This window comes from Methermicoccus shengliensis DSM 18856, assembly GCF_000711905.1.
Lineage (GTDB): Archaea > Halobacteriota > Methanosarcinia > DSM-18856 > Methermicoccaceae > Methermicoccus > Methermicoccus shengliensis.
Window position 1 is genome coordinate 198,976 of the sequence record NZ_KL543983.1, and the last position, 88,560, is coordinate 287,535.

Below are 88,560 nucleotides of genomic sequence, written 5' to 3' on the forward strand. Positions count from 1 at the left end.
CCTTAGAGGGTTGTGGGGGAGGGCGCACCCTGGCGCCCGTATGCTCCAGAATGGAGTCCACATCGGAGCACGTCAGCACTAGAAGGTCATTCTTCTGTATGGCCTCCAGAATTTTTCTGAACTTTTGTCCATCACACACCTTCGCTATCCTCTGGGCCGCCTCGGGTTCCACCATGCACTCGCACGATGCAATCTGCTCGACCACATACGATAGCTCCAGCTGCCTACCTTCTGCCATGGGCACCCGTAAAGTATAAGTGCCGCCCTCCCATAAAAAGTTAGAGCCTTCAGAGAGTGGTTGGATGGATGGTGGCAAGCCAGAGGTTGGATGGCTGAGAGGGATACTCAAAGATGTGCTTTGGGTCATCGTTCTGCTTTTGCTTTTTACTTCAGCCTCAAAGCTTGCGCTCGGTGTGTGGCAGCCCCTCGTGGTGGTGGAGTCTGGCAGCATGGAGCCCCACCTGTACAGGGGGGACGTGGTGATCATTCAGTCCCCCAAGATGGGCAATATAACCACATGGAAGGAGGGCAGGAGCACAGGGTATAGGTCGTTTGGTGATTTTGGCGATGTGATACTGTATCACAAGTATGGGATGGACGGCACTCCAATCATTCACAGGGCGATGTACTACGTGGAAAAAGGGGAGCCCATGTGGGATGGTGGACCCCCAGCCCCTCATGCTGGATACATCACAAAGGGTGACAACTCCCTCACCAACCCCTACTATGACCAGCAGGGTAGCATCTCCTACCTCACACCAGTAAGGAGTGAGTGGGTGGTGGGAAAGGCGATGATGAGGATTCCCAAGGTTGGCTACATAACTCTGCTGTTTCGAGGGCTCATCGGGCTATCCTGACCTCCTCCTCGCCTTAAAAGGCGAGGCTTCCAGCCCGTAAGGAGGTGAACTACTCCTTGCTCACGCAAGGAGCTTCGGGAGGTTGTGGGTCTACTCAACACCATTGTGGGTCTACTCAACACCATTGTGGGTCTACACCACACCCACCTTATCTCCACTGGCTGGTTCACGCAGCCACTACCTTATCTTCCCACGAGCCCACGAGGAAGGACTCACGGGCTACTTAACGCCTCCCCTTTTGGGGAGTCCAGCCTTACGGCTGTTACGAACTATATGAGGTGTTCGTCAAGGCATTCAAACTTTTTGCCTGCCCGCCTCCCTTTGTATATCCCCTTCGGAAGGAGTCTTGCAAGCAACGGAAAAGCGTTGCATCTGCTCAATCACAAGCTACCTTTTTACTCATGGAAACTCCCGCTCCAAATCAGCTTTTACCTTTTGTCGTGTTGATTACAGAGTAATCAACAGTTGCTTACGAAGTTAAGCAACGCTAAGAAGGCTCTATCTGTTAGGGCGGAGATGAATTAGGGGAGAAGGTCACCACACCACCCCTTCCTGACCTCTTCCTGTGTTCTGTATGCCCCACAACTAATTGCGCCTCTCCCTATACCACCTCCCTCTCCTCTCATCCTTCTTTCTGATTATTGCATCCCCCTCAAATAGCCCGACCCATCTCACCTCATAGCCTAAGCTCGGAAGGATATCGTGGCTCACACCATGCCTTTCAAGAACTGGGAGGGCATCAGAGAGTCTCTCTGGATTTACCTGCTCAAGCTCACGGCACAGGTTATCAATAGATTGCTGCTTCAATGCGTATTTACCTGCAATCACGTACCCTTCAGGCAGAGACGCCTTAAGCCTCTCAAAAGGCACGATATACTCCTCAGAGAGGGCTAACAGGTCTATCACCTCTCCCTCGAACCTGACCTCTCTTGAGAGGTGGTGCTTAACACGCCCAATGACCTCATTGTAGGGTATGGATGTGGAGAAGGTGATAACCCCGTCCACTCCACACTCCCCAAGGTCATCTCTTGCCACCACCAGCATGGGCGCATCGGCCTTTTGCAGCTTCTCCACCTTTCTCTTGAGGTACTCTGGAGTCCAGAACCCCACAATCTCCACATAGACCTCCTTCCCACCCTTCTTCAGCAGGAAGTCTGGGATGAAGGCATACCTTCCCGCCCTGAGCACAGAGGGCTCCCTCACCACCTCAACACCCAATAGGCTCCTCATCTTCCACGCAAACTCCCTCTCAAGGGACGAGTCGTACTTCACCTCCTCATCCTGCTCTGGAAACAGCCCCCTTTGTCCATCGTCCATCTCCAGCGTTAGGATGCGGTTTGAGCGATCATCCAGTATTTCTGCCTTTAGCCACCACTTTCTTGCCTTCACCACTGCAGGGATGAGCTTTGCCATCGAGGTACCATACTTCTTGCTCATCTTCAGCACAGAGGCGGGGCCAGTTATCTCAACCTTCAGCCCATCATCCTCGTAGAGCTCGTACATGAGCCCCAGCCACTTCATCCTCCTGAATATCTCCTTGTGGTTGGTGGAGGTTCTGATGATGAGCCTCAGCGCATTGAAGACAGAGGTCTGGAGGAGGGAGAGGTTATACCTTCGCACAAGCTCCTCTGGTGCCATCTGAGGAACACCTGTTAGAACGAGGTTATCCTCCCTGTCAGCGAACATGGCCTGCTCAATCTCTATGGGAGTGACTGCAAAGTGCTCTGCTGCTCTCTCTATGGCTCTCCTACGCTCCTCATTGGTGGTTACATATCCATCCTTGAAGAGGTAAGACCTGACGCTCACAGGGTCAAGGGGAGATGGACACTCAAGCACACAATGGCGCTCAACAACCTTGGCAAAGCCCCTTACCTTTCGGTAGGTCTTGGCATCCTCCATCTGCCTCAGGACCTGCTGGAGGGAGCCGTACCTCTCCCCGATATGCTCTCTGAAGGTCTCCAGAACAGCCTCGGCAAGGGGCACCTCCTTCTCGCCTGCAAACCTCGGGTGTATCCTGCCCCTGTACCTTCTGACATCAAGAAGCTCCCTTGGAAGCATGTCTTCTCCTGGAGATGCCCACCTCCCCCGTATCTTTGGATACCAGCTCGTACAACACTGCCTCCTTCCCCTCTTTCTTCCTCAGAATCCTGCCCAGCCGCTGGATGAACTCCCTGCCACTACCGCTGCCGCTCATGATGATGCCCACGCTGGCGTCTGGCACGTCTATGCCCTCGTCCAGCACCTGGCTGCTCACCACTGCCCTGTATGTGCCTTCTCTGAAGCCATTCAGGATTAGGTGTCGCTCCTCCTTTGGTGTTTTATAAGTGATGGCTGGGACGAGGAACTCTCTGGAGATGCGGTACACCAGCTCGTTGTGGCGGGTGAAGATTATTATCTTGTCTCTCCTGTGCATCTCAAGGAGCTCCCTGAGCTTCACGAGCTTGTTGTGGGAGCTAAAGGCGATCCTCCTTGCCTCGTTCCATGCCTTAAGGGCCTCATATGCTAAGGCGTCGTAGCCCGTTGCCATCACCACTCTCCGAAAGTCTTCCATACTCCTGAGGGTCAGCCCCCTCTTTCTGATATATGATTTGAACACCTTTGCCTTGGCGTCATACTCCGCCTGCTCCTCTGGTGTGAGGGGCAGGTACACCCGCTCCACCACGTAGCTGGCAAGGTGCTCACCAGCAAGCTCCTGGGGCATGAGCTCAAACACCTTCCCCCCTACGAGCCTGGGCAGCAGCTCGTGCCTTTCGTCCTCCCGCTCATAGGTGGCGGTAAGGCCAAGGCGATGGGGGGCAGCGCTCATCTCGGCTATGTGAGAGTATGCCTCTGAGGGAAGGTGGTGCACCTCATCAAACACCAGGAGCTGGAACCTGTTGCCAAGGCGCTCGGCATTGGCGTATGCAGAGTCGTAGGTGGTGACTGTGATTGGGCGAATGTCCTTCCTGCGCCCTGAAAGCTCTCCTACCCACTCCACCCCAAACACTGAGAGCCTATCAGCCCACTGATCCACCAGATCAAGGGTGGGCACCACCACAAGGGTGGGCAGGGAGAGGCGCTGGATGATGTGAAGGGCAACATGGGTCTTGCCCGAGCCCGTGGGCAGAACAACACACCCCCTCCTGCTTAGCATCCACGCCTCGACGGCCTGCTGCTGGTAGGGTCTTAGCTCTATGTCGGCGTCCAAGTAGGGGCAAGGGATGGGGTTTAGCACCCTGTCCTCAACCTCCACTCCCGCCCTTTCGAGATACTCGGTTATGTCCCTGTAGGTGTAGGCAAGCGCCCTGTAGCACCCAGAGCGTGAGTCAAACTTGGCTAGTGGGATGTGTGCATCTCCAGCTATCTTTATGGTCCCTCTCTCGTAGGTCAGGATGGCCTTCATTGGAGGCGAGTATTGTGCCAATGGGATTTCACTCTATCTGATGGCAAGGATGAATGTTTTTTACAGCCTTTACAGCCCTGCTGTGGATATGCTCCTTCACAGCTCCTGACGGCTGACGCCGTTAAAAGCTGTGAGGGATTTTTGCAATACACAAACCCCATTGCAATACACAAACCCCATCGCATAATAAGGCATGCGTTCAATTGATTTTTCAGATAAAGCTGGGTCTCCAGATTCATCAATGAAGATTACCTCACTATTTAATTGGTGCCGCATGATTAAGACACCTTATAGAGACCTAACCTCTCTGACCCTCAAGCTCTGGTAGTACCTCAGCTGTGAGTTCGCTTATTCTCTGAAGCTCATCCTCCAGCCCGTGAATCTCGTTCCTTGGGCTGAACTTGGGGAATGGAAACTCCAGCACTTTCTTGTGAATATGTCTTGGACCGAAAAGCCCACGGGCTTGCATATCCTTCAAATCTTCATCGATTAGAGGCGAGTTTAGCAGGCATGAGAGATAGTATGCTTCATTTTCAGTGTCCGTTTCATAATAGTAGCATTTATGGTCTATCACGAGCCCGCTCACACCAATCCCGAAGCCGTTCACTCTGACGACATTAAGCACTCTTTCCTTGTCCACCACACACGAGGCGATGTATGTGCCAGAGGTGGGATAAATCACTCTCCTTTATTGCCTCCACTGCCTCATCCAGCCTTCCCTTCTCGCTCAATATGGCCGGTATCTGGAAATACTCTCCGTCTACTGAGTAAACAACTAATGCTCTCCATCATCTCTGGCAGCCTTATGGAGTCTGCAAGGTACACCGGGACATACACTCCGCCCTTTATATGACTTACTGCATCCCAAAGAGAAAGCAGTATTTAAATGTCTTGTGTGGTGCTTCCCCAATAGGTCTCATTTGTTATCATTTAGCACGACCTGTGTACACACATCGCTGAACGAGCACGCAGCGCACTTCCTCGGTGATGTGTGGTTTCTGTCCACTCTCTTCTCCTTCAGATACAGCCTCATCTCCCCGATAGTGGTGAGCAGCTCGCTTCTTAGGGCATCGTCAAACGGTATCCTGTGCTGCCTTCCGTCGGCGTACACGAGGATGCCGTAGGGCACACGGGTGCCGCTTTTCTCCTCGATCAGCAGGCAGTAGGCTGCGAGCTGGAGCACGTGCCCTCGATAGGGGCTGCGCGCATTTGTGCTCTTGACCTCTACAGGTATGTACGCTCCGCTGGGGTTCTCCCTCACGATGTAGTCAGGCTTACCCGCTATCCCATACCTTCTGGAGAACAGGGTTCTTGCGCTGCCCTTGAGGTCGGAGTACACCACCCTCTCACTGGGGATGCCATACTTGCTCTTAAGCCTCTTAGCCCTTCCAGACCTTATTCGGGAAACCAGAAGAAGGGTGAGGGCGAGCATCAGAATCACCACGAACCCCAGCATAGAGCCCAGCACCAGCAGCAGAGGTGCGATGAGCAGCACGATATATGCAGCGTCTCTGAGCCGCTTTGATGCTCTCTTCTCTTTCTGAACAATGGTCAGCTTCTCCCCAACCTCAGCATGCTTCCTCGTTCCCTCCTCCAGCCTCGGGGATTCCGGGGCGTGTCCACACCTCTGAAGGTACCACGAGACCGAACAATAGATGTAATCACCAATCTCAGATGCGGTTATCACGTCACTCCTGTTGGGACTTTTGTCGCTCACACTCTCACATCCCCAAGCCATTTGACTTCCGCTATTGAGGTGTTATTGCAGATGGTCTGCTCATTACTGGCAATATCATTTCTGTCCCCAGTGACCAGCACGATGCCCCTGATTTCAAGCCCCACGGAGTGAGCATCGAGGATCACTTTATGAAAACATTTTCCCAATCGCGCAACACACCTGGACTTAGGGGGCAGGGTTGCTGGGGTTCTGGGGGGGTACGTGTCTTCTCTCCAGGGCGATTCTGACCTCCAGTAATCTTTCGGAGATGTAAAGTCACGGGTGGAGTTACTGGAAAAATATTTGGGAAATGACAGAGAATTACAGTGGATTTGAGGATAGGGAAAGTTGTTAGGAGGTTTTAGTATGCCACACATATTTGATCCGGCTAATGCCCATGAACTTGAATCGGAGCACAGAAAGAAGTTCTTTCCGGCAGAAAAGGTCGTTGAAGTCATCGAAAGCATAGATGAACTGAAGAAAGATGTGGCTTTCGACATTGGTGCGGGAACTGGCTATCTCACACTTCCACTTTCGAAGACATTCAAAAAGGTTTGTGCGGTTGAAATAAGTCACGAAATGACAGCAAAGCTGAGGGAAAGGTTAGCAAAAATGGGTGTGAAAAACGTTGAAATAATTGTATCGGATAAGCCACCAGAGGTTGATTTCGAGATCGATCTCGTGCTATTTTCCAACGTTCTTCATGAGATGGACGATGCATCAGGTTACATCGAGTGGGCGAGGAGAGCTTCTTACATTGTGGTGGCTGAATGGAAGAAGATTGAAACACCTCGTGGTCCGCCCCTTGAGGAAAGAATGGGCGTCGAAGAGCTGAAGAGGATGTTTTCAGGCTTCGAGCTTATAAAACTCGATGAGTCTCTACCTTACCACTATATAGCGGTTTTAAGAGCAGAGCTATTGACTTGACTCTTTATCTTCTCGTTGCTTGCAGAACCCCCTGCGAATCCCGAAGGGGGTGTCTTATGCACATCCCCCAACCTCCCCATAGAGGGGTGGAAGCTCCCTGCGTGAGCGGGGGCGTGAGCGGGGGTCATATACTCCGGTCTTGGAACTATACTTGGTGTTGTGGTCTCAGATATGGGAAACGATGGCGGTATATCTCAGCGGAGTTTGTGGTGTGAAGAGCGTTCACCAAACTGACGAGCTTGGGAAGATTCAGAGAATCCCAACCTTTTTTTACTCTGGTGCCAACGCCCATTTTATGAACGCTGAGCTTCTCATCAAGGGTGGGCTCGTGCTGGTGGGCGATGGCTCTCCTCCCAAGAGGGCGGACGTGGTGATAGACGAGGGCAAGCTCGTGAGGGTGGGCGAGGCAAGGGGCATCTCGGCCGACGAGGTGATAGACGGCTCGGGAAGGCTCGTGATGCCAGCCTTCGTGAACACCCACACCCACCTTGCCATGACGCTGTTTAGGGGCTATGCCGACGACCTCTCCCTCGATGTATGGCTGGGAGAGCACATATGGCCCATAGAGGCGAAGCTGAGGGCATCCCACGTGAGGGCTGGCGCCCTGATGGGGGCTCTGGAGCTAATACGCAGTGGTGTTGGGACATTTTGCGACATGTACTTCTTCATGGATGAGGTTGCCCGTGTGATAGAGGAGAGCGGGCTCAGAGGCTTCATCGGACATGGTATGATAGAGCTTGGGGATGAGCGCAGGGGCAAAAAAGAACTTTCAGAGGCGAGAAGGCTTGTAAGGGAGTACGAGGGGCACGCCGATGGCAGGGTCAGGACGATGTATGCGCCCCATGCCCCCTACACGTGCTCTCTGGAGTTCTTGCATAGGGTGAGGGAGGTGGCAGATGAGGACGGTGTGGGCATCCACATGCACCTGCTCGAAACGCAGAAGGAGAAGGAGGAGCTCGAGGAGCGGCATGGCAGGAGCATCGTGTCCGTGCTGAGCGAGATGGGATTTTTGGGCGGGGATGTGCTTGCAGCCCACTGTGTATGGCTCTCTGATGAGGACATTCGTCTTTTGCATCATCACAATGTGAAGGTGTCCCACAACCCCGTGAGCAACATGAAGCTCGCCTCTGGAGTGGCGAAGGTGCCAGAGATGCTCGATGCGGGAATAAACATCTCACTGGGCACGGATGGCTGTGCATCGAACAACAACCTCGACATGCTCGGTGAGATGAAGGCTGCAGCGCTGCTCCACAAGGTGTTCAGGCTCAGCCCTACCGTGATGTCCGCTCCCACGGTGCTCCAGATGGCCACCCTCTCGGGCTACAGGGCGCTGGGACTGAATGGAGGGCTCCTCAGAGAGGGCTATGATGCCGACCTCGTGATGCTCGACCTCACATCAGAGAGGCTGCTTCCCCTGCACAACGTGGTGTCCAACATCGTGTACTCGGCAAGCCCGTGCGATGTGGTGAGTACAATTGTGCAGGGAAAGGTGCTCATGCACGAGCGGGTGGTGAGGACGTTGGATGCACGGGAAGTGGCATTCCAGTTTGCAAGGGCGGTGGATGAGCTGTTTGAGAGCAAAGCTTAAGTTAATTAGGGGTGGGGGGTATTAGCTTAATGCCGAGGTGGGGAGATGAAACTTGAAGAACTGAGGTATGGTACCGAGCTGATCAAGAGGGGCTTTGCCAGCATGCAAAAGGGAGGCGTCATCATGGATGTGACCAGTGCAGAGCAGGCCGAGATAGCCGAGGCTGCGGGCGCCGTGGCCGTGATGGCTCTGCATGCAGTCCCCGCAGACATCAGGGCTGCTGGCGGCGTTGCGAGGATGGCAGACCCTCAGAAGATACTTGAGATCATGGATGCGGTGAGCATACCTGTGATGGCGAAGGTGAGGATAGGCCACTTCGTGGAGGCAGAGATTCTTGAGGCGCTGGGCGTGGACATGATAGATGAGTCTGAGGTGCTCACGCCCGCAGACGTGCAGCACCACATCGATAAGAAGCAGTTCACGGTGCCGTTTGTGTGCGGTGCGAGGGACCTTGGAGAGGCCCTGCGGCGCATCGACGAGGGGGCTGCCATGATACGCACCAAGGGCGAGGCTGGAACGGGTGATGTGGTGGAAGCAGTACGCCACATGCGCCTCATTCAGGGTGAGATTAGGGGGCTTGCAGCCCTCACACAAGAGGAGCTGAGGCTCGCTGCCAGAAGGCTCGAGGCACCTCTTTCGCTCGTGGAGGAGACCGCAAGGCTCCAGCGCCTTCCAGTGGTGAACTTTGCCGCAGGTGGTGTGGCAACGCCCGCAGACGCTGCTCTGTTGATGCGGCTCGGTGCAGATGGGGTGTTCGTGGGTTCTGGCATATTCAAGTCAGAGCATCCTGAGAGGATGGCTGCTGCCATCGTGGAGGCGGTGCACCACTACGATGACCCCCAGACGCTGGCAGAGGTCTCGAAGGGCTTGGGAGAGCCCATGAGGGGTATATCTGCAAGAACGCTCTCTGAGCAGGAGGCTCTTCAGACGAGGGGCTGGTGAATGCTGAGGACAGGAGTGATAGCCCTTCAGGGCGATGTGTCTGAGCACGTGCACAGCCTGAAACGGGCAGCAGCCCACATGGGCATCGAGATAGAGGTGGTGCCCATAAGAAGGAGGGGCACCGTGCCCTCGTGCGATGTGCTCGTGCTTCCCGGAGGCGAGAGCACCACGCTGTGCAGACTGCTCTCACAGGAAGGCATCCTCGAGGAGCTGGTGGATGCGGCACACAGAGGAATGCCAATCTTGGCGACGTGTGCTGGACTCATAGTGCTCGCTTCCGAGGGCGATGAGCTTGTGGAGCGCACTGGACAGCGACTGGCTGGCGTGCTCGACATCGCCGTGAGAAGAAATGCCTTTGGAAGACAGCGTGAGTCCTTCGAGGCACCGGTGGAGGTGAAGGGCATCGGCACGTTTCCGGCGGTGTTCATACGCGCTCCAGCCGTCGAGAGAGTGGGTGAAGCCGTCGAGGTAATTGCAACGCTCGACGGCCGCATCGTGGGTGTGCAGCAGGACAATACAGTGGCCGTGGCATTTCATCCAGAACTCACGGAGGACGTGCGTCTCCATGCCTACGTGCTCTCACTTGCACTGGGAAGTGGCACCACCTCCTCACCATGCACCACCTCCTCACCATAGAGCACGTACTCCTCATAGCAGCTTAACTAAGCTGGCACGTGAGTGGATTAATGGGGTGTGGCTAAGCCACACCCCTTAATGCGCTATTTTGCCGGCTTTTGAAAAAAGCCGACGTGAGTGGATTATGAGGGGATGGCTGTGCCATCCCCCTTAATGCGCTGTTTTGCTGGCTTTTGTAAAAAGCCAAGTGGACGACAGCTGTATGGTAGAATAGGGCGGCAGGGCACACACCACCGCATCCAGCATGGTTAAATCCCACAAAGACGAATGGGGACATATGAAGCTCGCCCTGCTGACGCTCCTGCTGGTGCTCTCCCAACCTGTGCTGTACGAGGAGGGCATCGCCCTCGTGAGCGGAGAGAGCTGGCACCTTCATCAGGGCTACACAATAGCAGTGAGGGGAGTGGACATAGAGGGGAGCCTCGTGTGGGTGGATATCAGACTGAACAACACCACAGTGGCAAGCAGGGTGGTGCCCTTGGGCTCCATGCTTGGCATCTACAGGAATGGTGGCGTGCTCCTGAGCGTGTATGGTACGCAGACGAACATATCGGATTATGAGCAGAACACCACTGCGACAAGGGTGATGCTCATCGAAGTGACGGACATATACACTGGCACGTATCAGGATATGGTGCTGTTCAAGGTAACCCAGTACACTGACCCCTTCCTGCCTCTCACCACACCTCTGCCGTCCTCCTCTTCCCCCTCATCCATCGGTGCGACTCCCCCGCCCCCCCAGCCCACGGCTCCTCAGCTGGCTGGATGGTGGTATGGGGCTGCATTGAGCGTTTTGGTGCTGTTGTGGGTGCTTTTCAGGCGAAGGCTTAAGTAGAGAGGATTGCTCCGAGGGAGAACATGGTCAGCCACGAGGACGTGCTCATGGAGGCACTTCCATACATCAGGGAGCACTATGATTCAGTGATGGTGATAAAGCTGGGCGGACACGCGATGGTCAGGCACGGCATCCTCGAGAACGTGGTGAAGGACATCGTGCTTTTGAGGTACATCGGCATCCACCCCGTCATTGTGCATGGAGGAGGACCAGAGATCACGGAGAAGATGAGGAGGATGGGCAAGGACCCATCGTTTGTGGCTGGACTTCGCATCACGGACGATGAAACTCTCGAGATTGTGAGGATGGTGCTCGTGGGCAACATCAACACCAAGATCACATCCCTTCTCGTCAGACATGGGGCAAAGGCGGTGGGCCTCAACGGCAAGGACGGAGGACTGATAAGGGCGAGAAAGAAGGCTCCTCAGCGTGTGGTGTATGAGGGAAGAGAGCACGAGGTGGACCTCGGATGGGTGGGCGAGACTGAGATCATCAATCCAGAACTGGTGAGCATCATGATTCAGCATGGCTATGTGCCCGTAATTGCCCCCATAGCCATGGACTCTCAGGGCAATGCCCTGAACCTGAATGCGGACACCGTTGCTGGAGATATGGCAGCTGCACTGCGTGCCAAGAAACTCATCCTGCTCACGGACGTCCCAGGCATCCTCAGGGACATCAATGACCCCTCCACGAGGCTCTCGAGGCTCTCACTCTCGGAGCTGGACGGGCTCGTGGAGCAGGGCATCATCAGGGAGGGGATGATGCCCAAGGTGCTCGCAGCCAAGGTGGCCGTGAGTTCTGGGGTGGAGGCTGCCCACATCATCGATGGTTCGAGGGAGCATGCCCTGCTGCTCGAGCTTCTGACGGCTGGAGGCATTGGCACGATGGTGGTGCCTAACCCTTGACCACGCCGAGGGGCATGAGCCTTGCCACCTTCTTTGCGACCCCCAGCGAGTGCACCACGTTCACCACTGCCTCCGAGTCCTTGTACACCTGTGGAGCCTCCTCGCTTATCACATCAGAGCTGGCAGCCCTGAGCACGATACCCTTCTCAGAGAGGCCCTTTGATACCGAGGAGGAAGAGTACGTCTTCTTTGCCCTGCTTCTGCTCATCACCCTTCCAGCGCCATGGCATGCCGAGCCAAAGGACAGTTCCATCGCCCTTGGTCCTCCCACGAGGATGAATGAGGGTGTACCCATGCTTCCGGGAATGAGCACTGGCTGACCTATATCGGCATACACCTTGGGTACCGCCTCGTGCCCAGCGGGAAGCGCTCTCGTCGCCCCCTTTCGGTGCACGCACACCTCTCTCGTCTCCCCATCATAGGTGTGCCGCTCCATCTTGGCGATGTTGTGGGCCACATCGTATATCAGCCTCATCCCAAGCTCGTCCACATCCCCTCCGAACAGCTCACAGAATGCCTCCCTCACCCAGTGCATTATTATCTGGCGGTTTGCCCATGCGTAGTTGGCAGCAGCAGCCATCGCCCCAAGGTAGTTCTCCCCCTCTCGTGAGTGTATGGGAGCGCACGCCAGCTGCCTGTCCTTGAGGGATATGCCATACTTCTTGTATGCGCTGCCCAGCACCTTCAGGTGGTCTGTGCATATCTGATGTCCGCATCCCCTCGAGCCACAGTGCACCATCACTGTGATGTCTCCCTTCTCGAGGCCAAGGCATGGGTCGTACACCTCGTCCACCACCTGTACCTCGAGAAAGTGGTTGCCGCTTCCGAGTGTTCCGAGCTGGGGCTTTCCTCGCTTGTATGCCTCCTTGCTGACGTGTTCCACCGAAGCCCCATCGAGCCTTCCCCCCTCCTCGCAGAACTCCACATCCTCCTCGATTCCAAAGCCCTGCTCCACTGCCCACCTCGCACCTCCAAGCAGGGCGTCTGTGAGCTGGGCATCTGTCAGCCTCAGCTTACTTTTAGAGCCAAGCCCAGAGGGCACGTACCTGAACAGCAGCTCCGTGAGTTCTCTAAGGCGGGGGCGCACGTCCTCAATCTTCAGCGATGTCCTCATCACTCTCACACCACAGTTGATGTCAAAGCCCACTCCTCCGGGACTAATCACCCCCTCATCGAGGTCAAATGCTGCCACACCTCCAATGGGAAACCCATATCCGAGATGGGCGTCTGGCATCACCATCGCTGGGCCGAATATCCCCGGAAGGGTGGCAACGTTCTTGAGCTGCTCCACTGTGTCGGGCTCGAGTGCCTCCAGCAACCGCTCGCTCATGAGCAGCAGCCCGTGCGTCTTCATACCATAGCCTTCGTCCCTTGGAAGCTTCCAAAGGTTGTCCTCTATCCTCTCAACACTCTCAAGACCCTCTAACATTGCTATCCCTCCATCTGGATTCTTCCCAGCCTCTCGGCCAGTGCCTCAAGCACCTGTTTTCTCATTCCCTGCACGAACTTTATGCTTCCAACCACGAGATGTCCCCCACCACTGATGCCAGCCCCCTCGAGCCTCTGCGCAAGCTCGGAGACTATCTCGGGAAAGTTCATCTCCACCCCCCTCGACCTTATCACCGCAAAGTCTGGCCCATAGCCAATCGTGACCACCGGCTCATCCCCGTGGGTGCGACAGATGTGGTCGTGCACCTCTCCCACGGTCTTGCCAGGTGGTGGGAAGGTGAACGTGTGGGCATGGTGTTCCACATCGAGCACGGCGAGCAGGATGCCGTTTGGAAGGTGCGTGGTCTTCACATGGGGAAGGCATACAGCAAGCTGCTCCTCTATGGCACGCTTGGCCTGTGTGCTCAGCAGCTCTACCAGCCTTGCGTGGCGCTGGGGGCGTGCCGAAAGGTCGAGCACATCACACACGAGCTGTGTGCCCTCAGAGAACCTCAGCCAGTAGGAGAGATAGTCCAAGGAGAGTGCCATATCGCTCAGATGCTCGAGAGGGTAGCGGGCGGTCGCAAGCTCGATGTAGTGCTGCGCCTCTTGTCCAGATGCCCTATCCCCAAGGGCAGACACTGCCGCAAGGTGCACCATCCTGTCAGCCCCCTCGTGTATCATCCTCGCAATCTCGAGGCACAGCATGCCCGTCGTGATGGAGTAGTCCCCTCCCGCAAGGGCGGGGTTGATGTGTATGTCCACGAGCTCATCTATCAAGGGGGAGGGGTGGTGGTGGTCCACCACGATGGTCGGTATGCCATATATCGAGAGCAGCTTTAGCGCATCCACATCCTCCTGTCCAGAGCCGTTGTCCACGAGGATGACGAGGGGGAGGTTCTGCCCAAACCGCTCCCTTGCCAAGAGCGCTCCATCGAGGTCCTTGACCACGTCCATCATCTCGTAGAACGGTGCCCTCGATGGAGAGCGCCTGAGCAGGTAGTGGGCATCCTCATCACCACCCACCCTTCTGATGAGGGGAAGCAGTGCCTGCTCGAGGCACACCGCAGCCGTGATGCCATCTGCATCTGCATGATGGCGTATTATGATGGGTGTGGAGGTGTACACACACTCGAGCAGCTTTCTCGCCACCCTCTGCATATCATCATAGAGTTTCTTCATGGGCTCGCTCTCCACGAGCAGCTCTACCCTTCTGGGTGTGGAGAGCTTCCTCAATGCCTCGCTCAGCCTTTTCTTGAGGGCATCTGCCTCCCCACCAATGAGTGCCCGCATGGAGAGCACCTCTATCTGAAGCACGTCTCCCCGCCTTTCTGCCTCTCCCACCACCCTCACGAGGCTGCCCGCGGATATCGAGGGATATGCCCTCACGCCAGCCCCATCAAACGCAGCACACTTGATTGTCCCTGTGTCGTCCCTCACGGTGAACAGTGTGGGGCCAGCCGTCTGTCTCACGCTCACCACCTCTCCCTCGATGCGCACCATCCCCTCGGTGATGTGCTCTATTGGAGTGGTATCGATATCCTTTTCCAGCTCCAGCAGGGTGTAGCGCTCCATATTCACTGGCTCGAGCTCCACGTCGTTGCCCCTTATGCTCCTCACCCTCACCACCACCTGCTCGTTGAGCTCATATCTGGCTTTGGTGCGCACTATGCCCCTCACCCTGTTGTTCAGGGAGACAAACTTGCCAGAGGGAAAGTGCCCGCTTATCACGCCGAGCAGCAGCATACCCTCTTTGAGGTCAGACACATCGCATGCCGAGTCCATGCGAAGCACGGTGGGGTGAGTGGCACACTGCTCACACGTCTCCCTTCCAGCTGGCACAGTCCGTCCACAGAGCTTGCACTTTCCAAGCTCACCACTCCCTGCGCATGCTGGACAGGGCACCCTCACCTCCACCCGCCCAGTACCCCCACATCGCTCGCACTTGCCCCCTGCCAGTAGCTCCATGAGGTCAGACTCCGAGGCCTCTCCCAATGACAGTGTCATCTTCCCCCTTCCCTTGCACTCTGGGCACTCCCTCTGCTCTGTGCCCATATACCCAGTGCCACCACATGTCTCGCACTTCATCATGCACAACAGCACGTCTGGAGCACTTATCCTTTTGGGTATAGCTGCTCGAAGTAAGCAGCTGTTGATTACGGAGTAATCAACAGTGGCAAGGGATATGTAGGGTGGTGCCCGATGGGAGGGCATGAGCGAGCTTGGAAGAATGAAAATCGAGTGGGCAAGGGCACACATGCCCGTGATGGCACACGTCGCAGAGGAGATGGAAGGGACCCTTGATGGAATAACGGTGGGAATGGCGCTGCACGTGGAGGCGAAGACTGCGGTGCTGGTGGAGACGCTGATGAGGGCTGGTGCGAGGGTCGTCATCACGGGATGCAATCCCTTGAGCACACAGGACGAGGTGGCATCCGCCCTTCGAGAGGGGGGCGTGGAGTGCTATGCCAAGAGAGGATGCACCCCGGAAGAGTACTATGAGGCGATACACAGGGTGCTCGATGCCAGACCAGATATCGTGATTGATGATGGAGGGGACCTCCTGTTCATGCTGCACACAGAAAGACGGGAGCTGCTGTCCCATGTGAGGGGTGGGTGTGAGGAGACCACCACGGGCGTGATACGCCTCAAGGCAATGCATGCCCAAGGGGAGCTTCACATCCCAGTCATCGCTGTGAACAACGCCCGCACCAAGTTTCTCTTCGACAACCGATATGGAACAGGGCAGTCGGCATGGGACGGCATCATACGCACCACCAACCTGCTAATCGCAGGAAAGCGCGTGGTGGTGGCAGGATATGGCTGGTGTGGCAGGGGGGTTGCCATGCGGGCAGATGGGCTCGGTGCCCATGTAATCGTGTGCGAGGTAGACCCCGTAAGAGCCCTGGAAGCCCATATGGATGGCTATGAGGTGATGCCCATGAACGAGGCTGCCCGCATTGGAGACATCTTCATCACCGCCACAGGGGACAGGGATGTGATAACGCTTGAGCACATGCGGCTCATGAAGGACGGGGCACTGCTCGCCAATGCTGGCCACTTCAACGTGGAGATAGACGTGGCCGGGCTCGAAAGAGCGGCAGAGAGCACGAGAGAGGTGAGGAAGAACGTGAAGGAGTATGTGCTGGATGGAAGGCGGATATACGTGCTCGCCGAGGGCAGGCTCGTGAACCTCGCGGCCGCAGATGGGCACCCCATCGAGGTGATGGACATGAGCTTTGCCAACCAGGCGCTGTGCGTGCACCACCTTGCCCATACCAATCTCGAGTCGGGCGTGTATGATGTGCCCCAGCACATCGATGAGCACGTGGCACGGCTAAAGCTCGCATCGCTGAGCGTGAGCATTGACGAGCTGAGCGAGGTGCAGAAAAAGTATCTTTCGGACTGGAGGGAGGGAACGTAAAGCTGCGTGAAGGTGTTATGCACCTTCACAGCTCAGGGATTTGGCGGGTAGAGAGGAAAAAAGGTTGATGAACGCTATAGCTCTCATCCCTCCACCCCCTCAAACCCGTATCTCTGAAATATGCGCTGTCCCTCTGGTGAGAGCACGAACTGTTCGAACTTGGTGGCATAGGGGTCTTGCTCGTCGAGCACTGCAATCACACAGCACACGTCCACATTGCACCCCTCTGGAATGTCTATGTAGCTCGTGGTGGGATTGGTGATATCGGTGCGAAGCACGAAGCCCGCATCGGCCTCACCGAGCACCACCTTGGAGTACACGTACTTCGTGTTGTCCTCCTCGGACACCACGTTGCTCAGCACCTTTTCCTCGAAGTGCGTGCCGTATAGCCCTGATGCATTGAGGCGTGAGATTACCTCTCTCGCATAGATGCCGATGGGTGTGCTCTTCTGGCCTATCACCACTCTGACACCCTCTTTTGTGAGGTCTGAGAGCGAGTGCACACTGCCATTGGCGCGAACTGCCACCACCATGCTGTCATAGGCAAAGGGACGATACGAGCGGGCAAACCCCTCGCTTATGAGCTTTTCGGCATACTTGGGATATGGCGCGGCATACACGCTCGCCCTCGCCCCTCCCTCTATCTGGGCGCACAGCATGCTCGCCGAGGCGAAGTTCAGCTCCACCTTCACACCGGGGTGCTCCTGCTCAAACACAGACGCACATTCTTTGAGGGGGTCTGTGAGTGCAGCTGCGGCAAACACCGTGAGGGTGTGCTCTTGAGAAGCGTAGGGGCTGAGCCCGATGGCAATGATGCCAGCCAGAACGCCGAGGCACACGATGGGCAGAAGCCATTTCACAGATGGAGGTAGTGGGGACATCATGGATGGGTGTACTGGGGTAGGTATAAATAGTTTTACATCATCCCCCAAGTAAACTTAATTGAGTTTATAGAGGGGAGATGATGATGGACGTGCTCTCTGAAATTGCCGAGAGGTTCTGGAGCTGCGTGGAGGAAGAGATGCTCGATGAGGGGGTAAGGGTGAGCACCAGAGCCCTCAGCCCAGAAGAGGCGATAGGCAGCCCACAGAGGAGAGATTTTCCCCTGCTTGCTGGAAGGGAAGTGCTCATGCAAGCAGAGTTCCGAGGCTCTCGTGGGCAGGCATTTACCACCGCGCCCCAGCCCTTCGAGGGGACGCTTGCGGACGTCAAGGCACTGCCCCTTACGGGCTGCTTTGAGAGGGCTGTGTTCATCGCCACGATGAATGCAGTGCTGAGGAGCATGGGGCTGGTCAGAGGAACTGTACACTGCAAAGACGATGGCCCCGAGAGGTGTGGCAAACTTATAGCCACGAGGCTCAACGAGGAGATGGGGGAAGGAAGACTCGGGATAGTGGGCTTTCAGCCAGCCATCGTGGAGCATTGTGTGGCGTGTCTTGGGTGTGAGAGGGTGATGGTGTCAGACCTAAACCCCGCTGTGGTGGGCACTTTAAGGTATGGGATAAAGGTGATGGATGGTATGGCGTGCGTGGATGAGATGGCGAGGGAGTGTGATGTGCTGCTCATCACGGGCACCACGCTGGTGAACGATACTCTCGATGAGGTGCTGGAGGCTGCATCAGCGCATGGCACTGATGTGGTATTCTATGGCACCACTGTGGCTGGGGCAGCCCATCTGTGTGGATGGAGGAGACTGTGCCCAGAATCTAAGTAGAGTACGTGTGTCCCCTCACTGCAAACGAGGAGTTTACCCTCCGTTAGATGTTAGAGCCTGTGTAGTAGCTCCCTCAGCCTTCTTTCGCCCCCTTTCTGGGCTCTCGTTCTGTGCATCAGTATGCCCTGCCCAGCATCACCCAGCTCTCTGCCGTTTTTCCGCACACCACGCATCGCTCGGGCATATCTTCCTCAACAAGACCATCGATGCGGGGCACACCGAGCACATCGGCGCCCGTGCGCTCCTCGAGCAGGTGTCCACACTCCTCATCACCACACCATCCGCCGAGCGCTATTCCTCTCTTGCACTGCTCTCCAATCTCCTCCAGCGTGTGGCACACCCTCATGCCCTTCACAAGCCGCTCTGTGGCAGCCTGAAACAGGCTGGATGCGATATCGCAGAATGCCTGCTCTATCACCTCTTCCACCGAGGAAAGGGGAACCGCCTGCTTTTGCCCGAGCCTCGTCACCACAACCACCTGCCCCTTGTCCACGTCCCTCGGGCCCACCTCTATCCGCAGGGGCACGCCCCGCATCTCCCAGTAATAGAACTTTGCGCCGGGTCTTGTGTCTGAATCGTCCAGCCTCACCCGATAGCGTTCAGACAGCCTTGCCTCAAGCTCTCGTGCCTTCTCGAGCACGTCCTCTCTGCCCCTGTACACGATGGGCACGATTACCACCTGTACTGGGGCAACCGCTGGAGGGAGCACCAGTCCCCTGTCGTCTCCATGCAGCGATATCAGAGCGGCAATACAGCGCTCTGATATGCCGTAGCACGTCTGGTTGGCGTACTGTTGCTCCCCGTGCTCGTCCTCGTAGCATATGTCGAAGGTGCGAGAAAACTTGGTGCCAAGGTGATGGGCAGTGCCCACCTGCAGGGTCCTGCCATCTGGCATGAGCACGTCCAGCGCGAGGGTGTAGTCCGCACCCGGAAACTTGTCCCAGTCTGGTCTCTTGGACACCACCACGGGGATGCACAGGCTATGATAGAACTGACGGTACAGCTCCACCGCCCTCTCCACCTGCTCGGCAGCATCCTGCCATGTGGCGTGCACAGTGTGTGCCTCCTTAAAGGTGGTGATTTCCCGCATTCTTATAAGGGGACGGGTGTGCTTGGTCTCGTAGCGGAACGTGTTCACTATTTGATATATGCGAAGGGGCAGGTCTGCATGCGACCTCACCCAGAGGCTGAACATGGGGTAGATGGCAGTCTCACTGGTGGGCCGAAGGGCAAGGGGCACATCCAGAGGCGTGGTGCCGCCGTGGGTAACCCAGTACACCTCGTCCTCAAAGCCCTTGATGTGCTCTGCCTCCTTCATGAACTCGTGCTCTGGTATGAGCAGGGGAAACAGCACCTCATCGTGCTCCACATCCAGCAGCGCTCGGAGGATGGAGAGCACGTTTCTTCGAAGGGAAAAGCCAAAGGGATGCCACACATACAGGCCCTTCACTGGATAGCGCACGTCCATGATATCGGCTCGCCACAGCACCTCGTTGTACCACTCCGAAAACTCGGTCTTTGGTGGCAGGGACTTCTCCATCACCTGCTCGCTTCCCTTCGAAGACATGAGGTAGGGGATATTTGAGTGGAGATAAATAGGTTGTGCTCAGGGCACTGCCATAGCACTGCCATGTATCACCAGGGGGCAAGTTGAACCAAGGGGCAAGTTAATTAGCATGAAGCAAGAAAACAAAATAAGGGGTGTGCATGAGGCATGAGGTACGTGGAGAGCGTTAGCAGGGTTGGCATCACCTCCCGTGGGGATAGGGTAGAGGCGTTAAAGCTGGTGGCGGAGCTTGGCGATTATCTGACAGGAAGGGGCATAGAGGTGGTGCTTGATGAAGAGATTGCCCCAAGGCTTGGCAGGACGGGCACACCCCTCGAGCACATGGAAGCCGACCTGTTGCTCTCTGTCGGGGGAGATGGCACGCTTCTCAGGGCACTTCAGCAGATGAGCAAGGGTAAGCTGATACCCGTGCTGGGGATAAACGTGGGCACCATTGGCTTTCTTACGGATGTGCGCAGCGATGAAGTGTATGAGAGGCTTGAGGAGGTGCTCAGTGGCTTTGAGGTGGTGGAGCGCTCGAGGCTCTCGGTAAGGCTTGCCGATGCCACGATACCTCCAGCCATCAACGAGGTGGTCGTGATTACGTCCCAGCCAGCCAAGATGCTGCACTATCGAATTTTCATAGACGACGTGCAGCTCGATGAGGCAAGGGCAGATGGTGTGATCATCGCCACACCCACTGGCTCCACTGCCTATGCGATGAGTGCGGGTGGGCCCATCGTGGACCCCAAGGTGGAGGCCACGGTGATTGTGCCACTGGCACCCTTCAAGCTCTCCTCCAGACCATGGGTGGTGCCAGCCGATTGCACGGTGTCCGTGGAGTTGCTATCCGAAAGGGGCGGGCTCGTGGTGGTGGATGGACAGCACACCTCGTCCATTGGCATGGGCGGGATTGTGCGTGTGAGCAGGTGCGATACGCCCGCACCGTTCGTGAGCATCTCCAAAAATGGTTTCTATGAGAAGGTCAGAAAGAAGCTCTCATGAGGAGTGTGAATATCAGGGCTATCAGGGCAGCAGCCGTTGCACTTGCCGTTATTTTGCTCGTCTCTTCAATCCCGTGTCCAGCTGGCGCAGAGCTGCCCCTCTCAGAGTTCAAGCACGTAAAGCTCGCAGCCGTTTACACCACCTCCACTGGAGAGGAGAGAGGAGTGCTCACCGACCTGTACGTGTATACCACTCCGGGCAGTGGGCACGTGTTCGTGGATACCCACCCCTTCACGCAGATAGACATGCAGGGCTCTGCAAGGCTTGCTGCCATGGTGGCGTGCGATGTGCTCGGCCTGAACTACCGTGATTATGATTTTTACTATCTTGTCAAGGTGGACAGCCCAGTCGCTGGAGGCCCCTCGGGAGGCGCGAGCATGACGGTTGCCACCATCGCCTCGCTGCTCAACCTCTCCATGAGGAATGATGTGGTGATGACGGGCATGATTAACCCCGATGGCTCCGTGGGTCCCGTGGGTGGGATACCCTCCAAGCTGAGGGCTGCAGCAAGTGAGGGTGCCACCATGTTTCTCATCCCCAAGGGTCAGGGCACGGTGTATGTGAAGAGGCTTCATCAGGAACAGAGGGGGCCCTTTGTGCTCATCACAGAGAAGGTGGAGAAGGTGGACGTAATCGAGCTTGGAAGGTCGCTTGGAGTGCAGGTGGTGGAGATAGAGGACATAAGGGACGCCCTCAGGATATTTACTGGATACGCAATCGAGGAGAAGAAATACGCTGGGGGTGCCCTCACCGAGCAGTTCAAGCAGACCATGAGACCACTGGCAGAGCGCCTGCTCAATGAGGTGGAGACCACCTATGCCCGCCTGAGCCAGACGAGTGCTCCCTCTTTATCCTCCGAGCTGGGCTCGGCGTCGAGCATGATGGAGCACGCAAAAAGCCTGTATGCCAAAGGTGCCTACTATGCCTCCACCTCTCAGAGCTTTGGAGCCCTCATCAAGCTGCGATACGTGGACTATGCCAGTGGCTACCTCAAAGCACAAAATGGCACAGAGTATCTGGCAATGGTGCAGGACGAGGTGAGGGAGGAAATAGACAGGAGCAACAAAAGCGTGAGGGACGCTGCCAACACCGCAGACGTTATCAACCTCGAGGGGCTGGGCGCTGCTGAGAGCAGGGTGCAAAAGGCGCAGGAGCTGCTCGCTCAGGCGATGGAGTCCCAGAGTGTGGCAGAGCAGCTGAGCCTGCTGGCATTTGCATACGAGAGGGCAAGGAGTGCCCAGTGGTGGATTGCCATCGCACAGCAGGAGGGCGTGAAGGGTCTGGATGAAGATGAGCTGAGGGAGTTGGCAGCCGGCTACATCAGCCAGGCCCAGTCGATTGCCGCATACAGCTCCACGCTGCTTCAGGAGAGCGGGGCGACAGGGCTCATGCCATTGCTCGATGGGGCGAGCAGCGATATCGAGAGTGCCAAAACACAGTTTCAGGAGGGGTTCTACGCAGGAGCCATATACGATGCCCTGCGCTCCATGGTGGGCTCGAGCGTGGCAATCGAGCTGATAGGGCAGAGGGAGCTCTCTGAGAACCTGAAGAGGGCAGAGGAGTCCGCGAGAAATGCCATAATAGAGGAGCGGCGTTATGGGATCGAGCCCATCCTCGCAGCAAGTGCCTATGAGAATGCGATGGAGGGCCAGCTCGGGGAGGTGGACAGGCTGGTCGAGCTGGAATATGCGAGACTCACTGCAAGGACCACCGTGCGGGTGCTGAGCGACCTTGGCTATGCCGAGGTCGGCACATCTGTGAAGAGTGTGGAGGACCTTCTGGGCAAGGCGTCTTCCCACCCCTCCAGCTCATCCACCTCAACCAGCACACCATCTTCTGAGCACAGTCCGCCGGCGATGGGCGATGCTGGATGGATGCTGATGGTGGCGCTCCTCGTTGCAGGGTGGCTGAGGGCAACTCAGAGAAAGTAGAGGGTTGCGGGAATGAGCAGCACCCCCATTGTATTGCTTCTTCTAACACCGAGCGTGCCACACAGCAGCCCCACCGGGATGGCCGAGAGGAACACCACAATTCCGAATGCACCCGTGAGCACAGCCACGAGCATGAGGAGAAATGCGAGAGTGCCCAGTGTGAGGGTACGGAGTCTTATGCGGTATAGTGTCCTCAGCAGCATGGCACCAAGCCTGATTGTGGCTGTATAGCCCACGAGGCTGGCAACCATCAGCGAGAGCATCAGGGCAACAACATATGGTGGTGACCACATGGTGGGCGGAAACAGCTGCTCGATTGCCACCATAGCTCCGCTTCTCGACCTGTGAGCCACGTAGAGGGTGAGCAGGGAGAACACCACGTCCGAGGTGTTTACCCCCGAGATGGACACCATGTACTCTCTCGCATCGTCCATCCTGTTGAGCTCTCCCCTCGAGAGCAAGAGCCGAGTGAGCAGCGTTCCCACCGAAGCGCTCACCCCAGGCATCCACGAGACCAGTGCTCCAGCCGCCGTGCCAGTGAGCACGCCCCTGAGCGTGCGCCTCCCCTCAATCCCCTCTGCCGCACTCGTTTGTGGCGGAATCGATGGAGGGGGCGTGAGCACGCTCTCTATGAGCAGGGGTGCACCAAACAGCCCGGTGAGCAGGGGCATGAGCACCGCATCTGCCTGTGTGTACATCACCTCACCCCCTTTGAGGGCGAGCACGCCCAGCACCCCTGAGAGCACGAGTATGCACGTGGCCTTCACAACTGCCGCCAGAGCGCTCCCCGTGGAGGGTCTTTCCGAGACCACCATGACCACCATCACCCCAAGGAGCAGCAGCCCCATGTGGTCCAAGAGGGCTGGATAGCCCATGAGAAGAAAGAGCACGAATGCTGGAGCAAGAGCGATGCCGAGGACGGCAGAGCACAGACTTCCAAGCGCAGAGAGCCTGATGGCTTCTATCCCCCTGCCCTCGAGCAGCAGCCTGTGCCCCGGGAGCACTGCAAGTGCGGTGTCAGGGTCGGGTGCTCCAAGCAGCATGCTGGGCACGATGCTCACAAAGGAGTGCACCACGGCCGCACACAGTACCACGATGGCGAGCACATCGTATTGGGTGGTGATGAGGGCCGAAAGCGACACCAGCATGGCAGCGAGCGTGTTCACATGGATGCCTGGCACCATGCCGCTGACCAGCCCGAGCAGGCATCCAGCAGCTATGGCGAGCACCACCTGCTCTATGCAATCACCCCACGCGTTATAGCACAGTGGGGATAGCTCTATATAAAAACACGGAGGATGTTGGCAAACATGATGGAGCAGAGCATCACGTACTTCGATACGCCAGGAAAGCACAACACAGATGAGGTAGTGGCCATCGTTGCCCGCACCGTCAGGGAGAGGGGCATCCGGCATGTGGTGGTGGCGACCACCTCCGGTTCAACGGCACTCAGGCTGTCCGAGGCTCTTAAAGGGACAGATGTGCGCATCGTGGCGGTCACCCTCAAGTATGGCTTCAGGGAAGAGGGTAAGCGTCCCATGTCAGAGGAGTGTGCAGCCGAGCTTGAGAGAAGGGGCATCACGCTGATTACCCAGAGCCATGCCCTCTCGGGGGTCGAGAGGTCGTTCTCCTCTGAGCTGGGCGGAGCGTCCAGGTCAGAGGTGCTGGCTGCAGCCCTCAAGTCGCTGTTTGGCGTGGGATTCAAGGTGGCGGTAGAGGTCACCCTGATGGCGGCGGACACGGGAGCCATACCCGTGGGCGATGATGTGGAAGTGGTGGCGATGGGGGGAACCCATGGAGGTGCGGACGTCGCGTGCATCATGAGACCAGCCCACACCAACCACTTCTTCAAGATGCAGATTAGGGAGATACTCTGCATGCCAAGGCACAAGTGAGGTGTGCGGAAGGTGCGCATAGACCGCGGGGTGATGTATGCTGGGGGGCAGAGGGTGCTCCCCCTGGAGTACACTCTCGAAAAGCTCGCAAGACCAGAGGTGCTCGAGGCAATAGGAATCACAAGGCTCGCAGACATCACCTCACTGGACAGGGTGGGCATACCCATCGTCTCCGCAATTCGTCCCAGCGCTCAGGAGGGGGCGGTATCGGTGTACTCGGGCAAGGGCGAGACCCTCGAGCAGGCCAAGGTGTCTGCCATCATGGAGGGGGCAGAAAGGTGCCTTGCGGAAAGAAGGGACGAGAGGGACAAAACGCTGAAGGGCTCGTACGCAGAGCTTGCCCATTACGAAAATGCCATCGAGCCAGAAAAGCTCATCCCCTCATATCCCCATGACAACCACGACACGCTCGAGTGGATGAGGGGCTTTGGGCTGCTCTCTGGGGAGGAGGTGCTCGTGCCAGCCAATGCCGTACTTCACCCCTACAATCCCCAAGATGGTGCTCACAGGCTGTTTCGGAGCAACACCAATGGGCTTGCTGCAGGGTGCGTGCTCGAGGACTCTATCGTGCACGGTCTGCTCGAGGTGCTCGAGCGGGATGCCCTGTCCCTTGCCGAGTACTCGAGGTACACGGGCGAAAGGGTGCAGCTTTGCGAGGAGGATGGCACGCCCTATGTGCTCATGAGAAAATTTGAGGATGCCGGGGTGAGGTGCCATCTCTGGAGGCTTCCCTCCCACGAGGGTGTGCACACGATGGTGGCGGCGCTGGACGACACGGTGCTCAAGGACGCCTCGCTGCTCGTGATGGGAGCTGGAGCCCACCTCAGCCCCAGTATAGCTGCGACGAGGGCGCTGTGCGAGGCTGCCCAGTCCAGGCTGGTGCAGATTCATGGCGCAAGGGAGGACACCGTGCGAGAGGAGATCGCACGGCGCATAGGCTATGAGCGCATGAAGCGACTCAACAGGCACTGGTATGCGGATGCACCTTCGATAGAGCTCTCAGAGCTGGAGGACCGCTCTGCGAAGAGCCCATCGGAGAACATAGACCGAATACTCTCGGGCATCGATGTGGATGAGGTGGTCGTGGTGGACCTCTCCATACCCTCCCTCAAGCTCAGCGTGATAAGGGTGGTCATCCCGGGATTTGAGGTGTATGCCCTCGATGCCTCCCGTGTGGGCGAGCGTGCGAGAAGCTACAGGGAGCTCGTGGGTAGATGAGGGCAGTTGTGTTCTGTGGTGTCAGCATCTCCTTTGAGGAGGCGCGTTCCCATCTCGACGCGGTGATGTTGCCACCGGTTAAGCGGGGAGACATACCAAGGCTTCTCAGGGGAGAGGAGCAGCCAGAGTACATTGGCATCGTGGATGGTATGTTCTACCAGAGGGCGGCGGTGGGGCACAGGGAGATTCTCGATGCCATGCGCAGGGGCATAAGGGTGTATGGAGCGGCCAGCATGGGGGCACTGCGGGCATCAGAGCTACACCCCTATGGTATGAGGGGCGTGGGAAGGATATTCAGGTGCTACGTGGAGGGGGACATAGAATCCGATGAGGAGGTGGCGCTGGTTTTTGACCCCGAGAGGTACACACCCCTTTCCGTGCCCCATGTGAATGTGAGGTATGCGCTCAAGGCAGCCCTCAGGGAGGGACTGATTGACGAGGTGCAGCGAAGGGAGCTGCTCGCACTCTCGGCATCGATATACTATCCAGAGCGCACCTACGAGCTGCTCATACGAAGAGGGGTAGAGGAGGGCGTGATAGACGTGGAGGATGAGCATCGGCTCGTGGAGTTTTTGAGCCAGCCGAGGCTCGACCTTAAGAGGCTGGACGCCATAGAGATGCTGGAGCGCATGAGGGCAGACATGGGGGTGATTGGATGAAGCATATTGAAGGGAATGATGGTGCACATCCCCTCGTGTTCACGGACGTCCTCGTGGAGGAGAATATGTACGCCACCGAGTTCGACTTCTCCAAGGAATGGGCGAGGGTGGTGGTAAACTCGTGCATGATCCCCAAGGAGGAGCTGGAGCGTGCGCTGACAATACTGAGGGACGTTCTTGTGAGTGGGATTGCCGTTTCCCCATATGTCAGGCTGTGTGATGAGGGAGAGGATTTTTATGGGCTTGTGGTGCCCCCCGGATACGTTGCCCTCATCACTGTGTGCAGCATCACGCTGTGTGGCGCCCTGCTGAAGGCTGGTATTCCCGTCAAGCCAAAGCTTGGGGGAATCGTACAGGTGGAGAACTGCGTGGCTCAGCGGTTCACACAGGTGATGAGCTACAGCTCCACCACTGTGGACCCCCTCGAGGCTCTGCTCTCGCAGGAGCTGACCTCGGTGAGCACTGTGGTGGACACTGGAAGCGGAAAGATTCTCGCAAGTCTTCATGAGAGCCCAATAGCCTCGAGGGATGCCTTCCATTACGTGCTCGAGAGCCTCTCCAAGATGGGCTTTGCGGGAATACTGGAGGTTGGCGAGCCAAACAACGATGTGCTGGGCGTGCCCGTGGATGTTAACCACTTTGGCTTTGTGGTGGTGGGCGGAACAAATCCAATGGCCGCCATGCAGGAGGCTGGCATACCCGTCTCCCTTAGGCCGATGTCTGAGGTGGTGGAGCTATCCGAGCTTTTGCATTTTGAGGATGTGCTCTAAGGAGCCATCCTTCCCGCAAGGCAGAGCACACACACGCCCCCCTCGCTCATACATACCATGCACACCCTTCTTCCACACATTGGACACGTGCTCTGGGCAACTCGTGCTCTGCACACATCACACAGAGCCTTCATCATGCCCGTCCCCTCAGGCGCTCATCTATGTGGTTTGACACCCATAGCCCAGCGGCCGTCATGCCCACCGAGACCACGATGGAGCCCATGAGCGTCCTTGCCCCACCTGAGAGCATAGATGTCGTCTCACCCTGTATCAGCTCGAGTAGGTAGCTACTGCCACTCCATAGCAGCAGCCCGGTGGCAATCACAAAGAATGGATACGCGGATGTCCTGCCAATGGGCGCCCCCTCCAGATATCTGTCGGCCGCCATGCTCAAAGTGAGCAGGAGCCCCCCGATGGCATACCACCACACCGATGCCTTGAGAAAGACCACCAGCAACGTGAGGTATCCATAGAACAGCTCTGGCTGGCTATAGTATGTCCACAGCTCTATGAACCCCTCCACGCTCGCCACCACGAACAGTACCAGTGCCCCAACATATGCTATGAAGGAGAGCTTGCCACCATACAGCGACTCCTTGAAGCCACTCCTGAGAGTGTGGAACACCTCGTCCATTCCAAGCCCCTTGAACAGGATGTATGCTCCCACCACCACGGCCATGGTGGCTACGGCATAGCCCACCATGCCAAAGGCAAGCGATATCCCATAGGCCAGCAGCGCCAGCCCAATGGGGGTGAATATGGAGTTTCTCGTCCTTTTATCACTTATCACCTGTCTTAGCAGGTAATACGTGCTCTCAAGGTTCTGGCTCTGTCTGACAATCACCCTTCTTACCGATTTTACCTTGAACCTCGACTCTACGAGGGGCATCACCGCCTCGTCCTCCGCGCCATCCGAGACCACAATCACCTCGGCATCTGGATATCTTTGTGCTATGTTGTCCAGCTGCCTTGCGATGCGCTCGTCCGACCTTAGCCCCACTCTCTCATCCCCGGCGAGCGCCATGATTTCGACCTCCCTACCCTCCTGCCTTAGGGCATCGTATAGCTGTAGTCCTCCGAACAGGGTGTTCACATCGGTATCCTCTGGGTCGGCCTCACCGAGCCTCATGGCAGCCTCAACACATGCCTCTCTCCCAACAATGGGGCTCTCTATGCCAGTTTTGACGCCGATGTCATCATCCCTGTCTATGCACAGTATGAGCGTGGGCATGGAAGTGTTCTCCAAAGATAGTGGGCGTCCTCATCTATATAAATGCTCAGTGACGCTGTTCCAGCCCTGCCGTGCTTAGGTGATACCACAGCCTGCACTCGTGCTCTGCGACCACGCAGTAGAGATATGCCTGCTCGAGGCTATGGGCTAGGGCGAATATGCCATGCCCCCTCGCAATGGCCACATGGGTGTGGTGCTGCGTGCATGCCCTCACGACGTTCATGCCCAGCGTCTCGGTGCCAGCAGCATCCTCGCAAAAGGCAAGTGTGGGAAGAAACAGCCTGCCCTCGCTGGTGCGTGATTCGAGGGCATCGGGCACAAGGAAGGAGCACAGCACGCAGAAGAATGGATGGGCGTGCACGATGGCGGTAGCGTCCGTGTGGGTGTAGATGTATCTGTGGGCTGGGGTCTCGGAAGATGCTCTCTCATCGTACGTTCCAGAGAGGGGAACTTCCACCACATCCTCTCTGTGGATGCGCTCAAGAGCGCTGCCTCGTGGTGTGATGTACATGCTTTCCCCGTCTCTGAAGCTGATGTTGCCAAAGAACGAGTCGGTGTATCCCCTTTCAACGAGCCGCCTTCCCACATCAATCAGCACGTCTATCTCCGCATTCCCCACGTCTCTCTCCACATTATCTTCCCCTTATCAGCGTGCCCACGAAGGGCTTGCCCCTCGAGAAGCTCACGAGCCTTTCGGGATGCAGCCCACTCAACACCGCAAAGTCCATACCTCTCTTCATCAGGAGCTTGGGCAGGTTGGCATCCACACACGTGCTCTTCAGCCCCAGCAGCTCTGAGGCATCTATCTCGGATACGAGCCTTCCATTTAGAATCAGGCCGTCCACGTCGGTGAGCTTGCACACACTCGCACCAGTCTCGTGGGCGATGCATGCGGCAATGGTATCCGAGGTGGTATCCCAGCTCTCATCTGGAAGCTCGACAGCCCCTCTTGCGAGCATACAGTATGGAAGCAGCACACACAGGCCATGAAAGCTGGGCTCGCTCACGCTCTCGAGCCCTCCAATGTCAGCCAACATGTGCCCGTACTGCTCCATGGCTGCCACCGCCATCAGATGGGAGGTGTGAGGAGAAAGCGAGCTGGCGGCATCCACCTCTCTCACGAGCTCTGCAAACATACCACCCCCGGGCACTATTAGCCCCTTCACCTCGTGTTCCTTCAGGCTTGCGAGCAGTGTTGGAAGCTGTCCCATGAGGCTTCCACCTATCTTTATCACGAGCCGCATTTCACTCCAGCACCCTCATGAGGGGATACCCACTCTCGTCCGCGCTCATCGCCACCTTCACGACCTCGCCCTCCACGTCCACCGTGAGCTCGACCTCCAGCATCTCTCCGGTGAGCTCACAGTATCCAAAGACATTCAGCTCCTTCTCTATCAGGTGCTCATTGATTTTGACCTTTATATTCCGCACAAAGGGCTGAAGTGATATGCTCTCCTCTATTGCTCTCTCCATCGTGGGACGAGTATGCTTGTTTATTGGAGAGCCCACAAACTGATGATAAAGAGCACCCAGCTTTATGCCGGCCTCAAAAAGTGCTCTCTCCCTTGGGGTTGTCATGAGTTCAACGCTTTTCCAGTCGCTCTATCCCTATCTTTCTGACAAAGGCCTTCTTTATCTTGTCGGGCATCCATGCTGGCTTGTTCTTGGGTGCTGGCACCAGCTCTGTCCATCCCTCGAACACGTGTACCTTGTTTGTGCCCTTCTCCCTGAGCCTGAGAATTGCGGGCTTGTCCTTCGTACCACCCATTCTGGTGGCAGCCTTTAGAGCTGCTTGTCTGGGCTGTCTTCCGGAGAACACTCCTATCTCCTCACCATCCTCATTTCTCAACGCAAAGTTCTTCCTGTCCTTCATCCCCACACCTCAAAAAGGCCTTACAGCAGACAATAGGGATTGGATGTTTATTAAATTAACGATTATGGTGGAACAAATCGATGTATGCAAAGCGCTGCCACCAGCTTCACCTTCCTTACGGGCTGGAAGCCTCGCCTTTTAGGGCGGGGAGGAGGTCAGGCACTCTCATGGATGTGCTCTGTGCTACACAGTAGCAGCAGTTGATTACAGGGTAATCAGCCTCCTCAAACAGGTGTCCTCAAACAGGGCAAAATTTATTTACATATGAAAAAAAGAGTGTACATGAGTTGTGCTTGCCCCGGAGGGTGGAGGGATGAAGAGGGAGAACTGTGAGCATTACCCCTGTCATTTTGAGGGTCAGGACTGTACACTCTGTTTTTGTCCCTTCTATCCCTGTTATAATCGGAAGCTCGGTCGAATGTTGAATGGCAATGGGGGCAAGGGTGTTTGGGACTGCTCGGGGTGCTATCTGGTGCACGAGGAGGAGGTCGTTCGGGAGATACTGGAGCGCTCCATGCGGGGTGAGTCGCTCGAGAGTATATGGAAGAACGTGATGGAGCCCCTCGCATGTCGGCTGTGAGCGTACTACTTCTCGCGCTCTTGCTCGAGCTGACGATTGGGGAGCCCCCAGCCCGCGCCCATCCAGTGGTGTGGATGGGGTGGTGCATATCCCGTCTCGAGGGCATGGCGCCAATGACCCACAGGAGGCTATATGGGGTAGTGAGTGTGCTCATCATCACATCCTTCTTTACTCTTCTGGGGTTGGTGATATGGAAAATGAGCAACTCAGAGAATGCTGTGTCCTCGGCGGTTGGCACCCTCATTGCTGCATATCTTCTAAACTCCACATTTGCAGTTCGCTCCCTTGGACAGGCAGCAGAGGACATACGTGCGCATCTTGCAGATGGGAGGCTGGATGTGGCAAAGAAGCATCTTCCAGCGCTGGTATCGCGGGACCCATCCAGCCTGAGTGGGGAGCAGGTGGCATCTGCGGCCGTGGAGTCGGTGTCCGAAAACTTCGTGGATGCCATCGTCTCTCCCCTCTTCTACTACGTGCTGCTCTCTCCCGTGGGGCTCGGGCTTGCGGCAGCCCTATCCTTCAAGGTGGTGAGCACGTTCGACTCGAGCTGGGGATACAAAAACGAGAGGTTTGGGGAGCTTGGATGGTTCTGCGCAAGGATGGATGATGTGCTGAACTACATTCCAGCGAGGCTTTCAGTTCCCCTCATAATGCTTTCCACATTGAGTTTCAAGAGAGCCATCTCAGCGCTCAGGGCAGCGCAGAGAGAACACACCAAGACTCCAAGCCCCAATTCTGGATGGCCAATGGCCGCATATGCTGGAGCGCTGGGGATAAGGCTCGAAAAGCCGGGGGCGTATGTGCTCTGCCCTCTTTTGAGGGCACCTAGCCCAAATGATATACTGCGTTCGGTAAGGCTCACCTACAGCTCGTCGGCGAGCTTATTTGTGGGCGCTCTGGTGGTCCTTGTACTGTGCTGAGGGGGGCTTACCTACAAATACATCACCCCATGCTCACCTCTCAAGCCGCTCTCTCATCCTGAGATACTCTTCCTCGGATATCTCGCCCCTCGCGTATCGCTCGTCCAGAATCTCGCGGGCAGAGGAGGTGCCACCCCCTCGACCCTCGTTGCTCTCCTCCTCTCTGTTGAGTACCCACACCACAAGGACCACAAGGATGAGCAGCACAATCAGCCCACCACCCATCCCTGCCCAGCCGAAGCCAGCCATCCATGGCCACATCATGTGGTGGGGATAGTACCAGTAGCCGTATGAGCCACTGTAAATCATGCTCAGAAGAACGGGCACCAACAGCAGCACGGCCACAATGCCCACGAGCAGTATGAGCAATTCTCTCTGCTTCATATTTTACCATGTCTGAGGAGCCCCCTCAAAAAGCTTTGTATATCTACAATCGTTCCTGCACAATCTCGCAAAGGGAGTGTCAAAGGGATATTACTGCCAGCAGCGAAGGGCACACTGAGCCCTTTCCCTCAGTGTCTTCTCAACCTCCCCATAGAGGGGTGGAAGCTCCCTGCGTAAGCGGGGGAGGGGAAGGGTCACTTGGATAAGCTTGGATAAGATAACTGGGGAAAAGCGGCTTCTGGACTGAAGGATACGGGCTTTTGTTGGTGTACGCATCTCCCACGGTGTACGCATCTCCCACGGTGTACGCATCTCCCACATCCTTTTTATATCACCCTCTCCAAACCTGGTGTGGAGCTGGAAAGATGGCAGATGGCGAGCGCAGGTTTGTCAGGATACATGCAGAGGAGGTGAGCTCCGAGAGTCCCGTGCTCATCGAGGGCTTTCCGGGCATAGGGCTCATAGGCAACATAGCGAGCCAGCACCTCGTGGAGAGCCTGAATATGAAGCCCATAGGCACGCTGGTGTCAGACTATTTTCCCCCGATTGCCATCATGTATCGGGGGAGGGTGAGCATGCCTGTGCGCATATACGAGTCCAGCGAGCAGAACCTCATCACGATTCTCTCGGACATCCCCGTGGTCCCAGAGGCATCGCACCCAGTGGCATCTGCCATCGTGGACTGGTGCGAGCACATCGGGGCAAGGGAAGTGGTCTCGATAGCGGGCGTTGCCACGATGGGGGAGGAGCAGCGGGTGTTCGGGGCAGCCACCACCGAGGAGCTGTGGCAGAGGATAGCACCTCATGTGGAGATGTTCGAGGTGGGCTCCATCGCTGGCATCTCTGGCTCGCTGCTCACCGAGTGCTATGTGAGGGGCATTCCAGCGCTCGCGCTGCTGGGCGAGACGCACGGCACAGGACCCAACCCCAGAGCGGCGGCACACGTCATCGAGACGATGAACAGCGTGTATGGGCTGTCGGTGGACGTGCAGGGGCTGCTCGAGCAGGCGGAGAGGATAGAGACCGAGATGCAGAGGCTCGCAGAACAGGTGAGCAGTGCAGAGGCACAGGCAAGGGCGACGAGGCGTGAGTTTCCGATGTATGGTTAGGGGGAAGTGCGTATGAGGTGTGTTGCAATCACGGGTATCTCTCCAGAGGTGATATCTGAGCTTGCAAAGGGCAGCGTGAGGACGCTCGAGATTCAGAGCCCCCACAACTTCTTTGCGGTGCTCAGCATAGATGTTGGGGATGCGGTGTTCCTCACCAGCACGAGCATGCGGGACGTGTCTGCGGGCACCCGTGGGATACTGGCGAGCGTTGTCGAAAAGAGCGTGTTCATGCACCGCACCTTTCAGTGCATCGGGCTGCATCAGGAGGAGTGCGAGCACATGTGCGCACGGATACAGTTAAGACCAAGAAACCACGCCCTCGTGAGGGGTGTTGAGCCCCCCCGAACGGGAGCCCCGCTCGTGGTGGAGGTGGGAGAGATATCCTATTTCGATGCCCACTGAGGGTGGGTGCGATGTGGGCGTACATCAAGATACTGCGTCCCGAGATATCGGACATGGATGTGGCGCTTCCCACAGCCGCCGCCCTGCTCGCCTCCTACACCGTCCATGGGGCATTTCCCGATGTGCCAAAGCTGGTACTCGCCGTGCTGGGGGCATACCTTGCCACCACCAGCTCGTACGTACTCAACGACTGCTGTGATGTGGACATAGACCGCATCAACCTGCCCCACAGGCCCCTGCCATCTGGGGAGCTATCCCGCACCCGAGCGCTTCTGTATGCCCTCCTTCTCGTGGGTGTGGCGTGTGCCATCGCTCTGTACCTCAATCCAGAGAGCCTTGTGGTGCTCCTCGTGGCGGTGGCGGTCATCACGTTCTACTCCTACCACGCAAAGCGCACCACCCCTCTTAGCTTCGTTCCAGTGGGGGTGGCATACGGGCTCGTGCCCATTGGCGTGTGGCTTGCGTTCGACCCGGCGGGCATCCTCAAGCCAGATGGGGCAATGCTGCCCCTGCCCGCCGTGCTGCTCGGCCTCATGATATGCATCACCGACTGGGGCTTCACACTCTCTGGGGTATGCAGGGACGTGGAGGGCGACCGGGCAAGAGGCGTTCCCACCACCCCAGTGGTGCACGGCATTCCATTCACGTCGAGGCTGGTGCTCTCGTTCTGGAGTGCTGGGGTGGTGCTCTCGCTGCTCGTGGGCTACACCGCCCATCTTGGACCTCTCTTCATGGTGGCAGCACTGCTCACTGGAGGGTGGATGCTCGCCCAGTGCGTGGATTTCGTGCACCACCCTGCACCAGAGAGGGGGGGCAGGCTGTTCCTTCAGGGCTCGAGATACAGGGCGGTGATGTTCGCTGCCCTGATAGCGGACGTGGCGCTGTGCCTTCTCCTTCAGAGGTATCCACCGTGGTGATGTGATGTTCCCCATATACCGCTCTCCGCTGCTGAGTGTGAACATCGAGGTCGACATCGAGGTCGAGAGCAGCATCTCGCACGTGCACGCACGAGGTCTGCTCGCCCGCCTGCCGTGGGTGCGCCGCATGCTCTCCCTGCTGGACGGTGAGAGGGTGGTGGCGCACGACGCCCACTGTGTGTACCTTTCCACGTGGCTTCCCCCAATCCCCTCCCCAGCCTTTGGGCGGCTCGTAAGGAGCCAGCTTCGTGCGATGCTCGGATGGCACACCCCTGACCAGATAACGGTGTCCATCACCGAGTCGTGCCCCAACAGGTGCGCCCACTGTGCTCTTCCAGACACTCACAGGCGCCTTTCGCTCTCCCTTGCCCAGATGGAGCACATTGTGTCGCAGGCGCTCGACATGGGCGCCACGTCCATCGTGCTGGATGGAGGGGAGCCCATGCTCTATCCAGAGGTGGAAAAAATCCCGGAGATGGTGGACGAGCGGGCGATATGCACGATGTTCACCTCTGGCAGCGGTGCCACACGAGAAAGGCTCGAGGCACTTGCGAGGGCTGGGCTGTACAGCGTGCACGTGAGCCTCGACTCTCCCATCGAGGAGGAACACGATGCGATGCGGGGGCGGGAGGGGGTGTTTGAGGAGGCGAGAAGGTGCGTGCGCTATGCTCGCAGGGCGGGGCTGCTGTGCGATATCTACGTGGTGCTCTCGAGAGACAACGTGCACCACCTTCCCTCATTCTACGAACTCGCCCAGCGCTGGGGCGCACACGAGCTATCGCTGTACGAGATAGTGCCCACCGGGCGCTACATGCACACCGACAGGTCGCTCGGGAAGGAGGGCAGAGAGGTGCTCGATGCGTTCATGCGCCACTACCACGAGGAGCTGGTGCACGATTGCAGTGTGAGGGTGTTCTCCATCATCCACGCTATGGACACGCTGGGCTGTGCTGCAGGAAGGCGCTGGCTGCACATCACGCCCTCTGGAGACGTGCTGCCCTGTGCGTGCATCCCCCTCTCCTATGGCAATGTCTTAAGGGAGGAGCTGCGCACCACATGGAGGCGCATCCGAAGGGACGGGGCATACAATGCCAAAGCCTGCCTGATGCGAGAGCCCGCCTTCAGGGAGCGGCTCTGAGGCGCTCTGCGAGCACCCTCACCACCCCCTCCACGTCATCTCCATGGGGCGGTCCCACTATTACCTCGTGTATGCCCATCTGCTCCAGCTGCGCAGCGAGCCGCTCTGGCTCTATGAGCACATCGTGTCCCGTGGTGTAGCTCACTCTGGCATATCTGGAGCAGGGCTCATCGAGCCACAGAGCCCCCCAGAACACCCTCTCCCCGGGACACAGCCCCACCACATCTCGCAGATGCTCCACTGGGCCCGTGAGCACCACCCCGTCCACCTCGTACGAGAGCCGCTGCAGCATTCCCTTTCCGGTGCTTCCCAGCAGTATCCTCACACCCTGTTCTCTCAGGGCAGAAAGCTGCTCGATATAATGTGCCATCCTGCGTATGGGGCGCTCTGGCACGATTCCCCTTCTCTTCAGGGATGGGATGTCCCCGACCCCGAGCCCGAGCGAGAATCCTGAGAAGTGAGAGGACATGCGCATTCCAAGCGCCACAAGCTCCTCGATGCCGTGCACATATATGCTCATGATGGCGGTGCCGAGGGGCAGTTCTGGCACGGCATCAGACAGCTCCACAAGCGTGCGCTCATCCAGCGGGGCATCCACGTGCTCGCCCACCCATATCCCATCGAGCCCCACCTTACGTGCGATTGCCGCATAGCTCGTGAGGGGCATGCGGCTCGAGAGCCCAAGCGAGATGCGCATGCACCATCTTATATACCCCATGCGTTAAGGGGTTTGCCATGAGACCCATGCGTCCCACCTTGAGGCAGAGAAGGCGGTACGTGCTGGCAAGGGTGCTCGCAGAGGAGCAACCCCCGAAGGACCAGCTCGTGAGGGCTGTGTTTGCGGAGGGTGGCATGCTGTACGGCGATGTGGGTATGAGCGAGCTACGACTTAAGGTGGTGCATGTGGAGGACGGGTGGGTACTCATACGCTGCCAGCGGGGAGAGCAAATGCGGCTCGTGGCGCTGCTCGCGTGCATGGCGCACGTGGGAGGACAGAGGGTTCACATCATGCCGATTGCCACCACGGGCACCATACGAAGCGCCATGCGCCGCATCGCACGGTGCACAAAAGCTTAAAATACCCCCCTCCCATTCTAACGAGGGTGAGAGAGAAGGAGAGACTTTTGGGTACAGGGGTTCTTTTGATAGGAGGAGCGTGAGCATGCAGATAAGTCCGCAGATGGGGGGCTATGACCGCGCGATAACGGTCTTCAGCCCAGATGGTAGGTTGTTTCAGGTGGAGTATGCGAGAGAAGCGGTAAAGCGGGGCACCACCGCCGTGGGGCTGAAGGCATCGGACGGTGTGGTGCTGCTCGTGGATAAGCGCATCGCCAGCAGGCTCATGGAGCCAGAGTCCATCGAGAAGATATACCAGATAGATGACCACATAGGGGCTGCCACCTCTGGGCTCGTGGCAGATGCGCGCTCTCTCATAGACCGCGCGAGGCTGGAGGCTCAGATTCACCGACTCACGTATGGCGAGCACATCACCGTGGAGATGCTTGCAAAGCGCATATGCGACCACAAGCAGACCTATACGCAGTTCGGGGGCGTGAGGCCCTACGGCACCGCACTCCTGATAGCTGGTGTGGACGAGGACGGCAGCTGCAGGGTGTTCGAGACAGACCCGAGCGGTGCGCTTCTGGGATACAAGGCAACTGCAATCGGCTCCAAGCGCTCTGTAGTGATGGAGCTGTTCGAGGCAAAGTACAGAGAGGACATGAACACAGAGCAGGCAATCGTGCTTGGGCTCGAGGGGCTGTATCTCGCAGCAGAGGAGGCGTTTAAGCCCGAGACTGTGGAGGCATCGGTGATTTCAGTGAAGGACAGGAGGTACAGAAAGCTCACATCCGAGGAGCTTGTGCCCCACATCGAGGCCATGCTCAGGGAGCGCTCAGAAGAGGAGGCCGAGCAGGGCAGCGAGGAGGAGAGCTGATGGTCAAGCTCGAGGATGCCGTGGTGGCTCGGCTGAAAAGCCACGGCAAGCACTTCGAGGTGCTCGTGGATCCCGAGGGTGCGTATGCGCTAAGGCGGGGCGAGGACGTATCGATAGAGGACATCCTTGCAGTGGAGGACGTGTTCGAGAACGCATCGAGGGGCGAGCGCCCCTCCATGGAGGACATTCAGAGCGTGTTCGGCACCACCGACACCCTCGAGGTGGCAGAGCGCATCGTGAAAAAGGGAGAGATTCACCTCACGGCAGAGCAGAGAAAGAGGATAACAGAGAGGAAGCGGCGTCAGGTGATAGACATCATCGCAAGGAACTCGATAAACCCCCAGACTGGCATGCCCCATCCTCCCGCGAGAATCGAGCGGGCGATGGAGACCGCTGGGGTGGGCGTGGACTTTTCCAAGAGCATAGACGAGCTGGTGAGCGAGGCGATGAAGGCAATCCGCCCCATCATCCCGATACGGTTCGAGACCGTGAAGGTGGAGGTCAAGGTTCCAGCCCAGTATGCCGGGCGGGCATATGGGGACCTCAGGCGCATCGCAGAGCCCGAGAGGGAGGAGTGGCAGAGCGATGGCTCGCTCGTGCTCGTGCTGGAAATTCCAGCTGGGATGCAGGACGAGCTGTATGAGGCGGTGAACAGGCTGAGCCATGGTGAGGCAATCACAAAGCTTCTGAAGTGAGGTAGCGCATGCGCATAGTGATTCCGGGCGAGCTGCTCTCCGAGGATGCCAAGCGGGCAGGCGAGGGCACGTATGTGGAGGACGGGAAGGTGTACTCCCTGCTCTATGGTGTTGCCCACGAGGGCAAGAGCATCCGTGTGATACCCCTCGAGGGCAAGTACATCCCCACGAGGGGCGACACCATAATAGGCATGGTGAGCGAACTCACACCGTTTGGGTGGGTGCTGGACATCGCCTCACCGTACGAGGGCTTTTTACACCTGTCCGAGTACCCGAAGAAGATAGACTCCGCGGACATGGAGCAGCATCTTACCATAGGGGACAGCGTCGTGGTGGGGGTGAAGGAGGTCGCACCCTCGATGCGGGTGATGCTCGAGCTCAAGGAGGGGGTCCCAAGGCCCCTGAAGGGCGGAAGGCTCATCGAGATCTCCCACACCAGGGTGCCAAGGCTGATAGGCAGGGGGGGCTCTATGATATCCATGCTCCAGCGGGAGACTGGATGCAGGCTGCTCGTGGGCCAGAACGGCAGGGTGTGGATTACAGGTCCCAGAAGGCAGGTATCCCTCGTGGCGGACCTCGTGGAGATGATAGAGCGTGAGGCACACACCCCTGGGCTCACCGACAGGGTGCTCGCGAAGATAAGGGAGCACAGGGAGCGGGAGCCCAAGCAGAGAGCGGAAACAGACTTTCTGGACGAGCTTCTTAAGTAAAGAGGAATGCGAATGGAAGAGGAGAGAGCGTTCATAGTGGATGGAAGGCGGCTCGATGGCAGAGCGGTGGACGAGCTTCGCCCCATAAAGATGGAGGTGGGCGTGCTGCACAGGGCGGATGGCTCGTGCTACATCGAGTGGGGGGGCAACAAGGTGATGGCTGCCGTGTATGGGCCAAGGGAGGTGCACCCAAGACACCTTCAGGAGTCCAACAGGGCAATCATGAGGTGCAGGTACAACATGGCGTCGTTCTCGGTTGAGGAGAGGCGAAGGCCAGGTCCCGACAGACGCAGCATCGAGGTGTCCAAGGTCAGCCGAGAGGCGCTCGAGCCAGTGGTGTTTCTGGGCTACTACCCGAGGAGCGTGATAGACGTGTTCATCGAGGTGCTGCAGGCAGATGCTGGCACCCGCACGGCTGGCATCAACGCAGCCTCGGCAGCGCTCGCGGATGCTGGCATTCCCATGCGCAACCTCGTGTCCGCATGCTCTGTGGGTAAGGTGGATGGCGAGCTCGTGCTCGACCTCATGAAGGAGGAGGACAACTACGGGCAGGCGGACATGCCCGTGGCGATGACCCCAAGGGGCGAGATAACGCTGCTGCAGATGGACGGCCATCTGACACGGGAGGAGTTCGAGCGGGCGCTGGAGATGGCGATGCAGGGCTGCAGGCGGCTGTACGAGATACAGCGGGATGCGCTCATACGCCGCTATGCCGCCCCAGAGCAACCCGAGCCAGAGAAGCCAGAGAAGCCAGAGGAGGAGCCGCAGGAGAGCTTTGAGCAGGACATGGAGGAGTTCGAGGAGTCTGAGGAGGTGAGCGAGAATGACGAGTGAAGAGGTGATGGCAGAGCTGCACAAGGACTACATACACAACCTCATCCTCCAGCGAAGGCGCGTGGATGGAAGAGCCCCAGACGAGTACAGGCAGATATCCATAGAAACGGGGTACGTGAAGAAGGCAGAGGGGTCCGCAAGGGTGAGGCTGGGCGACACCCAGCTGGTGGTGGGCGTGAAGATACAGCCCGGGGAGCCCTTTCCCGACACGCCAGACGAGGGCGTCATCATCACCAACACCGAGCTGATACCCGCCGCCTCCCCATACTTCGAGGCAGGTCCCCCGGGAGAGGATGCGGTGGAGCTTGCCCGCGTGACCGACAGGGGTATCAGGGAGTCCGGGGCGATAGACCTGAAGAAGCTGTGCATCACCCCGGGAGAACAGGTATGGATTGTGTTCATCGACGTGCACGTGCTCGACGACGGGGGCAACATCATGGACGCATCAGAGCTTGGGGCGGTGGCTGCCCTGATAGATGCCCGCATACCCAAGGAGCGATATGGGCTTGGGACAGACGAGCCCCTGCCCCTGCGGGACGTGCCCATATCCATCACGTTTGCCGAGATAGCGGGCGAGCTGGTGGTGGACCCCACGTACGAGGAGGAGCAGGTGGCAGGATGCAGGCTCACCATCATCGTCAAGTCCGATGGCTCGATAACTGGGATGCAGAAGAGCGGGCCTGGCACGCTCTCCCCCGAGCAGATAAGGCGGGCGGTGGAGCTCGCCATTCGCAAGGCAGAGGAGATTCGAAGCAACGAGAACATACGTGAGAAGCTGGTGAGCGCTTAAAGGAGGGGGCACGTGCTCATGGGGATGATAGATGTGCTGCGGGGCAGGGCGAAAAGAGGATGTCCTGTGCTCGTCGTGCTCTCGCTGATCGCCCTGCTCTCGGCATACATCCGCATCGTGCTGCCATGGAGCAGGATATTCACGCCCGACGGGGTGGTGCTGCAGGGCAACGACGCCTACTACCACACCCGCCTCATCGAGAACACCATCGCTAACTTTCCAGTGCGGATGTGGTTCGACCCCATGACCTACTTTCCGCACGGCTCGCCCCTGTACTGGGGTCCGATACATGACCAGACCGTTGCCCTGCTCGCCCTGATTGTGGGATTGGGACACCCCTCCACACACACCATATACGCCGTGAACGCCCTGTTCCCAGCGGTGCTGGGCGTTGCGCTCGTGATACCCACCTACCTGATTGTAAGGGCGCTGCACGGCAAAAAGGCTGGGCTCATTGCTGCGCTGCTCGTTGCCATCATTCCTGGACAGCTCCTCAACCGCACGATGCTGGGCTTCTCTGACCACCACGCCGATGAGATACTGCTGAGCTCGCTGGTGGTGCTGTTCACCATGCTCGCCCTCGAGCGTTCGAGGGGGCTGTGCCTCTCGGACATTGCTGCGCTGCGCTCTCCAAAGAGCCGCCGTGCTGCATGGATGCGCATGAGAGTGTCCGTGCTCTACCTGATGCTCGCATCGCTGGCGTACACGTTCTACCAGCTCTCATGGACAGGGGCGCTCATGCTGGTGTTCGTGATGCTGCTGTTCTTTGGAGCGTATGCGGTGATAGAGCACATGCGTGGAGGAAGCATCGAGCACCTCGCCCTGATATCGGTGGGGCTGTTCACATTCCCGCTTCTTGCCATCCTGCCCATAGTGAACTACTCCACCACAGACTACCTATACTACTCAGTAGTGCACGTGCTCGCCCTCTCGCTCGCCACCCTCTCTGGACCAGTGCTCGCCCTGCTCTCGGTGCAGCTTAGGCGCCGCTCAATTCCCGCATACGGCTACCCGCTCGTCCTTGCTGGCATCGTGCTGGCGCTCGTCCTCGTGCTCTCGAGCACATCGAGAGAGATGGGGGCAACGCTGTCCAACATCTTCACGCTGCTCACCAAGCCCACCATCGGGGAGCTCACCATTGCCGAGGCAACTCCGATATTCTTCCCCGCCGCCACTGGCGGAGCGTTCACACTCGCGATGGTGAACGGCAACTTCGGGATAGCGTTCTACATCTCGCTTCTCGGGATGGCGCTTCTCGCCTACCGCTATGCCCGCTCCAGATGCCCATCCGAGCTACTCGTGCTGGTGTGGAGCCTCGTTATGTTCTGGGCAATGTACCAGCAGAACAGGTTCGCATACTACTATGCGGTCAACGTGGCAGTGCTCACTGGCTACCTCGTTGCGAGCGTGCTGGACGCAGCTGGCATGCGCGAGCTCTCGGAGAGCTACGCAGCGTTCGAGAGAGGTGCTCTGTCTCTTGGGGAGGTGGTGCGCGGCATCGGGGGATGGCACGTGTTCCTCGTGCTGATCGTGCTCTTGCTCCTGGTGTGGCCATGGGGCACGCTGGCGCAGGCACAGCTCACCGCAGAGGGGGCTGGAGGGCCTCCCGCGGGATGGCTGGAGGCGCTCCACTGGCTCAACGAAAGCACCCCAGAGCCGGGGGTGGATTACTATGCGATTTACAACGAGAGCTTTGAGTACCCGCCAGGGGCGTACGGCGTGCTCTCGTGGTGGGACTATGGGCACTGGATACTGGCGATAGGGCACAGGATGGCAAATGCCAACCCCTTCCAGCAGGGCATAGGCGGTGGTCCCCATCGGCTACCAGGCGCGTCCACGTTCTTCACCGCCCTCAACGAGTCCGAGGCAAACGAGATAGCGGACATCCTTGGCACCCGCTACGTCATCACAGACATCGAGATGGCGACTGGCAAGTTCTATGCGATGACCGCATGGGCACTGGACACCGAGGGCTGGACAGAGTCCCATCCCTACGGGGTGATGGGAAAAACACTCCTGCTGCCCGTGTCCTCAGAGAAGTTCACGTCCTCGATGATCTCAAGGCTGCACTTTGACGATGCGAGAACGCTCTCCCACTATCGGCTGGTGCACGAGTCCCCGGGATACTTCGTACCCTACATGGTGCTCTTCCTCGAGCAGGGCAGGCTCACATGGGGCATGCGCTACTTCTCCTCCTATGAGGAGGCAGAGCAGTTCTATCGCCAGATTACTCCATTCTACGTTGACCCGCAGGCAAAGGTGGTGGCGTTCGATGCCAAGCCCCCAGCGAGTTATGTGAAGGTATTCGAGTACGTGAAGGGTGCCCACATCGAGGGCTCTGCCCCAGATGGCACCCAGGTGTCCATCAGCACCACCATATCCACCCCTGCCCGCACGTTCACGTACACCCAGAGCACCACCGCCGTGGACGGACGCTTCAACCTGACGGTGCCCTACTCCACGCTGGGAAGCCACGAGGGCAGTACGCTGTACGACGTGGGAGCTGTGCAACCCTACGCGCTCTCCATCGGCAACACCACGATAACGCTGGACGTGAGCGAGGACGACGTTATCAACGGCGAGACGATATACGTAGGGTGATGGCGTGCTGTTCAACTATGGTGGAAAGGTGGATGTGTCCACCATAGACTGGTATGGCAGGTCTGCCACCGTGGTGTTCTTCAGGGGATGCCAGATGCGGTGCATATACTGCCACAACCGCCACCTTCTGGAGGGGCGGGTGCTCGAGGACACCGAAGCCATCCGCACCCACCTCGAGGATGCGAGCATGCTGGTGGGCGCCGTGGTGTTCTGTGGTGGCGAGCCCACCCTCCAACGCGAGGCGCTCGTGGAGCTCTCCCGCATCGCACGGGAGATTGGGCTCGATGTGGGGCTCAACACCAATGGTCTGCGCCCGCAAGTTGTACGGGAGCTGAAGGAGGCACGTCTTCTCGACTTCGTGTCCGTGGACGTGAAGGCTCCGCTCGAGCGCCCAGAGCTCTACGGCAGGATATGCCTTCCCGATGCCCCAGAGAGGTGGCGGGAGGTTGGAGCGCAGTGGTGCGAGAGGGTAAAGGAGTGCCTCGAGCTTCTGGATGGCACCATCGAGGCTGAGGTTCGCACCACTCTGTTCGAGAGCCTGCTCTCGCCAGAGTACGTGGGCGAGATTGCGCGGTGGCTCTCCGAGCACGGTGTGCGCGCCACGTACGTGCTCCAGCAGGGAATGCCAGTGGCCGGGTTTGCCGAGCCCTCCCCCACACGGGAGCACATGGAGGCGTGTGCGCGCTCTGCCCTCTTGTACCTCGACGAGGTCGTGGTGCGGGACACCGAGGGCGAGCGGGTGATGCGCAGATGAGCACCGTGGTGGCGTTCGTGGGCTATCCTGCAAGCGGCAAGTCCGAGGCTGCCCGCATGGCTGCGGACATGGGCATACCCGTGGTGTGCATGGGCGACGTGGTGAGAGAGGAGGCAGCCCGCATGGGTCTTTCGCCCACCGATGAGGCGCTGGGGGCTGTGGCGTGCATGCTGCGGGAGAGGGAGGGCATGGACTCAATCGCAAGGCGCACGCTACCCACCCTCAGGAGGCTGCTCACAGAGCACGATGTGGTGGTGCTCGATGGCATACGGGGTATCGCCGAGGTGCACTTCTTCAGGCAGCACCTCGGAGCAGCCTTCAGGCTGGTGCACATTCTCTCTCCATTCTCGCTCCGCCTCGAGCGCATACGCTCCCGCCAGCGCAGCGATGCCATACTCACGCCAGAAGAGCTGAGGAGGCGAGATGAGCGCGAGGAGGGCTGGGGGCTGAGGGAGGCGATGGCAATGGCGGACGTGGTGATAGCTAACGAGGGCACGCTGGAGGAGCTTCGGGAGAGGATAGAGAAGGTGCTACGCTCTTAGATATGACTCCCCGCCACGCCAGCGCAGCTTGCACCTTTGTCCATCGCTCTGGCGGCACATAGGAATGGAGTGAATCCAATCCAAGGTGAACCCCCAGCGTGAAGCCAATCCAAAAACCCCTTATACCCCACCATAGAGGTGATGTCAGATGAAGCACGAGATGACGGGCGTGGACGTCCACTGCATCGTAGACGAGCTCACCTCCCTCGTGGGCGCGAAGGTGGGCAAGGTGTACCAGCACGACGAGGACCTCGTGAGGCTCACCCTCGCAAAGGGTGGAAGACACAACCTGCTCATTCAGGCAGGACGGCGCCTTCACCTCACGCAGCACCCCCCCATCACTCCAGTCGCCCCCCAGTTCGCCATGCTCGCAAGAAAGCTCATTCAGGGCGGACGCATCACCTCCATATCTCAGCAGGGCTTCGACAGGCTGGTGATGATTGGCATAGAGAGGGCTGGCGAGCAGCACACACTCGTTGCAGAGCTGTTCGCAAGGGGTAACGTGCTGCTGCTGGACGAGGAGGGGCGCATAGAGGCATCGCTGAGGCAGTTCTCCTATCGTGAGAGGTCGCTTCGCACTGGAAGGCAGTATGTGCTTCCACCACCCCAGCCAGACCCAAGAGAGCTCGATGCAGCCGCACTTCAGGAAGTGCTGCGCTCCTCGGAGGCGGATGTGGTGCGCACCCTTGCCACCCGTGCGGGACTCGGCGGTCTGTACGCAGAGGAGGTGTGCGCCCTCTCGGGCATCGACAAACACATGTCCTCCTCGGAGGCTTTCGAGAGCAAGGAGGTTCTGGGTGCGCTTGAGAGCGCCATTGCTGCGCTGCTCGATAGGTTGGAGAAGAAGCGAAGGCCCCACATCGTGCTGGAAAGGGGCGAGCGCATGGACTGCGTCCCCGTGGAGCTCGTGCGCTATGAGAAGCACGAGAGGCAGTACTTCGACTCGTTCTCCCACGCTCTCGACGAGTTCTTCCTCGAGCAACCCCCTGAGCCCGTGGAGCAGAGGGGGCTTCTGGAGCGCAGACTCGAGTCACAGAGGCGCACCCTTGCGCGCTACGAGGAAGAGCGCCAGCAGGCTCTCAGGAAGGCTGAGGCGCTGTATGCCCACTACATGGAAGTGCAGCGGGCGCTCGAGCAGCTTCGGGCATCGAAGTCAGCAGAGGACATCGTGGTGGATGTGGCTCCCGAGAGGGGGATGGCAGCGCTGCTGCTCGATGGCATGAGGGTGGAGGTGCTGCTCGAGCAGGGCATAGAGCAGAGCGCCCAGCGCTACTATGAGCAAGCCAAAAAGCTCTCCCGCAAGATAGAGGGGGCAAAAAGGGCGATAGCCGAGACCGAGAGGCTGATGGCAGAGAGTCCCAGACCCAAGAGAAAGAAGGGTGGCTTTCTGGCGGAGAACATTCCGAAAAAGCAGGCATGGTATGAGCGGTTCAGGTGGTTCTACTCCTCTGATGGCTTTCTCGTCATCGGGGGGCGGGATGCCGACACCAACGAGCTGATATACGAAAAGTACATGGAGAAGCGGGACCTCGTGCTGCACGCTCAGGCACATGGCGCCCCGCTGACGCTCATCAAGACTGGGGGAAAGGACGTGCCAGAGAGCACGATACACGAGGCAGCCGTGTTCGCCGTCTCCTATTCGAATGTGTGGAAGGCTGGCCAGTACAGCGGGGAGTGCTACCTCGTGCGCCCAGAGCAAGTGAGCAAGACACCAGAGAGCGGTGAGTACATCCCCAAGGGCTCGTTTGTGATTCGTGGAAGGCGTGAGTACCACACCGTGCCCGTGGCAGCCGCCGTGGGCATCGAGCAAAAGCCGCTTCGGCTGATTGCAGGACCCCCCTCTGCGGTGCAAAAGCGTGCTGCCATATGGTTCGAGCTCGAGCCCGGAGAGCTCATGAGGGACGACATGGCAAAGCGCATATACCGCAGGCTCACAGAGCACATGGAGCGGGGGCTCGCCAAGAAGGTGGCGGCTCCAGAGCGCATCTCGATGGCGCTTCCCCCAGGGGGCTCTCGTGTGAGGAGCGAACACCTGAAGGGTGAAGGTATATTTGAGTGATGTGGAGAGATTAGTCCTCTGGGTCTTAGCTTCCATCCGAGTGTCTGCTTAGGTCAGGAGCTCCTCCAGCTCCTCCAGCGTGCCCTCACGATGTCCACCAGCTCTGCATGGCTCCTTGCCACGGCGTCCACCTCCTCGAGCAGTCCCTCTGGAGGGGTGGAGTATGCGGCAATCGCTATTGCCACGTCCGCCTCCCGCATGGCGAGCACGTCGTTCATGCCGTCCCCCACCATCACCACGAGGTAGTGCTCCCTCAGGCGGGACACGTAGCTCGCTTTGCACCGTGGGGTGCAGTGCGCCGCCGTGTTGGAGGGTGGCACGCCCAGCCTTCTGGCGATTTTCTGCACTACATACGGGGCATCGCCAGAGCATATGTGCAGCTCTGCCATGGTGCGCAGCTGTTCCACTGCCTCCACCGCCTCCCGCTCCAGCACGCCCCCAGCACACACCACGCCCGCTATCCTCTTCCCCACGAGGTCCACCAGCAGCCCCGATGTGATGTAGTCCATGGGCCCATGCAGTTCTGTGAGCATGCGCCTTGCGTGCAGCAGGTCATCAGTGGTAGCACAGCGCTCGCCACTGGATGTCCTCTGCCTCTCGTACCGGAGCGCCTCGAGCACATCCCGCTCCCCCATTCCATGGGGGGCGCAGCTTATGTATACGGGAACGGCATCTGGCACGAGCTCACACAGCGCCCCCTGATGCGGGAGCTCCAGCGGGTCGCATGCAAGCGACACGAGGGCACACATCCCCCTGCTCGCAATCTCGGTGGACGCCACCGATGTGAGCATCCTTCCGCTGGGTACGCACCTTATCACCCTATGTGCCCGCACCAGCGTGCCAGCGCTGTCCAGCACCACCGCCACGTGCCTCATATGGGCTCTATCACCAGTAGCTCTTTTTTGGATGCCACCTCTCTCAGTATGGAGAGCGCCCGCTCGAAGTGCTCGCTGCTCTTTGCCCTGATGACCATGTATGCGGAGGAGGGAGTGTTCACGGCGGGCATGGACAGTTCGAGTTCCACGACCTCGGCGAACCCAGTAGCGTCTATGTGCCCTATGGTGTCCTTGAGGTCAGAGTGCACGATGTGCCCTATGAGTATCACCGAACCCTCCTCCACCAGCCGCTGCTCGCCCATCGAGGCAATCACGATGCCAGCACGGTGCAGCGCCTCGATGAGCGGCTCCACCCTCTCCTCGATGGTCTCACACACCACCTTCACGGGCACCGTGCCCCTCGGAGTGCGCCTCTCTCGGTAGTGCAACACGCTTATGATGTTGGCACCGTGCTCAGAGAAGGGCTGGAGCGCCCTCACCAGTTCCCCTGGCACATCCATCAGCTCGAGGTCGAGCGTGAGCCTCAATGCACCACCCTCATCAGTGCACGACCTTGTACACCTTGAGCTCCACGATGTCCTCTGCCCCAAGCGCCTTCAGGCGGGGTATGAGCACGTTCACCTCGCTCTTCGGCACGATGGTCTCCACCGCATAATAGCCGTCGTCGTACAGCTGGGATATCGTGGGGCGCTTCATGGCGGGTAGGGCGCTCACCACATCGTCCAGTCTCTCGGCGGGCACGTTGAGCTTGAGCATCACCCTGCCCCTCGCATCTATCACGCCGAGCAGCAGCGTTCTTATCTCCTCTATCTCCCGTCTCTTCTCGGGGTCGCTCCATGACGCACGGTTGGCTATGAGCTTTGTGGTGGACTCGAGCACCACGTCGATTATCTTGAGCCCGTTGCGTATCAGCGTGGCACCCGTCTCGGTGAGGTCCACCGCCACGTCCACCAGCTCTGGCACCTTTGCCTCCGTCGCCCCATAGGAGTACACGATGTGCACCCGCTTTCCGAGCCGCTCGAAGAACTGTGTGGTGAGCCGCGGGTACTCAGTGCTCACTCTCGCATTATCTGGTATGTCCCGAGCGCTCTGCCATGGCGAGGAGCCGTGCACCGCCACCACCAGCCTCACCTTCCCCATTCCAGCCTTGCTGTACGGAAGGTCCGCCACTTCCACCACGTCGGCACCGCTCTCGAGCACCCAGTCCAGCCCGGAGATGCCGAGGTCGAAGTAGCCCTCCTGCACGTACGTGGGAATTTCCTGAGGACGCAGTATCTTCACCTTACCTATTCTCGGGTCGGCTATCCTCGGGTTGTATTCCCGCTCTGTGCGCATGATTTCGAGGTCCGCCTCCCTGAACAGCTCGAGCGTGCCCTGCTCGAGCGAACCCTTGGGTAGTGCCAGGCTGAGCATGCATCCTCCTTCGCATCGAGGGGTTAAAAAGGTGTTGATGTACTGTGCCGCACATCCTCACATCGGGAACTATACAAGGTATACAAGGAGGCGAATAGCGTTTGAAGGTAGGTATGAGAGTGAAGTAGTGAGGCAGACCGTCATCTCCTACATGGACTACCTGAACGAGCTCAACTGGTGCACAACAGAGATGTCCTCAGAGTCGATGTGGTGAAGCCAGCGGATAAGTAAATATGGGGTGGTGCCGTTGCAGGTGTGTGGAGGCGAGGGATGAGGACACTTCTCGAGAGGGTGAGAGAGGGAAAGGTGCCACCCGTGCTCGCAAGAGCGGCGAGGGCCGTGGGCATGGAGCCCTCTGTTGCCTGCAGGCGAGTCGCTGATGGCAGGCTGGTGCTCTTTGGGGACAGGCTCATCGGAGAGGGTGCACCCACCAGAGTGAACGTGAACGTGGGAACCTCCTCGGTTGCGGACAGCTCGGGTCAATCCGAGCGGTGTGTGGAGGACGAGGTCAAGAAGGCACGCATCGCAGGGGAGCTGGGGGACACCATAACGGACCTCTCGATGGCCGGCGACCTCGACGAGGTGAGGCGGCGGATTCACAGGGCTGCCGGTCTGCCACTCACCACGATACCCATCTATCAGGCGGTGGCAGAGAATGGCATAGGCTCTCTTGAGGTCGATGACATCCTCGAGGTGGCAAAAAGACAGCTGCACGATGCCTGCTCACTGGTGCTGCATGCTGGCTTCACACGCGAGATGCTCGCTGCACTAAAGGGACGTACGATGCCGATGGTGTCCAAGGGGGGTTCAATGACGCTCGCCCACATGATTCAGGGTGGAGGGGAGAATCCCTTCTACGAGCACTTCGACGAGTTTTTGGGGCTGCTGAGGAGAGAAGATGCGGTGCTGGTGCTTGGCAACACCCTGCGCAGTGGCTGTCTCGTGGACTGGAGCTCCCCACGCGCAAAGCGCTCGCCAGAGGCTCTCGAGTTCGAGCTGAACAGAGGGCTTGCTGCACGAGCGAGCGTTGCAGGGGTTCAGGTGGTGGTGGAGGGGCTGGGTGGGCACATCCCCCCGTCCAGCATCATGGCGGCGGTCAGGGCGTTCAAGCGCGAGTGTCCAAGACCGCTCTTCGTGGCTGGACCGCTCCCAACGGACATAGCGGTTGGATACGACCATGTGGCAGCAGCCATTGGCTCTGCGATGGCAGCTGGCGCAGGTGCGGACTACATCTGCTGCATAACTGCAGCCGAGCACCTCGCACTCCCGACAGTAGAGGAGGTGAAGGAGGGGATAGTGAGCGCACGGATAGCTGCCCACGTGGGAGACCTCATGAAGTATGGGCTCTCAGAGGAGGAGAGGATGATGGCGGTTGAGCGCTCACGGCGGAACTGGGAGGCTCAGTTCTATCTTGCTCTGGATGGGGGCACGGCTGCGAGAAGGAGGCATCCTCCCACCCAGACGGAGTGCACAATGTGTGGTCGCTTCTGTGCGCTGCAAATCGTGGAGCAGTACCTCGGGGCTGGGCATGGGCAGCGCGAGGATGCCCATTGAGTACAGGCTTCTGTGTGGGCTATGTAAACCATGATGAGAGCGAAGAGAGGGTGAAGAGAGGGGAAAAGCCGAATCGCATGGAAGTCAGTTTCCATCCGTGACACATAAAGGCTTGCAGCAATCTTTATAATCTCGTGCCCGTGATGAGAGGGCATGGATGTGCCCCCCGTGTCCGATAACCCACTGATGGACGAGCTCGGGCTCACACTTCCCGAGCCGATAGAGATATGCGATGTCACGCTTCGGGACGGCGAGCAGAGCCCGGGGGTGGTGTTCAGCAGGGAAGAGAAGCTCGAAATTGCCCATCTTCTCGACGAGCTCGGCGTGGACATCATCGAGGCTGGCTTTCCAGTGGTGTCGCGGGACGAGAGGGAGTGCGTCAGGGCAGTTGCCCGCGCCGGGCTGGATGCGAGGGTGTGCTGCATCGCTCGGGCGGTTCTGGGTGATGTGGATGCGGCGGTGGAGTGCGATGTGGACATGGTGTCGGTGTTCGTTGCCACATCGGATTTGCACCTTGAGTACAAGTACAAAAAGTCCCTCAATGAAGTGGTGCGATGTGCCATCGACGCTGCCCAGCATGCCAAGGACCACGGGCTCGTCGTCAGGTTTGCGGCAGAGGATGCCACGAGGACGCCCATACCTCGCCTGCTCTCGGTGTTCAGAGAGGCACAGGCGGCGGGCGTGGACTACGTGAGCATTGCGGACACCGTGGGCATACTCAACCCGTTCACCACCCAGCACCTCGTGCGCACCCTGAGGGAGCAGCTGTCCATACCGCTGTGCCTGCACTGCCACGACGACCTCGGGCTTGCGACGGCGAACACACTCGTAGGGGCGGCGTGTGGCGTGCGCCAGCTGCACGCCACTGTGAACGGCATCGGCGAGCGGGCGGGCAATACCCCCCTCGAGGAGCTGCTGCTCGGGCTGAGGCTGCACTTCGGCGTGGACCGCTACGACCTCTCGGTGCTCACTCGCCTCTCCAAGCTGGTGGAGAGGTGCTCTGGCATGGCGGTCGCCAAGAACAAGGCGGTGGTGGGCGAGAACGCATTCGCCCACGAGTCGGGCATCCACGTGGCTGCCATCATCAACCACCCAAGAACATACGAGGTGTTCGACCCCAGTGTGGTGGGGGCGAGCAGAAGGCTGGTGATAGGAAAGCACACGGGCAAGAGGGCGCTCGCCCACATCACACGCCAGATGGGCTATGAGCTGAGCGATGAGTGCCTGTGCATGGTGCTGGGTCGCATCAAACAGTGCACCGAGCTCAAGAGGGGCATCACGTGGGACACGCTCCAGAGGTTCATAGAGGAGAGCATGAGGGAGATTGAGAACAGAAGCGGGAAGTAGGCTCTGTTCTCGTGAGGCTTGGCAAGCACACACTAAAACTCCAGCACCCTCCACATCCTTTTTATCTTCCCACCTCCCATCAAGGGACAATGCGTGTGCTACTCATCACGGGAAGGCTTGCGGCAGAGGACGTGAGGAGGGCGGTGCACGAGGCTGGGGCGGGCTGTGAGGTGGAGATGGACGTGCTGCCCCTCGACATCGCAGCACTCGTCAGCCCCAAGATGCTCCTTCGGTGGCTTCGCTCTCGCCCCCACACCGACTTTGACCTAATTCTCGTCTCAGGGCTCATAAGGTCGGACTTCTCGGATGTCGAGCGCGCCATCGGCGTTCCCATAAGGCTCGGTCCAAAGCATGCGTACGACCTTCGAGGCGTGCTTCCGCTTCTGGGCGAGACGGAGCTCTCCCCCACCGTGCCGGCGTGCGTGCTGCTCGCTGCCCACCTGCGGGAGCGGGCAGAGGAGGAGGCAGAGCGGCTCGAGATGGAGGCTGGGTGCGCCTTCGAGCTCGAGGGGGTGAAGATTGGGGGTAGCTCTCGCATGAAGGTGCTCGCCGAGGTGGTGGACGCAGACCGCCTATCCGAGCGGGAGCTGGAGCAGCGCATCGCCTACTTTCTCGAGCAGGGTGCGGACATGATAGACCTTGGCATATCACTCGATGCCTCTTCCTCGCGGGTGAGGAGGGCGGTGGAGGTTGCCCTCACGTTCGGTGTGCCCGTGAGCGTGGACACGCTCGAGCCCAACCTCATACGGGCTGGCATCGATGCGGGATGCCATATGGTGCTCAGCCTCAGGCAGGAGACGCTCGAGCGGCTTGGGGGGCTGGAGGAGGACGTGGCGTACGTGGTGCTTCCAGAGCCAGAGGGGGGCGTGGAGAGCCTCGTGCACAACATGGAGCTCGCCCGAAGGGCTGGGGCGCACATGCTCGTGGCAGACCCCGTGCTCGAGCCCGTGGGAAGGGGGTGCTCTGCCTCGATATGCGCGTGCATACGGCTTCGTGCGCTTGCCCCAGATGTGCCGCTGTTCTTCGGCGTGGGCAATGTGTCGGAGCTATTGGATGCGGACTCGGTGGGCGTGAACGCCCTGCTGGCGGCGCTTGGGAGCGAGGTGGGGGCGAGCGTGCTGTTCACCCCAGAGCACTCGGACAAGTGCAGGGGAAGCGTGAGGGAGCTATCGAGAGCTGCGAGGATGATGGCGCTCGCACGGCACAGGAACACACCTCCCAAGGACCTCGGGCTCGATTTGCTGGTGCTCAAGGAGAAGCGAAGGCGTCCCAGCGTGCCAGTGCCAGAGGGGTGTGTCGAGGGGGAGGAGAACGAGGAGTGGCAGCTCGACCCAGAGGGCGCATACACCATATCTCTCACACAGGACGGGCGCATCCTCGCTCGCCACAGGGACTTCTGCGTGCTGGGCAGCACCGCGAGGGAGGTGTGCGATGCCATTCTCAAATCGGGCAGGATATCATCGCTCTCGCATGCGATGTATCTTGGAAGGGAGCTCGCAAGGGCCGAGCTTGCGCTGAGGCTCGGGCGAAGCTATGCGCAGGACGACGAGTGGTAGCAGCAAAATCCCTAAATATAGGGTGTGCAGTAGAGGGGCACTCGCACGGTGTGAGCGCCGATGGTCTAGTGGCATGACTTTGGCCTTCCAAGCCAACAGCACGGGTTCGAATCCCGTTCGGCGCACTCCTCTCCTCTTTGCCAAAATGTGCGGGTGCGGGTCGACAGTGCACAGCTCCCATCCCAGCAGCCCCACCAAAACGTATTAAACCAGCCCACGAAATGTTCGGTGGGTGATAGCATTCACGGGCTTCTGCCTCTCGTTCTGGTGCTGAGCCTTGCCACCTCGCCCCTTTCGATATCCGACGTGCATGCTGGCGATGGCTGGGCGGAGTTCACGCTCACGGCACAGGAGAGCACCAGCGTGCGCGCCACCGTGCTCGATGAGGACGGGGATGTGGTGATGGCCCGCACAATTCCGATGGCTGGCGGGGTGGCGCACAGGGTGCTCACGTGGCGCCCGCTGGAGCAGGGCTCATATGTGCTCGTGCTCGATGCCAATGGGACGAGTGTGAGCTACCCATTTAGCGTGCGAAGGCCAGTGCTCTCTGGCTTCAGGGTGTCCAGCACCTTTGCATCCTCCGAGGGGTGCACGCTGGTGCTCTCCCCCACCTCCACCGAGATGCGTCTCGTGGACATCACGTTCCAGCTGCTCGTTGGGCATGACGGGGTGTACGAGCCCGTTGAGCAGCACACCAACACCTCCATCCCAGTGGCGCAGCCCACGGTGGTGCACCATCGATGGAGGTCGGTGCTCGCCGATGGCAGAGAGTATGCGGCGAGGATGAGGGTGAGCGCCCATGGCGAGGGCATCATGGCATCGTACATCGTGCCCTTCACGGCGAGGATGGATGCCGAGATATCAGAGGTGTATGCGGACGAGGACGGCGTGAGCATCACGGTGCAGGGAAGGAGCATGGTGCCCCTCGATGCGCTCGTGGAGGCAGAGGTGAGCAATGCCACCCGCACGGTGCGGGAGAGCACCCCATGCCCCTACATCACGCTGGGCTCCGACTCTGTGGACGTGATGTGGAGCGAGCGCCTATCCCCCGGAAGGTATGGTGTTGTGGTGCGCATCCTCTCCCATGGCGAGGAGCTCGACCGCTTTGAGGGCGTGCTCGAGGTGGAGCAGAGGGCACGCCCCTCCCCGCCCCCAGCCACCCCAGCATCGGATGGCATGGGCGTCCTTCTCACAGCCCTTGGGGTGCTAATCGCCCTGCTGCTCAGGAGGTCGTAGCCTACGAGGCCAGAGCTGTTCATCGCACTTCGGCACATCACCACAAGAAGGCGCCAGAGCGCCCTCTCGGCGGTGGCGATAGCGGCTGGGCTCGCGATATTCATCGTGATGAACGCCATGATGGTGGGCTTCACAGAGGAAATAATAGACCTCACGGTGGAGAGCTCACCGAGCGTGGTGGTGCTGCCCAAGCCAGACGAGGAGTACATCCACCTGTACCATGGGCTGGAGCGCTATGTGCTGGGCATCGAGGGTGTAAGCGAGGCATCTCCCGTGCTGCTCCAGCAGGCAGTTGCCACATACAAGCACAACAGCAGGGGGGTGTCCGTGAAGGGGATAGACCCTCCACGTGCGGTGGGCGTGCTGCCCTATGAGGAGAAGATGCGGGAGGGCACCATATATGCCATATCCTCGGAGCACTCGGTTATACTGGGGGATGCCCTCGCCCAGCACCTCGAGGTGGACGTGGGAAGGGACATCACGCTGCTCGTGCCCTCTGGAGCACGCGCCCAGCTCAAGGTGGTGGGCATAGTGGACACAGGCACGCCAGAGGACGAGGTGCTCGTGCTGATGTCCCTCGGGGGTGCCCAGAGGCTGTTTCACACTGGGGACGTGATAACGAGCCTCGAGCTGCGCACATACGACATCCATGCCGCACAGGGGGTGGCAGAGCGCATACGCCACGACACGGGCTATGCTGCCAAGAGCTGGATAGAGATGAGCGCCGACATATTCAGGACGATAGAGATGGAGGGCACATTCATGGCACTGTTCTCGGTGTTCATCATGGTCATCGTGGCGCTCGGCATCGCAAACTCGCTGCTCATGATGGTGTTCGAAAAGACCAGGGACGTGGGCATGCTCAAGGCGATGGGAGCCACGGGAGGGCACATACGCAACATATTCCTGCTGGAGAGCGTGCTGCTCGCACTCTTCGGGATGGCGATTGGCACGCCCATTGGCGTGCTGCTCTCCCATGCAGTATCGCTCTATCACATCACCGTGCCCAGCGATATCTACATGGTGAGCACACTGCCCGTCGCACTTAGGCTGCGGGACGTGGTGCTCATCGACCTGTTCGTGCTCGCAATCACCGTGGTGGCTGGGGTGTATCCAGCGACAAGGGCGGGCAGGCTCGACCCGGTGGAGGCGCTGCGGTATGAGTGAGATAGTGCGGGCCGTGGGGCTGCACAAGGTGTACACGAATGGTGCGAGCACGCACGTGCTCAAGGGGCTTGACCTCGTGGTGCAGAGGGGGGAGATGGTCGCCATCATGGGACCCTCTGGGTGTGGAAAGAGCACGCTGCTCAACATACTGGGCTGTCTGGACAGGCCCACCGAGGGGGAGGTGTACATTCGTGGGGTGGACACCTCCACGCTGAACGACGATGCGCTCGCACATCTTCGGTGCACCACGATGGGGTTCGTGTTCCAGCACCACAACCTGCTGCCCGAGTTCAGTGCCCTCGAGAACGTGATGGTGCCAGCCCTCATTGCGGGCATGGGGCAGAGGGAGGCATCGATGCGGGCACAGTGGCTGCTCGAGGAGGTTGGGCTCTCCCCCAGGATGCACCACAGGCCCGCAGAGCTATCGGGTGGTGAGAGCCAGCGGGTGGCAATCGCACGTGCGCTCATGAACGAGCCAGAGGTGGTGCTCGCAGACGAGCCCACGGGCAGCCTCGACACAGCCTCTGCCTCTGTGGTGGTGGAGCTCATGCACGAGCTGAACAGGAGGGGATACACGTTCCTTCTGGCAACGCACAGCGAGAGGCTCGCACGGGGATGCTCGAGGGTGGTGCGGATGGTGGACGGCCGTGTGGTGGACGAGTAGCTTTTATACATCGTCCCCGCTCTTCCACACATGCACGAGCTCGAGAGGGTGCTGGGGTATGAGTTCAGGGACGGAAGGCTGCTCACAAGGGCACTTACGAGAAAGGCGTATGCAAGGGAGCACGGGCTGTCCGACGAGGAGCATCAGGAGGCACTTGCCACGCTGGGCGATGCGGTGATGGACGTGGTGGTGCTCGAGGAGCTCATACGGAAGGGAGTGGAGAGCAAGGGGGAGCTTTCGAGGCGAAGGGCAAGGGCGGTGTATCGTGAGAGCCTGAACCGCATAGCAAGGGAGATGGGGCTCGAGCGCTACGTGCGGTTTGGTGCTGGGGAGAGGGCGAGCGGTATATGGGAGCACTCCCACCACGTGCTCTCAGAGTGCCTCGAGGCTCTCATCGGGGCGGTGTATCTCGATGGAGGGATGGAGGAGGCTGGGAGGGTGGTGAGGAGGGTTGTACGTATTTCCTAAGGGCTAAGCGACCGCCACATCACCACATAGTAAACTTTAACTATCTACCTGTCAAACAAACTATCGGTACTCTATTGGGTAGTCTTGGAAGAAGGATGCGAAGAGAACCCTTTTCATAGGGAGAGGGTGCGATGGTGTTGAAGATAGAGAGTATGATAGGGGAAAGGGAGCGCTACCTATTGACGATACTAAAGCACGTCGGAAAGATAGAGGGGCGCACTCGATTTCAAAAAATGATTTTTCTAGGGCAAGAGGAGCTTGGGCTGCCTCAGCTTTTTGACTTCTCAATACATTACTATGGCCCGTACTCGGTGGAGCTGACAAGGGCGATTGAGCGTTTGCTCTCACAAGGCTACATAGTAGAGGACGTTGAAGAGATAGGGGATTACATTAGGTATACCTATAGGCTATCCGAGAGAGGTAAAGCAGAAGCTGAGAGAGAGCGTGCTGAAATAAGTGATGAAAGCATCCAAATTTTGAAGACGCTCAGTGAAGCGCCTCTCAGTGCAATATTGGCATATGTCTACAGCAAATACATTCCAGATACCGCTCAATGATTCGTATGTGGGTATTGTTGGCCCCTCAATGAAGCTGGAGCAGTGCATCTTAGAGCTCGTTAGCAGGCTGGACGATGATATACCACTTAGAGAGTTTTTTGTTGGGAATACATTTTCAGACCTTTTTAAGGAGCACCGTGATTTCCACACATTTGTGAGCTCGAAACAAATTTTTCCAGCAGTGTATCTACAAAACTCTGGGCATGACACTCTGGACTTTTTTGCTGGGATGCTTCAGGGGGCTAACGCCGTATTTCAAGAGAAACTCAGCAGAAATCTGGAGGACGTATGTAATAAGGCGGTTGATATCGGGATTTTTGAGCCTCAAACCTATATTGATGAGGTGAACGGCAAACTTCATTTGGTGCTTGGAAAAGATGACAATGGAAATCCACATGAGACTCGTGGGATTTTTTATAAAATTTCTGATGATTTGTATGAGTTATGGATAAAACCAGAGTATATTGGTAAGATGTTGGAGGTGTGGGTGTACACACTCTTAAAAAAGCACTTAAAGCAGCTGAACGTTCTCCCCAATGTAAGCGTTCGAAAGAAACCACATACAGTGCCCAAATCTGCAAAGGAAATCACACCTGAAGAGGCGTCCTATGTCCTAACTGAGATAGACTGCATGATAATGGACGATGGAGGAGTGCTCGGCATAATAGAGTGCAAGATGAAAGATGTTGGGTGGGAAGATGTGTTAAAGTTTTATGGAGCACTGAAGTTTTTGAATGCCCATTTTGGGGTCATTGTTGTGGGACGTGGAGAAACATTTAAGACAGACATGGAGTTTGAAGAGATAAAAATAATTCCGAATGCTGTAAAAAGACAAGATTTTCCTGAGATTCTCATAAAATGGGTGGATAGGTGGGTAGCCAAAGAGAGTTAACCCTCATCCCACTCTCCTGAGGTGCTCTCCATCTGGACAGTACATGCCAAGGGCATCCTTGAGCTCCTCCAGCATGCCACACGCATCGTCTGGAGCGAGCCCGAACACGTCCGAAGGCACGGCAGAGCTCCCGCTTGGGCATGCCGTAGTACACGCTCTCCCGCACACACTCGTATATGCAGCGCTTGTGCTCTCCGAGCGGGAGCGCATCGCTCACCTATACTTTAACCTTATGCCGACCGTGACGAGTCTGCCTGTGCACCTCGCATATGTTGGCGGTGTATCTCAGCATGTGGGCACTGCGTTGCCATGTATATCTCGATGTGTCTCTCACTCCCTCCATTGATGTGTGCCATCCGCTTCCTCGGGGTCGCTCACGTAGGAACAGGAGGATGTGGGAGAGGGGAGGTAGCGCTCCATCTCGTGGAGATGCCCAGCGGCCATGCACTGGCACCAGAGCTCGTGGTGCTATCGCGTACGTGAGGGATGTGAGTCCTCCTCTCTCATCATCTCCACCAGCCTCTCGATTGCCGCATGCAGGCTCTTCTGGTCGTGCACCGAGACCTCGATGTCTGCCTCCTTCACACTCCTGAACAGGGGGTGGTCCCGCTTGCTTGCAGCCACCAGCACGGGCTTTTTTGTGAGGCGGATGCGCTCGAGCAGGGCGAGCTGGTCGGAGAGGGCATAGCCGCACGTCTCGGTGCTGTCCACCATGAACAGCACCACGTCCCCAGTGCACGAGAGCACTGCCTCGGCAGTGCGCTCTATCGTGCTCATCCTCTCTCTGTCCAGCAGCCCGGGGATGTCCACCAGCTGGATGCGCCCCTTCTCATGCTCCACATGTCCCACCGTTATGCCCTTGGTGGTGAAGGGATATGGGGCGACCTCCGGTGTCGCAGAGGACACCGCAGCCACGAAGCTGGACTTGCCGACGTTGGGAAAGCCCGCCACCACTATGGTGGGTGCATCCTGCAGCTCTGGCAGCCCGTCAAGAAACTCCCTCGTGCGCTCCAGCAGCTCGAGGTTCCCCCTGACCTGCCTCACCACCGAGACCATGCGTCCAGAGGCCTTCCTTCTCACGGCATTGGGCTCTCTGCCCTGCCGAAGCTCCCTCAGCGCCTCTTTTCGGAGGGCGGCAATCTCCCGAGCAGCCCAGTCGAGAGAGCCCAGCGCACGGCGCACATCGTCCACGCCCACGTGGATGTCTATGAGCTCACGATACAGCGGGTGCATCGCGGTGAGCGAGGGAAAGCGCCGTGGCAGGCTTTTGAGGTTGTCCGCAAGGATGCTGGAGGCGGTCATGATGAACGCCTCTTCTGCCCTCTTTCTGTCCGCTGGGGTGCGTCTGGGCTTTCCCCTCCTCGCCCTTGCTGCCCTTCGAAACGCCTTGTCGATGAGCTCGTCTGCCCTTGGCACGTGTGGTGCTCTCATGCCTCATCCAGCGTCTGCCGTATTTTCTCGGAGAGCATGGCGCTCACTCTCTTGCCGTCCACCTTTCCACGAAGCTCGCCCATCACCACACCCATCAGGGGTCCCACCGCACCCATGCCACGCTCTCTCACGAACTCCATGCGCTCTGCCACCACCCGCTCGATGAGCTTCTGCACGTCATGCACGTCCACGCCAGAAAGCCCGCGCCTCTTCATGGCGTCCCGTGCGGTGAGCTGGGGTTCGTGTGCCATCTCGGAGAGCACCTCTGGGATGCCCTCCTTGGCGAGCTCGCCCTTGGCGTACAGCATGATGGCGTCCCGTATGTGCTCTTCGGTGAGGGCGTGCACTGGCACCCCCTCCCTTCTGAGGTCGGTCAGGGTGGACGTGAGCGTGCCAGCCACGAGGGAGGGCGGGGCGCCCTGCTCCACGAGGGACTCGAACAGCTCAGCCATGTCGGAGTACACGATGTGGGACGCCACGTCCCTCGCGATGCCATACTCGCTCGCAAGGCGCTCCACCTTATCATCGAGCAGCTCTGGTATCTCGATTGCCTTAATGCGCGCGGGGTCTATCACCACAGGAGGTACGTCTGTTTCGGGATACATGCGGGCAGAGCCCGGAAGCGGCCGCATGTACGCCGATGTGCCGTTGGGAAGCGCCCGTCTGGTCTCGTTGGGCACGCCCTCAAGGCACATCCGCGCCCGCATTGCCACCTGCTCCATCGCTGCCCGTGCCCGCCTCTGCTCGTGCGCCACGAGCACCACGCAGTCCTCGCTGGATGCGCCCATCTCCCTCATGATGGTGTCCACCTCTTCCTGCGTGATGCCGTATGCGGGAAGCTCGTCCGTGTGGAATATGCCCCCGACGCCAGCCTTCTTGGCATAGTCGGAGAGCTCGCTTCCAAGCCTCCTGTTCGGCTGAATCTCTGCGCCAACGAGCCCTCCAAAGCCGTAGAGCGTGCACGCATACACCACACCTCCCTCATCGATGGCACGGCGTATCACTCGGCTTTTGGTGTCCCTGAGGAGGGGAGTGATGTCGCGCGGCTCTCCCACGTGCGCCCCCCGCCTCACGAGCTCATCTCGTATCCGAAGCAAGTTCACCTGCCGCATCGCCTCGTATGCCACGCTCGCCTCCACGAGGGATAGCTCCTGCACCCCCTTGATTTCGATGCGCGCACCCCCTCTTATGGACACGTTCACATCCTGCCGTATCGTGCCTATGCCCCGCTTCACCCGCCCAGTGGAGCGCAGCAGCATGCCGATGTAGCGTGCCACCTCACGGGCGTGTGCTGGGCTTTTGATGTCTGGCTTTGTGCCAATCTCCACCAGCGGTATCCCGAGGCGGTCGAGGGACCACACCACCTCGTCGCCCCTGTCCTCCACCTTCTGGCACGCCTCCTCCTCGAGGCACAGCACGCTTATGCCCACCTCCCCCTGTGAGGAGGGTATGTGCCCGTCCGTGCCTATGAGGGCGGTGCGCTGAAAGCCCGAGGTGTTGGAGCCATCTATCACCGTCTTGCGCATGGTGTGCACCTGCTCTATGATGTGCACGTTGAGCATCTTCGCAATCAGCAGGGCGATGTCCAGCGCCTCCTCATTGAGGGTGGTCGGAGGCTCCTCGTCGCTCTCCACGAGGCACGTGGTGTCGTACCCCTTGTACACGTGCCTCTTCGTGTGCACAGCCTCGATGAGGGCTGCGGCGTCCACCTCCCCCATCTCGCTTCGTGCTGGCCGAAGGTATCGGAAGAACTCGTAGCACGCTTCATCGGTGTCCCGTAAGGTGGTGGGGCTTCTGCAGAACAGCTTCTCCTTGGAGTCGAGCTGCTGGTGTATCTCCAGACCTGCCACGAGCCCCAGCGTCTGAAAGTCCAGCTCTGAAATGTCGGAGATGAGCCTCATGATGAGCGCTACATAGATATACCCTTTAGATATAGTTTTGCTGAGAACATGGCACGGGACATTGTGATAACGCTCATAGGTGTGGTGATAGGCGTGGTGTTCGGCATCTCCGCCATATCCACGCTGGTGGACATGCTGGCATCCTCGCTCACGGTGCTACAGACGCTCGGTGCCCCATCTGCGATGTGGCTGCTCGTCTCGGTGGTGGTGGCGCTCCTGTTCATAGCGTACGTGCGGGTGGTCGCTGGGCTGATAACGGGCATCGTGCTCGGAGCGGTGCTCAACATGCTCTCGGTGGCATACTACGGGCAGGACATCGTGAGCATTATACAGGCGATGCTGTGATGTACGACGTGCTGGTGCTCGCGGGCGGCAGGTCCACGAGGCTGGGGCGTCCCAAGCACCTGCTCATCGTCGAGGGGGAGCCCCTCGTGCGAAGGGTGGTGCGAAGGCTCGGAGGACGGGCTGTGGTGTGTGCATCGAGTGGCACCGCACGGGACGTCGAGCGTGTGCTTTCGGACATGGACGTGCAGGTGGTGCTCGACTCGGTGGAGGGCATGGGTCCTGTCGGAGGTATGGCGAGCGGACTTGCGGCGTGCACACGTGAGTGGGCGGCGGTGTGCGGGTGCGACATGCCCTTTGTTTCGAGGGAGGTGCTCGATGCGCTCTATGCCAGAAGGGAAGGGGTGGATGCGGTGATACCCGTCTGCGGAAAAAGGCAGACGCTGCACGCCCTGTATCGCAGGGAGAGTGTGCTTGCGGCGTGCGAGCTTCTTTTGAGAAGGGGAGGGGGAAGCGTGCTCGATGCGCTCTCTGGCTTGAGCGTGCGGTACGTGCCCGTTGAGGAGGAGAGGTGCTTTTTTGGCATAGACACGGTGAGCGACCTGATACACATATAGTCCAGGCTCTGACGTGCTGACCTCAATCTTGCCAATCGACAGTGCCTCTGGGGCATCCACGGAAGAGTGGGTGCACCTGCAATAGTGCAAACCTTTTAATAATACTCCCCTCTGTTTAGGTAGAGCTTTACAAAAGCGAATAGCAACCCCCACAGCGTGGGTGTGCACTTGGACGGGTGATGGGATGGAAGTAGCGGAACTCGACCCAAATTTCAAGTACGAGGTGATGAACGAGCCTGGTGGTGAGGAGATACGGATGTGTTTTAGCTGCACGGGGTGCACCGTCAGCTGTCCAGTCTCTGAGATAAACCCTGCATACAACCCGAGGAGGTTCATCCACGAGGTGCTGCTGGGAATGAGGGAGCAGGTGCTCTCTGACCCAGCCCTGTGGTACTGTGTGCAGTGTCACTCGTGCTACGAGTACTGTCCCCAGAACGTGAGGGTGACCGAGGTGATGGGCGCCCTGAAGAGCATCGCAGCACGGGAGGGCAAGAGGGGCGGCATCAAGCTCGACACGAGGCTCCCAGAGTTCGAGGAGTCCTTCACTGAGTCCATCATAAAGCATGGCAGGGTGTACGAGTCAATGGTGTTCATGATGCACATTCTCAAGACAGGGGGCCTGCGGGGGCTTCTGGACTATGCCCCAGTGGGGATGAAGATGTTCTTCAAGGGCAAGCTTCACCCCCTGCCCCACGACATAAAGGGCACAGAGCAGATAAAGGCAATACACCGGGCGGTTGAGGAGGCGACAAGATGAGGGCGTACTCGTACTATCCGGGATGCACGCTCGAGGGCACGGAGGCAGAGTACAACAAGTCGTGCGTGAACGTGTGCAAGCGCCTTGGCGTGGAGCTCAGGGAGATAGCGGACTGGAACTGCTGTGGAGCGCTCGAGACCACCTCGGAAAAGGCGCTCGCTCTGTCCCTCTCTGCACGAAACGCAGCGATAGCCGAGGGCATGGGGGACATGGACTGCGTGGTGCCGTGCAACATATGCTTCAACAACCTGAGAAAGGCACAGCACGAAATCGTCAACGACACGAAGGTGGGGAAGATAATAAGGAGGTCGCTGGAGAGCGCTGGGCTCTCCTATGAGGCGAAGGTGAGGATAAGGCACCTGCTCGACGTGCTCGTGAACGACGTGGGTCTGGAGAGGATAGGCCATGAGGTAAAGCGCCCGCTCGAGGGACTCAAGGTAGCGCCATACTACGGATGCCTCGTGGTCAGGCCCTCGGTGATATGCCAGTTCGACAACCCCGTCAACCCCACCTCGATGGACGAAGTGCTGAAGGCGCTTGGAGCAGAGGTGATAGAGGACTTCTCCCACAAGGTCAAGTGCTGTGGGGGCTCCACCCTCATGGGCGACATGGAGACCTCGTTTGCGCTCACGAGGGCTGTTCTCAAGGAGGCGAAGGACAGGGGGGCGGACTGCATAAGCGTGGTGTGCCCCATGTGCCACACGATGCTCGATGCTCAGCAGGGCAGGATAGAGAGTCATTTTGGTGAGAGGTATCGCATGCCTGTGCTGTACCTCACGCAGCTCATGGGGCTGGCGTTCGGCATGGACCCGGTGGATGTGGCCATGGGCAAGAACATCGTCTCTGCAAAGAATGTTTGGGAGGCTATAAGATGACCGAGAAGGTGGGTGCTGTTGCGGTTATCGGCGGCGGCATAGGCGGAATTCAGGCGTCGCTCGACCTTGCGGACAGCGGCTACAAGGTGTACCTCATCGAGTCCGACGTGTCCATAGGGGGCGTGATGGCACAGCTCGACAAGACGTTCCCCACCAACGACTGCTCGATATGCATCCTCTCGCCCAAGATGGTGGAGGCGAGCAGACATCCCAACATCGAGCTGCTCACGTTCTCTGAGGTGAAGGGGCTCAAGGGGGAGGCTGGACACTTCAAGCTCAAGGTGCTTAAAAAAGCACGCTACGTGGACGAGACGAAGTGCACTGGGTGCGGGCTGTGCATGGAGAAGTGCCCCGTGAAGGTGGACGCCGAGTTCGAGGAGGGGCTCGCAAAGCGCAAGGCAATATACATCCCGTTCCCGCAGGCTATACCGAGGGTGGCGCGCATCGATGCGACAAAGTGCCTGTACCTCACGAAGGGCAAGTGCGGCAACTGTGCCAAGGTGTGCGGTCCAAAGGCGGTGAACTACGAGGACAAGGACAAGGAGATAGTGCTGGACGTGGGCGCGGTCATCATAGCCACGGGGTTCGAGCCCTATGACCCCTCGCACCTCGCACAGTACCATCCAGAGCACCCAGATGTGATAACCTCGATGCAGTTCGAGCGGCTGCTGAACGCCTCTGGCCCCACTGGAGGGCACGTGGTGCGGGGCTCTGATGGCAAGCCGCCCAAGCGCATAGGCATCATCCAGTGCATAGGGTCGAGGTCGAAGAACCCAGAGGAGGGAAGGCCCTTCTGCTCGAGCGTGTGCTGTGCGTACGCCACCAAGGAGTCCATGATAGCGGTGGAGCACGACCCCAACCTCGAGATATACATATTCAACATCGATGTCAGGGTGTTCGGCAAGAACTTTGAGGAGTTCTACCAGCGTGCCCAGCGGGACTACGGAATCAAGTACATAGACTCCAGACCCAGCGGGGTGAACGTGCGGGAGGACGGCTCGCTGTACGTGGTGTACGAGGACCACGATGCTGGGGGCGTAAAGACGATGGACCTCGACATGGTGGTGCTCTCCGTTGGTCTGGACACCAACCCCTCTCTCAGGGAGCTCGCGAAGGCACTTGGCATCGAGCTGGACGAGTTCGGGCACGTGAAGACGTCCACCGTGGCGCCAGTGAACACATCGCGCGAGGGCGTGTACGTGCTCGGTGCAGCCTCTGGTCCCAAGGACATCCCGGACACCGTGGCGCAGGCATCTGGAGCCGCAGCCAAGGCAGAGGCGCTGCTCGCAGAGGCACGGGGCACCATGGTCACCGAGAAGGAGCTTCCGCCAGAGAAGGACGTGAGCGGCGAGGAGCCGAGGGTGGGCGTGTTCGTGTGCCACTGCGGTCTCAACATAGGGGGCGTGGTGGACGTGCCCGCGGTCGCGGAGTACGCGAGGACGCTACCCTATGTGGTGTATGCGATAGACAACAAGTACACGTGCTCCTCGGACACACAGGAGGTCATCAAGCAGGCAATCAAGGAGCACAACCTCAACCGTGTGGTGGTGGCGGCGTGCACGCCGAGGACGCACGAGCCCCTGTTCCAGAACACGTGCCGTGAGGCTGGCCTGAACCCCTTCCTGTTTGAGTTCGTGAACATCAGGGAGCACTCCTCGTGGGTGCACATGAAGGAGAAGGACAAGGCGACCGAGAAGGCGAAGGAGCTCGTCAGGATGGGGGTCGCCAAGGCCGTAAAGCACAGGCCCCTGTACAGCGAGCACGTGCCCATCGTGAAGCGGGCGCTCGTGCTCGGCGGGGGCGTTGCGGGCATGACCGCGGCGCTCGACCTTGCGGACATGGGCTTCCCCGTGGTGCTCGTTGAGAAGGAGGCGGAGCTTGGAGGGCTGGTGAGACATCTCACCGAGCTGCACGACGGCTCCTCTCCGAGGGACATCCTTGACCCCATGATAGAGCGTGTGATGAACCACGAGCTGATCACGGTGTACACCGAGTCCGAGCTCGTGGAGAACGAGGGCTTCGTGGGCAACTTCAGGGGCGTGATACGCACCCCCAGTGGAGACGTTCCAGTGGAGTACGGCGCAGCCATCGTTGCCACGGGAGCTGTGGAGCTGAAGCCACAGGGGCTGTTCGGATATGGCAAGTACGCCAACGTCATCACGCAGCAGGAGCTGGAGGAGAGGCTCGCCAGCGGGTTCTCTGCAAAGAGCGTTGCCATGATACAGTGTGCTGGTGCGAGGGTGCCAGAGCGCACATACTGTGCGAGGGTGTGCTGCACGTACGCCATCAAGAACGCCATCCGCATAAAGAGGCAGAGCCCAGACACCGAGGTGTACGTGCTGTATCGGGACATCCGCACCTATGGCATGGCGGAGAGGCTGTACGACGAGGCTCGAGACCTCGGCGTGGTGTTCATCAAGTACGAGGCAGACAGGCCCCCAGAGGTCGAGGATGGGCATGTGAGGGTGTACGACCGCCTCGCCCGGCGTGAGGTCAGCATCCCCACGGATGTCGTGGTGCTCTCCACACCGCTCGTGGCGCCAGAGGATGCCGAGAAGACCTCGCTGCTGTTCAAGGTGCCGATAGACGTGGTGAGCGGGTTCTTCTTCGAGGCACACGTGAAGCTGAGGCCAGTGGACTTTGCCACTGCAGGCGTGTTCCTGTGCGGTGCCGCACAGGGCCCGAAGAACATCGCAGAGAGCATATCGCAGGGCTCTGGTGCCGCAGCGAGGGCGGCAACTGTGCTCGGCAAGCCCCACCTCGAGACCGAGGCAATCGTCTCGAAGGTGAATCAGGACAGGTGCATCGGGTGTGGTGTGTGCGTGCCCATGTGCCCGTACTCTGCCATCTCGCTTGAGGACGTGGAGGTGGAGACGTGCGGCGTGGTGCAGGTCGTGAGGCGTGCGTACATCAACCCGGCGGCGTGCACGGGCTGTGGCACGTGCGTGGCGGCGTGCAACCCCGGGGCAATCGAGCAGATGCACTTTACCAACGACGAGCTGCTCAACCAGATGAGGGCTGCGTTTGCCTTCAGAGAGGGAGGTGAGTAGTGATGAGCGAGGAATGGGAGCCCAAGATAATCATGTTCTGCTGCAACTGGTGCTCGTACGGAGGCTCGGACACGGCAGGGGTGGCGAGGTTCCAGCAGCCCCCCACCACCCGCATCATCAGGGTGATGTGCTCTGGCAGGGTGGACCCCACGTTCGTGCTCGACGCCTTCCTCGAGGGAGCGGACGGCGTGCTGGTCACGGGCTGCCACATCGGAGACTGCCACTACATCAATGGCAACGAGAAGACCAAGGTGAGGTACGAGTTTCTAAAGCGTGTGGTGGAGGAGTTCGGCATAGAGCCCGAGAGGCTCAAGCTCGAGTGGATATCGGCGTCCGAGGGCGACAAGTTCGCCTCGTTTGTTAAGCAGGCGACCGAGGACATCAAGAAGCTTGGACCCTCCCCGCTCAAGCCCGAGGTGGTGGAATGAACGTGGGCGAGTGCTACATCGGATGGGCAGTGGACGAGGACGTGCGAAAGAGAGGGGGCTCTGGAGGGCTCGTGGTAGCCACGCTCGCCGCAGCCCTCGAGAAGGGGCTGGTGGAGAAGGTGCTCGTGCTCAAAAAGCACAGCACGTACGATGCCGAGCCAGTGCTCACGAGCGACCCAGAGGAGGTGCTCGCCTCTGCGGGCTCGCTGCACGCCGTGCCAGCTGCCCTGTCCAAGAAGATACCCTATGGGGTGAAGGTGGCAGCGGTGGGCAAGCCCTGCGACATACGGGGCATGTACCAGATGGCGCTGCGCCAGCAGTTCAACCTCGATGACACCTACCTCATCGGGCTCAACTGTGGAGGCACGCTGCCCCCAGTGCCCACCCGCCAGATGATACGGGTGATGTACGGCATCGACCCAGACGAGGTGGTGCACGAGGAGATTGCCAAGGGCAATCTGATATTCACCACGAGGGACGGACAGGAGCACGCCAAGAAGATAGACGAGCTCGAGGAGGCTGGCTTTGGAAGGAGGGAGTCGTGCAGGTACTGCATCGTCAAGATTCCGACCAACGCAGACTTGGCGTGCGGCAACTGGGGCGTGCCCAAGGACAAGCTCGGGGCAGCCACGTTCGTGGAGGTGTGCACCGAGAAGGGCGTGCAGCTGCTCACAACGGCGGTGGACGCTGGGTATGTGCAGGTGGAGCCGGCATCGGACAAGAGCAAGGAGATACGCAAGAAGGTGGAGAAGGCGATGCTCGACCTCTCTGCCAAGTGGAGGGAGCGCATCTTCGTGCCGATAGAGAACAGGCTCGAGTTCTACCGTGAGGCGCTTCGGCACTGCATACTGTGCAATGCGTGCAAGGAGGTGTGTCCCGTGTGTGCGTGCGGTGAGGACTCCAAGTGCACCACGATGCCCTCCTCGCTCGAGACGCACAACCACGAGTTCTACCACCTGATTCGGTTCCTGCACATCATGGACTCGTGCGTGGCGTGCGGGATGTGCACCGATGTGTGCCCTGCCGAAATCAAGGTGAGCACGCTGCAGGCACGCTACTCGCTGCCGTTCCAAGAGGAGAAGGGATACGTGGCTGGCATGAAGCTTGAGAAGCCCCCATTCTTCGAGGTGGAGTAAATGAAGTCGGTATGTCCTGGGTGCAACTTTGGATGCGGGCTGTACATACAGCCTGCCGAGCCGTGCGGGGTCGTGCGGGAGTTTCGCAAGGGGTGTGAGGTGAACGAGGGCAAGCTGTGCAAGTTCGGAGTGCAGCTTGCTCGCTACTACTTCCCGCCCAATGCCTCCAGAGTGGACGGCAAGGAGGTGGCGCTCGATGAGGCTGTGGAGGAGGCATCCAAGAGGCTGTCCTCGCTGGATCCGGTGGATGCGGTGGAGTTCGTGAGCTTTGGAGGAGCCCCGTCCGAGGAGCTTCTGGCGCTCATAGAGCTCGCCCGTGCGAGGGGAGCGGTGCCCCAGATGGGGCTCGGCGTGCTCTCCAGGCTGCCGAAGGAGGCATACCCCTCGATAGCCACTGGTGCGGCGTATGCGGACGTGGAGAGCGCCAAGACGGTGGTGCTCGTGGGTGTTGACCCCCACGAGCAGTACCCCCTCATCCTGCGCCGCATTCTCAGGGCAAAGCAGAACGGTGCGAAGGTGGTGTTCTGTGGCTGGCGCGACCCGAGGGGGCTTGCGGACGAGCTCGTGCTGCTGAAGCCCTCCACGTGGCAGGAGCAGCTCGCAGGACTCAGAGAGAGCCTCGAGGGAGCAGAGGATGCCGTGGTGATATCGGACGTGCACCCCCTCACTGAAGGGGCGATGCTCGCACACACGCTCAACCTCGCGAAAGCCATCGGCGCAAAGCTGCTGCTGCTAAAGCCCTTTGCCAACGTGAGCGGCATGATGCTGCTCCTGACCCCAGATGAGCTTTCGGCACAGAAGAGCCCTGAGCAGCTCATCTCGGAGGTTGAGCAGGGCAGCATAAAGGGGCTCGTGGTGCACGAGGTGGACCTGCTCGAGGCGCTGCCCCAGCCAGAGAGGGTCAGGGCTGCACTCGAGAAGCTCGACCTGCTCGTGTACGTGAGCTCGCGCAGGAGCCCGATGTGCGACATTGCGCACGTGGTGATAGCCCCAGAGCAGTTCTGGCAGAAGCGAGGCATCGTGGTGAACAACGAGGGCAGGCTGCTCGAGCTTGGCGGCGAGGGTACCGAGGGGCTCACAGCGCTCTCGAGGCTCGCCGTGGCATGTGGTGGCTCGGAGCTCTCGTTCGAGGATGCGCATGCGAGGGTGCTCGCAGCCTCGGGCACGGAGCAGGTGGACGAGTACAGTGTGCCCTCCTATGAGAGGGGCGAGTATCCCGAGGTCGAGGTGCCAGCCGCCACAAACGCCGAGAGGGCGCTCGTGCTCGCATACACCCCGTTCACGTGGCGGGACAGCGAGGAGGCGTACGTGGTGGTGGGAAGGAAGCTGGTGAGCGAGGCACATCTCAAGAGGGGCAACCTCGCCATCGTGCGCACTGATAACGGCGAGGGCAGATACCCGTTCAGGCTGGAGCACGTGGCAGATGACGTGGTGCTCACGTTCGGAAAGCTGCCCCTTGCTGCCTCTTCCATCACACCCCTCACATCGGTGGAGAACGCCCGCTGGTATGAGGCAGAGTAGGCACATCGTGGTGTACACCACCTGTCCAGACGTGGACAGCGCCAAGACGATAGCACGCACGCTGCTGGAGAGAAGGCTGGCGGCGTGCGTGAACATGCTTTCCATCAGCTCGATGTACTGGTGGAAGGGCGCACTGGAGGAGGGCGAGGAGGTGGGGGTGCTCATCAAGACCACCTCAGATAGATATGAGGACATCGAGAGGGCTCTCTCCGAGATGCATCCCTACGAGCTTCCCGCCCTTCTGGTGCTGCCCGTCTCTGGTGAGAGGCGGTATCTCTCGTGGATAGAGGAGAGCGTTGCTGAGCAGGGCTAACACCTTCCGAGCGCCTCCTCCACCACCCTCGTGGAGAGGGGCGCCACTCTCCCCCGGAGCTGGCATCTCTCCGATGCACACGAAGTAGTGAAGCGTGCTTCCCGGGCTCGTGATGAGCACCCTTGCACCCTTTGAGCACACTTTTCCTGCCTACCATGAGGTACCCCTCTCCATACCTCGCATGCGCGGTCCTCGTGGGCTGGATGCGGGTGCCTCTGGGAAGCTCCAAAAGCGCGATATCGTATGCCTCGAGCTCGAGCACGCGGCATGGGCGCGTGCGCGCGTGCCATCCCCCACCACTATTGGGCGAGTGCATCCCTTTACCACGTGGGCGGCGGTGATGGCGTATGCGTGCTCTCCGTGCTGCACCACCATGCCGACCATGCCGCGGCTGCTGCCGCCACAGCGCACACGCGAGCCCGCACGAATCATCATTGGGAGAGTGTGCTCTTCATGCTTTAAGCCCTGCCGTTCATCACCATTGCGATGAGCAGTGCCATCCCGAGGGCGAGCAGGGAGCACGCATAGAACGGCGCACGTATGCCCCACGCCGCTGCAACCATGCCCGTGAGCACGGGCCCCAGCGTCTGCCCCAGCCGCAGCACCATTCCGTTCACCGACATGAATGCCGCACGGTACTCGATGGGCGCGAGCTCGGCGAGCAGCGTCTGCACGCTGGGGATGTTCAGCCCCTGACCCACTCCGAGCAGAAGGGTGGGTATGAGCATGAGCCAGGGGCTGGGCACGAGCGGGATGAGGGTGAGGGAGAGGGCATAGAGCAGAAAGGCGATGAGCACCAGCGCCCTCTGGGAGCGCCCACTTGCCAGCCTCCCCACCTGCGAGGACGTGAGTGCGGTCGTGAACGACATGCTGGACATCAGGGCACCAATCATCATGGGGGTGAGGTGAAAGGTGTGCGCAAGCAGCATGGGGAAGAACGTCAGGTATGCCCCATACAGGATGATGAACGTGGCGACACTCACCACGAACAGCCCGAGCACCTCGGCGCTCATGCTTTCACGCACGCCCCTGAGATAGTCTCCAAGTGCCTCTGTGCTCCTTGGCTCTGGGCTCTTCAGCCAGAGCATTGCAGCGATGCCCACGGGCACGCCGATGAGGGAGAGCATAAAGGGATACCTCCATCCGAACATCGCCAGCAGCCCGCCAATCGCCGGGTAGCTCCCAGTCCCCATGCTGAGCACGCTGGCGTTGTATCCCATTGCCTTGAGGCGCTCCCTCCCCTCATACAGGTCACCTATGATGGTGACGTTGAGCGAGCCGAGTGCGGCTGCACCCACACCCTGCATGAGCCGCAGTGCGACAAGCTGCGCAAAGCTCTGGGATAGCGCACACATGCCGCCTGCGATGCCGAACAGCAGGAGCGAGGGCATGAGCACGGTCTTTCTGCCGTATCTGTCGGCGAGCACGCCCAGCACCGGTGTGAGCACCACGCCCGGAAGGGTGAAGCACGTGATGAGCAGCGCTATCTCCCCATATGAAACAGCAAGAGCCTTTGCTATGCGGGGAAGGGCGGGGGTGATGCTGGACACCCCGAGCACCGCCATCAGCGTGATGGCGAATATTATCTGCAGGTTGGTGTCAAGGTAGAGCCTGGTGCTGTGCTGCATACTTCGCTGCTACTCCTCGAGCCATCCAATGGTGGCATGGGGCACACAGTCCGCCCTTGCGGAGTATGGCTTGATGTCTATCAGGGGCGAGCCATCGAGCGCATCGAGCCCCCTCACCCTGAGCGTTGTGCCCTCACGCTTTAGAAGCTCTACCACGCACAGCCCGATGGGGTTTGGGCGATGGGGTGAGCGGGTGGCGAACACGCCGTGCTCCCTTCTGTCGTGGGGAGGGGTGGCGAGCAGCACGTCCCTTCTCGACCTGTGCTGCCAGTACAGCACGATGAGGTGTGAGCACTGCTCGATGTCCTTGAGCCCCTCGGCGTACTGCTCGAACACCTCAAGGGCGCCCTCCTCCCCTGCGAGTGCTCCCTGATGCGGGGCGTCCCGCACATCCCGATATGGGGTGTGCACTACCCCTATTGCCACAAGATGCATGAGGGACACTATCCATGGCATCATAAATATCCATCGATTGCGGGCTTGAGCCCAAGGCTTTAAGTGTGGTGCGTTTCATACTCATTGATATGCCGGTAATCACGGTGGACGGGCCCACGATAGAGGACATCGAGGTGAAGAGAGCACTCGTTGAGGAGCTCACACGTGCTGCCGCAAGGGCGTACGGGCTTCCAGAGCAGGCGATTATCGTCCTGATAAAGGAGAGCTCACCCGAGAACGTGGGGGTTGGGGGCAGGCTCGTGTGCGATAGGTATGAGCGCTGAGGGGGAGATTCGAACTCCCGAGGGGCAAAAGCCCCACAAGCTCTCCAGGCTTGCGCCTTACCACTGGGCCACCTCAGCACCCGCCACCACAGCACCCGTCATATACCGCCCACTGCTGCTTAATAAATGTTGCGAGGGGTCGAGGGGTGCAAGTGTGAGGCGTCCTCTACTCGGTGTGAGGCGTCCTATACTCGTGCACATCTATCCCTCGCTATCCCTCGGGCGGTAGCTTTTTCATGCTCCACCCCTAATAGGCGAGCACATGCACACACTCGCACCGCTCGAGCTCTCGGACGAGTTCTATCGGCTCATGGGCGAGGGGCTGGTGTACCTTGGCATAGCCGTACTCGTGCTGCTCGCCGTCATCATCGTGGTGGCGCTCTTCACCGCAGCGCTCATGGCATACTCGTTCAGGCGGGACAGGTACTACCTTCCGAGGTTCATCCTGTGGAGCATCTCGGTGATGGGCGGCATCATCAAGGCGGTGTTCACGTTCTTTCGCATGGACCCAGAGAGCGTGGACAGGGTGGCGGTGGAGCTCAAGAACAGGGTGATGCTCGAGCGCTTCTATGCGACGCCCCCAGAAAGGCGCATGATACTGCTTCCCCAGTGCCTGCGCTCTGTGGAGTGCCCAGCTCCGCTCACGCCAGAGGGAATAGCGTGCGTGAACTGCGGGCGGTGCCCAATCGGAAGGGCAAAGCAGAGGGCTGAGGAGCTGGGATACAGGGTGTTCATACTGCCGGGCTCGAGCGCCATCAAGCGGCTCATCAGGAAGTACGAGCCAGAGGCGATACTGGGCGTGGGGTGCATCATGGAGGTGAGGGAGGGGCTGGAGCTGTGCCATGGAGCAGGGCTCACCGCTGTGGGGCTGCTGCTCCAGAGGGACGGATGTGTTGCCACCACGCTGGACTGGGATGCGTTCTATGCCCTCATAGATCCTGCACGGCATGGGGGTGAAAAGCAGGGGGCGACATAGACCTCCAAAAAAGGCGCTCTCGCAAAGTGTTTTGTGGGGTTTTTTGTAAAGCATGCAAAAGTATATATATGTGGTGCGATAGGGGTGTGGGCATGATAAGGGTGGACCCGAACCGATGTCCGCAGAACCACAGGTGCCCCATGGTTGCAAGGTGTCCGATGGGCGCCATCACTCAGGATGGGCACTCGCTTCCGAGGGTGAGTGCTGGGCGGTGCATCGAGTGTCTCGAGTGCGTGAGGCACTGTCCCATGGGCGCACTCTACCAGACGGTATAACAAAGTAAGATGGGAGGGTGGGAAGCATGGGCAAAAATGGGGCTGGAGAGACTCCAGCCCGTGAGCACATCTCACTTTGACTTGCCTGAGCCCTTCTTCTTGCCCATGGTTCGCCTCCTGCTGTGATTGGCAGCATCTGCCCTGCTCCATGTTTGAGTATATATAGCTATCTGAACAACAGCGCCTTTAGAATTGGGAGCATGGACATGCCCAGCTTCGAGGCTATTCTCCTCGCAAGCTCGATTGGTTTCTCCATGTCCCCGTGCTCGTTGATTACGTGCACCACCTCTGGCTTTGCGAGCGCCGCCACAATCTCATCGAGCTGTCCATCCGAGAGCCCGCTAAAGAACTCCTGAAGCCTGAGCCCCACGGAGAGCTCCTTTCCCACCTCTCCCCTCCACGCACGGTCGTATGCAGCGAGCGTCCCTGCCGAGGTGTCTCCATCATCGAGTGCCATGAGTGCCACCTCTGCCGCCATCTTGGCGCACCTCACCCCCATGTACACGCCTCCGCCAGTGGTGGGCTTCACGTGCCCTGCAGCATCCCCGACCACCATCACGCCGTCCGCACTCGTGCGCTCAGGCGTGCCCATGGGGATGCCCCCGAGCACGAACCCTAGGGAGGTGTGGGGGGATGCGAGATGCTCTTTCAGGGCGGGGTGCTCTCGCATCATGCGCATGAGGTGCTCGTGTGGACTCGTCTGGGAGAGCCCCGGCTCCATCGCAAGCCCGATGCGGGCCTGTCCGCCATGGGAGGGCACCGCCCATCCGAACAGCCCCGGCGCCCACCCCCCAAGAAACAACTCCACACCCTCCTCGTCTGGAGGGGAGTAGGGCACCTCGAGCTGCACGCCAGAGAGCACCTTTTTCACCCCGCCAAGCCCGAGGGAGCGGGTGATGCGCCCTCCCACCCCCTCTGCCACGATGCACACCCTCGCATCGAGCGAGAGGGGCTTCCCATCGTACACGCCCTCCACCACCACCCCCTCGTAGTGCGGGCGCACCGCCCTGATGTGTGCTCCAAGCAGCAACCGTGCACCAGCACGCACAGCATTCCTCGCCATCTCGCCATCCAGAATGCGCCTGTCCACACAGTACGCCCTCGTGCGCTCGTCCCCTATGCAAAGGCACCCCCCAGAGGGGGCGTATATGCGGGCACGCTTCAGTGGGCGCACGATGCACGCATCCGACACCTCGCACTCATCGAGAGCCCTCTGGCTCAAGAGCCCGGTGCACTGCACTGGAAAACCCACGCTCCTGTGCTCCTCGCACAGCAGCACCTCTGCCCCTCCCTCTGCGAGCTTTTTTGCAGCCATGCACCCAGCGGGTCCCGCTCCCACCACCACGACGTCAGTGTGCATCCAAACGTTAATACGCACCCCCGCTTATGTGCCTTTCCATGGTGCGGGAGAGCCCCCATGCCGCAGAGAGGGCGTGCGGCATGGAGGTGTACGGCTCGGATGCGGATGGCATTGGCGGGGTGCTCAAGGCGAGATGCGAGGACTTCGTGGTGAGGGAGCTGTACGAGCCCCGCCTGAGCGATGAGGGCAGGTATCTCCTGGTGGAGGTGGAGAAGACCGACTGGGACACACACCAGCTCGTGAGGGAGATTGCAAGGAGGCTGCACATCAGCTACCGACGCATAGGGTTTGCTGGCACCAAGGACAAGCGTGCCCGCACCATCCAGCTCATGAGCATATACGGCGTGCGCTGGGAGGACGTTGAGCCCCTTCGCATAAGGGACGTCTCCCTGAGGTTCGTGGGCTACTCCCAGCGGGACGTGGGGCTTGGCGACCTTGCGGGCAATGCGTTCGTGATAAGGGTGAGGGACGTTAGCGTATCGGGGGAGGAGTGTGAGGAGAGGCTCTCCCTCATCCACGAGCAGCTCCAGAGGCTCGGGGGTGCTCCCAACTTCTTTGGGATGCAGCGGTTTGGCACGGTGCGTCCCATCACCCACGAGGTGGGAAGGCTGCTCGTGCGTGGGGATGTGGAGGGGGCGGTGATGTGCTACATCGGGATGCCCTTTGAGCAGGAGCCAGAGGACACCCGCACCGCAAGGGAGCGGCTGTGGGAGGCGTACCGCTCTGGGCTAACCGCAGATGCAGTAAGGGAGGCGCTCAGGAGCTTTCCAAGACACCTTCGCTACGAGCGGGCGATGCTCGACAAGCTCATCTCTGGCACGGCTGAGGATGCGATGAGGGCGCTGCCCATCAATCTTCAGAGGATGTTCGTGCACGCCCTTCAGTCGTACCTGTTCAACCGCATGCTCTCCGAGCGCCTGAGGCTCGGGCTGTCCCTGCGGGAGCCACAGGTGGGGGAGTGGGTGCTCGTTGGAGAGAGGGCACAGCGTGTGGACGAGGGCACGCTGGACATGGCGGCGAGGCTCGTGCGGCACGGCAGGGCTCGTGTGGCTCTGCCCATCGTGGGCTACGACACCGATGTGGAGGCTCTGCCAGAGTACGCCCGAAGGGTGCTCGATGATGAGCGCATAGAGCCCGAGATGTTCTCCCTTCCACATCTCTCCGAGCTATCCCCTGCAGGCACGCTGAGGGAGGTCGCCACCTCTCTGCCCTCACGGTTGTGCGTGGACGATGAGGGTGTGGTGCTCCACCTCACACTGCCCAAGGGCTGCTATGCCACGGTGGTGCTTCGGGAGTATACCAAGTCGCCGTAGGATGTTGAGTGGTGGGAGAGATTAGTCCGATGCCAGGCTGATGCGACAGAGTTAAGTAGTGGAGTTCATAGTGGTGTGGCGGTGAAGGCATGCATTTTTGTCCCAAGTGCAGGAGCATCATGATACCCTCTGGCAGCGTGCTGCGGTGCAGAAAGTGCGGGTTCGAGCAGGAAAAGCCTCAGGACGGGACAATGGTGTTCACCAGCAGGATGCAGGCAAGGGACATCACCGTGCTCGAGGAGCAGGAGGAGGCTGGGCTTCCCACCACAAAGGCACACTGCCCGGAGTGTGGCAACGACACCGCCTACTGGTGGCTGCGGCAGCTCAGAAGCGCTGACGAGAGCGAGACCCGCTTTTTCAGATGCACCAAGTGCGGCTACACGTGGCGTGAGTACGACTGATGCGTGAGGCAGATATGGGAGGAGAGGGGCGTGAGTGCTCGACGCGGGGCTCTGGATGCCGAAGGGTGCTCTCCCTCGTGCTCCTTCTCGCCCTCATCCTTGCGGTGCTCGCCACTATATACATCGCCCTGTTTCCTCCTCCGGGAGAGCCCTTCACCGAGTTCTACATGCTGGGCGAGAGGGGAAAGGCTGCCGACTATCCCACGCACCTCATGGTCGGGGAAAAGGGCACGGTGATTGTGGGCATCGTGAACCATGAGCACGCCCCCATCACATATCGGCTGGTGGTGCGCCTGGATGGTGTGGTGGTGCACACCGAGAGCGTCCCTCTCGAGGACGGCAAAAAATGGGAGAAGTCCATCGCGTTTTCTCCCACCCACAGGGGAAAGCAGAGGCTGGAGCTTCTGCTCTATCGGAATGGCGAGGTGTACCGCTCGCTTCACCTGTGGGTGGATGTGGTATAGGGGAGCATCATCCCGACCCATCCCCTTCCATCCACGAGCGTTCTCAGCACTGCAGCGCCCAATAGGAGCACGAGCCCTATCTTGAGCACGTGGGGGTCTGCTATGCCGTACAGGGTGTGGTGGTAATCCATGAGCCCGATGTTGAGCCTCTCCATGGAGAGTGGCCAGAGATAGCGGCACCTGTTGATGATGAGCGCGTCCTCGAACAGGTGGGCACCAAACCCGACGCCAGCGAACACGAAGGAGTCTCTGAACTTTATTCCAAAGGGGTGAAGCAGAAACGCTGCTGCAGTCGCATACACCGCGAGCACCGCTATGTTGTGAAAGTCTCCGTGCCCTATGGGCTGACCCAGCACGAGCACCGTGATGCCAACCTTCCTGAGCAGCGCATCCGCGAACACATCGGCATCTGGGGCGTAGGCGCTCGCCACGATGAGCCAAGAGTGTTCCCTTCCCGTCGCCCTCCGATAGAGCATGCCGAACACGATGGCGATGGCTGTTGAGTATATAAGGTGCTCGAGTATCATCTACGCCCACTTGACTGACAAAACACAAAAGGTTTCCTCTGTTTGATCCCTTCCAGATAAAGCAAACCAGAGTCGTGAAATGATGATGTCGCAAAGGGAACTTAAATGGCATGAAACAAGCTGGTTTAAAGGAGGTGAGGGAGGATGTGTGAACTACCCCTTGCTTACTCAAGGAGCTTCCCGCTTCCCAGAGAGAACTTACCATCATCGGTAGCTCTTTCAGCCGACCTAGGCAGAGGTTCCCTCTCCACGGGCTTGACTTCGGACTGTCCCATCCCTAGGCTACCTTTCGGTAGCGACAGAAAGCATAGAGAATACAGTACAAATAGCTTGCTGGCTCTCATCCCCCTACGAAAGGGACTTCCCGCCCGCAGCAGTTAAATACACGATAATCATTGAAAAAGCTGAAAATAATTATTCAGCTTACTGCCCGGATGTATTGATGTATTGCCACTGGACAAACTGTGGAAGAGACGATTGAAAGAATGAAGGAAGCAATAGCCTTTCATATAGAGGGTTTGAAAAAGGAAGGGCTAAGGATTTCCGAAGCTACCACTACTGCTGTATCCATTGAAGTGGTTGTATGACGCCTTCCATTCAACAAACAAGCCTGAACAGAGAAAACAGCTGGGGTTGGTGATGGTGGGGCTGGGGAGAGGATTGTTGAGATAGCGGGATGTGAAGATCCAGCAAGAGGAGACAAATTTAATGGTGGTGCAGTAGTATGAGCAATATGGCAGGAGTGAGAGGTATTGGGAGAGAGAAAATCAGGGAAATTTTAAAGGAGCTCAAAGTCGATGTTACTGATGCGCTGGGAGACAAATTCGCTGATATGATTTTGTTTGGCTCCTACTCAAGAGAAGATTTTTCTGAATACTCTGATGTGGATGTTTTAATTCTGGTTAGAGATGAGTTAAGCAAAGATGAGAATGAAAAAATTGATGAGCTGGTAGCTGAATATTCTTTAAAGGACGATATCGCAATTTCATGCATAATTTATCCACTGAAGATATTTGAAGAGTACAGCACACCTTTTCTCTTAAATGTCAAAGAAGAGGGTATCAGAATATGAAGAAATACGAAAGGGAAATAAGAGCCTTAATAATAAAAGCTGAAAGGAGTCTCAGGGCAGCAAAAAGCTTGCTGCGTTCCGGAGATTATGATTTTGGGGTTTCGAGAGCGTACTACGCTATGTTTTACTGTACCGAGGCTTTACTCTTAACAAAGGATTTAAGATTTTCAAAACACTCTGCCGTTATTGCTTACTTTGGTAAAGAGTTTGTTAAAGAGGGGTTACTTTCAGAGGAGCTTCATAAATATCTCGTTAAAGGATTCAGGGAAAGACAGAAAGGAGACTATGAAGTTATAACTATGCCAAACAGGGACGAAGCTGAAGATCTGGTAGACAAAGCAGAGATATTTCTGAACGAGACAAAAGATTACTTAATAAATATAGGATATTATTTATAAAAATTGACAGGTGAATGGATGATGGCAATAGTCCCCGGCACTCGCCCTGAGATGATCAAAATGAGCCCCGTGATGATGGAATGCGAGAAAAGAGGGTTAGATTACTTTATTCTGCATACAGGACAACATTGCTCTTACGAGATGGATAATTAAGAATTAGAGCTGCCTCAGCCTGAGTATAATCTGGATGTGGGCGGAATTCATGCAGAGCAGACCGGCAAATGATGGTTGGAGTTGAAAAAGTTCTGAAGAGTTTTGATGAGGAAAATAGATGGAGAAGTTTTATTACGCTGAGAGTTGAGAATGAAAACATGTGAACAGAAAATGGGAGCAGTAGAATATATACTGAATGCTTCGGAAAAACTGGGTTACAGAAAAGAGGATTTGCTACGTGATGCAATAAACATGTTCCTGGCTGCAAATAAGGAACTGAGAGAAAAAATAGCCATGGAATTGTATAAAGAAGGTGAAATAAGTCTCGGTAAAGCATCAGAAATGGCTGGACTGTCTTACGAGGAGATGAAAGAGCTTTTAATCAAAAATAATATCACGATAAGGAGGGGGCCAGAATCGGCAAAAGAGCTGAGAGAGAAAGCAAAGAGGCTAAGCATGCTTTAGCTGACACAGGGTTTATCAGCGCTCTTCTAAAAATAGATCACCTGGATTTAGTCTTCAAATTGTTTGATAAGTTGTTCATAACAGTGAAAGTATACGAAGAACTGAGCAGGAGTAGAACCCTGATTAAACCACTGGTCAAAATGGGAGTGACCCCGATTTCATAAGGCAAAGCAGGAAAGATAGCAATGTGTATCTCTACTATCGACAAACTGGAGAACAGGGTTAAAGAAGGTGAAGAGAGGGGGATGGAGGCTCCGGACATATGATTTGACTATCCTCTGAAAGAATACGTTTGTGAAGAAGTAGGAGAGGGAATAATCCTAAAAGAGGGAAAAGTAATAGAGATAGAAGTCCTTTACTTTACTGGGAAAGATATACCGCTGGAATTTAAGACCATTGCGAAATCCAGCGTTGAGTAGAAATCTGAAAGTTTAACTCCTCTAAAAGCCTTATGTCGACGAACTTCATTTCAAAGCACAAGCCACTGTGAACCACTCACCTGCGTGTAGGTGGGCTTCCCTCAGCACGCCACCACGGCCGGGGTCGGGCCGTTCACGGGTCCCGATTGCCATCTCATGACTTTTGACGGGTGCCACATTTTCTTTTAAATAATTGTTAGATTATAAAGACAACCACCTTTGGGCAACCAGACTTCTGAAAGCTGTGGGTCAGCTAAAGCTGATCATCCAGTCTTCAGTTTGTGTTTTTCAATCTCACCTTTCAGCGATTCAATCATTTCAACCCAGCTGGGTCTCAGGTGCTTGGGTATGAAGTGATTCGTGGAGTTACCAATATATCTTGCATTCTTCCTGGCTTCATCGAGTTTTCCGGTAACGTTTTCAAAGAAATTTCTATCAATCCTGTAAAAATCCAAGACCAATTTCAAAGCGTTTTCAAACTTTTCCATGTCAAAATCGAGTTTCAAAGCGTAAAAGACGTCATAGATGTCCTTGCCATCCATGCGGTTGTGTAAAGCTATAAGTTTTCTTGCGAGCAAATCTTCCAGCGAATAAACGCGGAAAATCGTGGGATAAGAATCAACAAAGGGGGACTTAACCAGAGCGGGTTTAGCCTCGACAGAAGGGGGCTTGCTAAGATAAAACTCCACCCTGACTCTATCTCTATTGCCGAGTTCATTAATGTAATGGCAATCAAAGCGTAAAGTTCTGTGCAGAATTTTCGGGCCTGAAACATCGAAATCCTTTACCGCCTGCATCCCCGCATTGATGCTTCTGATGCTCTCGTCAAGACCCGAGACGTGATGCGCAACCTCGTAGCCCGCTGGCGCATTGATGCTTCTGATGCTCTCGTCAAGACCGTGCCCGAAGCAATCTACGGAGTAATCTAAATCAATATCTTCTGAGAAACGGCTGACTTTGAGCTTTGAGAGGTAAACTCTGTTCAGAGCTGTCCCTCCTTTTAAAATCACACTCTCTCCAAATATCTCCCAGATCTGGGAGAGCAGGTATGAGACTTTCTCGTCCTTTGAGATGTAATTCAAGCTCAAACCTGTCTTTGCGGCAAGATAGCGAAGCATTTCAAGCTCCATAAGCCCACCCCAGGATTCTTTCCTTTCCGAGGTTGTCTGTAACTTTCCAAGCTGAGATAAAACGCCCCTTAGAAGGGGCTGTCGGAATTAATCTGGTTCTGGTTTTAACCCTGCCTTTGAAAAACAGAAGGACGTTCTCCGGGACTTTAAAATCAAGCTCCCTCCTCATCAAATCCAAGATATAGCCAGTCCTCTGGCAGAGCGATGGCGAGGCAAACTTTTTGAAATAACTTAAAAATTCATCCCAGTCCATGTTTTTCACTTCAAACAGCGCTTTAGTTATTGTTTCGTAACCTCCAGCGTACTGGGGCTTATAAAAGCAGTCAAAGAAAGTTTTTGCTTTAGTTGAGATGTAAACCCCTCTGTAAAATGTGATTCCGATTGCTCTCTCCCCCATTGAAACAGCCCTCACGGTGTAGCTGTTCAGCTCAACCCTTCCAGATTTCTCAGGTGTTGCGACGAAGATAGTGAAGGGCTCGTATTCGATCAGATCGTAAAGCCTCAATGCCGAGGAAAATGCAATATATCCTTTAAAAATGCTCAGGGCAATTTCGTACGGGTTCTCGATGAGCGGCTCCTTTGAGGGAGTTTTCTGGACAAGATACAGACCTTTCTTCAGACGGTAGAGGTAACCCTTCCTTTCAAGGCTCGATGCAACCTTGTATATCATCTCCTCGCTCAACTCCGGAAATAAATCCTTGAGTTCGGTGGTTGAGATAATTCTGGCATTTTCAATAACCCTGAAGACCAGCTGTTCACTCTTCGTGAGGTAGTAATTTTTCTTCATATCCTTACCATTCTGGTCAGGAACTTGATAAAATTTTCGAAGGATTGAGAGCACCGTTGAAGAGAAATTATCTTTGAGCTCTCTTGATTCTATCTCTGGCAGGCCAGGCCTGTGAAACTCAACTATGACCTGTTGATTACAGGGTCAACAGTTGCTTACGGAGTAAACGACTCCGGTCTATTTATTCAAAAACTCGTAAAAATCTTGTTGGCTATTTGAAGAGAGTAGACGAGCTAAAATCTGAAAGGTCGGAAGTAGAATACGTCTTTTAATTAGGGAAACGTTGGCTCTTTATGGACAAAATACGTCGGTTTACTGAGAGATCGGTTGCTAAATTCGTCTATGCTAACGTACTTCTTATTGCAATCATCATCCGATTGGGATTTGAGGAAAAGAAAGCTCTGCAGAGGCTGGCTGAGTGGTGAATTTGGAGACACCCTAAAAGGTGGTTATGTTGACGGGTCCTGCTGTACAAGCACAATTTTTAAAAAGGTCACCATCTATAAGTGGTGAACACCATTAAAAAGTGGTGTTAATATGGAGGCGGTGAGATGGGTGAGATAGGAGTTAGGGCTATTAAGATAACGCCAGGTCTAATCTACTCAAGCGCGCTCGCAGCATTAGCCACAGTTCTAACCCAAACAGTAAACAATTACATTGCAATTTCTCCTCTGATACTTGCCATAATCATTGGGATGATTTTCAGAAATGCTACAGGTCTCCCGAAGATTTTCCGTCCGGGAGTGGAGTTCTCGCTCAAGCGCATCCTGAGAATAGCCATCATTATGCTCGGTCTAAAAATTAGCGTTGCGGAAATTGCTCATATCGGCAGCAAGGGGTTGATCGTAGTTATTGCAAGCGTTGTATTGACTCTGGCATTTTCAATTTGGTTGGGAAAGCACACCAGAATTTCGGAAGAACTGGCGACACTCATTGGCACAGGTGTTAGCATGTGCGGCGCTTCTGCAGTGATTGCAGTGGGAGGTGTTATAAATGCCAGAGACCGCAATATTGCCTTTGCTATTGCTACAGTTACGCTTTTTGGCACAGTTGCCATGTTCGTCTATCCTGTGCTGGCCAAGATCATGGGTCTGTCCAGCGTATTTTACGGCGTATGGGCGGGAGCCAGCATACACGAGGTGGCGCAAGTGGTGGCAGCAGGCTATGCCGTCAGCAATACAAGCGGCGACATCGCAACTGTAGTCAAGCTTTCGAGGGTTGCCCTTCTTGCACCTATAGCTATAGTCTTGGGCATTCTCTTAGCTAGGAAGGATGTCGGTGGCTTCAGTTTCCGGTCAGTACCAGTTCCATACTTTATCCTCGGATTCGTAGCGATGATTTTCATCAACTCGGTGAGAATAATACCTGACGCAGTCTCAAGAGCAATGATTCAGATTGACGATCTCCTGCTGGCTATAGCGATGGCTGCTATGGGGTTGAACACGAGTTTCCGGGACATGAAGGAAGTGGGGATAATGCCGTTCTATGTCGGACTTATTGCATGGATGTTCATAGCAAGTATTTCTTATGTGTTAATTTCAATACTATATTAAAAATTTATATTCAAATTTAGATGGTAGGGGGTGAATAATTATGGTGGAAGTATGTGGAATCGGCAATACGAATAAATTTAAAATTCTTGTGGCGACAGACGGGTCTGAAGCATCTGAAACTGCTGTTAAGCTTGCGGTGAAACTGACAAAAGCCCTTGACGGAAATCTACACGCGATTTCGGTAGTCTGTAACCAGTTAAAAAGACAGAATGCTGAAGAAGCCATTGCATCGGTTAGAGAGTTATTTCCAGATTCTTACACGGTTATCAGGGAAGAGCACCCGGTTAATGAGATCGTTTCGTACGCAAAAGAAGTTGATGCCGACCTTTTAGTGGTGGGGTCTCACAACCGTTCTGGACTTGAAAGAATGTTCATAGGTAGCGTTTCCGAAAAAGTTGTACGTCATGCAAAAACTTCCGTGCTTGTGGCACGTTCATCAGCACTTCCAGAGCGCGTGCTGGTTGCTACAGATGGTTCTGAATATTCACAAACCGCGATCGAGTGGGTACATTGGCTTCGAGAACGCATACCCTTTGAAATAACGGTCTTACATGTAATGGATACGTCCGATGCTGTGCCATCGCAGCTATATTTTGAAGAATTACAACGTCGCAGAGATCACGCTCTCGGCATGGCCAGAAAGATTCTCGGTGATACTGCAGACTACATTTCGATGAAGGGACATCCAGTCTCCGTTATTGTAGATATCTCAGCGGACTATGATCTTGTAGTAACGGCGTCTCATGGAAGAAGCGGTATAGATCATCTACTTCTTGGGAGTGTCGCTGAACGAGTGGTGCGATTTTCTAAGACAAGCACACTAGTGGTGAGAGGCAAAAAACTAAATAAGGCACAATCTCGAAGGATCGTTTAGAATGGATATAGTAATAGATGAGAGCTTTGTTAACGCACTCCGTGACTATGGACTTACCACGTATGAGGCAAGAGCGTATTATGTACTCCTGACTATAGGCGAAGCCAGTGCAGGAACTATAGCGAAATTATCTGGAATTCCACAACAGCGCATTTATGATACACTATCCTCACTTGAACGTAAGGGATTCATCCAAGGCAGACACACAAACCCCAAAAAATACGCAGCAGTGGGCGTCCATTGGGCTCTTACAAATCGGATCAGACAAATTAGTGCAGAGTTTAATGCCAGAATGGAAGAACTCAAAGAACGAATTAAAGAAATTGAAGAGCGAGCGCCCAAACTCCAAACTAGTGATGGAGGCTCTCAGGTATGGATAATCGAGGGAGAAGAGGCAATCATTGGTCGGATTCTGGAAATGATTCAGGGTGCAAAAAAATGTGTTAAACTTATGGGTGAACGACCTCTATTCACTCTAAAGTGCAAGAATGCGCTGAAAAAATATCTTCCAAAAGGCGTGAAACTTTATGCATTAGGTACATTTGAGCGTGTTTGTAAGGATGAAATCTACGCTCTGAGCGGAGAGGTAAGGGAAGTCGGATCCTGCAGTAATTACATTCTTGTAGTCGATGACTCGAAACTTCTCATGGTCTACTTCGACGACAATGGAATTCCATACGGTTTGTATACTGAAAACGAAGGCATAATTCGCCCACATATTTATCTGTTTGATCTGCTTTGGGAAAAAGAGACCCGTCAACTTTAACGCCTCAAATGGATATAATAAACACGTCAACAAAAGATTATCCTGCTAATAAGAAACCATATTTCATAACACTTTTTTCCCACTATTAAGAAATAATACTTCTCCGGCGGTCTTTGTATCTGTTTTTTCTCCCATACTTTTCTTTTGCCATCTCCTTTAAATGACCTTCAAGCGAATCTTTTGGATATTCTTCTGAGATCCTTCCCCCAATCGCAACAATACCACGATTTTTGAGAAATTCAATTGCTTCAATAATTCTCCACATCTCAATTCCAAGCTTTGTTCCACTCTCGAACTCAAAAACAACTTTATTACTCTTTCTCACAGATTGATACCCAATATCTGTCACTGTCACATAAACAATCCATCTGGTGTAATGTTTAGAACATATGCAATCTTTTTTGCCCCACCCAAGAGAGGGGTCCCCACCGGCCGGTTCACGCTTACGGCTCTCGTATGAGTGGTGTTGCCCGGTGTGAACTACCCGAAGACAGTGGCTTCCCTCAGCACGCCACCACGGCCGGGGTCTGGCTGTGGGTCGGGCCGTTCACGAGCCCCCCGATGCCACATGCCACATACCACTCCTCTCTCAACATCATGACTTTTGACGGGTGGCACATTTTCTTTTATAATTGTTAGATTATAAAGATAACCCACCCGCCTCTCCTATTTCACCACAAATTCACCACGCCGTCAAGACGGTGTGTCCTCTCAGCGACATTCTTATAGAAAAAGCGGAGAAGATTGCTGAAAGAGAAGGTTTATCTGTATTTAACATTCCAGAGTTGCTTCTGGTTTGTAAGGAGAAAGGACTCATAGACAAGGAGGAAATAAAGCAAATAATCGAAGAACTGAAGGATAAAGACAGATACCATTTCAAAAAAGAAGTTGGGGAAGTATTGCTGAGATAGAGTTGAAGTCAACTACCACAGTACTTGCTGATTGTTGCCAGACAACATTTCCCCGATTTTTAACTTAAGTTGCTGCCAACTCTCCTCCTGCCGTAGATCACGATAAACTCGAATATGTCGCTGTCCAGCCTTTCTCCCAGAGCCTTCAGCTCTTCCACTCTGTCAACGAACTTCATGATAACCGCCGTTATGATAATTTGAGTTATCATTTGGGTTTGCTATGTAAAGAAGGTAGCCCCTGAGTCCGGATAAGGTAGTGGCTGCGTGAACCAGCCTGTGGGGACCCCCCTCTTTAAGGCTCGTAAAGAACTCCTCACAGAGCCCCTTGCGTGAGGGGGCAGCTCACACATCCATCATTTTCCTAAGAATTCCTCTATTCTCCCTATAAACTCATAGAAATCTCCAATGTTTTCCCTTAATATCCCAAATGCAAGTTTGTCATCTATTCTTCCGTATCTGTGCACAACTATGTTTCTAAAACCCCTCATGGCTTTCAACTTTTCCCTCATTTTGTTGCTTAAAATCTTATTTTTTACCAGATTCTCTACGATATCCTCATCACTGCCTGGAATTCCAAGTTCAAGATCGGCATTTATGATGGCACAGATGTCAAAAACATTTTCAATCGCAAATTCTACCCTTTTGTAAATCCCATCTTTTACCAGTCCCATACTGGAGAATTCCTCAAATTTATCAGGTAGATGCTCTTCTACCAGTCCTATGCTTTCTTTTATCTCCTTTATTTTTGTTCTAATAATCTCTTCCCTCATCTGATGGCTCTCACCCCAATATAATCATAAAATCTATGTTTAAACCTCTCAAAATCTTTTATCGTCTCAATAGCAACATCATATAAAAACCTCTTATTTTTGCAGTAGATTACCTTTCCCCTCAAAACCTCCACCCTCACATAAATGGGGAGCTGCTGAAAAATGTGAACGTCATATCTGTCATCAAAGAGTTCTGAAAGTACTTTAAACCTGAATCTTGATGCCTCCTCCGGGGCACCATCATAATATATGCAGAGGTCTATATCAGAACCCTCAGTCATCCGCCCCTCTGCTGCTGAACCATAGAGGATGATAAATGCTACTTTCTCAAATCCCTCTATATTCTTAATTTTCTCAGTTACCTCTGCCAGCTTTTTCTGTATCATGTTCATGCGTTTCTCCCTGTGGGTTCTAGTGCACGTGAACTACTCCCCACGCTTACGCATGGGGCTTCCAAACAGCTTAACGAAGCTGGCACGTGAGTGGATTAATGGGGTGTGGCTTAGCCACACCCCTTAATGCGCTATTTTGCCGGCTTTTGTAAAAAGCCGACGTGAGTGGATTATGGGGGATGGCACAGCCATCCCCCTTAATGCGCTGTTTTGCTGGCTTTTGTAAAAAGCCAAGTGGACGACAGCTGCGGTTGGGCGTTCACCTGAGGCTTTACGCCTCAAGCTCATGCACCCTTCGGGACGGTCACGAGCCCCGCATCCCATCGAACTCGTTATCCGATGGGCTACA

Annotated in this window: 99 protein-coding genes, 2 tRNA genes and 1 pseudogene (1 of these 102 only partly in view); 65 read left to right on the plus strand and 37 right to left on the minus strand. The window is 57.4% G+C overall.

The window, feature by feature from the left end; translation table 11 throughout:
* A protein-coding gene (locus BP07_RS07555) for a DNA-directed DNA polymerase II small subunit (RefSeq protein ID WP_052353349.1) crosses the window boundary here: on the minus strand, positions 1–238 show its 5' portion. 1,265 nt of this gene lie to the left of the window's left edge; 238 of the gene's 1,503 nt are visible here — the first part of the coding sequence; the start codon lies at positions 236–238; its stop codon lies beyond the left edge, outside the window.
* A gap of 64 nt (positions 239–302) precedes the next feature.
* On the opposite strand from BP07_RS07555, the gene BP07_RS07560 reads away from it, so the two are divergent.
* Entirely contained in the window at positions 303–857 is a 555-nt protein-coding gene (locus BP07_RS07560; protein WP_042687541.1) for a signal peptidase I, read from the plus strand.
* A 585-nt stretch (positions 858–1,442) separates the two neighbouring features.
* Here the strand turns inward: BP07_RS07560 and BP07_RS07565 are convergent.
* The 5 genes from BP07_RS07565 to BP07_RS09160 form a co-directional block, all read right to left on the minus strand.
* A complete protein-coding gene (locus tag BP07_RS07565) occupies positions 1,443–2,915 on the minus strand; it encodes a DUF790 family protein (RefSeq protein WP_052353350.1) in 1,473 nt (490 codons plus the stop codon).
* Positions 2,893–4,239 carry a DEAD/DEAH box helicase family protein gene (locus BP07_RS07570; protein ID WP_042687544.1) on the minus strand — a complete coding sequence of 449 codons (1,347 nt, stop codon included), beginning with the start codon at positions 4,237–4,239 and terminating at the stop codon, positions 2,893–2,895. Before BP07_RS07570 ends, BP07_RS07565 begins: the two co-directional genes overlap by 23 nt.
* A gap of 298 nt (positions 4,240–4,537) precedes the next feature.
* Positions 4,538–4,921, minus strand: coding sequence for a restriction endonuclease subunit S domain-containing protein (locus BP07_RS07575; protein WP_157203154.1), 384 nt, complete (start codon positions 4,919–4,921; stop codon positions 4,538–4,540).
* Between the two features lie 234 nt (positions 4,922–5,155).
* Positions 5,156–5,956: a CRISPR-associated protein Cas4 gene (gene cas4 / locus BP07_RS07580; RefSeq protein WP_052353351.1), complete on the minus strand. Its 801-nt coding sequence runs from the start codon at positions 5,954–5,956 to the stop codon at positions 5,156–5,158.
* Positions 5,953–6,081 carry a hypothetical protein gene (locus tag BP07_RS09160; protein WP_276624350.1) on the minus strand — a complete coding sequence of 43 codons (129 nt, stop codon included), beginning with the start codon at positions 6,079–6,081 and terminating at the stop codon, positions 5,953–5,955. The genes cas4 and BP07_RS09160 overlap by 4 nt, the downstream gene beginning before the upstream one ends.
* Positions 6,082–6,322: 241 nt before the next feature.
* Between BP07_RS09160 and BP07_RS07585 the strand changes: the two genes are divergently transcribed.
* From BP07_RS07585 to argB, 6 genes are all read left to right on the plus strand, one after another.
* Positions 6,323–6,883 carry a class I SAM-dependent methyltransferase gene (locus BP07_RS07585; RefSeq protein WP_042687550.1) on the plus strand — a complete coding sequence of 187 codons (561 nt, stop codon included), beginning with the start codon at positions 6,323–6,325 and terminating at the stop codon, positions 6,881–6,883.
* A 295-nt stretch (positions 6,884–7,178) separates the two neighbouring features.
* Positions 7,179–8,471 carry an amidohydrolase family protein gene (locus BP07_RS07590; RefSeq protein ID WP_042687906.1) on the plus strand — a complete coding sequence of 431 codons (1,293 nt, stop codon included), beginning with the start codon at positions 7,179–7,181 and terminating at the stop codon, positions 8,469–8,471.
* A gap of 45 nt (positions 8,472–8,516) precedes the next feature.
* Positions 8,517–9,413, plus strand: a complete 897-nt coding sequence (gene pdxS, locus BP07_RS07595) for a pyridoxal 5'-phosphate synthase lyase subunit PdxS (protein WP_042687553.1) — start codon at positions 8,517–8,519, stop codon at positions 9,411–9,413.
* A 3-nt stretch (positions 9,414–9,416) separates the two neighbouring features.
* A complete protein-coding gene (gene pdxT / locus BP07_RS07600) occupies positions 9,417–10,049 on the plus strand; it encodes a pyridoxal 5'-phosphate synthase glutaminase subunit PdxT (protein WP_052353370.1) in 633 nt (210 codons plus the stop codon).
* 277 nt (positions 10,050–10,326) lie between these two features.
* The gene (locus tag BP07_RS07605) at positions 10,327–10,884 is read left to right on the plus strand and encodes an S-layer protein domain-containing protein (RefSeq protein WP_042687556.1); all 558 of its coding nucleotides are present in this window, start codon (positions 10,327–10,329) and stop codon (positions 10,882–10,884) included.
* A 23-nt stretch (positions 10,885–10,907) separates the two neighbouring features.
* The gene (argB, locus tag BP07_RS07610; protein ID WP_042687559.1) at positions 10,908–11,792 is read left to right on the plus strand and encodes an acetylglutamate kinase; all 885 of its coding nucleotides are present in this window, start codon (positions 10,908–10,910) and stop codon (positions 11,790–11,792) included.
* Here the strand turns inward: argB and BP07_RS07615 are convergent.
* Both BP07_RS07615 and BP07_RS07620 read right to left on the minus strand, forming a co-directional pair.
* Complete coding sequence (locus BP07_RS07615; protein WP_042687561.1) at positions 11,782–13,221, minus strand: RtcB family protein; 1,440 nt, start codon at positions 13,219–13,221, stop codon at positions 11,782–11,784. The genes argB and BP07_RS07615 overlap by 11 nt on opposite strands.
* Positions 13,222–13,223: 2 nt before the next feature.
* Positions 13,224–15,311, minus strand: a complete 2,088-nt coding sequence (locus BP07_RS07620; RefSeq protein WP_042687564.1) for a DHH family phosphoesterase — start codon at positions 15,309–15,311, stop codon at positions 13,224–13,226.
* 121 nt (positions 15,312–15,432) lie between these two features.
* On the opposite strand from BP07_RS07620, the gene BP07_RS07625 reads away from it, so the two are divergent.
* On the plus strand, positions 15,433–16,644 hold the full coding sequence (locus BP07_RS07625) for an adenosylhomocysteinase (RefSeq protein WP_042687566.1): 1,212 nt from the start codon (positions 15,433–15,435) through the stop codon (positions 16,642–16,644).
* 83 nt (positions 16,645–16,727) lie between these two features.
* On the opposite strand, the gene modA is transcribed toward BP07_RS07625, so the two are convergent.
* On the minus strand, positions 16,728–17,528 hold the full coding sequence (gene modA / locus BP07_RS07630; protein ID WP_084174178.1) for a molybdate ABC transporter substrate-binding protein: 801 nt from the start codon (positions 17,526–17,528) through the stop codon (positions 16,728–16,730).
* Positions 17,529–17,605: 77 nt separating this feature from the next.
* On the opposite strand from modA, the gene BP07_RS07635 reads away from it, so the two are divergent.
* Complete coding sequence (locus tag BP07_RS07635; protein WP_042687569.1) at positions 17,606–18,358, plus strand: Rossmann-like domain-containing protein; 753 nt, start codon at positions 17,606–17,608, stop codon at positions 18,356–18,358.
* A 115-nt stretch (positions 18,359–18,473) separates the two neighbouring features.
* On the opposite strand, the gene proS is transcribed toward BP07_RS07635, so the two are convergent.
* Positions 18,474–19,925, minus strand: coding sequence for a proline--tRNA ligase (gene proS / locus BP07_RS07640; protein WP_394296291.1), 1,452 nt, complete (start codon positions 19,923–19,925; stop codon positions 18,474–18,476).
* Positions 19,926–20,072: 147 nt separating this feature from the next.
* Here proS and BP07_RS07645 point away from each other — a divergent pair, with 147 nt between their 5' ends.
* Positions 20,073–20,909 carry an NAD(+)/NADH kinase gene (locus BP07_RS07645; RefSeq protein ID WP_042687576.1) on the plus strand — a complete coding sequence of 279 codons (837 nt, stop codon included), beginning with the start codon at positions 20,073–20,075 and terminating at the stop codon, positions 20,907–20,909.
* Complete coding sequence (locus BP07_RS08475) at positions 20,906–22,840, plus strand: S16 family serine protease (protein WP_052353354.1); 1,935 nt, start codon at positions 20,906–20,908, stop codon at positions 22,838–22,840. Before BP07_RS07645 ends, BP07_RS08475 begins: the two co-directional genes overlap by 4 nt.
* Here the strand turns inward: BP07_RS08475 and BP07_RS07655 are convergent.
* Complete coding sequence (locus BP07_RS07655) at positions 22,828–24,072, minus strand: tripartite tricarboxylate transporter permease (protein WP_042687579.1); 1,245 nt, start codon at positions 24,070–24,072, stop codon at positions 22,828–22,830. The two genes, BP07_RS08475 and BP07_RS07655, sit on opposite strands and share 13 nt — an antisense overlap.
* A 78-nt stretch (positions 24,073–24,150) precedes the next feature.
* On the opposite strand from BP07_RS07655, the gene BP07_RS07660 reads away from it, so the two are divergent.
* Genes BP07_RS07660 through BP07_RS07675 form a run of 4 tightly spaced genes read left to right on the plus strand, consistent with a single transcriptional unit; the run spans position 24,151 to position 27,382 of the window.
* Positions 24,151–24,735, plus strand: a complete 585-nt coding sequence (locus BP07_RS07660; RefSeq protein WP_245597084.1) for a pyruvate kinase alpha/beta domain-containing protein — start codon at positions 24,151–24,153, stop codon at positions 24,733–24,735.
* A gap of 12 nt (positions 24,736–24,747) precedes the next feature.
* The gene (locus BP07_RS07665; RefSeq protein WP_245597085.1) at positions 24,748–25,953 is read left to right on the plus strand and encodes a YcaO-related McrA-glycine thioamidation protein; all 1,206 of its coding nucleotides are present in this window, start codon (positions 24,748–24,750) and stop codon (positions 25,951–25,953) included.
* Positions 25,950–26,612 carry a TfuA-related McrA-glycine thioamidation protein gene (locus BP07_RS07670; protein WP_042687584.1) on the plus strand — a complete coding sequence of 221 codons (663 nt, stop codon included), beginning with the start codon at positions 25,950–25,952 and terminating at the stop codon, positions 26,610–26,612. Before BP07_RS07665 ends, BP07_RS07670 begins: the two co-directional genes overlap by 4 nt.
* Complete coding sequence (locus tag BP07_RS07675) at positions 26,609–27,382, plus strand: DUF128 domain-containing protein (RefSeq protein WP_042687586.1); 774 nt, start codon at positions 26,609–26,611, stop codon at positions 27,380–27,382. The genes BP07_RS07670 and BP07_RS07675 overlap by 4 nt, the downstream gene beginning before the upstream one ends.
* Here the strand turns inward: BP07_RS07675 and BP07_RS08905 are convergent.
* The 6 genes from BP07_RS08905 to BP07_RS07700 are packed head-to-tail and all read right to left on the minus strand — an operon-like array spanning position 27,379 to position 30,486.
* Positions 27,379–27,519, minus strand: a complete 141-nt coding sequence (locus tag BP07_RS08905; protein ID WP_157203156.1) for a hypothetical protein — start codon at positions 27,517–27,519, stop codon at positions 27,379–27,381. The genes BP07_RS07675 and BP07_RS08905 overlap by 4 nt on opposite strands.
* Positions 27,516–28,628, minus strand: coding sequence for a DUF373 family protein (locus BP07_RS07680; protein WP_157203157.1), 1,113 nt, complete (start codon positions 28,626–28,628; stop codon positions 27,516–27,518). The genes BP07_RS08905 and BP07_RS07680 overlap by 4 nt, the downstream gene beginning before the upstream one ends.
* A 31-nt stretch (positions 28,629–28,659) precedes the next feature.
* Positions 28,660–29,244, minus strand: coding sequence for a class II aldolase/adducin family protein (locus tag BP07_RS07685; RefSeq protein ID WP_052353355.1), 585 nt, complete (start codon positions 29,242–29,244; stop codon positions 28,660–28,662).
* Between the two features lies 1 nt (position 29,245).
* A complete protein-coding gene (locus BP07_RS07690; RefSeq protein ID WP_042687593.1) occupies positions 29,246–29,857 on the minus strand; it encodes an amino acid kinase family protein in 612 nt (203 codons plus the stop codon).
* Position 29,858: 1 nt separating this feature from the next.
* The gene (locus tag BP07_RS07695; protein ID WP_042687596.1) at positions 29,859–30,191 is read right to left on the minus strand and encodes a dihydroneopterin aldolase family protein; all 333 of its coding nucleotides are present in this window, start codon (positions 30,189–30,191) and stop codon (positions 29,859–29,861) included.
* Between the two features lie 4 nt (positions 30,192–30,195).
* Entirely contained in the window at positions 30,196–30,486 is a 291-nt protein-coding gene (locus BP07_RS07700) for a non-histone chromosomal MC1 family protein (RefSeq protein WP_042687601.1), read from the minus strand.
* A gap of 313 nt (positions 30,487–30,799) precedes the next feature.
* Here BP07_RS07700 and BP07_RS09165 point away from each other — a divergent pair, with 313 nt between their 5' ends.
* Complete coding sequence (locus BP07_RS09165; RefSeq protein ID WP_084174193.1) at positions 30,800–31,066, plus strand: cysteine-rich small domain-containing protein; 267 nt, start codon at positions 30,800–30,802, stop codon at positions 31,064–31,066.
* Entirely contained in the window at positions 31,054–31,986 is a 933-nt protein-coding gene (locus BP07_RS07710; protein ID WP_042687607.1) for a cobalamin biosynthesis protein, read from the plus strand. Before BP07_RS09165 ends, BP07_RS07710 begins: the two co-directional genes overlap by 13 nt.
* A 33-nt stretch (positions 31,987–32,019) precedes the next feature.
* Here the strand turns inward: BP07_RS07710 and BP07_RS07715 are convergent, their stop codons facing one another.
* Positions 32,020–32,370, minus strand: a complete 351-nt coding sequence (locus tag BP07_RS07715) for an SHOCT domain-containing protein (protein WP_052353356.1) — start codon at positions 32,368–32,370, stop codon at positions 32,020–32,022.
* Positions 32,371–32,735: 365 nt separating this feature from the next.
* On the opposite strand from BP07_RS07715, the gene BP07_RS07720 reads away from it, so the two are divergent.
* Genes BP07_RS07720 through BP07_RS07735 form a run of 4 tightly spaced genes read left to right on the plus strand, consistent with a single transcriptional unit; the run spans position 32,736 to position 35,936 of the window.
* Positions 32,736–33,479, plus strand: a complete 744-nt coding sequence (locus BP07_RS07720; protein ID WP_042687926.1) for a proteasome assembly chaperone family protein — start codon at positions 32,736–32,738, stop codon at positions 33,477–33,479.
* Positions 33,480–33,491: 12 nt separating this feature from the next.
* Positions 33,492–33,881: a DUF473 domain-containing protein gene (locus BP07_RS07725; RefSeq protein ID WP_042687610.1), complete on the plus strand. Its 390-nt coding sequence runs from the start codon at positions 33,492–33,494 to the stop codon at positions 33,879–33,881.
* An 11-nt stretch (positions 33,882–33,892) separates the two neighbouring features.
* On the plus strand, positions 33,893–34,798 hold the full coding sequence (locus BP07_RS07730; RefSeq protein ID WP_042687929.1) for a UbiA prenyltransferase family protein: 906 nt from the start codon (positions 33,893–33,895) through the stop codon (positions 34,796–34,798).
* Positions 34,799–34,802: 4 nt separating this feature from the next.
* Positions 34,803–35,936: a radical SAM/SPASM domain-containing protein gene (locus tag BP07_RS07735; protein ID WP_042687614.1), complete on the plus strand. Its 1,134-nt coding sequence runs from the start codon at positions 34,803–34,805 to the stop codon at positions 35,934–35,936.
* Here the strand turns inward: BP07_RS07735 and BP07_RS07740 are convergent.
* The gene (locus tag BP07_RS07740; RefSeq protein WP_042687617.1) at positions 35,920–36,654 is read right to left on the minus strand and encodes an LLM class oxidoreductase; all 735 of its coding nucleotides are present in this window, start codon (positions 36,652–36,654) and stop codon (positions 35,920–35,922) included. The genes BP07_RS07735 and BP07_RS07740 overlap by 17 nt on opposite strands.
* Before the next feature lie 17 nt (positions 36,655–36,671).
* Here BP07_RS07740 and BP07_RS07745 point away from each other — a divergent pair, with 17 nt between their 5' ends.
* From BP07_RS07745 to rqcH, 10 genes are all read left to right on the plus strand, one after another.
* Positions 36,672–37,013: an Rpp14/Pop5 family protein gene (locus BP07_RS07745; RefSeq protein WP_042687620.1), complete on the plus strand. Its 342-nt coding sequence runs from the start codon at positions 36,672–36,674 to the stop codon at positions 37,011–37,013.
* An 85-nt stretch (positions 37,014–37,098) separates the two neighbouring features.
* Positions 37,099–37,872 (plus strand): archaeal proteasome endopeptidase complex subunit alpha, encoded by a 774-nt coding sequence (gene psmA / locus BP07_RS07750; RefSeq protein WP_042687624.1) that lies wholly within the window; start codon positions 37,099–37,101, stop codon positions 37,870–37,872.
* Positions 37,872–38,567 carry a ribosome assembly factor SBDS gene (locus tag BP07_RS07755; RefSeq protein WP_042687627.1) on the plus strand — a complete coding sequence of 232 codons (696 nt, stop codon included), beginning with the start codon at positions 37,872–37,874 and terminating at the stop codon, positions 38,565–38,567. Before psmA ends, BP07_RS07755 begins: the two co-directional genes overlap by 1 nt.
* An 8-nt stretch (positions 38,568–38,575) precedes the next feature.
* Positions 38,576–39,277: an exosome complex RNA-binding protein Rrp4 gene (gene rrp4, locus BP07_RS07760; RefSeq protein WP_052353357.1), complete on the plus strand. Its 702-nt coding sequence runs from the start codon at positions 38,576–38,578 to the stop codon at positions 39,275–39,277.
* Between the two features lie 12 nt (positions 39,278–39,289).
* The gene (gene rrp41, locus BP07_RS07765; RefSeq protein WP_084174181.1) at positions 39,290–40,111 is read left to right on the plus strand and encodes an exosome complex exonuclease Rrp41; all 822 of its coding nucleotides are present in this window, start codon (positions 39,290–39,292) and stop codon (positions 40,109–40,111) included.
* Positions 40,101–40,901, plus strand: coding sequence for an exosome complex protein Rrp42 (gene rrp42, locus BP07_RS07770; RefSeq protein ID WP_042687634.1), 801 nt, complete (start codon positions 40,101–40,103; stop codon positions 40,899–40,901). The genes rrp41 and rrp42 overlap by 11 nt, the downstream gene beginning before the upstream one ends.
* A gap of 18 nt (positions 40,902–40,919) precedes the next feature.
* Entirely contained in the window at positions 40,920–43,502 is a 2,583-nt protein-coding gene (locus BP07_RS07775) for an oligosaccharyl transferase, archaeosortase A system-associated (protein WP_169736264.1), read from the plus strand.
* Between the two features lie 4 nt (positions 43,503–43,506).
* Positions 43,507–44,256, plus strand: coding sequence for an anaerobic ribonucleoside-triphosphate reductase activating protein (locus BP07_RS08480; protein ID WP_052353358.1), 750 nt, complete (start codon positions 43,507–43,509; stop codon positions 44,254–44,256).
* The gene (locus BP07_RS07785; RefSeq protein ID WP_042687640.1) at positions 44,253–44,798 is read left to right on the plus strand and encodes an AAA family ATPase; all 546 of its coding nucleotides are present in this window, start codon (positions 44,253–44,255) and stop codon (positions 44,796–44,798) included. Before BP07_RS08480 ends, BP07_RS07785 begins: the two co-directional genes overlap by 4 nt.
* A gap of 148 nt (positions 44,799–44,946) precedes the next feature.
* Positions 44,947–46,857, plus strand: coding sequence for a ribosome rescue protein RqcH (gene rqcH, locus BP07_RS07790; protein ID WP_042687643.1), 1,911 nt, complete (start codon positions 44,947–44,949; stop codon positions 46,855–46,857).
* A 53-nt stretch (positions 46,858–46,910) separates the two neighbouring features.
* Here the strand turns inward: rqcH and BP07_RS07795 are convergent, their stop codons facing one another.
* From BP07_RS07795 to hisG, 3 genes are read right to left on the minus strand one after another with little or no spacing between them, the layout of a single operon-like run.
* Positions 46,911–47,732, minus strand: a complete 822-nt coding sequence (locus tag BP07_RS07795; protein ID WP_042687646.1) for an HAD-IC family P-type ATPase — start codon at positions 47,730–47,732, stop codon at positions 46,911–46,913.
* Entirely contained in the window at positions 47,729–48,220 is a 492-nt protein-coding gene (locus tag BP07_RS07800) for an ACT domain-containing protein (RefSeq protein ID WP_042687648.1), read from the minus strand. The genes BP07_RS07795 and BP07_RS07800 overlap by 4 nt, the downstream gene beginning before the upstream one ends.
* 13 nt (positions 48,221–48,233) lie before the next feature.
* Positions 48,234–49,106, minus strand: a complete 873-nt coding sequence (gene hisG / locus BP07_RS07805; RefSeq protein WP_042687651.1) for an ATP phosphoribosyltransferase — start codon at positions 49,104–49,106, stop codon at positions 48,234–48,236.
* Positions 49,107–49,143: 37 nt separating this feature from the next.
* Between hisG and BP07_RS08910 the strand changes: the two genes are divergently transcribed.
* The 11 genes from BP07_RS08910 to BP07_RS07855 all read left to right on the plus strand — a co-directional run bounded on the left by BP07_RS08910 (position 49,144) and on the right by BP07_RS07855 (position 58,547).
* The gene (locus tag BP07_RS08910) at positions 49,144–49,320 is read left to right on the plus strand and encodes a hypothetical protein (RefSeq protein ID WP_157203158.1); all 177 of its coding nucleotides are present in this window, start codon (positions 49,144–49,146) and stop codon (positions 49,318–49,320) included.
* Between the two features lie 56 nt (positions 49,321–49,376).
* Entirely contained in the window at positions 49,377–50,660 is a 1,284-nt protein-coding gene (locus BP07_RS07810) for a phosphomethylpyrimidine synthase ThiC (protein WP_042687654.1), read from the plus strand.
* A 153-nt stretch (positions 50,661–50,813) separates the two neighbouring features.
* Entirely contained in the window at positions 50,814–52,007 is a 1,194-nt protein-coding gene (locus tag BP07_RS07815) for a homocitrate synthase family protein (protein WP_042687656.1), read from the plus strand.
* An 89-nt stretch (positions 52,008–52,096) separates the two neighbouring features.
* A complete protein-coding gene (locus BP07_RS07820; RefSeq protein WP_042687659.1) occupies positions 52,097–53,563 on the plus strand; it encodes a dihydropteroate synthase-like protein in 1,467 nt (488 codons plus the stop codon).
* A 54-nt stretch (positions 53,564–53,617) separates the two neighbouring features.
* Positions 53,618–53,688 (plus strand) — tRNA-Gly (locus BP07_RS07825).
* 103 nt (positions 53,689–53,791) lie between these two features.
* The gene (locus tag BP07_RS07830) at positions 53,792–54,799 is read left to right on the plus strand and encodes a hypothetical protein (RefSeq protein WP_042687663.1); all 1,008 of its coding nucleotides are present in this window, start codon (positions 53,792–53,794) and stop codon (positions 54,797–54,799) included.
* Between the two features lie 36 nt (positions 54,800–54,835).
* Positions 54,836–55,966 carry an ABC transporter permease gene (locus BP07_RS07835; RefSeq protein WP_276624023.1) on the plus strand — a complete coding sequence of 377 codons (1,131 nt, stop codon included), beginning with the start codon at positions 54,836–54,838 and terminating at the stop codon, positions 55,964–55,966.
* Positions 55,959–56,630 (plus strand): ABC transporter ATP-binding protein, encoded by a 672-nt coding sequence (locus BP07_RS07840; RefSeq protein ID WP_042687669.1) that lies wholly within the window; start codon positions 55,959–55,961, stop codon positions 56,628–56,630. The genes BP07_RS07835 and BP07_RS07840 overlap by 8 nt, the downstream gene beginning before the upstream one ends.
* Positions 56,631–56,660: 30 nt before the next feature.
* Positions 56,661–57,098: a ribonuclease III domain-containing protein gene (locus BP07_RS07845; RefSeq protein ID WP_042687672.1), complete on the plus strand. Its 438-nt coding sequence runs from the start codon at positions 56,661–56,663 to the stop codon at positions 57,096–57,098.
* Between the two features lie 131 nt (positions 57,099–57,229).
* Complete coding sequence (locus tag BP07_RS08485) at positions 57,230–57,655, plus strand: hypothetical protein (RefSeq protein WP_052353359.1); 426 nt, start codon at positions 57,230–57,232, stop codon at positions 57,653–57,655.
* A gap of 7 nt (positions 57,656–57,662) precedes the next feature.
* Positions 57,663–58,547, plus strand: a complete 885-nt coding sequence (locus BP07_RS07855) for a hypothetical protein (protein WP_157203159.1) — start codon at positions 57,663–57,665, stop codon at positions 58,545–58,547.
* 3 nt (positions 58,548–58,550) lie between these two features.
* Here the strand turns inward: BP07_RS07855 and BP07_RS07860 are convergent, their stop codons facing one another.
* The 3 genes from BP07_RS07860 to gatE all read right to left on the minus strand — a co-directional run bounded on the left by BP07_RS07860 (position 58,551) and on the right by gatE (position 61,879).
* Entirely contained in the window at positions 58,551–58,757 is a 207-nt protein-coding gene (locus BP07_RS07860) for a hypothetical protein (RefSeq protein ID WP_042687679.1), read from the minus strand.
* A gap of 258 nt (positions 58,758–59,015) precedes the next feature.
* Entirely contained in the window at positions 59,016–59,978 is a 963-nt protein-coding gene (locus BP07_RS07865; RefSeq protein WP_042687681.1) for an NOG1 family protein, read from the minus strand.
* A complete protein-coding gene (gene gatE, locus BP07_RS07870; protein WP_245597086.1) occupies positions 59,975–61,879 on the minus strand; it encodes a Glu-tRNA(Gln) amidotransferase subunit GatE in 1,905 nt (634 codons plus the stop codon). Before gatE ends, BP07_RS07865 begins: the two co-directional genes overlap by 4 nt.
* A gap of 48 nt (positions 61,880–61,927) precedes the next feature.
* Between gatE and BP07_RS07875 the strand changes: the two genes are divergently transcribed.
* From BP07_RS07875 to cutA, 9 genes are all read left to right on the plus strand, one after another.
* Complete coding sequence (locus tag BP07_RS07875; protein ID WP_042687683.1) at positions 61,928–62,224, plus strand: hypothetical protein; 297 nt, start codon at positions 61,928–61,930, stop codon at positions 62,222–62,224.
* On the plus strand, positions 62,224–62,778 hold the full coding sequence (mobA, locus tag BP07_RS07880; protein WP_052353360.1) for a molybdenum cofactor guanylyltransferase: 555 nt from the start codon (positions 62,224–62,226) through the stop codon (positions 62,776–62,778). The genes BP07_RS07875 and mobA overlap by 1 nt, the downstream gene beginning before the upstream one ends.
* Positions 62,779–62,962: 184 nt before the next feature.
* A complete protein-coding gene (locus BP07_RS08490) occupies positions 62,963–63,535 on the plus strand; it encodes a 4Fe-4S dicluster domain-containing protein (protein WP_052353361.1) in 573 nt (190 codons plus the stop codon).
* Entirely contained in the window at positions 63,532–64,410 is an 879-nt protein-coding gene (locus BP07_RS07890; RefSeq protein ID WP_042687684.1) for a CoB--CoM heterodisulfide reductase iron-sulfur subunit B family protein, read from the plus strand. Before BP07_RS08490 ends, BP07_RS07890 begins: the two co-directional genes overlap by 4 nt.
* Entirely contained in the window at positions 64,407–67,460 is a 3,054-nt protein-coding gene (locus tag BP07_RS07895) for a CoB--CoM heterodisulfide reductase iron-sulfur subunit A family protein (protein WP_042687686.1), read from the plus strand. The genes BP07_RS07890 and BP07_RS07895 overlap by 4 nt, the downstream gene beginning before the upstream one ends.
* 2 nt (positions 67,461–67,462) lie before the next feature.
* Complete coding sequence (locus BP07_RS07900; RefSeq protein ID WP_042687688.1) at positions 67,463–67,888, plus strand: hydrogenase iron-sulfur subunit; 426 nt, start codon at positions 67,463–67,465, stop codon at positions 67,886–67,888.
* On the plus strand, positions 67,885–69,024 hold the full coding sequence (locus BP07_RS07905) for a Coenzyme F420 hydrogenase/dehydrogenase, beta subunit C-terminal domain (RefSeq protein WP_042687690.1): 1,140 nt from the start codon (positions 67,885–67,887) through the stop codon (positions 69,022–69,024). The genes BP07_RS07900 and BP07_RS07905 overlap by 4 nt, the downstream gene beginning before the upstream one ends.
* The gene (locus BP07_RS07910; RefSeq protein ID WP_042687692.1) at positions 69,025–70,545 is read left to right on the plus strand and encodes a molybdopterin-dependent oxidoreductase; all 1,521 of its coding nucleotides are present in this window, start codon (positions 69,025–69,027) and stop codon (positions 70,543–70,545) included.
* Complete coding sequence (gene cutA / locus BP07_RS07915; protein WP_042687695.1) at positions 70,532–70,858, plus strand: divalent-cation tolerance protein CutA; 327 nt, start codon at positions 70,532–70,534, stop codon at positions 70,856–70,858. The genes BP07_RS07910 and cutA overlap by 14 nt, the downstream gene beginning before the upstream one ends.
* A gap of 150 nt (positions 70,859–71,008) precedes the next feature.
* Here cutA and BP07_RS07920 read toward each other — a convergent pair whose 3' ends face one another.
* Genes BP07_RS07920 through tsaA form a run of 3 tightly spaced genes read right to left on the minus strand, consistent with a single transcriptional unit; the run spans position 71,009 to position 72,945 of the window.
* Positions 71,009–71,293 (minus strand): hypothetical protein, encoded by a 285-nt coding sequence (locus BP07_RS07920; protein WP_042687703.1) that lies wholly within the window; start codon positions 71,291–71,293, stop codon positions 71,009–71,011.
* 23 nt (positions 71,294–71,316) lie between these two features.
* Positions 71,317–72,486, minus strand: coding sequence for an MFS transporter (locus BP07_RS07925; RefSeq protein WP_042687705.1), 1,170 nt, complete (start codon positions 72,484–72,486; stop codon positions 71,317–71,319).
* Between the two features lie 9 nt (positions 72,487–72,495).
* A complete protein-coding gene (gene tsaA / locus BP07_RS07930; RefSeq protein WP_245597087.1) occupies positions 72,496–72,945 on the minus strand; it encodes a tRNA (N6-threonylcarbamoyladenosine(37)-N6)-methyltransferase TrmO in 450 nt (149 codons plus the stop codon).
* Between the two features lie 65 nt (positions 72,946–73,010).
* Here tsaA and dmpI point away from each other — a divergent pair, with 65 nt between their 5' ends.
* Positions 73,011–73,205, plus strand: coding sequence for a 4-oxalocrotonate tautomerase DmpI (gene dmpI / locus BP07_RS08495; protein ID WP_052353372.1), 195 nt, complete (start codon positions 73,011–73,013; stop codon positions 73,203–73,205).
* Here dmpI and BP07_RS07935 read toward each other — a convergent pair.
* A tRNA-Ser gene (locus BP07_RS07935) sits at positions 73,200–73,283 on the minus strand. The genes dmpI and BP07_RS07935 overlap by 6 nt on opposite strands.
* 184 nt (positions 73,284–73,467) lie before the next feature.
* On the opposite strand from BP07_RS07935, the gene BP07_RS07940 reads away from it, so the two are divergent.
* Positions 73,468–74,181, plus strand: coding sequence for a DUF116 domain-containing protein (locus BP07_RS07940; protein ID WP_042687708.1), 714 nt, complete (start codon positions 73,468–73,470; stop codon positions 74,179–74,181).
* 92 nt (positions 74,182–74,273) lie between these two features.
* Positions 74,274–74,456: a 4Fe-4S binding protein gene (locus tag BP07_RS07945; protein ID WP_042687711.1), complete on the plus strand. Its 183-nt coding sequence runs from the start codon at positions 74,274–74,276 to the stop codon at positions 74,454–74,456.
* Positions 74,457–74,622: 166 nt separating this feature from the next.
* On the opposite strand, the gene BP07_RS07950 is transcribed toward BP07_RS07945, so the two are convergent.
* Positions 74,623–75,816 carry a geranylgeranyl reductase family protein gene (locus BP07_RS07950; RefSeq protein WP_042687713.1) on the minus strand — a complete coding sequence of 398 codons (1,194 nt, stop codon included), beginning with the start codon at positions 75,814–75,816 and terminating at the stop codon, positions 74,623–74,625.
* Positions 75,817–75,854: 38 nt separating this feature from the next.
* Between BP07_RS07950 and truD the strand changes: the two genes are divergently transcribed.
* From truD to BP07_RS07965, 3 genes are all read left to right on the plus strand, one after another.
* The gene (truD, locus tag BP07_RS07955) at positions 75,855–77,129 is read left to right on the plus strand and encodes a tRNA pseudouridine(13) synthase TruD (RefSeq protein WP_042687721.1); all 1,275 of its coding nucleotides are present in this window, start codon (positions 75,855–75,857) and stop codon (positions 77,127–77,129) included.
* Between the two features lie 89 nt (positions 77,130–77,218).
* On the plus strand, positions 77,219–77,530 hold the full coding sequence (locus BP07_RS07960) for a transcription factor S (RefSeq protein WP_042687722.1): 312 nt from the start codon (positions 77,219–77,221) through the stop codon (positions 77,528–77,530).
* Positions 77,530–77,994 (plus strand): DUF1616 domain-containing protein, encoded by a 465-nt coding sequence (locus BP07_RS07965; protein WP_084174185.1) that lies wholly within the window; start codon positions 77,530–77,532, stop codon positions 77,992–77,994. The genes BP07_RS07960 and BP07_RS07965 overlap by 1 nt, the downstream gene beginning before the upstream one ends.
* Here the strand turns inward: BP07_RS07965 and BP07_RS07970 are convergent.
* Positions 77,970–78,521 (minus strand): metal-dependent hydrolase, encoded by a 552-nt coding sequence (locus tag BP07_RS07970; RefSeq protein ID WP_042687725.1) that lies wholly within the window; start codon positions 78,519–78,521, stop codon positions 77,970–77,972. The genes BP07_RS07965 and BP07_RS07970 overlap by 25 nt on opposite strands.
* 464 nt (positions 78,522–78,985) lie before the next feature.
* Between BP07_RS07970 and BP07_RS09105 the strand changes: the two genes are divergently transcribed.
* The 4 genes from BP07_RS09105 (at position 78,986) to BP07_RS07990 (ending at position 80,609) form a co-directional block, all read left to right on the plus strand.
* Entirely contained in the window at positions 78,986–79,108 is a 123-nt protein-coding gene (locus BP07_RS09105; protein ID WP_245597088.1) for a type II toxin-antitoxin system HicB family antitoxin, read from the plus strand.
* A 137-nt stretch (positions 79,109–79,245) separates the two neighbouring features.
* Positions 79,246–79,593 (plus strand): nucleotidyltransferase domain-containing protein, encoded by a 348-nt coding sequence (locus BP07_RS07980; RefSeq protein ID WP_211247083.1) that lies wholly within the window; start codon positions 79,246–79,248, stop codon positions 79,591–79,593.
* Positions 79,590–79,991, plus strand: a complete 402-nt coding sequence (locus tag BP07_RS07985) for a HEPN domain-containing protein (RefSeq protein ID WP_042687730.1) — start codon at positions 79,590–79,592, stop codon at positions 79,989–79,991. Before BP07_RS07980 ends, BP07_RS07985 begins: the two co-directional genes overlap by 4 nt.
* A 303-nt stretch (positions 79,992–80,294) precedes the next feature.
* Positions 80,295–80,609, plus strand: coding sequence for a UPF0175 family protein (locus BP07_RS07990; protein WP_042687732.1), 315 nt, complete (start codon positions 80,295–80,297; stop codon positions 80,607–80,609).
* 682 nt (positions 80,610–81,291) lie between these two features.
* On the opposite strand, the gene BP07_RS07995 is transcribed toward BP07_RS07990, so the two are convergent.
* Both BP07_RS07995 and BP07_RS08000 read right to left on the minus strand, forming a co-directional pair.
* Entirely contained in the window at positions 81,292–82,158 is an 867-nt protein-coding gene (locus tag BP07_RS07995; RefSeq protein WP_042687734.1) for a nucleotidyl transferase AbiEii/AbiGii toxin family protein, read from the minus strand.
* Positions 82,148–82,945, minus strand: a complete 798-nt coding sequence (locus BP07_RS08000) for a type IV toxin-antitoxin system AbiEi family antitoxin domain-containing protein (protein ID WP_042687736.1) — start codon at positions 82,943–82,945, stop codon at positions 82,148–82,150. Before BP07_RS08000 ends, BP07_RS07995 begins: the two co-directional genes overlap by 11 nt.
* A gap of 551 nt (positions 82,946–83,496) precedes the next feature.
* Between BP07_RS08000 and BP07_RS08005 the strand changes: the two genes are divergently transcribed.
* The 3 genes from BP07_RS08005 to BP07_RS08015 are packed head-to-tail and all read left to right on the plus strand — an operon-like array spanning position 83,497 to position 86,138.
* Positions 83,497–84,498 carry a YeiH family protein gene (locus BP07_RS08005; RefSeq protein WP_042687738.1) on the plus strand — a complete coding sequence of 334 codons (1,002 nt, stop codon included), beginning with the start codon at positions 83,497–83,499 and terminating at the stop codon, positions 84,496–84,498.
* A gap of 40 nt (positions 84,499–84,538) precedes the next feature.
* Positions 84,539–85,372 (plus strand): universal stress protein, encoded by an 834-nt coding sequence (locus BP07_RS08010; RefSeq protein WP_042687740.1) that lies wholly within the window; start codon positions 84,539–84,541, stop codon positions 85,370–85,372.
* A gap of 1 nt (position 85,373) precedes the next feature.
* Complete coding sequence (locus tag BP07_RS08015) at positions 85,374–86,138, plus strand: TrmB family transcriptional regulator (protein WP_042687742.1); 765 nt, start codon at positions 85,374–85,376, stop codon at positions 86,136–86,138.
* Positions 86,139–86,223: 85 nt separating this feature from the next.
* Here BP07_RS08015 and BP07_RS08020 read toward each other — a convergent pair whose 3' ends face one another.
* Complete coding sequence (locus tag BP07_RS08020; RefSeq protein ID WP_157203160.1) at positions 86,224–86,493, minus strand: hypothetical protein; 270 nt, start codon at positions 86,491–86,493, stop codon at positions 86,224–86,226.
* A gap of 277 nt (positions 86,494–86,770) precedes the next feature.
* Here BP07_RS08020 and BP07_RS08025 point away from each other — a divergent pair, with 277 nt between their 5' ends.
* Positions 86,771–87,049: a hypothetical protein gene (locus BP07_RS08025; RefSeq protein WP_042687747.1), complete on the plus strand. Its 279-nt coding sequence runs from the start codon at positions 86,771–86,773 to the stop codon at positions 87,047–87,049.
* 59 nt (positions 87,050–87,108) lie between these two features.
* On the opposite strand, the gene BP07_RS09110 is transcribed toward BP07_RS08025, so the two are convergent.
* The 3 genes and pseudogenes from BP07_RS09110 to mntA form a co-directional block, all read right to left on the minus strand.
* Positions 87,109–87,225 (minus strand): ATP-binding protein, encoded by a 117-nt coding sequence (locus BP07_RS09110; RefSeq protein ID WP_245597089.1) that lies wholly within the window; start codon positions 87,223–87,225, stop codon positions 87,109–87,111.
* 177 nt (positions 87,226–87,402) lie between these two features.
* Positions 87,403–87,819, minus strand: a complete 417-nt coding sequence (gene hepT / locus BP07_RS08030; RefSeq protein ID WP_042687750.1) for a type VII toxin-antitoxin system HepT family RNase toxin — start codon at positions 87,817–87,819, stop codon at positions 87,403–87,405.
* Positions 87,816–88,226: pseudogene (gene mntA, locus BP07_RS08035) on the minus strand (type VII toxin-antitoxin system MntA family adenylyltransferase antitoxin); the annotation flags it as partial. The pseudogene mntA and the gene hepT, both read right to left, overlap by 4 nt.
* Between the last annotated feature and the right edge of the window lie 334 nt (positions 88,227–88,560).

Excerpts from the sequence above, each read along its gene's own strand:
- BP07_RS07660 (WP_245597084.1), top strand. The coding sequence starts at position 24,151 with ATGATGGAGCAGAGCATCACGTACTTCGATACGCCAGGAAAGCACAAC.
- BP07_RS07775 (WP_169736264.1), top strand. The coding sequence starts at position 40,920 with ATGGGGATGATAGATGTGCTGCGGGGCAGGGCGAAAAGAGGATGTCCT.
- proS (WP_394296291.1), bottom strand. The coding sequence starts at position 19,925 with ATGTCTTCGAAGGGAAGCGAGCAGGTGATGGAGAAGTCCCTGCCACCA.
- BP07_RS07615 (WP_042687561.1), bottom strand. The coding sequence starts at position 13,221 with ATGTTAGAGGGTCTTGAGAGTGTTGAGAGGATAGAGGACAACCTTTGG.
- BP07_RS07865 (WP_042687681.1), bottom strand. The coding sequence starts at position 59,978 with ATGAGAGCACCACACGTGCCAAGGGCAGACGAGCTCATCGACAAGGCG.
- pdxS (WP_042687553.1), top strand. The coding sequence starts at position 8,517 with ATGAAACTTGAAGAACTGAGGTATGGTACCGAGCTGATCAAGAGGGGC.
- hisG (WP_042687651.1), bottom strand. The coding sequence starts at position 49,106 with ATGCTCAGCCTGGCACTACCCAAGGGTTCGCTCGAGCAGGGCACGCTC.
- BP07_RS08015 (WP_042687742.1), top strand. The coding sequence starts at position 85,374 with ATGGATATAGTAATAGATGAGAGCTTTGTTAACGCACTCCGTGACTAT.
- BP07_RS07840 (WP_042687669.1), top strand. The coding sequence starts at position 55,959 with ATGAGTGAGATAGTGCGGGCCGTGGGGCTGCACAAGGTGTACACGAAT.
- rrp4 (WP_052353357.1), top strand. The coding sequence starts at position 38,576 with ATGCGCATAGTGATTCCGGGCGAGCTGCTCTCCGAGGATGCCAAGCGG.
- BP07_RS07735 (WP_042687614.1), top strand. The coding sequence starts at position 34,803 with ATGTTCCCCATATACCGCTCTCCGCTGCTGAGTGTGAACATCGAGGTC.
- rrp41 (WP_084174181.1), top strand. The coding sequence starts at position 39,290 with ATGGAAGAGGAGAGAGCGTTCATAGTGGATGGAAGGCGGCTCGATGGC.
- BP07_RS07810 (WP_042687654.1), top strand. The coding sequence starts at position 49,377 with ATGAGGACACTTCTCGAGAGGGTGAGAGAGGGAAAGGTGCCACCCGTG.
- BP07_RS07820 (WP_042687659.1), top strand. The coding sequence starts at position 52,097 with ATGCGTGTGCTACTCATCACGGGAAGGCTTGCGGCAGAGGACGTGAGG.
- BP07_RS08010 (WP_042687740.1), top strand. The coding sequence starts at position 84,539 with ATGGTGGAAGTATGTGGAATCGGCAATACGAATAAATTTAAAATTCTT.
- psmA (WP_042687624.1), top strand. The coding sequence starts at position 37,099 with ATGCAGATAAGTCCGCAGATGGGGGGCTATGACCGCGCGATAACGGTC.
- BP07_RS07710 (WP_042687607.1), top strand. The coding sequence starts at position 31,054 with ATGTCGGCTGTGAGCGTACTACTTCTCGCGCTCTTGCTCGAGCTGACG.
- BP07_RS07860 (WP_042687679.1), bottom strand. The coding sequence starts at position 58,757 with ATGCGCTCCCGCTCGGAGAGCACAAGCGCTGCATATACGAGTGTGTGC.
- BP07_RS07980 (WP_211247083.1), top strand. The coding sequence starts at position 79,246 with ATGAGCAATATGGCAGGAGTGAGAGGTATTGGGAGAGAGAAAATCAGG.
- BP07_RS07875 (WP_042687683.1), top strand. The coding sequence starts at position 61,928 with ATGGCACGGGACATTGTGATAACGCTCATAGGTGTGGTGATAGGCGTG.
- BP07_RS07645 (WP_042687576.1), top strand. The coding sequence starts at position 20,073 with ATGAGGTACGTGGAGAGCGTTAGCAGGGTTGGCATCACCTCCCGTGGG.
- modA (WP_084174178.1), bottom strand. The coding sequence starts at position 17,528 with ATGATGTCCCCACTACCTCCATCTGTGAAATGGCTTCTGCCCATCGTG.
- BP07_RS07730 (WP_042687929.1), top strand. The coding sequence starts at position 33,893 with ATGTGGGCGTACATCAAGATACTGCGTCCCGAGATATCGGACATGGAT.
- tsaA (WP_245597087.1), bottom strand. The coding sequence starts at position 72,945 with ATGATGCCATGGATAGTGTCCCTCATGCATCTTGTGGCAATAGGGGTA.
- BP07_RS07890 (WP_042687684.1), top strand. The coding sequence starts at position 63,532 with ATGAGGGCGTACTCGTACTATCCGGGATGCACGCTCGAGGGCACGGAG.
- BP07_RS07785 (WP_042687640.1), top strand. The coding sequence starts at position 44,253 with ATGAGCACCGTGGTGGCGTTCGTGGGCTATCCTGCAAGCGGCAAGTCC.
- BP07_RS07905 (WP_042687690.1), top strand. The coding sequence starts at position 67,885 with ATGAACGTGGGCGAGTGCTACATCGGATGGGCAGTGGACGAGGACGTG.
- BP07_RS07985 (WP_042687730.1), top strand. The coding sequence starts at position 79,590 with ATGAAGAAATACGAAAGGGAAATAAGAGCCTTAATAATAAAAGCTGAA.
- BP07_RS07815 (WP_042687656.1), top strand. The coding sequence starts at position 50,814 with ATGGATGTGCCCCCCGTGTCCGATAACCCACTGATGGACGAGCTCGGG.
- BP07_RS07740 (WP_042687617.1), bottom strand. The coding sequence starts at position 36,654 with ATGGGGTATATAAGATGGTGCATGCGCATCTCGCTTGGGCTCTCGAGC.
- rrp42 (WP_042687634.1), top strand. The coding sequence starts at position 40,101 with ATGACGAGTGAAGAGGTGATGGCAGAGCTGCACAAGGACTACATACAC.
- BP07_RS08910 (WP_157203158.1), top strand. The coding sequence starts at position 49,144 with ATGTACTGTGCCGCACATCCTCACATCGGGAACTATACAAGGTATACA.
- BP07_RS07725 (WP_042687610.1), top strand. The coding sequence starts at position 33,492 with ATGAGGTGTGTTGCAATCACGGGTATCTCTCCAGAGGTGATATCTGAG.
- BP07_RS07605 (WP_042687556.1), top strand. The coding sequence starts at position 10,327 with ATGAAGCTCGCCCTGCTGACGCTCCTGCTGGTGCTCTCCCAACCTGTG.
- argB (WP_042687559.1), top strand. The coding sequence starts at position 10,908 with ATGGTCAGCCACGAGGACGTGCTCATGGAGGCACTTCCATACATCAGG.
- BP07_RS09165 (WP_084174193.1), top strand. The coding sequence starts at position 30,800 with ATGAAGAGGGAGAACTGTGAGCATTACCCCTGTCATTTTGAGGGTCAG.
- BP07_RS08905 (WP_157203156.1), bottom strand. The coding sequence starts at position 27,519 with ATGATGAAGGCTCTGTGTGATGTGTGCAGAGCACGAGTTGCCCAGAGC.
- BP07_RS07995 (WP_042687734.1), bottom strand. The coding sequence starts at position 82,158 with ATGGAGCTTGAAATGCTTCGCTATCTTGCCGCAAAGACAGGTTTGAGC.
- hepT (WP_042687750.1), bottom strand. The coding sequence starts at position 87,819 with ATGAGGGAAGAGATTATTAGAACAAAAATAAAGGAGATAAAAGAAAGC.
- BP07_RS07670 (WP_042687584.1), top strand. The coding sequence starts at position 25,950 with ATGAGGGCAGTTGTGTTCTGTGGTGTCAGCATCTCCTTTGAGGAGGCG.
- BP07_RS08485 (WP_052353359.1), top strand. The coding sequence starts at position 57,230 with ATGGTGTTGAAGATAGAGAGTATGATAGGGGAAAGGGAGCGCTACCTA.
- BP07_RS07950 (WP_042687713.1), bottom strand. The coding sequence starts at position 75,816 with ATGCACACTGACGTCGTGGTGGTGGGAGCGGGACCCGCTGGGTGCATG.
- BP07_RS08475 (WP_052353354.1), top strand. The coding sequence starts at position 20,906 with ATGAGGAGTGTGAATATCAGGGCTATCAGGGCAGCAGCCGTTGCACTT.
- BP07_RS07920 (WP_042687703.1), bottom strand. The coding sequence starts at position 71,293 with ATGATGATTCGTGCGGGCTCGCGTGTGCGCTGTGGCGGCAGCAGCCGC.
- BP07_RS07700 (WP_042687601.1), bottom strand. The coding sequence starts at position 30,486 with ATGAAGGACAGGAAGAACTTTGCGTTGAGAAATGAGGATGGTGAGGAG.
- BP07_RS07745 (WP_042687620.1), top strand. The coding sequence starts at position 36,672 with ATGAGACCCATGCGTCCCACCTTGAGGCAGAGAAGGCGGTACGTGCTG.
- BP07_RS07925 (WP_042687705.1), bottom strand. The coding sequence starts at position 72,486 with ATGCAGCACAGCACCAGGCTCTACCTTGACACCAACCTGCAGATAATA.
- truD (WP_042687721.1), top strand. The coding sequence starts at position 75,855 with ATGGTGCGGGAGAGCCCCCATGCCGCAGAGAGGGCGTGCGGCATGGAG.
- BP07_RS07565 (WP_052353350.1), bottom strand. The coding sequence starts at position 2,915 with ATGCTTCCAAGGGAGCTTCTTGATGTCAGAAGGTACAGGGGCAGGATA.
- BP07_RS07960 (WP_042687722.1), top strand. The coding sequence starts at position 77,219 with ATGCATTTTTGTCCCAAGTGCAGGAGCATCATGATACCCTCTGGCAGC.
- BP07_RS08490 (WP_052353361.1), top strand. The coding sequence starts at position 62,963 with ATGGAAGTAGCGGAACTCGACCCAAATTTCAAGTACGAGGTGATGAAC.
- BP07_RS07965 (WP_084174185.1), top strand. The coding sequence starts at position 77,530 with ATGCGTGAGGCAGATATGGGAGGAGAGGGGCGTGAGTGCTCGACGCGG.
- BP07_RS07895 (WP_042687686.1), top strand. The coding sequence starts at position 64,407 with ATGACCGAGAAGGTGGGTGCTGTTGCGGTTATCGGCGGCGGCATAGGC.
- BP07_RS07695 (WP_042687596.1), bottom strand. The coding sequence starts at position 30,191 with ATGACAACCCCAAGGGAGAGAGCACTTTTTGAGGCCGGCATAAAGCTG.
- BP07_RS07715 (WP_052353356.1), bottom strand. The coding sequence starts at position 32,370 with ATGAAGCAGAGAGAATTGCTCATACTGCTCGTGGGCATTGTGGCCGTG.
- BP07_RS07755 (WP_042687627.1), top strand. The coding sequence starts at position 37,872 with ATGGTCAAGCTCGAGGATGCCGTGGTGGCTCGGCTGAAAAGCCACGGC.
- BP07_RS07845 (WP_042687672.1), top strand. The coding sequence starts at position 56,661 with ATGCACGAGCTCGAGAGGGTGCTGGGGTATGAGTTCAGGGACGGAAGG.
- BP07_RS09110 (WP_245597089.1), bottom strand. The coding sequence starts at position 87,225 with ATGAAGTTCGTTGACAGAGTGGAAGAGCTGAAGGCTCTGGGAGAAAGG.
- BP07_RS07560 (WP_042687541.1), top strand. The coding sequence starts at position 303 with ATGGATGGTGGCAAGCCAGAGGTTGGATGGCTGAGAGGGATACTCAAA.
- rqcH (WP_042687643.1), top strand. The coding sequence starts at position 44,947 with ATGAAGCACGAGATGACGGGCGTGGACGTCCACTGCATCGTAGACGAG.
- cutA (WP_042687695.1), top strand. The coding sequence starts at position 70,532 with ATGAGGCAGAGTAGGCACATCGTGGTGTACACCACCTGTCCAGACGTG.
- BP07_RS07690 (WP_042687593.1), bottom strand. The coding sequence starts at position 29,857 with ATGCGGCTCGTGATAAAGATAGGTGGAAGCCTCATGGGACAGCTTCCA.
- BP07_RS07910 (WP_042687692.1), top strand. The coding sequence starts at position 69,025 with ATGAAGTCGGTATGTCCTGGGTGCAACTTTGGATGCGGGCTGTACATA.
- BP07_RS07900 (WP_042687688.1), top strand. The coding sequence starts at position 67,463 with ATGAGCGAGGAATGGGAGCCCAAGATAATCATGTTCTGCTGCAACTGG.
- BP07_RS07795 (WP_042687646.1), bottom strand. The coding sequence starts at position 47,732 with ATGAGGCACGTGGCGGTGGTGCTGGACAGCGCTGGCACGCTGGTGCGG.
- BP07_RS07625 (WP_042687566.1), top strand. The coding sequence starts at position 15,433 with ATGAGCGAGCTTGGAAGAATGAAAATCGAGTGGGCAAGGGCACACATG.
- BP07_RS07940 (WP_042687708.1), top strand. The coding sequence starts at position 73,468 with ATGCACACACTCGCACCGCTCGAGCTCTCGGACGAGTTCTATCGGCTC.
- BP07_RS07570 (WP_042687544.1), bottom strand. The coding sequence starts at position 4,239 with ATGAAGGCCATCCTGACCTACGAGAGAGGGACCATAAAGATAGCTGGA.
- mobA (WP_052353360.1), top strand. The coding sequence starts at position 62,224 with ATGTACGACGTGCTGGTGCTCGCGGGCGGCAGGTCCACGAGGCTGGGG.
- dmpI (WP_052353372.1), top strand. The coding sequence starts at position 73,011 with ATGCCGGTAATCACGGTGGACGGGCCCACGATAGAGGACATCGAGGTG.
- BP07_RS07635 (WP_042687569.1), top strand. The coding sequence starts at position 17,606 with ATGATGATGGACGTGCTCTCTGAAATTGCCGAGAGGTTCTGGAGCTGC.
- BP07_RS07620 (WP_042687564.1), bottom strand. The coding sequence starts at position 15,311 with ATGATGAAGTGCGAGACATGTGGTGGCACTGGGTATATGGGCACAGAG.
- BP07_RS07675 (WP_042687586.1), top strand. The coding sequence starts at position 26,609 with ATGAAGCATATTGAAGGGAATGATGGTGCACATCCCCTCGTGTTCACG.
- BP07_RS07990 (WP_042687732.1), top strand. The coding sequence starts at position 80,295 with ATGAAAACATGTGAACAGAAAATGGGAGCAGTAGAATATATACTGAAT.
- BP07_RS07590 (WP_042687906.1), top strand. The coding sequence starts at position 7,179 with ATGAACGCTGAGCTTCTCATCAAGGGTGGGCTCGTGCTGGTGGGCGAT.
- gatE (WP_245597086.1), bottom strand. The coding sequence starts at position 61,879 with ATGAGGCTCATCTCCGACATTTCAGAGCTGGACTTTCAGACGCTGGGG.
- BP07_RS07945 (WP_042687711.1), top strand. The coding sequence starts at position 74,274 with ATGATAAGGGTGGACCCGAACCGATGTCCGCAGAACCACAGGTGCCCC.
- BP07_RS08005 (WP_042687738.1), top strand. The coding sequence starts at position 83,497 with ATGGGTGAGATAGGAGTTAGGGCTATTAAGATAACGCCAGGTCTAATC.
- BP07_RS08000 (WP_042687736.1), bottom strand. The coding sequence starts at position 82,945 with ATGAAGAAAAATTACTACCTCACGAAGAGTGAACAGCTGGTCTTCAGG.
- BP07_RS07585 (WP_042687550.1), top strand. The coding sequence starts at position 6,323 with ATGCCACACATATTTGATCCGGCTAATGCCCATGAACTTGAATCGGAG.
- BP07_RS07720 (WP_042687926.1), top strand. The coding sequence starts at position 32,736 with ATGGCAGATGGCGAGCGCAGGTTTGTCAGGATACATGCAGAGGAGGTG.
- BP07_RS07970 (WP_042687725.1), bottom strand. The coding sequence starts at position 78,521 with ATGATACTCGAGCACCTTATATACTCAACAGCCATCGCCATCGTGTTC.